Source organism: Rahnella sp. BCC 1045, assembly GCF_019049615.1.
Lineage (GTDB): Bacteria > Pseudomonadota > Gammaproteobacteria > Enterobacterales > Enterobacteriaceae > Rahnella > Rahnella contaminans.
This window is the reverse complement of record NZ_JAFMOZ010000145.1, coordinates 1-115,343: the sequence shown is the minus strand read 5'-3', so window position 1 is coordinate 115,343 and position 115,343 is coordinate 1. Positions and strand designations below refer to the sequence as shown.

Sequence of the window (115,343 nt, the reverse complement as noted above, 5' to 3'; positions counted from 1 at the left end):
TAAAAATCGACGGTGAAGTGGCTAAACCGCTCACACTCGATATGGACGACATCATGAAGCGCTTCCCGCTGGAGGAGCGAATCTACCGCATGCGCTGCGTGGAGGCCTGGTCAATGGTCGTGCCATGGATCGGGTTCCCGCTGAGCTCTCTGCTCAAACTGGCCGAGCCGACCAGCAATGCGCGCTATGTCGCGTTCACCACCCTTTATGATCCGGCGCATATGCCGGGACAGAAAGACCGGTTTATCGGCGGCGGGCTGGATTATCCCTATGTCGAAGGATTACGTGTAGATGAAGCGATGCATCCGCTGACCATGCTGACCGTCGGTGTTTACGGCAAAGCATTACCGCCGCAAAACGGTGCGCCCATTCGCCTGACGGTGCCGTGGAAATACGGCTTCAAGGGGATTAAGTCGATCGTGAGCATCAAATTCACCCACGACGAACCCCCGACGACCTGGAACCAGATTGCGAACAATGAATACGGTTTTTACGCCAACGTGAATCCACATGTTGATCATCCGCGCTGGTCGCAGGCCACGGAACGGTTTATCGGTTCAGGCGGATTGCTCGACGTTCAGCGCCAGCCGACGCTGCTCTTCAACGGTTATGCCGAACAGGTCGCCTCGTTGTATCACGGTATGGATTTGCGCAAGTTCTATTAAGGAAGGCCACTTTATTATGCGTCGTTTACGCCCTGCAAATATCACCTGGCTGAAAGTCATCATCTGGCTTGCTGCCATTCTGCCGTTTTTCTGGCTCGTGCTTTCCGTCGATCAGGGCTGGTTCAGCGCCGATCCCGCGAAAGATATTCAGCATTTTACCGGTAGGATGACTCTGAAATTTTTACTGGTGACGTTGCTGGTCACGCCCCTGGCGCGCTACGGCAAACAGCCGCTGCTTATCCGCACTCGCCGTTTACTGGGTTTGTGGTGTTTTGCGTGGGGAACGCTGCACCTTCTCAGCTATTCGTTCCTGGAACTGGGCATCAGCAATATCCGTCTGCTCGGTAGCGAACTGATTTCGCGCCCGTACCTCACGCTGGGAATTATTTGCTGGATATTGCTGCTGGCACTGGCCTGCACCTCAACACTGTGGGCGCAGCGTAAAATGGGCGCATCCTGGCAAAAGTTGCATAACTTTATTTACCTGATCGCAATTCTTGCGCCGATCCACTACCTTTGGTCGGTGAAAGTGTTGTCGCCACAACCGATCATTTACGCAACACTTGCCATCATCTTGCTGGCATTTCGCTATAAAAAATTCCGCCAGTGGCTGCGATAAGTGCCGGAATTTTTCTGTGTTCAGCCCCTCATAATTCGGGTAATCCCCTCCTCATTCTCAGGACGAGGGTTGATTATCTTCGCTGATAAGACCAGTATTTAGCTGCGAATTGCCACGATATCATTATAATGCCCGACCTCATGCCGAAGAGTCGGGTCGATTTGCCGCGAAATAGGTGACAAATCGGTGACATCAGGGTATTTTCTACAATCTTTGTCTAATTGCCGGAGATAGGCTCACAATGGCGCATAAGTTTGACATTTTGCTACTTAACGGTCCTAACCTGAATTTGTTAGGCACCCGTGAGCCCGAAACGTACGGACACACCACGCTCAACGATATTGTTAAAGGTTTGGAAGTTCAGGCTGCTGCCGCTGAGGTCGCACTGAGCCATCTGCAATCGAACGCAGAACATGTCCTGATTGAACGCATTCATCAGGCACGCGGTAATGTCGATTTTATATTGATCAATCCCGCGGCCTTTACCCATACCAGCGTGGCGCTGCGCGATGCATTACTGGGGGTGTCGATTCCGTTTATCGAGATCCATCTGTCGAATGTACATGCCCGTGAAGCGTTCCGGCATCATTCCTATCTTTCCGACATCGCAGTGGGCGTTATTTGCGGACTTGGCGCAGATGGCTACCACTTTGCATTACAGGCAGCGGTTAACCGCTTGTCAAAAACCCACTAATTTCTACGCAAAAAGAGTACGGAATCACACCCATGGATATTCGTAAAATTAAAAAACTGATCGAACTGGTTGAAGAATCAGGTATTTCTGAACTGGAAATTTCTGAAGGTGAAGAGTCAGTTCGTATCAGCCGTGCTGCACCTGTGCAGGCTTATCCTATGATGCAACAGGCTTACGCAATGCCTGCACAACCACAGCCAGGTCTGGCTGCTGCGGTTGCGCCAGCTGCTGCGCCTGTAGAAGCGGCTCCAGCTGCAATCAGTGGTCACATCGTTCGTTCTCCAATGGTGGGTACGTTCTACCGCACGCCAAGCCCTGACGCGAAAGCCTTCATCGAAGTGGGTCAGAAAGTCACCGCGGGCGATACCCTGTGTATCGTTGAAGCGATGAAAATGATGAACCAAATCGAAGCAGACAAATCCGGTGTTGTTAAAGCAATCCTGGTAGAAAGCGGCCAACCGGTTGAGTTCGACGAGCCGCTGGTCGTCATCGAATAACGAGGCGTACCATGGTAGATAAAATTGTTATCGCGAACCGCGGCGAGATTGCCCTGCGTATTTTGCGTGCCTGTAAAGAAATGGGCATCAAAACCGTTGCTGTGCACTCCACCGCTGACCGCGACCTGAAACACGTGCTGCTGGCAGATGAAACCGTCTGTATCGGCCCTGCACCTTCAGTAAAAAGCTATCTGAACATCCCTGCCATCATCGCGGCGGCGGAAATCACTGGCGCGGTGGCTATCCACCCTGGCTACGGTTTCCTGTCCGAAAATGCGGATTTCGCAGAGCAGGTTGAACGTTCTGGTTTTATCTTCATCGGCCCGAAAGCTGAAACTATCCGCCTGATGGGTGACAAAGTTTCTGCGATCCACGCGATGAAAGCAGCCGGCGTACCTTGCGTACCAGGCTCTGACGGCCCGCTGGGCGACGACATGGATTTAAACCGTGGCTTCGCAAAACGCATCGGCTATCCGGTCATCATCAAAGCCTCTGGCGGCGGCGGTGGTCGTGGTATGCGTGTTGTGCGCAGCGACAAAGACCTTGAGCAGTCCATCAACATGACCCGTGCGGAAGCCAAAGCGGCTTTCAACAACGACATGGTTTACATGGAAAAATACCTGGAAAACCCACGTCACGTGGAAATTCAGGTACTGGCAGATGGTCAGGGCAACGCCGTTTATCTGGCTGAACGTGACTGCTCCATGCAGCGCCGTCACCAGAAAGTGGTGGAAGAAGCGCCAGCACCAGGCATTACGGAAGAACTGCGTCGTTTCATCGGCGAACGTTGTTCCAAAGCTTGTGTGGATATCGGCTACCGCGGTGCGGGTACTTTCGAGTTCCTGTACGAAAACGGTGAGTTCTTCTTCATCGAAATGAACACCCGTATTCAGGTTGAGCATCCGGTTACCGAGATGATCACCGGTGTGGATTTGATTAAAGAGCAGCTGCGCATTGCGTCCGGCCAGCCACTGTCAATCAAACAAAGCGATGTGCATGTCAAAGGCCACGCGGTGGAATGCCGTATTAACGCGGAAGATCCAAACACCTTCCTGCCGAGCCCGGGCAAAATCACTCGCTTCCATGCACCAGGCGGCTTCGGTGTTCGTTGGGAATCGCACATTTACGCAGGCTACACTGTGCCTCCGTACTACGATTCCATGATTGGTAAACTGATCACTTACGGCGAAACCCGTGAAGTGGCCATTGCCCGCATGAAAAATGCGCTGGCTGAGCTGATCATCGACGGCATCAAAACCAACATTGAACTGCAAATGCGTATCATGGACGACGAGAACTTCCAGCACGGTGGAACCAATATCCACTATCTGGAAAAGAAACTCGGTTTGCAGGAAAAATAAAAGACCGTACCGTTGCGTACTCTCTTATCAAGGCCGGATATTCCGGCCTTTTTTACGTTTTGGGGGGACAGGAAAATGATCACTGATAAGCGTTTTCTGCAAGCTAACCGCGAAGCCCGCTGGGCCTTTGGGCTGACGATTGCCTATCTGCTGGCGTGGTGTTTCGCCGCCTATATTCCTGATGATAAACAGGGTATTACAGGGTTGCCGCACTGGTTCGAGATGGCCTGTCTGCTGGTGCCTCTGGTCTTCATTCTTTTAAGCTGGCTGATGGTTCGCGTGATTTACCGCGATATTCCGCTGGAGGATCAAGATGCAAACTGAAGTTTTATTGCCGTTGATCGCCTATTTGCTGCTGGTTTTCGGCCTGTCGGTATATGCCTATACCCGCCGCCAGCAGGGCAATTTTCTGACCGAATATTTCCTCGGTAACCGCTCGATGGGTGGCTTTGTGCTGGCCATGACCCTGACCGCCACCTATATCAGCGCCAGTTCTTTTATCGGCGGCCCCGGTGCAGCTTATAAATTTGGTCTCGGATGGGTATTACTGGCGATGATCCAGTTGCCAGCCGTGTGGCTGTCGCTGGGCGTTCTGGGTAAAAAATTCGCGATTCTGGCGCGCCGCTACAATGCGGTTACGCTCAATGACATGCTGTTTGCGCGCTACCAGAGCCGTTTGCTGGTCTGGCTGGCGAGCCTGAGCTTGCTGGTGGCGTTTCTGGGTGCGATGACCGTGCAGTTCATCGGCGGCGCCCGCCTGCTGGAAACCGCCGCCGGAATTCCCTACGACACCGGTCTGCTGATTTTTGGTATCAGCATCGCGTTGTACACCGCATTTGGCGGCTTCCGCGCCAGCGTGCTCAACGATGCCATGCAAGGGCTGGTGATGTTGCTGGGCACCATTTTGCTGCTGTTTGCCGTGATCCACGCCGCCGGTGGCCTGCATACTGCCATCGATAAACTGCAACAGATTGACCCGAAACTTGTTTCCGTTCACGGCGGAGATGACGTTCTTTCACTGCCGTTTATGGCATCGTTCTGGATACTGGTGTGTTTTGGCGTTATCGGCCTGCCGCATACCGCCGTCCGCTGTATTTCCTACAAAGACAGTAAAGCAGTACATCGCGGGATTGTGCTCGGTACGATTGTCGTCGCGGTCCTGATGCTCGGTATGCATCTTGCCGGTGCACTCGGGCGCGCAGTATTGCCGGATCTGAAGATTCCGGATCAGGTGATCCCGACGCTGATGATTACGGTGCTTCCGCCTTACGCTGCCGGTATTTTCCTTGCCGCACCGATGGCTGCGATTATGTCGACCATCAACGCACAGCTTTTACAGTCATCTGCGACTATCGTTAAAGACTTATACCTTGGCATCAAACCGGACCAGCTGGCGAACGAGCGCAAGCTAAAACGCTTCTCGAGCTGGGCGACATTTGTGCTGGGTTTACTGGTTCTGCTTGCCGCATGGCGTCCGCCTGAAATGATTATCTGGCTGAATTTGCTGGCTTTCGGCGGGCTGGAAGCGGTCTTCCTGTGGCCGCTGGTACTCGGTTTATATTGGGAACGCGCGAACGCGACGGGTGCGCTGAGCTCAATGATTGTTGGCGCGGTTTGTTATACCCTGCTCGCCAGTATCGACCTGCACATCGCCGGTCTGCATCCGATTGTGCCGTCGCTTTCGCTAAGTCTGCTGGCGTTTTATATCGGCAACAGATTTGGCTCCCCGGCGCGCGAAACCGCACTGAAGCCGTCCTGAGCGGGCGGTACTGATTTTTACAGATTGCTAAGAAGAGAATGGCTATGCCTTGGATCCAACTGAAAATTAATACTACCGGTGAAAACGCGGAAACGCTGAGTGACGCACTTATCGAAAGTGGCGCAGTGTCCGTCACCTTCCAGGATACGCACGATAATCCGGTATTTGAGCCGCTGCCGGGCGAAACCCTGCTGTGGGGCGATACCGACGCAATTGGCCTGTACGACGCCGAAACCGACATGGAAGAAGTGGTCGCTATGCTGGAAAACGAACCGCTGCTGGGCAAAGGTTTCGTGCATAAAATCGAACAACTCGAAGACAAAGACTGGGAACGCGAATGGATGGACAACTTCCATCCGATGCGTTTTGGCGAGCGTCTGTGGATTTGCCCGAGCTGGCGCGATGTGCCGGATCCGAACGCCGTGAACGTCATGCTCGATCCGGGTCTGGCGTTTGGTACCGGCACTCACCCGACTACCGCAATGTGTCTGCAGTGGCTCGACAGTCTGAATCTGACCGATAAAACCGTGATCGACTTCGGTTGCGGTTCCGGCATTCTGGCGATCGCCGCGCTGAAATTAGGCGCTAAACACGTCGTCGGGATCGACATCGATCCGCAGGCGATCCAGGCCAGCCGTGATAATGCAGAACGTAACGGCGTTTCGGATCGTCTGTCGCTGTATCTGCCAAAAGACCAGCCGGAGAACCTGTCTGCCGACGTCGTTGTCGCAAACATTCTGGCAGGCCCGCTGCGCGAGCTTGCCCCGCTTATCAGCGTGCTGCCGGTTGCTGGTGGTCATCTGGGATTATCAGGCATTCTGGCCAGTCAGGCGCAAAGCGTCGCAGACGCTTACCGTGATAAGTTCGAGCTGGATGCGATAGCCGAGAAAGAAGAATGGTGCCGTATTACAGGCGTTAAAAAAGCCTGATTTGTTCCGTACAACCCTTTCTGTTTTGCAGAAAGGGTTAGTTTTATCCGAAAATCCTTCCTGCCCTCCTGTCACTCTGTTCCCTTCCGGCTAAAACCCTTAACATCAGCACGGTTTTTTTACTCAATGTTATGAAAGGGATATTTCATGAAACGCGCATTACTGTCAGTTGTGCTGACCGCTTTGACATTTTCGGCTTACGCCAGTGGAACCCCGCACTGGTCTTACAATGGCGACGAAGCCCCGCAAAACTGGTCAAAACTCAGCCCGGATTTTCATCTTTGCGAACAGGGTAAAATGCAGTCCCCCGTCGATATCAAAGACGCCATGAAAGTGCATCCGCACCCGCTGGAACTCAGCTACACCTTACCGCCGGTGAACGTAGTCAATAACGGCCACAGCGTGCAGGTGAATGTCCGGGAAGGTGATTTTATTACCCTTGATGGCGAGAAGTTCGTGCTTCAGCAATTCCATTTCCATGCGCCAAGCGAAAACACCATCAATGGTAAATCCTTCCCGATGGAAGCGCATTTTGTACACATGGATGCAGACGGCGAGATTGCCGTGGTGGCCGTGATGTTTGAAACCGGTGCCGCCAATCCTGAGCTGGGAAAAATCTGGCAACAGATGCCGGAAAAAATGGGTGAAACGGTAACGCTGAAAAGCAACGTAGCGCTGTCCGGCTTACTGCCGAAAAACCTGGCGCATTACCGTTTTAGCGGATCGCTGACTACGCCACCTTGTACAGAAGGTGTTCGCTGGCTGGTCATTAAACAGCCTCTGACGCTCTCTGAGCAGCAGTTAGAGAAATTTCAGCATGTTCTTCATCATGCAAATAACCGCCCCGTACAAAGCCTTCACGGTCGCGTGATTGTCGCGGAATAAAACCTCAGAACATCAGGGCCACAGAACCGGCCTTTGTCGCCCTGAAACCTTTCTGAAAACAAGAAATCATCCGAACGTAAAATAAGTCACTTTCTGACCAAAAGACGATCTGCATCACGGAATTTTGTGGTAGTTGCTGCTTAAAACGACAAATCTACCCTTAGATTCAACTGATATAACAGGATGTTTCAGAGAGATGTTAGGAATTTGCACAAGCGCACAATTTGACCGTTGTCACATAACCCAATGTAAAACCAAGATAAAAAATCTAATTGCGCTGAATTTCACCATTGGCAAGGTATTTTCTTATCCAATTGCTCAAAGTTTGGCCTTTCATATCGCAACGAAAATGCGTAATATACGCGCCCTTGCGGACATCAGTATGGTCATTCCTAGTTCATGCGCATCGGACACATCCAGCTCACAAATTGCCTGATTGCGGCCCCAATGGCCGGTATCACTGACCGACCATTTCGTGCCTTATGTCATGCGATGGGGGCTGGAATGGCAGTATCTGAAATGCTCTCCTCCAATCCGGAGGTATGGCGGACGGATAAGTCACGTTTGCGCATGGTACATAACGATGAACCCGGGATCCGTGCCGTGCAAATTGCCGGCTGTGACCCCGAAGATATGGCGGCGGCTGCACGAATTAACGTGGAAAGCGGTGCGCAAATCATTGATATCAATATGGGCTGCCCGGCCAAGAAAGTGAACCGCAAACTGGCAGGTTCTGCATTATTGCAGTATCCGGATTTGGTTAAACAAATCCTCACTACCGTTGTGAATTCGGTAGATGTGCCAGTCACGTTGAAAATTCGTACTGGTTGGGCACCGGAACACCGTAACTGTGTACAAATTGCCCAATTGGCTGAAGACTGTGGAATTCAGGCCCTGACTATTCATGGCCGAACCCGTGCCTGTCTCTTCAATGGAGAGGCAGAGTACGACAGTATTCGGACAGTTAAGCAGAGTGTTTCCATTCCGATTATCGCGAATGGCGACATAACTGACCCGCATAAAGCCAGGGCGGTGCTCGACTACACCGGAGCTGATGCTCTGATGATAGGACGTGCCGCTCAGGGGAGACCCTGGATCTTCCGGGAAATCCAGCATTATCTGGACACAGGGGAGCTGTTACCTCCACCGCCTATGGGTGAGGTTCAGCGCTTGTTAATAGGGCACGTACGGGAATTGCACGACTTTTATGGTCAAGGCAAGGGATTCCGTATCGCCCGTAAGCACGTTTCCTGGTATCTCCAGGAGCATGCCCCGAATGACCAGTTTCGGCGCTCCTTCAACGCCATAGAGGATGCCAGCGAACAGCTGGAGGCGTTGGAAGCATATTTCGAAAATCTTGCGTAACAAAAAAGAGCTGACAGAACTATGTTCGAACAACGCGTGAATTCTGACGTACTGACCGTTTCTACCGTAAACTCACAAGACCAGGTGACTCAAAAACCTCTGCGTGACTCGGTAAAACAAGCACTTAAGGGCTATTTCGCTCAATTGAATGGTCAGGACGTGAATGACCTGTATGAGTTGGTATTGGCTGAAGTTGAACAGCCACTGTTGGACATGGTGATGCAGTACACCCGTGGCAACCAGACTCGTGCGGCCCTGATGATGGGTATCAACCGCGGTACGCTGCGTAAGAAATTGAAAAAATACGGCATGAACTGATACTAATCAGTCAACCTATTGAAAAAAGGCGCTTTTCCTTAACTGGATTAGCGCCTTTTTGTTACCTCAAAGATTCACCGGACAGCAGGAAACGCCGAACTCAACCCGGTTACGACCGCCCTCTTTGGCTTTATATAACGCCGCATCAGCACTGTTTATCACCGTGTCCGGCATACAGGTTTTTTCGCACAATGCCACACCCGCGGAGATAGTTAGGCGGAAAGTTCTATCGCCCTCAAAGTTGATGAATTCGTTACTGCGCACGGTACTGAGCAGCCTTTCCAGCGTGCTTTCCGCGGTTTTTATGTCCGGGGCATCAATGATCAGCATGAATTCTTCGCCGCCGAAACGTCCGAGGTAATCGCTGCCGCGAATGTTATCGCTAATCAGCGTTGCGATCTCCACCAAAATCTTATCGCCCGTGAGGTGTCCGTAGGTATCGTTAACGGTTTTAAAGAAATCGACATCTATTAAGGAAAGATAAAACCGCTCCCTGCCAATTTTCATATGATTAATATGATCGATAATGCCGAAACGGTTTGGCAGGCCGGTCAGTTGATCGGTTTGCGCACGTTTCTCCAGTACCTTTATATTCAGAAATATTTGAATAATTTTCGCGAAAAAAACATATAACAAAGATAAGAAAAAAATACTGAAAAGCGCCCGAATTATTGAAGAATTAAGTATCTCTCTTTCGTGCAAAAACTGCCAATTCAGAAGAATTGAAAATACGTCCGAGACCGCAATAACCAACAAAAACTTTGTATATTTCCTGCCCTTCCATATTTCTGAAATGAATGACAGCGCAATAAATGAGAGTAAAAATAACGTATAGTGCGGTGAATTATTCACAACCCTTAACAGATGGACTAACCCGCCGAAGAACAATGCATACGGACCAAAAATCAGCGACACGAGAACAATAGGGCATAGCGTCAGGCCCAGCAGGGCATCGCTGCTAAGGAGCGTGTTCTTGTAGATGTAGTTCGCAATCAACCCGCTGAAAATTCCAATAGCTATCTGACACGCTCGAGAGTCAACTTTCTTATGCGCCATCAGATACAGAGAAGGAATTGAAAGAGCAAAATAGACCACGCTGATGATATGAATTGAGCTCGTTATCATAGGCAAAACATCATTATTCATTGAATAATCCTTTACATGTTATTTATTTCATTCCGTTTTAAACACCAATTCATATAAAATAATAATCAAAAAAAACAATAATTATGGGACCCGGCATTAGACATCGATATTAATTGCAATGACAATAAATAGTTTAAATCCTGTCGATCGTTTTATTTAATAGTCCTGCCGTATTTCTGATATGCATTCCAAAAATAAATAAGTCGAAAGTCTAAAAATGCTTCTTAATAACCGGAAGTCTTAGTCCCTCCCCAGTGCGCCAGCCCCGCAAAATCCCCGCTCGTTCTGATGCCGTTTTATGCCTGCGAATTAACTGAACAAAACTTAACCCAGATCAACCCAAATGAGAATAATTCTCCACTCGTTTCGCGATTAGGAATTACTTTATAGAGACAAGAAAACGTCTCTGGGAGTGACAATGATGAAGCAACTTTATATCCGTTTTACCACAGCGCTGAACAAACCTGATCTGGCCATTTTACTGCTGAGGATCACCTACGGCCTGCTGATTTTTCATGGCTGGCATAAGCTACATGACGGGCTCGGGGGCATTCAGGGCATGCTGGCAGGCTACGGCATTCCGGCGTTCGTTGCGTATGGCGTGATCATCGGTGAAGTGATTGCCCCGATCATGATGATGTTAGGGATTTTCACCCGTCTTGCCGCGCTGTCAGCCGCAGCCACCATGGTTGTTGCGTGGCTGATGGTCGGCATCCACCATACTTTTGCGCTGTCACCGGTCGGCGCCTGGGCGATTGAAGATATCGTGTATTACTTCATGGCAGCCGTCGTTATTGCGCTGTTCGGCAGTGGCCGTTATTCCGTGATGAGTGACCCGTTATACCGCTGATTTTCTCTCTCAGCGTGTTTCGCTAACGAGGCACGCTGAGTTTCTGTAAATGTGATTCACCTTTCCAAAAACCCAGCCCCTTCTTTCCACTGGGTTTTCATTGAAACATCCAATAATGGACGTAAAAAAACGGTAAAGAGGGGGTTTATAGGACAACTCCCCTCTCTGGTTAGAGAGTCCGCCATGTTATACTCACCTCAAGAGTCGTATTCGCCCCGCTCAACGCCTACGGATAGCCCTTCAGCTTCGCGATCCCGCCTTTTAACAATGTCTGTAGACAGTAAAAATTGCGTCAACTTGTGTCTTTCTCAAAACATTTTTGATCGTCAGTTGTCCCAATATTTACCAGACAATCCGTACCGCGGCTGAGCTATCTCGTTACGCGTTACCCCCGGTTTTTTTATGCAGATGATTAGGCTTTTATGACTTCTCCTCGCTTTCGTGCATCGTTCTTACATCCGCGCTACTGGCTCACCTGGTTTGGGCTCGGTGTCCTGTTCCTGCTGGTTCAGCTTCCCTATCCGGTACTTTACCGTCTGGGCATCTGGCTTGGCCGCACGTCTATGCGCTTTCTCAAACGCCGCGTGTCGATCACCCGCCGCAACCTGCAACTGTGTTTCCCGGATTTGCCTGCCGATCAGGTTGAAGCCCGGATCATTAGTAACTTTGAATCTCTCGGCATGGGCTTGCTGGAAACCGGCATGGCCTGGTTCTGGTCTGACGCCCGCGTTAAACGCTGGTTTGACGTCAGCGGCCTGCATAACCTGAAAAAAGCGCAGGAAAACAATCAAGGCGTGCTGGTTATCGGCGTACATTTTATGTCACTGGAACTGGGTGGCCGTGCGATGGGGTTATGTCAGCCGATGATGGCGATGTACCGCCCGCACAACAATAAAGCGATGGAATTCGTGCAGACATGGGGGCGTATGCGCTCCAACAAAGCCATGCTCGATCGCAAAGATTTACGCGGTATGGTTCACGCGCTGAAAAAGGGCGAAGCCGTCTGGTTTGCACCGGATCAGGATTATGGCCCGCGCGGCAGCGTCTTCGCACCGTTGTTTGCCGTTGATCAGGCCGCAACGACCAGCGGGACTTTCATGCTGGCACGTCTGGCAAAACCTGCGCTGGTGACCGTGGTTCTGGTGCGTAAAGCCGGCGGTAAAGGTTACGAACTGGTGATTCAGCCACAGTTAGAAGATTACCCGATTGACGACGAAATGGCCGCCGCGGCTTACATGAACCGCGTCATTGAAAAAGAAATCATGCGTGCGCCCGATCAGTATCTCTGGCTGCACCGCCGCTTCAAAACGCGACCGGCGGGAACACCTTCGCTTTATCGATAGCAGCAAACGCAATAAGATATCAGGCCCGGTGCCCCCGCATCGGGCTTTTTCTTTGAGAAACCTTCAACGCGAGATACCTCTTCTTATGGCTAAAAAACCCGATGCGACACCTTCCATCTTTGATCACCTCAAAGATGACGACAGCTTCGATCTGTGGGGCCGTTCAGGCCTCAGCACAGCGCTCAATAAAGCCAAACCGAAAGCACCGGACAATGAGCAGATTGCCGCCGCGCGTAAACTGATTAAAGGCAGTAAAACGCAGGCCGAATGAAGATGTAAAACCGCGCCCGGCGAACCCACCTCGCGTGGGTTTTTTAATGCCTTTCGTACCGGCAAAATGCCTGATGAGAATTTTTCAAACGACAATGTAATGACATTTCTGTAACCTCTCTTTTTACCTGCCCTGGAGAGAAGTGATGAAAAACTCTGTACGTCTGGCGCTGGTCGGAGACTACCACTCCGCGATCACTGCCCACCAAGCCATTCCCCTTGCCATCGACCTCGCAGCACAAAATTTCAGCATTGAAATCCACGCCGACTGGATCGCAACCGACACAATCACCCCTGAAATTCTCAAGAATTACGATGCCTTCTGGTGTGTGCCCGGCAGCCCGTACCGCTCAACCGAAGGTGCGCTGAGTGCCATCCGTTTTGCCCGGGAAAATCGCAAACCGTTTCTGGGAACCTGTGGAGGATTCCAGCACGCCATCATTGAATACGCGCGAAATGTGATGGACTGGCAGGATGCCGGACACGGCGAAACCGACACCGAAGGCCGTCTGGTCATCAGCGCGCTGTCATGTGAAATGGTGGAAGTCAAAAGCGAAATTACCTTTGTGCCGGGCAGTATTCCGGCGCGCGCTTACGGCAAGCTGGAAGTGGAAGAAGGCTACCATTGCCGCTATGGCATCAATACTGAGTTTCAGGCCGCGCTGGACGCACAGCCACTGAAAATGGTCGGTCACGATGCCACCGGCGAAGTTCGCGCTATCGAATTACCCGGTCATCCATTTTTTGTCGCGACCTTGTTTCAGCCGGAGCGCGCCGCACTAAAAGGTCAGCTTCCGCCACTGGTAGCTGCACTGATAAAGTCCCTGCTCTGAGTCATTCCTTTTCTAAATGTCTCTCAGGCCATCCGGTCTGAGGGATTTACTCACCGTTTTGCCTCATTTTTTTACCAAATATGTCACCGCATTTCCCTTACCTTCAAAGACCGCGATCTGCACTCCAATATTGAAATAATCCGCACCCTTTTAAAGCAGTCACATTGACCGCGCACTCAAACAGGGCAATAAATTTTATAACGCCCGTCAATGTTACTGTGCAATTCCAGTGCGTGACTTGATTGATCGGGCGTTTTCCATGTTGGCACTCCCTTTGCAAAGACAGGTGCAGAGGGCATTGCCCCATAAACAGACAGGGTGCTCCGGCACTCACACAATAATAATTCTCAGTTTTGTCTCACAGGACGCTTTATGAAAAAAATATTGCTCTCAACGCTGATTGCCGCAGCAAGCTTCGTGACACTGGCTGGTCAGGCCCACGCAGGTACCACTCTGGATGCTGTTAAAAAGAAAGGATTTGTTCAATGCGGTATCAGCGACGGCCTGCCAGGTTTCTCCTACGCTGACTCCAAAGGCAAATTCACCGGTATCGACGTTGACGTCTGTCGCGCGGTGGCTGCTGCCGTATTTGGTGATTCTGAGAAAGTGAAATACACCCCGCTGACCGCAAAAGAGCGTTTCACCGCCCTGCAGTCTGGCGAAGTGGACATCCTGTCACGTAATACCACCTGGACCTCTTCCCGCGACGCGGGCATGGGCATGATTTTCGCCGGCGTAAACTATTACGACGGTATCGGCTTCCTGACACACCAGAAAGCCGGTCTGAAAAGCGCGAAAGAATTGGATGGCGCAACCGTCTGCCTGCAAGCCGGTACGGATACTGAACTGAACGTAGCCGATTACTTCAAAGCCAACAAAATGACCTACACTCCGGTCACCTTCGACCGTTCAGATGAAAGCGCCAAAGCGCTGGACTCCGGCCGTTGCGATACCCTGGCTTCCGACCAGTCCCAGCTGTACGCACTGCGTATCAAACTGGGCAAACCGGATGACTTCATCGTTCTGCCAGAAGTCATTTCTAAAGAACCTCTGGGGCCGGTTGTTCGTCGTGGCGACGAAGACTGGCTGGCTATCGTGCGCTGGTCTCTGTTCGCGATGCTCAACGCCGAAGAAATGGGCGTCACCTCTGCCAACGTCGATCAGCTGGCAGCCAATCCAACCACGCCTGACATGAGCAACCTGCTGGGCAAAACCGGCACTTACGGCGCTGACCTGAAAGTGCCTAATGACTGGGTAGTGAAAATCGTTAAACAGGTCGGCAACTACGGCGAAAGCTTCGAGCGTAACGTCGGTCAGGGCAGCGAGCTGAAAATCAAGCGTGGTCAGAACGCATTGTGGAATAAAGGCGGCATCCAGTACGCACCACCTGTCCGCTAAATATCCTTTCTACAAGAAGTTGAAAAGTGTTTAAGGAAGCTGATGCACCGGTCGTTCCCCGGTGCATCACTTCCCCTGTTTTACCTGCAGGTCGAGGTTAAAATGTCGCAACGCCCAACCGGAAAAGTCTCGTTCTCGCTGACCAACCCAGCGGTACGTGCCTGGATTTACCAAATTTTCGCGGTGGTGTTGCTGGTAGCCTGTCTGGGTTACCTGCTCCACAACACCATTACCAATCTGACTACACGAGGGATCACCTCGGGATTTGCCTTTCTTGAAAAAGGTGCCGGTTTCGGCATTGTTCAGCATCTTATCGACTACCAGGAAGGCGACACTTACGCCCGCGTTTTTGTTATCGGTCTGCTGAATACCCTGCTGGTTTCCGCACTGTGTATCGTTTTTGCTTCGATTCTCGGGTTCATTATCGGGTTAGGACGTCTTTCCGATAACTGGCTGATCCGTAAAGTGTCGACGGTCTACATCGAGACTTTCCGTAATATTCCCCCGCTGCTGCAAATCTTCTTCTGGTATTTCGCCGTACTGCGTAACCTGCCTGGCCCGCGTCAGAGCCTGAACGCATTTGATCTGGCGTTCGTCAGCAACCGCGGCCTGTATTTGCCGTCACCGGAACTGGCACCCGGCAGCCTGGCGGGCTTTATCGCCCTGCTGCTGGCTATTTTTGGCATCATCGCACTGCAACGTTACAACCATTTCCGCCAGATCCACACCGGACGCGTCTGGCATATCTGGCCGTGGGCAATTGTCATGCTGGTTGTCTTTCCGGCGCTGGCGCACCTGATTTTCGGGCCAGCCCTGCACTGGGATATTCCTGCGCTGCGCGGTTTTAACTTCCGTGGCGGCATGGTGCTTATTCCGGAACTGGCGGCGTTAACGCTGGCGTTATCGGTCTATACCTCGACGTTTATCGCCGAAGTAATCCGCTCCGGCATTCAGTCTGTTTCGCACGGTCAGCATGAAGCCGCCCGTTCGCTCGGCCTGCCGAATCCGGTCACGCTGCGCCAGGTGATTTTGCCGCAGGCGATGCGGGTGATCATCCCGCCGCTGACCAGCCAGTATCTGAATATCGTGAAAAACTCCTCTCTGGCGGCCGCAATTGGCTATCCGGATATGGTGTCGTTATTCGCCGGTACGGTGCTCAATCAGACCGGTCAGGCGATTGAAACCATTGCCATCACGATGTCGGTTTACCTGATCATCAGTCTGGTGATTTCGTTCCTGATGAATATTTACAACCGGCGTATTGCGCTGGTCGAGCGTTAAGGGAAACCCATGACGATGACAACTCTTCCTCCCGGAGTCAGAGCCGTGAAGCCCGGTACGCCACTGGGTATCGCCGTGCTCTGGGCGCGTAAAAACCTGTTCTCCAGCTGGTTTAACAGCCTGCTGACGCTGTTTTGTTTATGGCTGATGTGGCTGGTGATCCCTCCGCTGCTGAACTGGGTGATTTTCCAGGCCAACTGGGTCGGGACCGCAAGAGCGGACTGCACCAAAGCCGGAGCCTGCTGGGTATTTATCCACGCACGTTTCGGGCAATTCATGTACGGGCTGTATCCGTTTGATCAACGCTGGCGCATCAACGTCACGCTGATTGTCGGTCTGCTGACGCTGGCACCGATTTTCTTCAAAGCGATGCCACGCCGCGGTCGTTACATCACGGCCTGGATTGTTCTGTTCCCGATTTTCACCTGGTTCATGCTTTATGGCGGATTCTTTGGCCTGAGCCGCGTCGAAACCCGCCAGTGGGGCGGCCTGACGCTGACACTGATCATCGCTGCCGTGGGCATCGCCGGAGCTTTACCGCTGGGAATTATGCTGGCGCTGGCCCGCCGTTCCCGTCTGCCGATCGTGCGCATTCTGTCGGTGATTTTCATCGAATTCTGGCGCGGCGTGCCGCTGATTACCGTGCTCTTCATGTCCTCGGTGATGCTGCCGCTGTTTATGACCGAAGGAACCAATATCGACAAACTGGTGCGCGCACTGGTGGGTGTGGTGCTGTTCCAGTCGGCGTATGTCGCGGAAGTGGTGCGCGGCGGTTTGCAGGCGCTGCCGAAAGGCCAGACCGAAGCCGCCGAATCACTGGCGCTGGGTTACTGGAAAACGCAGGGTTTAGTCATTCTGCCGCAGGCGCTGAAAATGGTGATACCGGGTCTGGTCAACACCATCATCGCGCTGTTTAAAGATACCAGTCTGGTGATCATCATCGGCCTGTTTGACCTGTTCAGCAGCGTTCAGCAAGCCACCGTCGATCCTGAATGGCTCGGCATGTCGACCGAAGGCTACGTCTTCGCCGCCGCCGTCTACTGGATTTTCTGTTTTAGCATGTCGCGTTATAGCCAGCATCTGGAAAGACGCTTTCACACCGGACGTTCCGCACACTGAGGTAAACCATGAGCGACCATCACGTCACTGAAAAACAAAATATGATGATCACGCTGGAAAACGTGAATAAGTGGTACGGACAGTTCCACGTATTGAAAGACATTAATCTGAGCGTCAAACCGCGTGAACGTATCGTCCTGTGCGGCCCTTCCGGCTCCGGTAAATCAACGACCATTCGTTGCATTAACCATCTGGAAGAGCATCAGCAGGGACGCATTGTGGTTGACGGCACCGAACTGAATGACGATTTGCGCAATATCGAACGCGTGCGTACGGAAGTCGGAATGGTCTTCCAGCACTTCAATCTATTCCCGCATCTGACCGTGCTGCAAAACTGCACGCTGGCCCCTTGCTGGGTGCGCAAGATGCCGAAGAAAGAAGCCGAAGAACTGGCGATGCATTATCTCAAACGCGTACGTATTGCCGAACATGCCAATAAATTCCCCGGCCAGCTTTCCGGCGGTCAGCAGCAGCGCGTGGCGATCGCCCGTTCGCTTTGCATGAAACCGAAAATCATGCTGTTTGATGAGCCAACGTCTGCGCTCGATCCGGAAATGGTGAAAGAGGTGCTCGACACCATGATCACACTGGCCGAAGAAGGCATGACCATGCTGTGTGTTACGCATGAAATGGGCTTTGCCAGAACGGTAGCCGACCGTGTGATTTTTATGGATCGCGGAGAGATTGTGGAAGAAGCGCCGCCGCTGGAATTCTTTGCCAATCCTAAGTCAGCGAGAACGCGGGAGTTCTTATCGCAGGTTATTCATTAAGCTGAGGCCCCAGCTTGACCGGCATCTGAACGGAATGGTGAAGGTTTCGGTTTCTCGATAGCGCTGTTCGCTAAGCGGCTGCCGCCGCCCCCCCCAAAAGGGGAAAGTGCTTTTCCCCTTTTGGATTTCCCCTCGCTTTTTCAACACGCGCTATTGCTCGCTGGCTATGTTTCAGCCAACACAGTGACAGGCTGGAAATCTTGCCGCTGCGCGGTTCCTTCATTTCGGGATTGCAGCCTCAGGTCTGCAACCTCTCATTCAGCAAGCTTTCTGAAACGCCCGCACGTTCTTAGATTCAAAACCAATAGGTTTTTCATATCAAAATCAGTGAGGTTGTGAAGTTAACGTTGAGGCCGGTTCCAAAATATCGCCGGAGGAGAGGTGGAAAACCGCGCGTCTTTTTGCGCGGGTTGTAACCCGAACGGAGGGCACCGCGCAGCGGCGGGATTTTGCGGCTGTCGCTGCGGTACCTGAAACATGGCCAGCGAGCGAAGCGCGCAGTTAAAAAAGCGCGGAGTCCAGAGGCCCGCGCGTTACCGGGTCTCTGGTCGGTGTGGGCCGACGCCCACGACCTTGAATTTGAATTTGAATTTGAATTTGAACTTAAAGTTTCAGATCTTTTTCAAAAGATCATCACCACATCACTACCCCGATCACCGGAGCCGTCACCACCGTCACAACCCCCGCCAGCATCATCACCAGACTCGCCACCACGCCTTCTTCGGCTCCTAATTCATAAGCGCGCGCCGTCCCCGCGCCGTGGGACGCCGCACCCAACCCGGCGCCTTTCGCCAGACCGCTTTTCACCGAAAGCCGCAGGAATAACATGTCGCCGACCGCCATACCGAATACGCCGGTGATCACCACAAACAGCGCCACCAGATCCGGCTGCCCGCCCATTTGCTTCGCCGCCGCCAGCGCAAACGGCGTGGTGATGGACCGCACCGCCAGGCTGCGCTGCACTTCTTCCGGCAACGTCAGTATTTTCGCCAGCCAGACCGAACTGCTGACGGCCACCACAATGGCCGTCAGCACGCCCGCACTTAGCGATAACCAGTGACGGCGGATGACTGCCATATTTTCATAGACCGGCACAGCAAACGCGATAGTCGACGGGCCAAGCAGCCACAGCAACCAGTGCGTTTCGCCGATGTAATCCTGATACGACGTGTGCGTCACAACCAGTAACATCACCAGCACGATGGGCGTAAACACCAGCGGCATCAGCAACAACGTGCGGCGCTGGCGGTAGAGTTTTTTGTTGGCGTAATACAGCCCGAGCGTGATCACGAAACATAAAATGCTAATAAGAAGATCAGTCACGCGATGCCTTCCTCGCCGCCAGACGCTGCTCCAGCCGGTACATTTTATCGACAACTAGCGCCGTCGCGCCGAGTGTCAGAATCGTACTGACACCAATCACCAGAAAGATTTTCCAGCCTTCGATCATCAGCAACTGGGCGTAATTCACTACGGCCACCACCGCCGGAACGAAAAACAGCAGCATTTCGGCCAGTAACCAGCGGGAACCGGCTTTCACCCATTTTACCGGCAGAACGCGGAACATAATCAGCAGCAAAAGCATCAGCATACCGACGATATTGGCCGGTAAAGGCAGATGCAGGAAAGTGACAAGACGATCGGCGATAACAAATAACACCGCATACAGCACCACCTGAACGGGGATCTGACAGCGGGTCAGCAGGGACGGCGCTTTCGTGCGCAACGCCAGCAACATGGGAACGACCTCAGAGGACAAAAAAGGGACAAGATTCAGTATACGCTCGCAGGAAACCGGTAAAGAAATGAATTAAAATCATAAAAATAATTCCAATCTGGAATACTTCGTTACTTACCGATCTCAGCGGGGAAGTCAGTGAATGGACGTTCGCACATTACGCTATTTTGTCGAAGTGGTACGCCAGCAGAGCTTCACACGCGCGGCGGAAAAATTATTCGTCACGCAGCCGACCATCAGCAAGATGCTGCGCCATCTGGAAGAAGAGCTGGAATGCACGCTGATCATCCGCGAAGGACGGCGCTTGCGGCTCACCGACAGCGGACAGGCGCTCTACCAGCGCGGGCTGAATATCCTGGAAGAATTCCGCCAGCTCGAAGCCGAACTGGAAGACATTAATACGCTTAAGCTCGGCCATTTGCGGCTGGGGATCCCGCCGATGGTGGGTACTCAAATCGCGCCGCTGATCGGCAGTTTCCGCCAGCAATATCCGGGTATCGAGCTGATCATTTCCGAATTTGGCGGGCTGACCGTTCAGCAGGCGGTCATCTCCGGTGAGCTGGATCTGGCGCTGACCGCACTGCCCGCCGACGCGGTGCCTTCGATCGCTTCATTGCTACTTTTCAGCCATCCGCTGTGCGTGGTGGTTCCGCGCACGCCGCACTGGCTGAACCGGACGCGCATCGCTCTCAGCGAACTGGCAGAAGAAAGCATCCTGATTTACAACGAAGATTTCGCACTATACCGCCAGCTGATGGACGCCTTTTCCGCACACGGTTTTACGCCCAAAATTGCCGCCCGCAGCGGCCAGTGGGATTTTTTAGCCGCCATGGTACAAACCGGCATGGGCGTGGCGATTTTACCGGAACCTGTCTGTCAGCGGCTGGATAAAAACACGTTGCTGTGGCTGCCGCTTGAACCGCTGATGCCGTGGCAACTGGGGCTCATCTGGCATCAGGGAAGTTATCTTTCCCACAGCGCACAGGCGTGGATTGCGCTGTGCCGGGATTACTGGCCGCAGCCCTGAACGCGGTATTTATACTTTTTTTACGGCGGCAACTTTAATCTTTATGTTGCCGATATATCCTTTTTTCTGCGCATAAATTAATCTCAATTTATCGCCGAAAGGTATGCGTGAAAGAAAAATATGAATCCGACATTCAAGCCTTCATTATTAAAACACTCATCTGCTTTATTCAGCTCTCCGGTAATTTCAAAATCAGTGGCCAATGAAAGCCAGCTGACGCTTGAAAATACGACGTCGGGAAATAATAGTATTTTCCGTCAGGAAGCAGAACGTTATTTATCAAACAACCCGAACACGAAACATATTGATATTTATCTTAATGATATCAACGGTTCGTTCAGGGGGAAAAGGATGAATATCACCGCGCTGCTTTCACTGGAAAAAGGCGCGTATTTTCCTCAGTCAGTTTACTCAATGGATAAAGAAGGCAAAGTGCAGAGTACGCTGAATGATGATCTGGCTGTGAATGAGCCGGACAGAATATGTTTTCCTGTCGCAGGTACTCTGCGACCGTGCGGCCATCATCCGGCTGAAAATGCACAAATATTACTGACGATGAAAAACGATCAGGGAAATCCCTATTCGCTTGAGCCGCGCGTTATCCTGGAAAACGTGCTGAGTAAATTCCATGAGCATGGTTTATACCCGGTGATTGCACCCGAAATTGAGTTTTATCTCGAAGACGCCCAGAACCGTAACATTCAGAATTCCGGGTGTTTTCATTTGGCGGTTCCGTCAGAACATACTGCGTTTATTGAAGAACTTGAGACGATGGCGACGCGGCAAAACCTGCCTTTATCGGGCATTGTATGTGAGGCAGAAGCCGGTCAGTTTGAATTAAACCTGCAACACTCCGGGCAGGTCGTCGACATTTGCGAGAACGTGCTGGCGCTTCGCCGCTTAACCAGCACCGTCGCCCAAAGGTTTGGATTCAACGCCAATTTTATGGCTAAACCGTATTCGCTGATGTCGGGCAGCGGCCTGCATTTTCATATCAGCCTGAACGACGAACAGGGCAATAATGTTTTTGCCTCCGGCGACAAAAACCTGAATGAAATGATGCGTCTGTGTCTCGCCGGCATGCTTAACCTGATGCCCGCGTCTATGGCGATTCTGGCTCCCAACGTCAATTCATTCAGACGGCTGAGGAAAAACCTCAATGAGCCGCTGTTCAGTTCCTGGGGCTTTAATCAGCGCTCTGCGGCATTACGCATTCCCTGTTCAGGCGAAGCGCATCGCCGCATTGAATACCGTCTGGCGGGGTCGGATGCCAACCCTTATCTGGCGATGGCCACCCTACTGACGGGCATGCTTTACGGGCTGGAAAAAATAGAGGACGACCCGGTTGCCGATCTGACGGCCTGCTCGCCCGTTTTGCCTTTATTCCAGCAGCACGCCCTTGATGAATTCCGGCAATGTCCGTATTTAACCGCGGCGCTGGGCGAGGCATTTTCCCAACAGTGGATCCAAACCAAACTCTCTGAACTGACGTGGTTCGAAAGTATCGTCACTCCGGAGGAAAGCGTATTTTCTTATTAAACCCTTTTTTTATTAAACAATTGACTAATTAATGAAGCCCCTACCGCTCTGTTATTTATTTCGCTGAGGTGATTATGTCCCGGTTGATCATTTTATCTAATCGCTGTGAACCCTATACCGGCAGTTCGGATGACATGTTATTTCATACCCTTTCTGAAATATCCCGACAGCATGCTGCTCTGTGGTTTGGATGGAACGGGAATGTCTCTGCGCGTAAAAGAAAAGAACCTTATCGTCAGATAAAAAGTGAAGGCGTCGGAAAAGTGTCATGGGATTTATCCCCTAACGAATATGATAATTTTTATCAGGGTTATATACACAACGTGCTGTGGCCCGTCTTCCATAACAGACCTGATCTAACGGCCTATAAAAGAGAATATTTCATCACCTGGAAAAACTATAATAATGATGTTAAAAACAGGGTTTCTCCCTTTATAACGCACGATGATGTGATATGGGTTCATGATTATCACTTACTCCCTGTCGCTAAAATGCTTCAGGAAGACAGCCACCGGAATAAGATCGGTTTCTTCTTGCATCAGCCCTTTCCGCCGGGAGATGTATTACGGTCTGTGCCGGAACACGACTGGCTATTTCAGTCATTGCTGCATTATGACTGCATTGGATTTCAGTCGTCCGGCGATATTAATAACTTTATTTCTTATGCATTACGTCATTACCGTGGCGGACAAATTTCGAAAGACGCGATCAAAGTGAATGGCCGGATTATTAAAGTCTGCGTTTTGCCGTGCGGTATCGATAAGAATACCGAATTTCAAAATCAGCAGGAGATACAGAATGTTCGTCATTACCACCGGCAGATCATTATCAGCAACGACATCGTTAATGAAATAAGCGGCGTAGATTGCCGCCTGAACGCCATGAAAAAGTTTCTGGCGCTCTATCCGCAATACCTTCGCGATGTCAGTTTGCTCCAGATTTCAGATCCTTCCGGCGAATATCCGGCGTCAACGGGCGACATGAGTTCGCGTCTGGAGCGGCTATGCGGAGAAATTAACGGGCAATATGGCGATTTATCGTGGTATCCGGTCAACTACATCCACAATAACCAGTGCTCGAGGGCGATGATTTTTGCGCTCTATAACAAAGCGCGGGTGGCGATGTTTACGCCGCTTTCTGAGGGCATGAGCCTGGGGGCAAAAGAGTTTATTCTTGCGCAGAATAAGGAGGATCCGGGGGTTTTGCTGCTGTCGGAATTTACCGGCGCGGCGGAGATGCTGACGGAAGCGTTAATGATCAATCCGTACGATGCTCACGAGACCAGCGAAGCCCTCCATTCCGCACTCACCATGCCTTTGCATGAAAGAAAGCGCCGGCACAACCAGTTGCTGAACAAGGTAAATCGCTATGATTGCCACTGGTGGGCGACGGAGTTTCTGGCGTGTTTACGCGCTGAGGCAGAACGTCCGCAGCGTACGGTGTTCAGAACGTCTCACCACGGCACTTACGCCCCGCATAATCTCTATTAAAAAAGGCTTCCCGCAACGTTCGCGGGAAGCCTTTTATGGCAGATTAACGCCGGAAAACCGTTGTTTCAGACTTCTTTTTCGACCAGCAACGCTTCCAGCAAATCGAGGTCGTGCAGCAGTTTTTGCAGCGTTTCATTGCTGATTTTCTGGGTTGCGCGCAGATGATAAAGCTCACCGCGCTCGGCCCGCAGTGCGGTAAGACGGAAGCGACGCTCTAAGTTTTCGAGCTTCAGCGCGGTTTCCATATCATCGCGATTCGCCGTCCGCCGTCGCAGTGTGCCTATCACGCGGGAACTGATTTCCTTCAGCGTCTGTTCATCAATGTTTTCTTCGGTATCCGCCGCCAGACGTTCTTCCATCTTATGCAGGCTTTCGATCGCCACTTCTGCCGCGATGGATTTCGCCATGCGCTCTTCTTCACGATAGGTCGTTCCGTCGGCCACGACCACGCCTTTGAGCAGGAACGGCAAAGCAATCACACCGGCAATCAGGGAGAACAAAATGACGCCCGTCGCCAGGAACACCAGCTGATAACGCGACGGGAAGGCCGAACCGTCTGCGAGGAATAACGGAATTGACAGCACACCGGCCAGCGTAATCGCCCCGCGAACACCGGCAAACGACGCCACCCACAACTCACGCGTGCTGTAGCTGCCAAACAGCAGCGGTTTCTTTTTCAGGAAACGGTTGCTGAAATTCTTCATCACCCACAGCCAGACAAAACGCAGGATCAGCAGCGCAAAATAGATAATCCCGACGTCCGCAAACAGGTGCCAGGTGACGATTGACGGGTCATGCGTGGCCTGATCAATCGAGTTCTCCAGAATGCCCGGCAATTGCAGGCCCAGCATGATGAACACCATGCCGTTGAATACGAATTCCAGCATCGCCCAGACGCTGTTCGCGCGCAGGCGCATAGCCAGCGGCGCGTTACGGATAATGCCCGACTGGCTGATGGTCATACCGGCAGCCACGGCGGCCAGAATGCCCGACACGCCGATGTGTTCAGCAATCAGATAAGACGCGAACGGCAGCAGCAACAGGAAAACGATTTGTGTCGCCGGGTCATCGCCGCTCCAGCGGCTCATGATGCGCAGCGATTTACTGTACAGCCACGTCACCGCGACACCCGCCATCAGGCCGCCGATGGCGACTTTGAGGAACTCAACGGTCGCGCCGCCGACGGTGAAAATCATGGTGCCCATCGCCACGGCAATCGCAAATTTGAGTGACACCAGGCCGGACGCGTCATTCATCAGCGCTTCACCTTCCAGCACGCCCATGATCGACTTCGGAATGCGGCCCTTGCCCACAATTCCGCCCAATGCCACGGCATCGGTCGGAGACAGCACCGCCGCCAGCGCAAACGCCGCAACCAGTGGAATATCCGGCACCATCATATAAATCAGATAACCGATACCGACGACGGTGAGCAACACCAGCACCAGTGCCAGCCCGAGAATTTCGCGCCCGTGGTGGAGGAATTCACGGGTCGGAGTTTTCCAGCCATCGGCGAACAGCAACGGCGGGATGAAGAGGACGAGAAACAGTTCCGGATCGAAATCCACATGCAGACCAAAATTCGGCCAGGCCAGTAAAGCACCGACAGCAATCTGCATTAATGGAAGAGGAACCTGAAACGGCAACATTCTGGTGACGACACCGGAGAGCGACACCACCAGAATCAAAATCAGAATGGTAAAGAAGATTTCCATGCTTTCCTTAGACTCTTGTTTTTATGATTTCAATCAGACGGGGTCTGACACATACAGAGGGAATAGTAGATCAAAAGAGGACATGATTTAAATCGATGCGTGCGGTTACGACGCACTGACGTTTATGACAAGGTCAAAACCTTGGGCTCGCCGCCCAAACTGGCCCAAAGGGTTTTAAACGAAACCCTTTGGATTCCTGCGTTTTTTTAACTGCGCGCTATCGCTGGGTCGATGGACGTGCTCTGTTGCTTCCGCGTGTGGCGCGAAATCTCGCCATTTCACTCTCTGAAAAGCAGATCGGTTTTGAATTTAAGATTGTGCGGGCGATTCAGAAATCTTGCCGAACGAAGCGGCCTGAAGACCCAGGGCTTCAGGACCGAGAGAGGGAACCGCGCAGCGGCAAGATTTCCAGCCTGTCGCAGAGGTTGCTGAAACATAGCCAGCGAGCGACAGCGCGAAGTAAAAAAGCGAGGAGAGTGCAGAGAGGAAAAGCACTTTCCTCTCTGCTCGGTTTCAGCGCGAAAGGCCATGTGATAACCGCACATGAAAAACCGAAACTTTCACCGTCAGAAATGGCCGTCCCGAATGCCCGGCCTGGCATTCAGATCGCCCATCCACCCGCATAAAACACCACGAGCGCCACAGCGATAACCACCGTTCCGACGTTCAGCTTGCGCCATTCTCCGGAGAAGATACGGCCAATCACCAGCGCGCTGAAGCCCAGCATGATGCCGGTGACGATGTTACAGGTCAGCACGATGAATACCGCGCACAACAGGCCGGACATCGCATCAACGAAGTCGTTGAAATCCAGTTTGGTCACGTTGCTGAGCATCAGCAGGCCGACGTACATCAGCGCTGGCGCGGTCGCGTAAGCCGGAACCAGATAAGATAACGGTGACAGGAACAACATCAGCAGAAAAAGAACTCCGACGACGGTGGCGGTCAGGCCGGTTTTGCCGCCTGCCGCTGTACCCGCTGCCGATTCAATGTAGACCGCTGCCGGTGATGCGCCGACAAGAGAGGCAAAAATGCTGCTTACGGAGTCCGCCGTCAGAGCTTTGCCGCCGCTGATGATCTGGCCGTTTTCGTCGAGCAGGTTTGCCTGCCCGGCAACGGCGCGGATGGTGCCGGTAGCATCAAAGACCGCCGTCATGACCAGCGCCAGAACGCTTGGCAGCACGGCGGCTTTCAGCGCGCCCATGATATCGAGATCGAAAATGACCGATTTGCCGTCTGCGCCCGCCAGGGAAGGCATCGCGAACAGGCCCTGATATTTCACCGCAGGATCGAAAATCAAACCAATCACGGAAATCGCGATGATCACCAGCAGAATGCCGCCGGGAACGCGCAGTTTCTCAAGGCCGAAAATCACCGCCAGGCCGAGCAAGGTCATCACAACCGGGAAAGAGGTAAATGCGCCCAACGCGACCGGTAAACCGTCCAGCGGGTTTTTCACCACCAGGCCGACGCCGTTGGCAGCGATTAACAACAGGAACAGGCCGATACCGATGCCGGTGCCATGCGCAACGCCGGTCGGCAGGTTGCGCAAAATCCACGACCGGATCCCGGTGACCGAGATAATCGTGAACAGCACGCCCATCAGGAATACTGCGCCTAACGCCACGGGCACACTGATGTGCTGGCCGAGCACCAGGCTGAATGCCGTGAACGCCGTCAGTGAAATCGCACAGCCAATCGCCAGCGGCAGATTCGCCCACAAGCCCATCAGCAGCGAGCCAAAACCGGCAACCAGACAGGTCGCGACAAACACCGCGCTCGGCGAAAATCCGGCTTTACCCAGCATGGACGGCACCACAATCACCGAATAAACCATCGCCAGAAACGTCGTTAAACCGGCGATCACTTCCTGACGGACGTTGCTGCCACGCGCACTGATTTTGAAAAATGCATCAAACGGGCCTTTTGGCGCAACAGCGCTGCCCGTCTGAGGGTGTTGACTCGACATGGAAAATCCTCTGAATGTCTTTACTGATTAGCCGGCGTGGTCATTATGAAATCGTTTCTGCACGTTCGCTTCCTTACCCGTAACCTGAAACCGCCGAAAGCAGCGTCAGATCTACAAGGCAAACGTTTAACTCACATCGCGTATGGCGGGTCTGAAAAATTAAGCAAACGATTATCCGGCCTTTAAACCCCACATTTCAACTACGATCGACGACAATTTACCGTTGTTCGGTCAATAAAAACGCGGTTGTGATGTAAATTCAGCCGGCTGGCGATTTGCTGTGCGGTATCGGTTGCGCATCAATTTTTTTCCGCGATGAACGGCAAAAGCAAAACGGACAAGAACAGGATGATTTCACGGGCTGATGATATTGCGCTCATGACGACAATCACGGCACGCACGAGCGCAACAAAATACCCCGGACTTAACGCAATATCGTGAAAGGTCCGCCGTTTTCCAGCGCCTTCTGATAAGCCGGACGCGCGGTCACATTCGATAACCATGCATTTAAATGTGGGTATTGTCCGAGTCCGGCGCGGGCATTTATAGCTTCTATCGGGAAACTCATCTGAATATCCGCGGCGCTGAACTGATACCCGGCGAAATAAGGATGGGTGGCGAGATGTTTCTCCAGATAATCCATATGGGTATAAATTTGTTTATCCAGATAATTTTTCTGCACACCCTGTCCGATTGCGCCCGCCAGCGGACGGATAAGCCACGGCATCGGCGGTTTGCCTAAGCGGCTGAAAATCAGTTTCATCACCAGCAACGGCATCAGGGAACCTTCCGCATAATGCATCCAGTAGCGGTATTGCTGACGTTCAGCGAAGGCCGACGGTTTAAGCGTGCTGCCTTCATCATAAACTTCCTGCAAGTATTCAATGATGGCGCCGGACTCCGCAAGGATCAGCCCGTTGTCTTCCAGCACCGGCGACTTGCCCAGAGGATGCACTTTTTTCAGCGCAGCAGGCGCCAGCATCGACTTTTTATCCCGTTGATAATGCTGAATTTCATACGGGACACTCAATTCCTCAAGCATCCATAAGATTCGCTGCGAACGTGAATTATCCAAATGATGCACTGTGATCATAAATACCTTCCGCTCTGTTTCATTTAATTATTTGTTAACTATAGACAAGGCCTGAATAGCCGGAACATATTCATTTAAAAACCATGATGTTTATCGGGTTTATTAGCCGCAGATTAAGCCGGAAATTATTTTTATTTGATTAAAATCACTTACGGATTAATCTTAATTACACGAAAAAAATTATCGTAACTTCATTCGCCTTTAATAAATCTTAATGCCATTATCGCCGAATCTAAAATAGACCCCCTGCCTGTGTGGAGCCTTACATGTTTTCCAGTAATTACAACAATGTGCTTGTAATGTTTTCGTTCATTGTTGCAATGCTTGCCTCTTATACCGCGCTTGATATGGCGGGCCGGGTTGCCACGACAGAGGGAAAGGCTTCCCGTCTCTGGTTGAGCGGGGGCGCCATTGCGATGGGCATCGGTATCTGGTCCATGCATTTTATCGGCATGCTGGCCTTTAATTCGGCCATGCCAATGGGTTACGACCCGGTTATTACGCTGCTTTCCATGGTCATCGCCATTATCTCTTCCGTCTTTGCGCTGTGGCTGGTTTGCCTGCCGAATTTACCGACCGGGCGTTTACTGGCCGGGGCATTGCTGATGGGCGGCGGAATTTCCGCCATGCATTACACCGGGATGGCCGCGATGCTGATGATGCCACCCATTGTTTACGATTACTGGTGGGTTGCGCTGTCCGTGGTTGTGGCGATTGTCGCCTCGGGCGCGGCGCTGTGGATGGCGTTTCATCTTCGTCAGCAATCCCCGAATGTCCGGCTGTTGCGCATCAGCGCGGCGGTGATCATGGGCACGGCGATTGTCGGCATGCATTACATCGGCATGGCGGCGGCGCAATTTCCGATGGACAGCCACAGTATGGCAGCGTTCAGTGGCGTAGATAACAACTGGCTGGCGCTGCTGGTGATCGTGGTAACGCTGGCGATTCTGGCGATCACGCTTATTATTTCGATTCTCGACGGCCGTATGCAGGCGCGCACCTCCATTCTGGCGTCGTCGCTGGCACAGGCAAACCGCGAACTGACGCAGCTGGCGCTGCACGACAATCTCACGCGGCTGCCAAACCGTTTGCTGCTGGAAGACCGTCTCAGCCAGGCATTTCAGAAAGCATCACGCGGTGAATCTCAGTTTGCCGTGCTTTTTCTCGATCTCGACGGTTTTAAAGCGGTCAATGACGCGTTCGGCCACCATATCGGCGACCAGTTGCTGATCTCGGTGACGGAACGCCTGCAATCCCAGCTGCGCGCGACGGATACGCTGGCGCGTCTGGGTGGCGATGAATTTATCCTGCTGGTGGAAATCACCGAACCGGGTGACGCTTCTCAGCTGGCCGACCGGCTGGTGCATCTGATTGCGCGTCCGTTTTACGTTTCCCGCTATGAATTGCTGGTGTCGGCCAGTGTCGGTATTGCGGTGTATCCGGGCGACGGCGAAAACGAGCGCGAGCTGATGCTCAATGCCGATGCGGCGATGTACCACACCAAGAATTCAGGCCGTAACGGGCATAGTTTCTTCCAGCCGTCGATGAACGCTAATGCGCAAAATCAGTTACAGATGCTCAATGATTTGCGTCTGGCGATTGAACACCACGAACTGCGCTTACATTATCAGCCGAAATTTATTGCGCCTTACGGGCCGGTTTGCGGGTTTGAAGCACTGCTGCGCTGGGAACGCAACGGCACCACGCTGAGCCCGGATGTTTTCCTGCCACTGGCGGAAAAAACCGGTCTGATCATTCCGATTGGCGAATGGGTGCTTAACGAAGCGTGCCGCCAGTTGCGTGAATGGCATCTTGCCGGACACACCCACTGGACCGTTGCCGTAAACCTCTCCACTTTGCAGTTTGAGCAGGCCAATCTGGTGGAAATGGTGATTGATACCGTTGAGCGTCATCAGATCCCGCCGGAAATGCTGACGCTGGAAGTCACCGAAACGACCGCGATGCGCAACCCGGATGTCAGCGTAGAAATCCTCGAACGCCTGACGAAGTACGGCGTCAAAGCGTCGATTGATGATTTCGGTACCGGCTATTCCAGCTTGCTGTATCTCAAACGACTTCCCGCCAGCGAGCTGAAAATCGACGGCGCGTTTATTAACGATCTGATTGCCGGAAGTGAAGATGCCAGCATTGTTTCGGCGATTATTGCGCTGGGCCAGACGCTGAATCTTAAGGTCGTGGCCGAAGGCGTGGAAACCACCCAGCAGCAGGATTTCCTGACGCAACTGGGTTGTGACACGTTGCAGGGCTATCTGCTGGGGCGTCCGATGACACCACAACAGATTGCCCAGCATCCCGATTCTGACTGGGAACCCCGGCTGAACATCATCGATAAAGTCTGATGGTGTTCTGCCCTGACGTTCAGCCCTGAAGCGCCGCCGTGCGGAAATAACGCACGGCATTGCGCAACTCGATGCTCTGTTCCGTCAGGGATTGCGCGGCGGCAGCGGCCTGTTCAACCAGCGCCGCATTCTGCTGCGTGACCTGATCCATTTGGTCGACCGCAATTCCCACTTCATGAATGCCGGTGTGCTGCTCCGAACTCGCGGTCGAAATTTCACTGACGATACCGGCAACTTTATTCACCGAGCTGACAATTTCCTGCATCGCTTTACTCGCGCGATCTGCCTGCTGCGACCCCTCGGCGATTTTGCTGACCGTCCCCTGGATCAGGTCTTTTATTTCTTTCGCCGCCTGCCCGCTTTTTTGCGCCAGCACGCGCACTTCGCTGGCGACCACGGCAAACCCTTTCCCCTGCGTTCCGGCACGGGCGGCTTCAACGGCAGCATTCAGCGCCAGCAAGTTGGTCTGAAACGCGATGCCCTCAATCACGCTGATAATGTTGATAATCTCGCGGGAACTGCCGGAAACATCGCGCATATGCGCCTGCATGCCGGTCACAATCGCGCCGCCCTGAGAAGCCGTTTTCGAGGTTTCATGCGCCAGCGCGCTGGCTTCGCGGGCATTTTCGGCGTTCTGGCTGACGGTCGTCGTCAGGTTTTGCATGTTTGAACTGGTCTGCACCAGCGACGCCGCCTGTTCTTCCGTGCGCTGCGACAAATCAGTATTGCCCTGCTCGATTTCACTCGCCGCGTGACTGATGGATTCGCTGCCTTCCATAATCTGATTAATGGTTTTATTGAGCTGCTGATTCATGCCTTCCAGCGAGGCCAGCAGGCTGCCGGTATCACCCGGTCTCAACTCAATTTTCGCCGCCAGATTTCCGGCGGCGATTTCACGCATGATCGACGCCGCATACGCCGGTTCGCCGCCCAGTTGTTTCACCAGATTACGCGCCAGCAGTAACGCCATCGCCAGCGAAACCAGGAAAGCAAATCCCACCAGCGCCAGGAACATCATGCTGGCATTGTGATAACTGTTGCGGGCCTGCGCGGCGGCCTTTTCGCTGTTCGCCAGCTCGTCGCTGACCAGCATCGCCAGATCAGCCATCAGCTGCGTGCGGTATTTACGTGAGTTATCGCCGCTGATTTGCGTCGCCTGCGCAATATCGTTGCGCTCAACGGCAGCAATGACGGCGTCGTTTGCCAGCGAGAACTGCGCAAAGTTATTCATGATTTGCGTAAACAGCGCAGATTTACTGCCGCCGCTGTCCAGCTTCTGATAGGCGTTTTCGGCTTCTTTAAACGTCGCCACGGCCTGCATGATTTCACTCCGGTGGCCGTCGCGCGGCGCACCTTGCGGTGAGGCAATGTATTGCACCTGTTGCAGGCGCAGTTCGGCCAGCGTGCCGCGCATTACCAGCGGATACTGAACGCCGGGAAGCCGGTAGGCGCGGTAACTTTCAATTTGCTGATTGCTGCTGTTGAGCAGCCAGGCGGACATCGCCGCGAGGATCAGCATCAGACCCAGTACGAGCGCGAACGCCCCCAGTAAACGCGTCAGGACAGAGAGATTGGTTATTTTTTTCATTCGGACACTTCGTTAATTCAGTGACTTGAAACTCTGATAACGGCAAGCGAAGGGATAACTTTAGGATAAATGAAACTATATTTCAGTTTGTTAAACACTGACTTTCAAAATGTAATTCGCGGGTTACCGGACGAATTTTTCGTGTTACCCGCAGGGGCTGAAAACTTGATGTGGCAGGCATTTTTGGCGTTACGCTCATTTATGCGGAGAATAACGCCAGAAGGTTATTTCGGGGAGAAATCCGGCCATAACGGCTGAACCACGGACAGCAGGTTTGCCGTTCCGGCGGCCACGGACATGTGGCGGTAATTATCGGTGCCGTCCGGCAACTGAGTGAAATTCACCCTAGTTTCCAGCCCGGCTTCCTGACATATCACCGCGCCGCCGGCGATGTCCCACAGCGTGGTGCGGCGTTGCAGATGCCCGTCGATAATTCCTTTGGCGGCAAACACCATGCCGACGGTGGTGCAGCGGTAACAATGCACCGACCATTCTGCCGCACGCAGCCCCTGATAAAACGATGACGCCTCATCCAGTTTGTCATCCGAACTGTCGCCCAGCGACACGATCTGGACATCGCCAAAACGGTCGTCACGGCGGAAAGGTTTGCCGTTATGGAAAATGCCCTGTCCGGATCCTGCGGCAAAAAGTTCGTTCAGCACCGGCAACGCAACCACGCCGATCACCGGTTTTTTCCGTTCGACCAGCCCGAGCGAAACGCCCCACAGCGGCGAACCGCGCAGGAAATTCGACGTACCGTCGATTGGATCAATCACCCAGCATGACGCATCAGTCAGCACGCCGCCCAGCTCTTCGCCGATAATCGCGTCCTGCGGAAAATGCTGCGCCAGCTGCGCGCGGATAAACTGCTCTACCGCCACGTCGGCTTCTGAAACAAAATCCTGCGTTCGTTTACTGCTGACTTCGATACTGTCCCGGCGGTTGAAAAAACCCAGCGCCAGTTCTGCCGCCTGAGCCGTAATCTGGCTGGCTAACGCCAGTTTTGCGGACATCGTAGTGTGAGTCATCATAAATCCTGATTTTTCAGTCTGAAGAAAAAATACACGGTCATAGAATGCACCGGAATTGATGAATAAAAAATGACAACCTGCCGCTTGCCAAAACAGCGTAAAACCTTCTATATCTGTGTGCTTAACTTTTCAGCGTGATGCCGGAGAAAACCATGCCAGACGCCGCCCATTGGATCCCCTTCTTACTGATTTGTGTTGGCCTGGTGTTAACGCCCGGCCCAAACATGATTTACCTGATTTCGCGCTCGCTGTGCCAGGGCCCGAAAGCCGGGCTGATTTCCCTTGGCGGCGTGGTGCTGGGTTTTCTGTTTTATATGCTGTTTGCGGCACTCGGCATTACCGCGCTGCTCATGGCGGTGCCGTTTGCCTATGACGCCCTGCGGATCGGCGGTGCGGCGTATTTGCTGTATATGGCGTGGCAGGCAGTGAAACCCGGCGGGCGCTCGCCGTTTCAGGTCAAAGATTTGCCGCGCGACAGCAACAGAAAGCTGTTTACCATGGGGCTGGTGACCAATTTACTGAATCCGAAAGCCGCGGTGTTGTACCTGACCTTATTGCCGCAATTTATCGTTCCAGAGCAAGGCCACGTCCTCACACAATCTCTGGTGCTGGGCACCACGCAAATCATCGTCAGCTTTACCTTCAATGCCCTGATCGCACTCTCAGCGGGATATATTGCCCTGTTTCTGGCCGGTCGCCCGTTGTGGATGGTGCTTCAGCGCTGGTTTATGGGCGCGGTGCTGGGCGGACTGGCGGTGCGTATGCTGCTCGAAGGACGTAAATAGCGCCATAAAACAGATAAAGCCGTTTCTGAAAGCGGCTTTGTCTGTGGTCATATTCAGTCCTTTATTAACGCTATATAATCCTCTGCACAACGAAAACAGAGGAATTCCTTCGTGCGCGCATTTTCATCCAAATTACTGCCATCCGCTTTGCTGCTCGGCCTTGTCCTGAGCTTCTCGCCACAATCCGCTCTGGCCTCACGCCAGATCACCGATCAGCTCGGGCGTCAGGTAACCCTTCCCGATCAGGTTGACCGCGTGGTTGTACTGCAACACCAGACGCTCAATCTTCTGGTTCAGCTTGATGCGACCAAAGATATCGTCGGCGTGCTCAACAACTGGCAACAGCAACTGGGCAGTGGTTATCTGCGTCTCGCGCCATCTCTGGAAAAAACGCCGGTGGTGGGCGATTTAACCAGCGTGAATCTGGAAAGCGTGGTTGCCCTGCATCCGCAGGTGGTATTCGTCACCAACTATGCGCCGCAGGAAATGATCGACCAGATCAGCCAGACCGGCATCGCAGTCGTCGCCGTTTCTTTACGTGATGATCCGAAAGGTGAGGAACATAAGATGAATCCGGTGCTACCGGATGAAGATCAGGCGTATACCGAAGGTTTGAAGAAAGGGATCCAGCTGATCGGGGAAGTGGTCAATCGCCAGAAACAGGCGCAGTCATTGATCGACTATACTTTTGCTCAGCGCCAGTTAACCAGCACGCGCCTGAAAAACGTTCCGGCTGACCAGCGCATTCGCACTTATATGGCCAATCCTGACCTGACCACCTACGGTTCCGGTAAATATACCGGGCTGATGATGTCCCATGCCGGCGCGCTCAACGTGGCCGCCGCGACCGTGAAAGGCTACAAACAGGTTTCACTTGAGCAGGTGATCGCCTGGAATCCGCAGGTGATCTTCGTGCAGGACAGGTATCCGGAAGTCGTCGGTCAGATCAACCATGATCCGAAATGGCAGAGCATTGATGCGGTCAAAAATCACCGTGTTTATCTGATGCCGGAATACGCCAAAGCCTGGGGCTACCCGATGCCTGAAGCGCTGGCGATTGGTGAATTGTGGATGGCGAAAAAACTGTATACGCAAAAATTCGCCGACATCGATATGCAAAAACAGGCTGACGCCTATTATCAGCGCTTCTACCGGACAGATTTCAAACCTGCCGCAGAAGCGACGCACGCGGGGAAATAACCTCATCCCGGTGCCGTACTTTTTTGGGGTAATGTGACAAGGAGCTCTGATGACAAACTCGATCAAAGTGCTGGCCGCAGGTAGCCTGCGCCGCGCATGGGCACCGCTGTGTGAGGCTTTTCAGGATAAAACCGGCGGCAAAGTGGTGACCGAATTCGGCCCCGCCGGGCTGCTGCGCGAAAGAATTGAACAGGGCGAAAAAGTCGATTTATTCGCCTCGGCCAACACCGCGCATCCGCTGGCGTTGCAGCAACATGGCAAGGCGCTGGAAGTGGACGTTTTCTGCGGAAACAGCCTGTGCGTGACGGCGCGCAAAGGGCCGGAGCTGGAAAAACTGAACTGGCTGAATGTGTTGCTCGACTCGCGTTTTCGTCTGGCGACCTCCACGCCGCAAAGCGATCCTTCCGGCGATTACACCTGGCAGATGTTTGAGCTGATTGAGCGGCGTCATCCGGGCGCGGGCGAGGCTTTGCGTAATAAAGCGCTGCGGCTGGTCGGTGGCGCGAAATCGGCCAAAGTTCCGGAAGGCAAACTGGCGGCAGAATGGCTGATTTGCAGCGGACAAGCCGATGTGTTTATCGGCTATACCAGTTATGCCACGCTGTTGCGGGAAAATGATGCGCTGGAAGTGTTCAACGTACCGGCCGATTACAACGTGCGGGCGCGCTATGCACTCGCGACGTGTACAGAAAAGGGCAAACCGCTGGCAGAATTTATTCTTTCAGAAACCGGCCAGCACATTTTGCAGAATGCCGGTTTTTGCGGAAAACATTCGGTGATGCAGGAATAATCAAAAATACCCAAATAATTCGAGTTGCAGGAAGGCGGCCAACGATGTAATCCCGATGAGCTTACACAAGTAAGTGATTCGGGTTACGGAGTGCAGCCAACGCATCTGCAGCTCGAAGTATGAAGGGCATTATAAATCCCGTTCTTTCATTGCGCGCTGACGATCATAGTACTCATCTTCAGCGGCGATGATTTCATCGAGCAGGGAATCCACATCCGCTTTATGCGTATCTTCGGCGAACTGACCGGTCAGAGGCGTTTCCGGCGTCAGTTTGCCGTCTTCATATAACGCCCAGATTTCTTTCGCATAACGCGTTTCCAGCAGCTGCGGCGCGAACTGACCATAATATTCGGTCATGTTATTCACATCGCGCTCAAACATCGATTCGGCATGATTGTTCGCGGCGGCGTCCACGGCCTGCGGCAGGTCGATAATCACCGGCCCGTCGGCATCCATCAGCACGTTAAATTCTGACAAATCCCCGTGAACGATACCCGCGCACAGCATGCGCACGATATTGCGGATCATGGTTTCGAAATCCGCCACGGCTTCTTCTTCGGTCAGGATAACGTCACTCAGACGCGGCGCAACCACGCCGTCAGCGTCAGTGATCAGCTCCATTAGCAACACGCCATCAAGACAAATGTAAGGCTGCGGCACGCGTACCCCGGCGTTTGCCAGACGGAACAGCGCATCCACTTCTGCCGTTTGCCAGGATTCTTCCTGCTGCTTGCGCCCGAATTTTGACCCTTTTTGCATCGCACGCGCGTTGCGGGTGTTCCGGACTTTTCGGCCTTCCTGATACTGCACGGCCTGCTTGAAACTACGCTGGGTGGCTTCTTTATAAACTTTGGCACAACGAATCTCTTCACCGCATAAAACGGTGTACACGTCGGCTTCTTTGCCACTTTTCAAACGACGGACCACATCGTCGATCAGGCCGTCATCCACCAGAGGTTGGATTCTATTTGGGATTTTCATGCAGCCTTGTACCTTATTTCAGCGCATGAGGGAATGACCTGCGCAATATTCCCTGCATTACACACCAGACACGCCGTTCGCGTCATCCTTTCTTAATCCTTCTTTCTCACTATACTCAAGGCTACAGTTTAACGTAGTGACGCAGGAGTGGATACTTTCTGCGCACAGGTTCTTCTCATTCTGCGATGAAAATGCCCTCCGGCGCCCGCCGATAGCGCATAAACACCCCGCGTTAATTTGACTTAATTATTTTGTTCACACCTGATAATTATTTCCCATTGTAAGTAATGATGCCCGATTATTTAATTTTCATGACAATGGAACTTTTTTAATATTTTAAGCTTTTCGTGCTGTTGAGGTTGCGTTTACTTGCGGCAAAAACTGGTATACGTTCCGTTTAGAATAGGGGTGATACTGTGCCGTTAATTTCCCGTTGCAGGTCATCGTTATGAACACCATTTTAATTACCGGCGCTACAGGTTTCGTGGGCGGAGCGGTTGTTGAATATATTCTTCGTCAACAATTAAGTTCTAAAAACCAATTATTACTTTTAGTCAGGGCTGACGATAGTGCGACGGGACTCGCCAGAATTATCGACAATTTGAGAAAGTTTGAATTATCAGATGAACAGCTTGCCGCGATTAATGAGCAATCAATATTAACCGGCGACCTTTCTGAACCGGAGAACTTTATTCAGGATCCGCGTTTAGATCATGTCACACATGTTATTAACTGCGCCGCGATTGCGTCATTTGGTAATAATCCGGCGATGTGGCGTGTCAACGTTGAAGGTTCACTGATTTTCGCCAAACGCATGGCGCAGGTCAAAGGCCTGCAACGGTTTGTCCACGTCGGCACCGCGATGGCATCCATGCCGGACAAAGACAGCGTCTTCTATGAAGGCATGCCGGACAACGAACACAACGAAGATCTGGTGCAGTACACCGCTTCCAAGCGCGCCATCGAAAACCTGGTTCGCACCGAATGTCCGAACCTGCCGTTTGTGGTCGCCCGTCCGTCAATCATTGTGGGTCACACACAGTATGGCTGCCAGCCGTCGAGCAGCATTTTCTGGGTCTTCATGATGGCGATTAAACTGAAGAAATTTACCTGTACGCTCGACGATCAGGTAGATGTTATTCCGGTTGATTATTGCGCCATGGTGCTGGTGAAATTGTGCCTTGCGGCTGAACTGAACCACAGTTTCTATCATATTTCTTCCGGTGAAGAAATGTGTACGCCATTCCATGAAATAGATACGTCTGTGGCAAAAGCCAATAATACATCGCGTATTATCAGTGAATATCAGCAGATCAGTTATCAGGAATTTACCGGTATCCGTAAACAGTTTAAAGACGTGCTCGGGCCGTGTAATGACAAGATAATTCTGCGTGCGATTAAACTTTACGGCGGCTTTGCGCAATTAAATGTGAAGTTTGATAATTCGCGCTTGCTGAATATGGGTATTCCTAAACCCGCCGCCTTCAAAAGTTATATTGATAAATGTGTTTCTTCCACCCGTGGTCAGACAATATCTGAACTGATGAGGGTTGATTTTAAATAAACCGATGCGTCTGTTTGAGTCATCAAACGGCCCTTTATCTTTTATCTCTGCCCGAAAGATAAAGGGAACGGTTTAGAATACAACGACGCCGCGAAGGACATTGCGGCGTCGTATTTTTCGTGGTGTGAGCGGCTCAGACCAGGCCGTTTCTTCCATAAAGCCGGAAACCTTCACGCTGGTTTAACCGGTCATAATAGGCGGCCACCGCAGGCAAAGCCGGGCGCGACATCGGCGTCATCGACCAGCGGTTTACCGCCAGCCCGAGCGGAATATCTGCCAGCGTAAAATTATCTCCCAGCACGTAATCACCGCTGCGCTGCAATTGTTCTTCGAGCATTTGCATGTGGCGGTTCCATTCGCTGACACCGGCATCAATCAGTGCCGGATCCTGATGCTGCGGGCTGTTGCGCGCCAGCGCCGGAAACGCATAACGCCACGAATTATTCAGCTCACCCGCCTGCCAGTCCATCCACTGTTCCGTGAGAGCACGGCGTTTCGGGTCGGAAGACAGCAAATCCTCGCGCCCTTCCCGCGCGGCCAGATAACGGCAAATCACGTTGGATTCCCACAACACAAACTCACCGTCGAGCACCACCGGCACCATCGCATTCGGGTTCAGCGCCTTAAATTCCGGTGTCTGCGTGGGCTGAAACCCCGAACCAAACTGCTCCTGTTCGAACTCCAGTCCCAGCTCAAAGCAGGTCCACAAGACTTTACGCACGTTGATTGACGGCGATTTACCCAGAATTTTCAGCATGAATTCCCCTCAATGTGGAAACGATTAGCGGCGGATAAAAATCCGCGTTTTTGTACCGTGATACGTCGTGTCTGTTTGCGCGACAAAACCGCACTTCTCCGCCAGGCGGATTGACGCGTGATGTTCCGGCTCGATAATGCAGCACAGCTGGCGATCAAGGCTGGCTTCTGCCCAGTTCAGCACCGCCTGTGCGGCCTCAGAAGCATAGCCTTTGCCGTGAAATTTTGGCGAAACCACCCAGCCCATTTCCGCCATGCCGTTCAGCGAAGGCGAGATATCGCGCTGATAATCTGCCAGACCAATTTCCCCGACAAACGCCCCTTCCGCATCGTTGTGCTTTTCAAACACAATCCAGTAGCCAAAACCGAGCATCTGCCAGTGGCCGGGATAACGCAGCAAACGGCTCCAGCTGGCCTCGCGGGTGGACGGCGTGCCGCCGATATATTTCACAACGGCAGGATCGGCCCACTGTGCGGCGATAGCGTTGAAATCTTCCACGCGATGCCCGCGCAAAATCAAACGTTCGGTTTCAAGAACAGGCGCCTGAGTCAGCATAATTTTCCTTTAAGTTTTTCTGATTTATTCCGATGACCATTAACTTAGCATTGGAATTGTTCGGTCGGAAAGAGGGGTTTTTAGCCGGAAAAGGAAATCAGACAATAATGCCGCTGCGCAGCGCCGAAGGCGTCAAGCCGCGCACCGATTTAAAGCGGTTACTGAAATGGCTGGCGGAGCTGAATCCGCATTCCAGCGCAATGGAAGTGATGTCCAGTGTACTGTTCTTTAACAGATTTTCCGCCTGAATTAGCCGCGCATTCATCACATACTGGTGCGGTGCCATGCCCATGCTGAGTTTAAACATGCGGGCAAAATGAAACTCGCTGAGTTCCGCCAGCAGCGCCAGTTCCGGCAGCAATAACGGCTCCGCCAGGTGCGCGTGGATATAGTCTTTTACACGGTTGAGAATGTACGGCGCGAGCCCGCCGCGCACTACCGGCAGCGCCCATTGCAGATGGGTGTAATTTTTGACCAGATGCGCCATCAGCAGATTTGCCGCACTGCTCAGCATCAGCTGATTGCTGTTTTCCTGCCACTGGCTGCTGAGCAAAAAGTGGCGATACAGCAGCGTAATCTGCGGATCCTCCTCAAACGTGCGCTCTTCCACCTGAATCGACGCCGGGCTGCGATCCCACGTTTGCTCCACCAGATGCCGCAGATGATCGTCAGAACAATACAGATGCACAAACGACAAATCGTCGCGTACATCCCAGCTCGACATGCTGTGTTTTGGCATCAGGCAAAAACGATCTGGCCCGCCGCCGTTACGCCAGCCGCCGCGGGTTTTGTGATAACACTCATAACCGTCGGCGACGTAAAGACTCAGCGTGTGATGGTCCGGGCTTTCCTGCGTCACGATGTCGTTTTTGTTCGACCAGGCCGCCAGCTGAATGCCGGAGCCCAGCGCCACACTGTCGTGCAGAACCGCTTTATGCTTACGCAGCGTTTCGAAAGCCTGATAAACCTTCGCCATGATGAGCACCGAGTGGAGAAAAGAGGAGATTCAGTTTACGTTTTCAGACACAGGTTGAGCCAGATTTTGCTGCCACTGAACCGCAAAAAATGCGCAAGAATATGCAACTCACCGCAAGCCGCTGAAATCCCGTCGCGCCATATTCCGGCAGAATCTCGTTCAATCAATACTTTGCGTGAGAGAAGTCCATGAATGTGTTTTTGTATATCTCTGTGATTATTATCTGGGGCACTACCTGGTTTGCCATTTATCTGCAACAGGGCGCTGTACCGGTGACAGTTTCGATTTTTTACCGCTTCCTGCTTTCTGCCGTGATTATGCTGGTGGCGCTGCTGGCCGCCCGCCGTTTGCGCCGTCTGGCGCTGAAAGATCATCTGTTTTGCATGGTGCAGGGGTGCTGTGTTTTTTGCTTCAACTTTTACTGCTTCTACCACGCCGCCGCGTACATCACCAGCGGGCTGGAATCGGTGATTTTCTCGATGGCGGTATTATTTAACGCCTTCAACGGCATGCTGTTTTTTCGCCAGAAGCTGGCACCGGCAGTCATTCCCGCCTCCCTCCTCGGGCTGGCGGGCATTGTGACCCTGTTCTGGCACGACCTGAGCGCGACTCATATCGCACCGGAATTACTCAAAGGCATCGGCCTCAGCCTGCTCGGTACGTACGGATTCTCACTGGGTAATATGATCAGCTCGCGCCATCAGCGCCACGGCCTGGATGTCCTTTCCACTAATACTTACGCGATGTTTTACGGCACCGCGGTGATGGGCGCACTGAGTCTGGTTCAGGGCGCGTCCTTCGCCATCGACCTGAGGCCGCAATACCTCGGTTCGCTGGTTTATCTTTCGGTATTTGGCTCGGTGCTGGCTTTTGGCATGTATTTCACGCTGGTCGGACGCATCGGCGCGAGTCAGGCGGCTTACAGCACGCTGCTGTTCCCGCTGGTGGCGCTGACCGTTTCCACCTTCTACGAAGGCTATCAGTGGCATATCAATGCCATTGTCGGACTGGCGCTTATTCTGCTGGGGAATCTGGTGATGTTCTGCCGTCCGGCCTGGCTGGAGATGTTCAGGCGCAAAGCGGCTACGGTGTAAAACAGGTTACCGGTGCGTACAAAAAATCGCTCGACAGACCGGCTCCTCGTGTTGCATACCTGAAAGGCCGCATCCTGAGAGATGCGAGCCCTACAGAAAATAATGAGGAGAATAAAATGCCTTTTGTACGTATTGATATGGTTGAAGGAAAACCCGAAACCTACCGCAAAACCGTTGGCGATGTGGTGTACGACGCCATGCGCAACACACTCAGTGTGCCGGAAAACGACAAGTTTATTGTTATCTCCGAACACTCTCCGGCAGAAATGATGATTTCACCGGACTATCTGGATATACAGCGCAGCCCGAACTGCATCGTTATCCAGATAACCCTGAACGCAGGCCGCACGACAGAGATGAAAAAGGCGTTCTATCACGCCGTAGCGTACGGTCTGCACGAAAAAGCCGGACTACGCCTCGAAGACGTATTCATCAGTCTGGTCGAAGTGCCGAAAGAAAACTGGTCCTTCGGCAACGGCGAAGCGCAGTACGCGTGAACTCATCAGATTAAATAATCCCGCCATTGGCCTTCAGCGTCTGGCCGTTGACCCAGGCGCCATCGGGACCGGCGAGGAATGCAACGACGGAGGCGATATCTTCCGGCTGACCGAGGCGCTCAAGCGGTGACGTTTTAGCGATGGTTTCCACCAGTTGATCCGATTTTCCGCTGAGGAATAAATCCGTTGCCGTCGGGCCAGGTGCCACGGTGTTGACGGTTATCTGGCGTCCACGCATTTCTTTGGTCAGCACACGGCTCAGCGCCTCGACAGCCGCTTTGGTCGCGGCATACACGCCGTAGGTTGGCTGATACAGCCCGACGACAGTCGATGAGAAGTTGATGATCCGCCCCCCGTCGTGCAAATGTTTCGCCGCTTCACGCAGGGTGTTAAACGTGCCTTTCAGGTTGATGTCGATCAGGCGGTCGAACGTCGCATCGTCGGTATCAGCAATCGCCGAAAGCGTCATAATTCCGGCGTTATTCACCAGCACATCCACACCACCAAAGGCTTGCTGTGCGCTGGCAAACATACGGCTGACCGCGGTGCCATCACTGACATCGGCCTGCGCGGTGATGGCCTTTCCACCTGCCTGTTCAATTTTACTCACCACCGCGTCGGCTTCTGCCGCGCCGCGGGAATAGTTCACAATCACGGTAAACCCGTCGCGTGCCAGGCGTTCTGCGATGGCTGCGCCAATACCGCGTGATGCGCCGGTGACCAGCGCGACTTTCTGTCTGGATGTCGTCATGAGGTATTTCCTTGTTCAGTGAATAGGATCTGCTGTCGATGAAGAAAGAGTAGCCGATTGACGGTGCCGGATAATTACCTGATATTCGTTATCACTATCCGGAAAAGGCGAACAATCATCATGGATAAACTCGACAGTATGCGGTTGTTTACCCGCGTGGTAGAGCTGCGCAGTTTTACGCAGGCCGCGCAGGATCTGAACCTGAAACGCTCGACGGTGACCGACGCCATTAAGCAGCTCGAAGTGCGGCTGAAGGCTCGGTTGTTGCAACGCACTACGCGCCATGTCAGCCCGACGCTGGACGGCGAGGCGTATTATCAGCGCTGTCTGCGCATTCTGGCCGACGTGGAAGATGCCGAGATGGATTTCGCCGGTGCGCAGCCCAAAGGGTTGTTGCGGGTGGACGTCCACGGTTCACTGGCGCGGCATTTTCTTCTGCCCGGTTTGCCGGATTTTCTGGCGCAATATCCTGAGATCGAATTTTATCTGAGCGAAGGCGACCGCTTCGTCGATCTGGTTCGTGAAGGTATCGACTGCGTGATCCGCGCGGGCGAACTGAAAGACAGCGATATGGTGACGCGTCCGCTGGGAACGCTGTCGGAAATCACCTGCGCCAGCCCGGCGTATCTTGCGCGTTTTGGTATACCGGAAACGCCGGACGATCTCGCTAATCACCGGATGATTGGTTACCGCTCAAGCGCGACCGGCGGCCTGTTGCCGCTGATTTTTCATCAGAACGGGAAAGCGCGGGAAGTGATGTTGCCAACCAGTTTGTCGGTCAACGGTGCGGAAAGCATGAAAGAAGCGGCGCGGCGCGGAATGGGCATTATGCAGGTGCCGCATTACGGGTTAACCGACGATCTGGCGCAGGGCACGCTGGTGCAAATTCTGGCGGATTTCCCGGTCGGCGCGTTGCCTGTAGCGCTGCTTTATCCGCGTAACCGTCAGCTTTCGCCCCGCGTGCGGGTGTTTATTGACTGGATGGTGAAGGAGTTTGCGCGGCGCAGCCCGCCGCACACTACAGCGTTACACCCTGCTGTCTGAGCTGGCCGATATCCTGCAACGGCGGCGCGCCAAACGAGCGGCGGTATTCCCGGTTAAACTGCGACGGGCTTTCGTAGCCCACACGAAATGCCGCGGTCGCCGCGTCGATATTGCCGCTCAGCAGCAGACGGCGCGCTTCCAGTAAACGGATCTGTTTCTGGTATTGCAGCGGGCTCATGACCGTCAGCGCCTTGAAACGGTGATGCAGATTCGAAACGCTCATGCCGACAATTTTTGCCAGTTCATCCATCCGCAGCGGGTGCGCGAAATTGGCTTTGATCCACACAATCGCCTCGCTCACGCCTTTCCCCTGATAATACGACAGCAAATGCTGATAAAAATGGCCGCCTTCCGGTGCGGTGATCAGCCTGTAGAAAATCTCTTTTTTCACCAGTTGCCCGAGCGCCTGTAAATCCTGCGGAATATCCAGCATAACAACCAGCCGCAAAAAGGCATCTGCCAGACAGTCATCGGATTTTGCCACGTACGTGACGCCGCCGGATCGCGCAGCCGGGAGCGGATCGAGCTGCATGTCGATCATCAGATCGGCCATTTCTTTCAGATCCAAATCGATACGGATCCCCAGATACGGCGTCTCTTCCGTCGCCTGCGTCACCTGCCCGGAAACCGGCATATCAATCGCCGAAAGCAGATAACTGCCCGCGCCGTATTCCACCACTTCCGCGCCAATCAGCACCTTTTTTTGGCCCTGTAAAATCAGGCACATCGACGGAGAAAGCATGCCTTTATTGAGCGCCGTCGGATGCGTGAAACGGATAAACGACAGCCACGGCAGCGCCGTCGGACAGGAATTTTCATCCGGCGGCAGGGCTGAAAAGGCGCGCAAAACGCGCGCGCTCAGGGACATCAGGGGGTTCATAGTCTCTTCACTCATCGTCGATCAGGGTCTTCGGCTCAAGATACGCTTCCAGCCCGTAAGTGCCAAATTCGCGCCCTAAACCGGATTGTTTGAAACCGCCAAACGGCGCATCAGGCGCGTCATACATGCCGTTGACGAATACCCGTCCAGCCACAATCTGCGCCGCGACTTCCCGCGCCTGCTGACGATTTTCCCCGCTGACATACGCCTGCAAGCCGTACACCGTATCGTTCGCCATCTGCACCGCCTCTTCGACAGTGCGGTAGGTCAGCACTGAAATCACCGGCCCGAAAATCTCTTCGCGGGCGATAGTCATATCGGGCGTGACGTTCACAAATACCGTCGGTTTGACGAAATAACCGCTGTTTAAACCTTCCGGACGCCCTTCGCCGCCGCACAGCAGTTCCGCGCCTTCTTCAATGCCCAGACGGATATAATTCTGCACGCGGTCATACTGTTTTGCCGTCACCAGCGGGCCGATTTGCGTATCCGTCTGCTGCGGGTTGCCCACTTTGACGTTCGCCACCGCGCGCACCAGATGCGCTTTCACTTCTTCCAGCCGTTCCTCCGGCACCAGCAAACGGGTGCCGGCGATGCATGCCTGGCCGTTATTCATCGTGCCAACCGCCAGCGCCAGCGGAATAGCTTTTTCGAGATTAACATCTGGCAGAAGAATGTTAGGCGACTTGCCGCCGAGCTCCAGCGTCACGCGTTTCAGGGTATCTACCGCGCCGCGGGCAATCGCTTTGCCCACCGCCGTCGACCCGGTAAAGGAGATTTTCGCGATATCAGGGTGACGGGTAATTTCTGCCCCGACCACGTCGCCGCGTCCGGTGACAATATTAAACACGCCCGCCGGTAAACCTGCGGCGTGCAGGCACTCTGTCAGCAACTGCGTCTGGCCCGCGCTCAGCTCGCTGGGCTTGATCACCACCGTGCTGCCCGCTGCCAGCGCGGTCGCCATTTTGTTGCAGATGAAACCGTAGCTGGCGTTCCACGGCGTGATCAGCCCGACGACGCCCAGCGGTTCCATCACCACTTTCGCCCTGCCAATCTGGCGGACAAATTCATACTCGCTGAGCAGCTTTATCGCCTGCAAAAATGCGCCGGACGCCCGCGCTACGGTGCCGCGCACCATCGCCAGCGAGCCGCCATATTCGGCGCTCATCACTGCTTCCAGCGCGTCTGCCCGCGCCAGTACTGCGTCATGCAGTTGTTGTAAATACTGAATGCGCTGCGCTTTGCTGGTCCGTGAGAAAGAAACGTAAGCAGCTTTTGCTGAAGCGATCGCCTGGCGGGTATCGGTTTCATCGGCAAGACGAACCTGCGCCGCGACCTGTTCAGTCACCGGATTGATCAGGTTCATCACTTCGGTGCCGTGCGGAGTGACGAACTCGCCGTTAATATAGATTTGATTTATCTGTTTCATGAATGCCTCCGGTTTGTGAGGCTTCATGCTAAGACCGGCGGGCGAAAGGAAGATAGACCAATACTGCCTGAGGATTGCCTGATCCTGCTGGCCGGGAGTATGTTAGAAATCTATCGATTGGGAGAAACCGATGACCACACCCGCTGTATTACTGCATATCGGCCACGAAGAGACGCAAATTGTCGTCAGAAATTCCGCGGCTGAAGACAAGATTTTGCCGCTGACGCTGGGCTCACAGCTGACGTCTGTGGGCTATTTCCGCCACACGCCGCCCACGCCGGACGAAATGGAAACCGCCATTATGGTGGTGGAAGATGAAATTATTCGTATCCGGCACGACATTCCCGCAAGCGCGGCGCTGTTCAGCACCGACAACGATATCCGCGCGCTGGCACGCATTGCCGGTGTGGCAGAAAACGAGGTGATGACGCTGTCGCTCGACGCCGTCGAACGGACGTTTGACCGGCTGGCACTGGTGATTAACGGGCGTCCTGCGCACTTTGAAGGGCTGCCGGACGGCAATGATTTCGCGGCCACATTGCTGATTTTGCGCGAGTTCATGCACCATCTGCAATTTGCAGAAATCACCGTGCAGGGAACGAAATTTGAGATGTAAGCAGAAAGAGTAACAGCCTCCTGCGAGGCTGTTACTTTGAGGGACTCAGATTCAGGCCGACGTGTTTTTCAGCTGCACCGGGTCTGATTCCAACAACACCAGACCGCTGAGATCCGGCAGCGACTGATGCGCCAGATAATCCCGGAACGACATGCGCGGCGCATCGTTTTGCCACGCGGATTGCAGCTTGCCGAGCAAATCAGTGGTTTTTGACGTTTCCACCGGCGTCGTCGTGTCTGATTCCAGCCAGCCTTTCACATACTTCTGAATATGCGTTGAGGTGCTGGCCGACTGATCCACAGACGCACTCACCAGCGCCCCTTTGTGGTACTGCACTGACGTCGTGCTTTCGGCTTTATCATCAATCTGATAGTAGAGATAATTCTGCGAATCCCGGTCACTGGTCAGATTCAGCTGAAGCCCCGGTGTTAATGACTGGTGGAAGCTCGCGACCAGATGCGACTGCTGCTTTTGCGTAATATTGCGGTTCTGCGTGCTGTCGCCGGTGATCGTGCTGGCCTGCGAAACCTGATAAGAGAAAGTATCCACTTCGTCAGGGCGCATCGGATTGGTTTTATCCGTTGGCGTCTGCGTCACTGATGCCGTGAAATCGGCCAGCCCGGACATCATGTTTTTGTCGGTTTTAGTCAGCGAGAAGTGAACCGGTTCTGGTCCGCTGCTTTTGTACGTTGTCGCCGACGCGCCGTAATTGCTGTTAAGCGCAGTAAATGCGTCTTTGAACATGTCCATCAGCGAAGAGTCGGCATTGCCCCGCGTTCCCGCACTGCTTAACTGTTTCAGATACTGATTCAGCGCCTGTTTCTGCTGTGAGTCGGTACCGAGAAGTGCGCGTTTGCTCATGTCGACGCTGATATCCACCGTGCCCAGCTCGCCGGTAGATTTCACCGAACGCGTGCTGGCGTCGGCGTGGAAATCCAGCGTCTGAACGTTGTTTTTGGTGCCCAGCGTGGCATGCAAATCAACGGAAGACAGCACTGAGGTATCGAATTTTGTTAATCCGCTCAGATCAAGCTTTGGCGGTTGCGCGGTCAGCCCGTCGATGGCTTTCTGAAAACCGTCGGCCAGACCGGCCAGCGCCGTGCGATCGGCGTCGCTGAGCGTGCCTTTGGTGACGTTCACCTGCACGCCCAGACCGTCGGCATCGCTGCCCAGCGTGATATCCACCCGCGCACCGCTGGCCGTTTTCACGCTCAGGGTGATCTGGTTATCCGCTTTGGTATGAAGTTGCGATTGCGCGATGTTGACGGAGGAAGCCTGACCCGCCGTCTGCTTTAAGACAGATTGCGAATAACTGCCTGCCTCCGTGGTAAAGCGCTCCAGCAGCGCCGCACCCAGCCCGGCAAAACGCGCCGCATTGCCCGCAGAACTGAAATTTCCCGCCAGCTTCGACGAGATAAGATCGGCAGATGCATTTTCCCACACCAGCGCCGGTTTGGTGATGGCGTAAACCGGCGTGCTGCTGGTCGCCTGCCCGATCGTCACGGAAGTCGATTGCGTCGCCGCCGCTTGCTGGCTGGCGACAGCGGTCACCGTTGCCGTGGTTTTGGTGGCGGCCAGCAGCGTAGTGGCTGACTGATTGCCTGTCGCAGAAATGATTGTCATCCTGATAGTTCCCTTGTTTTGCGCCATAGCGCCAGTGGATACCCTGATCCTTCTGATGCTATTTTCGGCAAAACCACAGGAAACTTTAAGGAGTTGTAAAAAGTTATTTCCTGGCTGTCACTGCGCTATTCCAGCGGGCCACCCAGAATGGTTTCGCACATTCCGGAAAGAATGCGTTCGCCAGTTTCGGTTTTTAAATCTTCGTACCATTGTTCGGTCACGGCCATTTCTTTTCCGTGCGTAACATCGCAGCGTTTACGCGCTTTCAGCACCAGATCCTTCACGCGATACGCGCGTTTTTCCTGATAACGCAGCAGCGCATCTTCAATCCCTAACGAATTGGTTTGCAACACATTGGCCAGCACCACGGCGTCTTCCATTGCCGCGCAGCCGCCCTGCCCGATATCCGGCGTCGTGCTGTGGCCGGAGTCACCCAGCAGCGCAATCCGCCCTTTCACCAGTTGCATAAATGGTTCGATATCGTGGATTTCAATCCGGTTGGTGGTGTCAGGATTAATCAGGCTAATCAGTTTCTGCACCGGTTCTGCCCAGCCGGCAAAGTAGCGCTGTAAATCGTCGCGCACCGTGGCGCGATCTTCCTGCAGGCCTTTGGGCAGCGGAACGTCAAAGAAAAAGTAGAAACGGTTGTCGCTTACCGGCATCAGCGAAACACGCTTACCTTCACCGACGAATGTCGTCCACTGATCGGCAGGCGCGATACTTTCATCGATTTCCACCAGCCCGTTCCAGTTAACGTAACCGGCATAACGGCGCTCGGTGGCGTAGCCCAGAACATGCTGACGGATCACAGAATGCGTGCCATCGGCGGCAATCAGCACATCGCCTGTTGCTGATGACCCATCGTCAAACCAGGCGGTGACGCTGTCTGCGGATTCCTCGACGTGCGTAACGCGTTTGCCAAACTGCACCTCGTCGCGGCCATAGGTGTCGAGCAGCATCGACTGAAGTTCCGCGCGCGCCACCGGATACGGCTGCTCACCGACGCTCTGAATCAGCGGATCCATCGAGAAGCGCGTCATCGTCTGGCCCTGCTGATAATCTTTGTAGGCCATAAACCGCATCTGCCCACCCAGCTTGCGCAACGGTTCTTTCATCCCGAGATAATTCAGACATTTCACGCCGTTCGGCCAGATAGAAATCGCCGCGCCCACCGGTTTGATCTCTTTCACCGCCTCGTATACCGCCGTTTCGATGCCAAAACGCTTGAGCGCAATCGCCGCACATGCCCCGCCAATACCGCCACCAATCACGATCGCTTTCATATTTTTCTCCTTGAGGTCTCACAAGGAAAAAGCAATTTCTGTACCAGAAAGCGGATTTGCGCAATAAGCCTTGTATACAATCTTAAGGCAAATAAATACCCGCCGACGCCAGGCTGGAATGCGCTAAAACAAGGCACTCTTTTAGCGCAAACGGAGCGCAACAAGCCAGTCTGGTGCGTGAGCGCGAAGGTTGATACTCTTCTGGCTATTCGGATTTCAAATACCACAACCAGAAGTAGTGATGAAATGAATCGCTATCCCATGTTCAGCCCGCAACAGCTGCTCAGTTTTGTGGCCGTCTGCGAAACCGGCAGCTTTACCCGCGCCGCCGACCGCGTTTATCTTTCGCAATCGACGGTCAGCCAGCAGGTCAGGCGTCTCGAAGAAGCGCTGGGGAAACCCTTGCTCGAGCGCACGTCGCATCAGGTTCAGCTCACCGAAGAAGGCGAGCGGCTGCTCGGCTATGCGCGGCGAATTATCGCGCTCAACGGCGAGGCGCACGACGCGCTGAGCGATCAGTGGCCGGACGGCATTGTGCGTCTCGGCGTGCCGGAAGATTTTGCTGCCGCCACCACGTCTTTGCTGGCGCAGTTTTGCCGTGAACATCCGCATATCCGGCTGGATGTGACCAGCGGCCTGAGCCATGAACTGCGCCGCGCGTGGCAGCAGGAAATGCTGGATATTATTCTGGTGAAACAGCTGACCGGAGAGAAAGCCAATGCGTCGCGTCCCGAGCCGATGCTGTGGCTCGACAGCGCCGGGTTTCCGGCTTTTGAGCGCGACCCGGTGCCGCTGGTGCTGTTCCCGCTCAACGGTTTGTATCGTGAAGAATTGTGCCAGGCGCTGGACGCCATCGGGCGCAGCTGGCGGATCAGTTACAGCAGTGCCAGCCTCGCCGCGCTGGTCGCCGCAAGCGCCGCCGGACTGGGCATCACGCTTCTGCCCGCCAGCTGTGTCACGCCGGAACACCGTATTCTCGGCGCAGATAGCGGCTTACCCACCGTGGATAACGTCGAGCTGGCGTTGTTTTACCGCCCGGACGCCACGGCGGCGCAAATCGCGCTGGCGGGAAAATTGCGCGTGTTTTGCCAGCTCAGCTGAGCATTGCGTTTCCCACTGACAGGCAGTGGGAAAAATCGCAGCCGGAACCGGAGAGATCTTTTAGGGTGAAGAGAAAAGCAGCATCCTCTGAGTATCATGAATAAGGAATTCGACGTGCAAAACCCTCAGCAACAAAGCCGCAGAAACTTTCTCTCAAACAGTGCAAAAGTCACGGCCACCGGTGCCCTGCTGGCCTCCGGCATGACCTCGGCTTCTACCGTCCGCGCCGGTCAGAACATTGAAACCTGTGACGATCCCCGTCAGGCGACAACGATTTCGGCCACGCACTACCAGCTGCGGAATGTCCGGTTGGAAGAAGGTTTCGAGCGCGAAGGCGACATGGTGACTGGTACGCAAACCGGCCTGTACAATCTCGATATCAATAACGGCAAAATTGTGGCGATCCAGCCTGCAAAAGACGCCCCGACCAGCACGTTACCGGCCTTTGACGCTAAAGGGCTGTTGCTTCTGCCCGCCACGCGCGACATGCACATCCACCTCGACAAAACCTTTTACGGCGGCAAATGGGAAGCGCCGCGCCCGCGTAAAGGCAAAACCATCATGGATATGATTGCCCGCGAGCAGGTGCTGATCCCGAAACTGCTGCCGACGTCGGTCGAACACGCCGAAGCGATCATCGGGTTGCTGCATTCCAAAGGCACCACCGTGGCGCGCAGCCACTGCAATATCGACCCGGTCAGCGGCCTGAAAAGTCTCGAGCACCTGAAAATCGCGCTGGAAAAACATCAGCAGGATTTCAGCTGTGAGATTGTGGCATTTCCTCAACACGGTTTGCTGCATTCGAAAGTGGACGGCCTGATGCGTGAAGCGATGCAAATGGGCGTGCAGTACGTCGGCGGGCTGGATCCAACCAACGTTGACGGCGCAATGGAAAAGTCGCTGGACGCGATGTTCCAGATCGCGCTCGACACGAATAAAGGCGTGGATATTCATCTGCATGAAACGACGCCTGCCGGGATCGCCGCAGTGAAATACATGATTCAGACCGTGGAGAAAAACCCGCAACTGAAAGGTAAAGTGACACTCAGCCACGGTTTTGCGCTGGCAATGATGCAGGGCGCGGAGCTGGATGAAGTCATCAACGGGCTGTCCGAACAGCAGTTCACCGTGGCCTCCACCATTCCGCTCGGCAAACTGAACATGCCGCTGCCGCAGCTGAGCCAGAAAGGCGTATTCGTCATGACCGGCACCGACAGCGTGATCGACCACTGGTCCCCGTTCGGCACCGGCAGCATGCTGGAAAAAGCCAGCCTGTACGCCCAGCTCTACGGCAATTCCGACGAATTCGGCCTGACGCGCTCCCTCGCTATCGCCACCGGCAACGTCCTGCCGCTCAACGACAGCGGGAAACGCCAGTGGCCCGCACTCAACGACAACGCTGAGATGATTCTGGTCGACGCCAGCTGTTCAGCCGAAGCAGTCGCGCGGGTGTCCGACGTGAAAGCGACATTCCATCAGGGAAGGCTGGTGTTTGGAGCGGTAGAGAAAGTGTAAGAGTCAGAGAATGTCTGGCGCAGAAAAGCAAAAAGCCCCGCGAGGGGCTTTTTAGTTTCAGATTTTGACGCCCGAAGGCACAAAATCAGAACGGGATATCGTCATCGAAATCCATTGGGGGTTCGTTATTCTGTGCTGGCGCGTTGTTTTGCGCAGCCGGACGAGCCTGCTGGCCGCCGCTGAACTGGTTGCCGCCTTGTGGCTGCTGAGGCTGACCCCAACCGCCTTGCTGGCCGCCACCTGCTGATGCCTGACCGCCACCTGCTGGTGCGCCGCCGCCGGTACGGCCGCCGAGCATCTGCATGGTGCCGCCCACGTTAACAACGACTTCGGTGGTGTATTTTTCTACGCCAGCCTGATCGGTCCATTTACGGGTTTGCAGTGCACCTTCGATATAAACCTGTGAACCCTTTTTCAGGTATTCACCGGCAACTTCGGCTAATTTGCCGAACAGCACAACGCGGTGCCATTCTGTTTTCTCTTTCTGCTCGCCGGTGGCTTTGTCACGCCAGCTTTCGGAGGTTGCCAGCGTCATGTTGGCAACGGCGCCGCCGTTTGGCATGTAGCGAATTTCTGGATCTTGTCCGAGATTACCGACGAGAATAACTTTGTTTACGCCTCTGCTGGCCATGTGGATTCTCCTGATGATGTATGTCGTGGCTGAAACCACAGTTTGAGATGTGAGAGACTCACTTCGTATCATTATAACCACAAAACGCCGCCGTCATAACCACAAAACACAGCCGGACTCGAACGGATGTTCTTCGCCGGGACATTCATTCCATAAAGCTCAGTAAATGATCGCCTGTTACATCGACTACTGGATATACATTCAGGTTTTGGGGTGGCATGGGCTGTGATTTGTGTCATAATTGCGCGTTACGTTCTTCTCTGTGCCTGATTCGCTGACCGGCGCGATGCCACACTTTCCGACGGTCACCGGCACGGTGAGCTATCAAGTTAATCCGGGAATGATGAATGGATAAGATCGAAGTTCGGGGCGCACGCACCCATAATCTCAAGAATATCAACCTGATTATCCCGCGCGACAAACTGATTGTTGTCACCGGCTTATCCGGTTCAGGCAAGTCCTCTCTGGCGTTCGATACGCTGTACGCCGAAGGCCAGCGCCGCTACGTCGAGTCGCTGTCTGCCTATGCACGCCAATTTTTATCCTTAATGGAAAAACCGGACGTCGACCATATTGAAGGTCTGTCTCCGGCGATTTCGATTGAGCAAAAATCTACATCGCATAACCCGCGTTCCACCGTCGGGACGATCACCGAAATCCACGACTATTTGCGTCTGCTGTTTGCCCGTGTGGGCGAGCCGCGCTGCCCGGACCACAATATTCCGCTGTCCGCGCAGACCGTCAGCCAGATGGTAGATAACGTGCTCGCACAGCCGGAAGGCCAGCGCCTGATGCTGCTCGCGACAATCGTGAAAGACCGTAAAGGCGAGCACACCAAAACGCTGGAAAATCTGGCATCACAAGGCTATATCCGTGCGCGTATCGACGGCGAAGTGTGTGATTTGTCGGATCCGCCGAAGCTGGAATTGCAGAAAAAACACACCATCGAAGTGGTCGTTGACCGCTTTAAAGTGCGTGATGATCTGGCGCAGCGCCTCGCAGAATCCTTCGAAACCGCGCTGGAATTGTCCGGCGGTACGGCGGTGGTCGCCGATATGGATGACCCGAAAGCCGACGAAATGCTGTTCTCTGCCAACTTCGCCTGTCCGGTGTGTGGCTACAGCATGCGCGAACTCGAACCACGGATGTTCTCGTTCAACAACCCGGCCGGTGCCTGCCCGACCTGCGATGGTTTGGGCGTGCAGCAGTTCTTCGATCCGGAACGCGTGGTGCAAAACCCTGAACTTTCCCTGGCCGGTGGCGCAATCCGCGGCTGGGATCGGCGTAACTTCTATTATTTCCAGATGCTGCGCTCACTGGGCGAGCATTACGATTTCGATGTGGAAGCGCCGTTTAACGAACTGAGCAGCGACGTGCGCCATGCAATCCTGCACGGTTCCGGCAAAACCACGATTGAATTCAAATACATTAACGATCGCGGTGACACATCAATCCGTCGCCATCCGTTCGAAGGTGTGCTGCACAACATGGAACGCCGTTATAAAGAAACGGAATCCAGCGCCGTGCGCGAAGAGTTGTCGAAATACATCAGCAACCGCCCTTGTACGTCCTGCAAAGGCACGCGTCTGCGCGAAGAAGCGCGTAACGTGTTTGTCGAAGAAACCACGCTGCCGGAAATCTCTGATTTCAGCATCGGCCATGCGATGGATTTCTTCCGCAATATGAAACTCAGCGGCCAGCGCGCAAAAATCGCTGAGAAAGTGCTGAAAGAAATCGGCGATCGCCTGAAATTCCTGGTGAACGTTGGCCTGAACTACCTCTCGCTGTCCCGTTCTGCGGAAACGCTGTCCGGTGGTGAAGCCCAGCGTATCCGTCTGGCGAGCCAGATTGGTGCCGGTCTGGTGGGCGTGATGTACGTGCTGGACGAACCGTCCATCGGCCTGCATCAGCGTGACAACGAACGTCTGCTGGAAACCCTGATCCACCTGCGTGATCTTGGCAATACGGTCATCGTGGTAGAACACGACGAAGACGCCATTCGCGCCGCCGACCATATTATCGATATCGGCCCGGGCGCTGGCGTGCATGGCGGCGAAGTGGTGGCTGAAGGCACCGCAGAAGACATCATGGCAAACGAAGAGTCGCTGACCGGCCAGTTCCTGAGCGGTAAACGTGAAATCTCAGTACCGGCGCAACGTGTGCCTGCGGATGCCACCAAAGTGCTGAAGCTTTCCGGCGCGAAAGGCAACAATCTGAAAGACGTGACGCTGACGCTGCCGGTAGGCCTGTTTACCTGCATCACCGGCGTGTCCGGCTCGGGCAAATCGACGCTCATCAACGACACGCTGTTCCCGCTGGCACAGCGCGAACTGAACGGCGCGACGATTGCCGAAGCCGCGCCATACCGAGAAATCGAAGGTCTGGGGCATTTCGATAAAGTGATCGACATCGACCAGAGCCCGATTGGCCGTACGCCGCGCTCTAACCCGGCGACGTACACCGGCATTTTCACGCCGGTTCGCGAACTGTTTGCCGGTGTGCCGGAATCACGTTCACGCGGCTATACGCCGGGGCGTTTCAGTTTCAACGTCAAAGGCGGGCGCTGTGAAGCCTGTCAGGGCGACGGCGTAATCAAAGTCGAAATGCACTTCCTGCCGGATATTTATGTGCCGTGCGATCAGTGCAAAGGCAAACGCTATAACCGCGAAACGCTGGAAATTAAATACAAAGGCAAGAGCATTCACGAAGTGCTGGAAATGACGATTGAAGAAGCCCGTGATTTCTTCGACGCTGTCCCTGCCCTTGCGCGTAAATTGCAGACGTTAATCGACGTCGGCCTGACGTATATCAGCCTAGGCCAGTCAGCGACCACGCTGTCCGGCGGTGAAGCACAGCGCGTTAAACTGGCGCGTGAGCTGTCCAAACGCGGCACCGGTCAGACGTTGTATATTCTCGACGAACCGACCACCGGCTTGCACTTTGCTGATATTCAGCAACTGCTGGAAGTGCTGCACCAGCTGCGCGATCAGGGCAACACCATCGTGGTGATTGAACACAATCTGGACGTGATTAAAACTGCGGACTGGATTGTCGATCTCGGGCCGGAAGGCGGCGCAGGCGGCGGTCAGATTCTGGTTGCCGGTACACCGGAAACCGTCGCGGAATGCAAAGAATCGCATACCGCACGTTTCCTGAAACCGTTGCTGGAACGTCACAGCCAGCAGGCGAAGAAAACGGCTTAATGTTTTTGGCTTCCTCCCCTGCCAGGGGGAGGAGCTAAAACCAATTCACATTCCAGCTATAACTTATTTAAATATCTTCTGCACAAACTCCGCGTACGCCGGGCGCCAGACGTCCATTTCATGACCGAGATTCGGATATTCGTGGTAATCGAACTTAATCTTGCGTTGCTCAAGCTCAGATTTCAGTCCCGCAATATCTTTGCCCGTCACCACGTCTTTTTCCCCGACAACGACCGTGAAGTTTTTCAGCTGCGCGTTGATTTTATCGGGTTCGGCGAAACGCTTTTCGACATCTGCATTGGGTACGGTCGTCGTGCTGACCCCGCTGAATGTTGCCAGCCAGCCGAACTGATCAAGATGTGTCATGCCGCTGACCAGCGTCTGATAACCGCCCTGCGAAAGCCCGGCTAACGCCCGCCCTGCCGCGTCATCGCGCACGCGGAAGTTTTTTGAAATCAGCGGAATAATATCCCCGGTGAGTTCTTTATCTGCCGCCGCAGCGTTGCGCGGATAGAATTCTTTGCGGCGATCTTTGGTGACGTAATCTTCCGGCACGACGCCTTTGGCGTCGGTTTCCGTATCAGGAATGACAACCAGCATCGGTACGATTTTTTTCTCTGCCAGCAGGTTATCCATGATTTGCGGAATGCGCCCCTGATCCAGCGCCGAGCGGCCGGTATCGCCAAAACCGTGATAGAAATACAGCACCGGCAGCGGCTGTGACGCATCGGTATACCCCGGCGGCGTCCAGACCGCGACCTGACGCTCAGAATTTAGCGCCGCAGAATGATAGGTCAATGTGCGCACTTCGCCATGCGCCACGTTTTTCACATCCAGAATGCTGCCCGGCACCAGTATCAGGCTGGTGTTCACCTGACGCTGCGGTTTCGGTATGGCGCTGCCCGGATCGGCAATCCGCAGGCCGTCAACGTTAAAGAAATATTCGTAGAGATTGGGTTTCTGCGCGTCCGACGTCCAGCTCCAGACGCCTTTTTCGTCTTTGGTCATCTGATGCGGAATGTAAGTCACCGGCGTTGCACCGGTCACCACGTCCACATGCTCCGCACCAGGCGCATAAAGCCGGTAGGTAATCGTGAGATCCGGATTCACCGCCGTGATGTAGTTCCTCGCCGGAACAGACGCGTCGGCGTCCTGAGGCAGGCTTTGCGCGAAAACGGTCAGGGGGAACGGCGCGCTAAGCGCCAGTATCAAAAGCGTGGCAAGATTCAGCCTGTTGCGGGTCATCATCCTTTCCTTCTGGGTTGGCGTGAGCAGACGGACGACCTGTCCTGAAGTAACTCACTGTTTTTGCACAACTCTCAGAGTAGGTTATTTTTACAACAAAGGATCGTGACCCGCGTCACCCTTTAAAGGATGCAGTTGCGGCAGCACGCTCAGGCGCTGGAAGGCGAAATCCCAGAATGTCCGGACTTTGCGTGGCATTTGCTGTACCTGTTGCGCGACCAGCTGAACCGGCAGTGGCAGCGGTTCGAAATCCGTCAGCAGCCGGACCATGCTTCCGGCCTGCAAATCTTCGCTCACCTGATACGACAACAACCGCGCAATTCCGCGTCCGCTGCGCACCGCCAGCAGCTGAGATTCGACATCATTGAGCAGCAAACGCGGCGAAAGCCGGACGCGCAGATCGTCTTCGTGCGGCCCGAACCGCCATTCACGGATTTGCGTGCGCAGCGTGCCCATGATGGTCTGATGCGTCGCAAGATCTGACGGATGCTGCGGCAGAGCGTGTTGCGCCAGATACGCCGGGCTGGCGACCAGCACGCGGGTAACTTCCGCCACTTTACGCGCCACTTTGCCCGAATCTTCCTGATGCCCGATGCGTACCGCCAGATCCAACCCTTCATCGATGAGATCCAGATTCCGGTCGCTGAGCATCATCTCAATCTGCATGTCCGGGTTCTGTTCGAGAAATTCCATCACCAGCGGCGCAACGTGTTTACGCCCGAACTGAACCGGCGCAGTCAGCCGCAACAGGCCGCTCAGCTGGGTTTCAGCAGTGTCTTCCACGGCGTCCTGATAGTGGCTGAGCAACAACCGTGCTTTTTCGGCCAGACGTGCGCCCGCTTCTGTCGGCGCCAGGCTCCGGGTGGTGCGCTCGACCAGCCGCGCACCGAATCGGTGTTCCAGCGAGGCAATCGCGCGCGTGATCGCCGGTGGCGAACGGTGAAGTTTACGGGCAGCTTCCGCCAGGCTGCCATACTGAAGTACGGCGACAAAAATCGCCATTTCATCCAAACGGTCCATAGATTCTTCCACAAAGTGAAACACTCAATTTCAATCTTCGTGGATCACAATCATTTCGCGCAAGAGTAATGTTTATACGACACAGACAAAGGAGACATTCCATGCCCGCCATCCAGCTTTTCGGCACGCCGCTTTCCGGCCACTGCCACCGCGTCACCTTATTGCTTAAGATGCTCAATCTGCCTTTTGAGTTTAAAGAAGCCGGTGCCGCCGAACGCAAAACCGAAGAATTTGCTCACCTGAATCCTTTGCAACAGGTGCCTGTTTTAGTCGATGGCGAACACATCATCACCGACAGCAACGCCATTCTGGTGTATCTGGTGAAACGCTATGCGCCTGACAGTCACTGGCTGCCGGAAAATCCGCTGAAAGCGGCGGAAGTGCAGAAATGGTTGTCCCGCGCCGCCGGTGAAGTGCGTTTTGGCCCGGCTTCAACGCGGATGGTGAAACAATTTTCTGCACCGGAACCTTATGATTACGCGCTGGCGCTGACGGCGAAATTCCTGCCGCAGCTGGAAAAGCATGTTGAAGCGCATGAGTTTCTGGCGACCGACCGCGTCACAATTGGCGATCTGGCCTGCTACAGCTATATCGCCGCGGCACCGGAAGGCGGTGTTTCACTGGAAGATTATCCGGCGATCCGCCGCTGGCTGAAACGGATTGAAAATCTGCCGGGCTTCACGCGGCTTCCTGCGTCGCCGTTGCCCGAAAGAGCGTTGTAAAGCGCCATGAACAGCGTATTCCATGCCGATGAAATCCTTGCGCAGGATCTGGCGGGGTTTGATGTTTCCTCTCATGGAATACGCGAGGCGATGCCGGAACAGCACCGGTTGTTTTTTGCCGCACTGCCTTATCTGTTTGTCGCCACGCTGGATCAAAATGGCTGGCCGGTGGCGACGATCCTGACCGGTCCCGCCGGTTTTATCCGCGCCCCGGATGACAAACATCTGCGGGTGAATGCGCCACGTCGCCCCGACGATCCGGCGCAGGCCGCGCTGGAACCAAGGAAACAGGTCGGCGCGCTGGGGATCGATTTCTCCAACCGCAGACGAAACCGGGCAAACGGCAGGATCGGCCGCATGGACAAAAACCGGATCGAGATCCTCATCGATCAAAGTTTTGGCAACTGTCCGAAGTATATTCAGATCCGCAAACTGACGGACGTCCCGGTACACAAACCACTGCCCGTGCGGGAAGATATGACTGAACCGGACGAAGACGCCCGCGCGCTGATTGCGCGTGCCGATACTTTTTTCATCGCCAGCCACGCGCATGGTGGAACCGATGTGTCGCATCGCGGTGGTCAGCCGGGGTTTGCGCATCTGGTGGGAAACCGGCTGTGGGTGCCTGACTACCGGGGCAATCAGTATATGAATACGCTGGGAAATCTGCTGGCCGAGCCCCGCGCCGCGCTGCTGTTTATCGATTTCGCCAGCGGCGATATTCTGCATTTACAGGGGCACACCAGAATTCACTGGCAGCCGGAAGAAATCCCCGGTCCGTCAGGTGCGGAACGTTACTGGAGCCTGGATATCACCCGCGTATGGCGTTTTCGCGCAGCGTTGCCGTGGCGCGGAGAAGCGCCTGATTATTCACCTGCGACGCTGGGCACCGGCCAGTGGCCCGGCGATCAGACGCCAAATTCCTGACGGGTGTTCTCCGGCAAAGCGGAAACGACCATTTTGTAGGAACTGTCGATCAGGGAATAAAGCTGAGAGTTCGGCAAACTGCCGTCAAGCACGACCGTATTCCAGTGCGCTTTATTGAGGTTCTCGCCGGGCAGAATGCAGGTGTGTTCTGCCCGAAGCTTTCCGGCCATTTCGAGGCTGGTTTTCAGCGAAACGGCTTCAAATCCCTGACAATCGCAGAACATCGCGAACATCACACCGCCCACTTTTATCTGATTTGCACCGTATGGGTTCTGCGTACTTTGCTCTGCTCCGGGTTTTCCCATGCAGTAGTCGAGCAATTCCAGACTGGTCATTTTTGCCTTTCTCCGTCTCTGAGGTGAACAATTCCATTACCGAAATCGTCTATTTAGTGTGCAGCAACATGGCGAAAAAGAAAGGGATGAGATCGCAAATACAAAAAAGGGCCGACATCGCTGTCAGCCCTAAACAACGCTTACTCCCCTAAATAATTCGGGCTGAAGCAAGGCGGTAAGCTCAGGAAGCCCCGGAAACAGGGACGTACCCTGTGACCCGTGGTGAGTGAGCGCAACCAACGACGCAGCAGCCCGAATTATGAAGGGGATTTACTGCACGGCGGCGAAGGCTTCAGCCACCTGTTTCACGTTATGGTGATTCAGGCCTGCCATGCACACGCGACCGCTGAGGATCAGGTAAACGCCGAATTCTTCACGCAGACGGACAACCTGTTCTTCGCTGAAACCGGTGTAGCTGAACATGCCGCGCTGTTGCAGAAGGTAATTGAAATCACGACCCGGCAAGGCGACTTTCAGGCTGTCGACCAGCGTGTGGCGCATTTCGAGAATACGGGTGCGCATTTTCTCTACTTCGGCTTTCCACTGCGCGTTCAGCGCGCTGTCGCTCAGGACTTTCGCCACCACTTTCGCACCAAAATTCGGCGGGCTGGAGTAGTTGCGGCGCACGGTCGCTTTCAGCTGACCCAGTACGCGGCCAGCGGCTTCGCTGTCTTCACACACCACGGACAATCCGCCGACGCGTTCACCGTACAGGGAGAAAATCTTCGAGAAGGAGTTGCTGACGAAGCAGTTCACACCGGCAGACGCCATCGCGCGGATCGCGTAAGCATCTTCATCAATACCTGCGCCAAAGCCCTGATAAGCGATGTCGAGGAACGGGATCAGCTCGCGCTGTTTGGTGACTTCAATCACCTGATCCCACTGCGCGGGCGTCAGGTCAGAACCCGTCGGGTTATGGCAGCACGGGTGCAGCAGCACGATGCTTTGCGCCGGTAAGGTTTTCAGGCGTTCGACCATCGCGGTGAAATTCACACCCAGCGTTTCTGCGTCAAAGTACGGATACGTATGCACTTTGAAGCCTGCGCCACCAAAGATAGCCACGTGGTTTTCCCAGGTCGGGTCACTTACGTAAACTTCCGAATTCGGGAAGTAGAACTTCAGGAAATCCGCACCGACTTTCAGCGCGCCGGAGCCGCCGACGGTCTGAATGGTGGCGATACGCTGTTGTTTCAGCGCCGCATGTTCCGCGCCAAACAGCAGTTCCTGAATGCCTGCGCGGTATGCCGGCAGACCTTCCATCGGCAGATACACTGACGCAGATTGCGGGCCGGCGTTCAGCTGGTTTTCTGCATTTTCCACCGCAGCCAGTTGCGGGATAATACCCTGCTCGTCGTAATAGAGACCGATGCTCAGGTTCACTTTGTCTTGTCTTGGATCGGTCTTAAAGCTTTCCATCAGCGACAAAATCGGGTCACCGGCATAGGCATCAACATGTTGGAACACGGTATACATCTCCTTGGTTTGGTTGAGTGGCGCGGCAATCCACGCCAGTCATACCGGCGCATCGCTGCTCTTTCACAGACTATCAAAGTTCGTTAAAAAAGATGACAACATTGTTGTCAATTTTCGGGCGTTTTTTGCCCGCTGCTGCGGGCATCAATGCGCCGTGCAATATGGTGCTCACGAAATTTCTCAATAATAAAATCAACAAATACCCGGGTCTTTGCAGGCAGCAATTTATGTGTCGGAAAGTAAAGGAAAATCCCGCCCGCATCCGCATACCAGTCTGGAAGTACACGCACCAGTGAGCCGCTTTCCAGCGCCGGAAGAAGATCCGGTATATTTGCCATTACAATTCCCAGGCCCATTTCTGCTGCCCGGCAGCAGGCCTCCGGCTCGTTAAACGTCATGCACACGGGAAGCCCGACGGCAGATTGCTGACCACCGGCATTGCGCAGCATAAAGTTGCGGATCTTACCGGTTTGCGGTGAGCGAATGCGGATTCCGTCACCGCGCGCCAGGTCATCAGGCTCAAGAAAAGGCGGATGCTGGCTCAGATAGGCCGGTGCCGCCGCCAGCACGGCATGAACCGGCGCAAGTTCACGGGCCACAATACCCTGCGGCAGATCGAAACCGCCGCCAATCGCCGCGTCATAGCGTTCGCCAATCAGATCAATCTTGCGGTTATCAAACTCCCAGTCCGGCTGAATATCCGGGTAACGCTGAAGAAATTCCGGCAGAAGCGGGAGAATAAAATGCATCCCAAAATAGGTTCCCATGCTGACTTTCAGGACGCCGGAAGGACGTTCGGTCGATGTGGAAAGCCCTTTCATCGCCATTTTTACCGTGGTCAGCCCGACGCGAACTTCATGCAAAAAACGCTCTCCGGCCTCCGTCAGTCTCAGCTTGCGTGTACTACGCTGAAACAGGCGCACGCCGAGTTGAGTTTCAAGCGTGGTGACATTTTTCCCGACGGCGGCTGAGGTCAGCCCTAACTGTCGGGCGGCGGCAGAAAAACTTCCGGTATCTGCACTGATCACAAAACAATCAAGGTGAACAAGCATCCGTTGACTCCGATTTCAAACTTTTAGTTTGAAATGATTATAGCGTTTACCGGCTAGTTCACCGCACGGATCAGGTGAATACTCGGTTCACTAGCCCGATTAACTCATCTGTTTTGGAGCACACAAAAATGACCACTCAACCATCACTGCAAGGCAAAGCCGCTTTTGTTCAGGGCGGATCACGCGGCATCGGCGCCGCTATCGTTAAGCGTCTGGCCCATGACGGTGCCAGCGTCGCCTTCACCTACGTTTCTTCCGACGAAAAAGCGCAGGCGCTGGTGAAATCCATCGAAGCCAGCGGCGGTAAAGCCCTTGCGATTAAAGCCAACAGCGCCGATGAAAGCAGCGTGCGTTCAGCTATCGACAACGCCGCTCAGGCTTTCGGTAAAATCGATATTCTGGTCAACAACGCCGGTATTCTGGCGTTTGGGGAGCTGGACGCGCTGACCATTGACGATTTCGACCGCACCATTGCGGTTAACGTACGCAGCGTTTTCGTTGCCAGCCAGCAGGCCGCGCGCCATATGCCTGACGGTGGTCGCATCATCACCATCGGCAGTACCAACGCAGATCGCGTCCCGTTCCAGGGCGGCGCGGTGTATGCCATGAGCAAATCAGCGATCGTCGGCCTGACAAAAGGCCTGGCGCGTGATTTAGGCCCGCGCGGCATTACCGTCAATAACCTGCAACCCGGCCCGGTTGATACTGATATGAACCCGGCTGACGGCGAAATGGCGGAAGGCATGCTGAGCTTTATGGCGCTGGATCGTTACGGTAAAGACAGTGAAATCGCCGGTTTCGTCGCGTATCTGGCTGGCCCGGAAGCGGGATATATCACCGGTTCCAGCCTGACTATTGACGGCGGTTTCGCTGCATAACAGGGCGACGACGGGCATAAAAACAAAGCAAAAACGGTGCAGAAATCTGCGCCGTTTTTTTTGCGTCAGACGCTGTAACGCCCCGGCCGGTGGTTCATGGCGATAATCAGATTGACGATCACCGCGCCCAGAATGGAGGCGATCAGCATTTCATAGCTGACCACAAACAGCGAGGCCAGCACGATGCAGCAGTCGACGCCCATCTGGAATTTACCGGCGCGGATGCCGTATTTATCCTGAAGAAACAGCGCCAGAATATTCACGCCGCCGAGGCTGGCTTTGTGGCGGAACAGGACGATAAAGCCAATCCCCATGATGACGTTGGCAAACAGCGTGGCGTAGAAAGGCTGGAGATGATCGAAGTGAACGAACAGCGGGTGCAAATCAGAGAACACCGAGACCAGCGCCACCGCCGCAAATGTTTTCAGCGTGAACTGCCAGCCCATGCGGCGGATGGATAAATAATAGAACGGTAAGTTGATAATAAAGAAAGCCGTACCGAATGAGACGTGCGAAATATAATGCGCCAGAAACGCCATCCCCGCCGTACCGCCGGTCAGCGCGCCGACCTGACGCAGCATCACCACGCCAAACGAGACCATCAGCGTGCCGATGATAATCGCCAGCGCATCTTCAACCAGCGTGTGCCCGCTGTGCGGTTGTTCAGCGACGGGCTTAAGATTGTCTAAACTTGCCATAATTCCCCTTTCCCCGAAAAAAAATACTCAAAAGTCTTTTCGTGATAATTAAGGAGACGGGGAATTAAGGCAATATTTACGCACGTAATTTGCATTAAAAAACGAAAATAAGATTTTGTGACGCGTTAATTAATCTTTACATGCGCAGATTGCGCATTTTAATTCATTTTCATGGACCAGAAACGGGAATCCGCACCAAAATAAGTCACCATAATAGTGCGTAATAAACAGAGGGTTTTATTTATTACGCTGGCGTTATTTTTATCAGGCTAAGGTTAAAAGACCGTTTTCTTTTAAACGGTTAAGCACAACCGAGGTTTTCACGTGCGCCACACTTTTGTGTACAGACAGGATTTGGCTGATCAATGTGCTCAAACCGGCCAAATCTTTGACGGCAACTTTCAGCAGATAATCCGCATCACCGGTGGTTTTATAGGCGTCGATTATGGCATCGACTTCACCGAGCATGCTGTGGAAAGCGTCAACCTGCGCAGGTAAATGGTTGATAAGCCTGACTTCAATCAAACCTATCATACCCAGACCGAGCGCTTCCGGAGCCAGACGTGCATGATAACCGAGGATTAACTGCGCCTGTTCCAGACCAATGCGACGACGTGAGCATTGTGATGCGGACAATCCTACCAGTTCGCTTAATTCCTGATTAGTCAGTCTTCCGTTAGCTTGTAATAAGGTCAGAATTTTCAGGTCGTAATCATCAACGCTGTACATAGCACCTTTCCTGTCGTTTTAATTTTTGTATAAAGTGATTTAACTTTGCAAAGACTATACCCAAATTAATTCAAGTTGTTTGAAGGCGGCAAGGCCGTGAATCCCCAGGAGCTGACTCAAGTAAGTGACTGGGGTGAGCAGGTGCAGCCAACGCATAAACAGCTTGAAGTATGACGGGTATATATCGGTTAATTACTTATCGGCTGTTTTTTCTTATACTTGCACGTGATTTAAACTCAAGGAAAGAATAATGAAAAAAATCCTCTACCCTCTCGCATTTCTTGCCGTAATACCCGCACTCGCCCACGCAGACGCCACGTCATCCCGTCTTGAACGTGTATTACAGAAAGGCTCGCTGAATGTCTGTACCACCGGCGATTACAAACCGTACACCTTTTTGAAAGAAGACGGCCAGTACGAAGGCATTGATATCGCCATGGCAGAATCACTGGCGGCCAGTCTGGGCGTAAAACCGACCTGGGTGCCGGTCACCTGGAAATCGCTGCCGGATGAAATGAACGCCGGGCATTGTGATATCGCGATGGGCGGTATTTCAGTCACGCTGAAACGCCAGCAAAAAGCATGGTTCGCCAATGTGCTGGATCAGGACGGGAAAATTCCGCTGGTGCGTTGCGAAGACGTGCGGAAATACCAGACCGTTGAGCAGCTGAATAAATCTTCCGTTCGCCTGATTGAACCGGCGGGTGGCACCAATGAAGCGTTTGTTCACAGCCATCTGCCAAAAGGCACGCTGACGCTGAGCGATAACGTGACGATTTTCCAGAAGCTGGTGGATAAGAAAGCAGACGTGATGATTACCGATGCGTCCGAAGCGTTGTATCAGCAGAAACGCTATCCGAAACTGTGTGCGGTGAACCCGAAAAAGCCGCTGCAATATGGCGAGAAAGCCTACATGCTGCCGCGTGATGATATTAGCTGGAAGATGTATGTCGACCAGTGGCTTCACCTGAGTAAAGCCACCGGCGAATATCAGCAAATTGTCAGCCAGTGGCTGGCGGTGAAGAAGTAAATGTCAGTCGCCAATATACTGGCGGCAAACCCTTTCGCTGAGCTGCGTGACCAGTTCATACGCACTGATGCCGGTTGCCTGCGCAACGCGTTCGACCGGCAGAACTGGCCCCCAGAAGATGACTTCATCGCCGACTTTATCCGTCGCGTCCGGTCCTAAATCCACCGTGATCATGTCCATCGAAACGCGTCCGACCAGCGGCACGATGCGGCCATTGACCTGCACCGGCGTTCCGCTCGGCGCACTGCGCGGATAACCGTCGCCATACCCCATCGCCACCACGCCCAGACGGGTGTCGCGATCGCTGGTCCAGGTGCTGCCGTAACCGACCGGTTCACCGGCGAAATGCTCGCGCACCGCAATCAGGCTGGAGGTCAGCGTCATCGCCGGTTGCAGGCCAAAATCGCTGGCGTCTCCGGTTTCCAGCGGCGATACGCCGTAAAGGATAATCCCCGGACGCACCAGACTCATATGCGACTGCGGCCAGAGCAGGATCCCGCCGGAAGCGGCAATCGATTTTTGCCCCGGCTTACCGGCGGCAAACGCATTAAAACAGGCCAGTTGCTTCGGCGTGGCATCGCTTTCCGGCTCATCGGCACGGCAGAAATGGCTCATCATATTGACCGGCTGAACAACATTTTTGCAGGCGCTGAGGCGCTGATAAAACGTCTCTGCCTGCGCCGGGCTCACGCCCAGACGGTGCATTCCGGTATCGAGTTTCAGCCAGACATTCAGCGGGCGCGCCAGTTGCGCGTTTTCCAGAGCGTCGAGCTGTTCGATGCTGTGAACAGCGGTATCGAGCTGATGTTCCACCAGCAGCGGCAATTCATCCGGTGAGAAGAAACCTTCGAGCAGGAGAATGGGTTTAACAATGCCGGATTTGCGCAGCGATAACGCCTCGCTGAGCCGGGACACGCCGTAATAATCGGCATCCTGCAAGCTGTGCACCGTTTCCAGTAGACCGTGCCCATAAGCGTTTGCTTTCACGACCGCAACGAGACGACTTTGTGGCGCCAGATGACGCACCCGTTGCAGATTGTGTCGCAGAGCGCGGCGATCAATGACAGCCGTAGCCGCTTTCATTTTGAGTCCTTTAATGTGAATTTTTTGGGGTTTTAACAGGCTAAAGGGGCGAAGTTTGCATTCGGCCAGCGCGGAAAAACCAGAGTGTACACGCAAGTACATGAGCTGGTTTTGCCACAACAAGTGAGCACTGCCCGAAGGCAAAATGGCAAGCAAGATAGCCCCGCACAATTAGTCTTCGTCGTATTGCGGGCCGCCATAGTTATCAAACCGCGACCATTGCCCGTTAAACGTCAGGCGAACGGTGCCGATCGGGCCGTTACGTTGCTTACCGAGGATGATCTGCGCGATGCCTTTTTCTTCACTGTTATCGTGATAAACCTCGTCACGATAGATGAACATGATTAAGTCGGCGTCCTGCTCGATGGAGCCGGATTCACGCAAGTCAGAGTTGACCGGACGTTTGTCGGCGCGTTGTTCCAGACTTCGGTTCAGCTGCGACAGCGCCACCACCGGCACCTGCAATTCTTTCGCCAGTGCTTTGAGCGAGCGGGAGATTTCGGCGATTTCCAGCGTACGGTTATCGGACAGCGCCGGAACACGCATCAGCTGTAAGTAGTCGATCATGATCAGGCTCAGACCGCCGTGTTCGCGGAAAATACGGCGTGCGCGGGAACGGACTTCAGTTGGCGTCAGACCGGAGGAATCATCGATATACATGTTACGTTTTTCGAGCAAAATCCCCATGGTGCTGGAAATACGCGCCCAGTCTTCATCGTCGAGCTGGCCGGTACGGATTTTGGTCTGGTCGACGCGGGAAAGTGACGCCAGCATACGCATCATGATCTGGTCGCCGGGCATCTCCAGACTGAAGATTAAGACCGGTTTATCCTGCATCATCGCTGCGTTTTCGGCGAGGTTCATCGCGAACGTGGTTTTACCCATCGACGGACGCGCCGCCACAATAATCAGGTCAGATTTTTGCAGACCGGCGGTTTTCTTATCGAGATCCGCATAACCGGTCGATACGCCCGTCACGCCATCGTGCGGGCGCTGGAACAGTTCTTCGATACGCGAAACGGTACTTTCCAGAATGCGGTCGATGCTTTTCGGGCCTTCGTCTTTACTGGCGCGGCTTTCGGCAATCTGGAATACGCGGGACTCGGCTAAATCGAGCAGGTCTTCGCTGCTGCGACCTTGCGGATCATAACCGGCGTCGGCGATTTCGTTGGCGACTGAAATCATTTCACGCACAACGGCACGTTCGCGCACGATATCGGCATAAGCGCCGATGTTTGCCGCACTTGGTGTGTTTTTAGAGAGTTCTGCCAGATAAGCGAAACCACCGACCGAGTCTAAATCGCCTTTTTGTTCGAGCGATTCGGACAGCGTAATCAGGTCGATCGGTTTGCTCATTTCCAGCAAACGCTGCATTTCGGTGAAAATCAGGCGATGCGGACGGCTGAAGAAGTCATTGCTGACCACGCGCTCCGCGACGTTATCCCAGCGTTCGTTGTCCAGCATCAGCCCGCCCAGAACGGATTGCTCAGCCTCCAGCGAATGCGGCGGAAGCTTCAGGCCTTCCATCTGACGATCGCGGGTTTCGTTCTGTTGATTGGTCGGTTTTTTTGCTGCCATCTGTGGATTTGTTCCTGCTGTAAGCGCCTGTTTTATGAGCGTCGGACTTCCGAAAATCAGAAGCGCAACGTGCGCGTTAGTATAGGTTGTCATGTCTCATTTCAAAAGGGTATTAACCGGCTGTGCCTAAAATCTGGATTGTCCCGGCCATTTAGCCTAGGGTTGAAATCAGACTCCATCACGAGGGAAAAACATGGCAAAGCGCATCCAGTTTTCTGAAACAGGTACACCTGACGTTCTGCAATACGTTGATTATCAGCCACAAGAACCTAAGGCCGGTGAAGTTCAGGTTGAGAGCAAAGCCATTGGTATTAACTACATCGATACCTATGTGCGCAGCGGTTTGTATCCACCAGCCAGTTTCCCGGCCGGTTTGGGTACCGAAGCGGCAGGCGTTGTCACCAAAATCGGCAACGACGTGACCGGCATTAAACCGGGCGACCGCGTGGTCTACGCACAATCCGCGCTCGGCGCTTACAGCGAAATCCATAACGTACCGCAGGAGAAAATCGCCCTGCTGCCGGATGCCATCAGCTTTGAACAGGCGGCGGCGTCGTTCCTGAAAGGGCTGACGGTTTACTATTTACTGCGCCAGACGTATGAAGTGCAGGCGGGCGAAACCATTTTGTTCCACGCTGCCGCAGGCGGTGTCGGGCTGATTGCCAGCCAGTGGGCAAAAGCGCTGGGCGTAAAACTGATCGGGACTGTCGGTTCTGATGAAAAAGCCGCTCGCGCCAAAGAAGCCGGTGCCTGGGCGACGATTAACTATCAGAAAGAAGATATCGCCACCCGCGTGGCCGAACTGACCAACGGCGAGAAAGTCGGCGTGGTTTATGATTCTGTCGGCAAAGACACCTTCGAAAAATCCCTGAACAGCCTGAAGCGCCGCGGTTTGCTGGTGAGCTTTGGGAATGCGTCCGGGCCGGTGAAAGGCGTGGATCTGGCGATCCTGAATCAGAAAGGTTCGCTGTTCGTCACGCGCCCTTCGCTTAATGGCTATGTAACCAATCGCGAAGAACTGGCCCAGGCCAGCGGCGAGCTGTTTTCGCTGATTGCCAGCGGCGCGATAAAAGTGGACGTCAGCGACGCGCAGAAATTCCCGCTCTCCGAAGCTAAACGCGCCCACGAAACGCTGGAAAGCCGCATCACGCAAGGCTCAAGCCTGCTGATCCCGGGCAAGTAACAGACGCAAAAAAGGCTTCCGGATGGAAGCCTTTTTTACTGCCTGATACAGACGACCTCTGAGTTCAGACGGGTACTGCTGTAGGGTACTGCCGGGTAAATCCGGAGGGCGGTGTCACTTGTGTGACTATTGTGTGCCTCACCGGACTTGATGAATTCAGTTTGCGGCCTGCTGACCACGTATGAATTCCATCCTAACAGTCACCCATGTTAAAAAATATGATTTATGCATTTCGACCGCACATTCTGATCCAGCTTGTGATCGCTAGCACATAAGTAAAAGTTATAGATGTAACGTTTACATTTTTTTGTGCTCAAAACGCCGCCATCAACCTTTTCTATTTCATGAAGTTATGAAAACGACTTATCTTCCGAATTTTTTATGGCAGGCGGCGACGGCGATATTTTGGTTCGTCAGGCCGGATAAATGTCCGGTAAACCCAGACGGCAGCGACCGCTAAAATCAGCCACGGCAACATTTTAATAACAATCACAAAGAAGCCGCCCAACATCATCAGACCAAATGCCACGATCAGCGCTGCCACCATGCCCAGCAGGGAAATGCCGGTCAGCATCAGCATAAAGAAAAAACCAAGCACGAAGAGAATTTCCAGCATCGGGTGCTCCTTAATAAGCCATGTGCAATAAGACGTGATGTCAGAACACGGGTAAGCTATTACAAGAAACGTGCCAGTGTGAGGGGATAAATAATTGATTGAATATAAAGAATAAAATAATCCGCAGGCACAAACGGCCTGCGAAAAGATAGTGAGTTTGACTAACAGATAGTGAATTTTATCACGCTGTTTTTATGCCTGCTCCGCTGCCATTGCCTGCTGCTGAGCAACCATCTGCAATGCCTGTTCAACCACGTCGATGCCGGCGCCCGCTTTATGCGCGTTTTCGCTGAGATGACGGCGGAACTGACGCGCACCCGGCACGCCCTGGAACAGACCCAGAATATGGCGGGTGATGTGGCCCAGATAAGTGCCTTTGCTGAGCTCCGCTTCGATATACGGATACAGTGCGCGGATAATATCCGGCCCGGTTTTCAGCGGCGCGTCGGAACCAAAAAGCTCGCGATCCACATTCAGCAACATGCCGGGATTCTGATAAGCTTCGCGGCCCACCATCACGCCGTCCATATGTTGCAGATGCGTTTTGGCTTCTTCCAGCGTTTTGATGCCGCCGTTAATCGCCATCGTCAGATGAGAGAAATCACGCTTGAGCTGATAAACACGCGGGTAATCCAGTGGGGGGATTTCACGGTTTTCTTTCGGGCTCAGGCCGGAAAGCCAGGCTTTACGGGCATGAATGATAAAGGTATCGCAGCCGCCGTTTTCAGACACCTGACGGATGAAATCGCAGAGGAATTCGTAGCTGTCCTGATCGTCAATCCCGATGCGGGTTTTGACGGTGACCGGAATCGACACCACATCGCGCATCGCTTTAATGCAGTCCGCCACCAGCGACGCCTGACCCATCAGGCAGGCACCGAACATACCGTTCTGCACACGATCCGACGGACAACCGACGTTCAGGTTGATCTCGTCATAGCCGCGTTCTTCTGCCAGCTTCGCGCAGTGCGCCAGATCGGCCGGATTGCTGCCGCCCAGCTGCAAAGACACCGGATGTTCTTCATTGCCAAAGCCCAGATAATCACCTTTGCCATGAATAATCGCGCCGGTAGTGACCATTTCGGTGTACAGCAATGTCTGGCCAGTCATCAGTCGGTGGAAATGGCGACAGTGTCGGTCGGTCCAGTCGAGCATAGGCGCAACGGAAAAACGCTGAGCGGAATATGGCTGGGTTGTGGACATGGCGTTTTGGGGCATTGCGTGTTGAGTTTCTGACATCGGCCTGACATTCGCTGAGGGTTCATGGCGCTCCCTCCGGCACGGCGGCCAGAGGGAAGTTAATCGCTGATTATACCACAGAACAAACATTCGGCATCTTGCCCGGTTTAGCGGCTTTGCGACACGGCCGCATCGTCGGTTTTTCGCTCTGCGGCGGTACGGCTCAGACGCTGCTCCAGCACTTCCAGCGTGACACCGCGCGTTTCCGGCACTTTGCATTGAATGAAAATCCAGCCCGCCATACAAATCACCGCGTAGATAAAGAAGCTGCCCGCCGCGCCCAGCGCCGCGTTCATCAGCGGGAAGGTATACGTCAGGAAGAAACAGGCAATCCAGAGCGCCAGCGTACCGACCGCCATAGCGTTGCCGCGCACACGGTTCGGGAAGATTTCAGACAACAATACCCAGGTTACCGGCGCGAGCGTCATGGCGTAAATCGCGATGGCCACCAGCACAAGCAGCAACACCGGTAATCCCATCACGCCAAAGGTGTAGGCCAGCCCGATCAGAATATAAATCACGGTCAGGCCCGCAGAACCCAACTGCATCAGACGGCGACGCCCGATTTTGTCCACCAGCGGCAACGCCAGCAGCGTGAAAATCAGGTTGATGAGGCCGGTGGCGACAATCGATTTCAGCGTGTCGTTGATATCAAATCCGGCAGACGCAAAAATCTCCTGCGCATAGTTGAATATCACATTGATGCCGCACCACTGCTGGAAAACCGCCAGCACAATACCCATCAGCACAATCGGTCGGACGCGCGGTTCCCACAGCGCCGAGAACGGCACTTTCTGGCTTTCAGAACCGAGAGAACGGCGGATATCCGCCAGCGTTGAACGCGCATATCCGGCAGAACCGATGCGGCCCAAAACCTTTTCGGCCTGCGCATAACGGTTCGCTTTCGCCAGCCAGCGCGGGGATTCAGGCACCACAAACATCAGCACTAAAAAGACTGCCGCCGGAATGGCTTCCGCACCAAACATGTAGCGCCAGCCGGTTTGTCCGTTCCAGCTTTGCAAAATATCGGCCTGCGCGGCGGCAGACGCCACGGGTTCAGCAATCATCAGGTTAATCAGTTGTGCGGCCAGAACGCCGAGCACAATGGTCAGCTGATTGACGGCGACAAAGCGGCCGCGTTTTTCTGCCGGGCTGATTTCGGCGATGTAAACCGGTGCCAGCACGGAGGCCAGACCGATACCGACACCGCCCGCAATACGCCAGAAAACAAAGGAGTCGAAACTGAATGCCAGTGCCGTGCCGATACCGGAAGCGGTAAATAAGACCGCAGCGATAATCAGCGGCAGGCGACGGCCAAACCGGTCAGAAAGCGAACCGGAAACCGCGGCGCCCAGCACGCAGCCCAGCAAGGCGGAGCTCATCGCCCAGCCGGACATCGCGGCGTCGGTGATGCCAAAATACGCCTCGTAAAAAGGCTTGGCTCCCCCGATCACCACCCAGTCATAACCAAACAGCAAGCCGCCGCAGGCAGCCACCAGGCAAATCATCCATACGTAGGGCATATTCAAAGCTTGTGAGTCAGACATAATCATTCCTCATTCAGGCATGTTCGTCGCCGCACAGTGCAATACAGTGCAGCGACATTTGCTGTGTCAGGTGAGCGCCCGGAGATAAAACCGTCAGCGAGCCACCGCCCGGCAAATGATGGTCATTTGCCGCATGGGTCATGGGTTCAATGCAGAAAAAATCGTGCTGATAGCCGGGGTCGAAACGGGTATCTGGCATAAACAGGAAATACACCGGGCAGGCCGGTTGAGTGGTCAGCCGTAATTGCTGTCCGGCATCCGGCCAGACGATATCAGCCGAACCATTCCAGCCGGAAAATCCATTATTCACCCAGCGGCGCGGCAAGGGCTGGGATGTACAAAAATCCAGATCAGCGGGCAAATTTTGATGATGTTTCCCCGCCACGCATTGCGCCTCTTCCTGCCAGTAACCCGAAGCGACAGCCTGCAAACGGGTGGACGCCGTCAGCGGGAAAAACGGATGCCAGCCCAGCCCGAAAGGCAGTGCATAATCGGCCAGATTGGTGACGGTCATCGTCACCTCCAGCCGGTCGCCGGCGAGCAAAAAACGCTGTTCGGCGTGATAACAATAGCTGTCGCTGTGATGCTCAAAAGCCAGCGTCAGTGACTCCGCGCCCTGAAAAATACAGTCCCACTCCGCCAGCCAGCCATCGCCGTGCAGGTAATGCGCATCGGCGGTATTGGGCGACAAACGGTACGTTTTCCCTTCAAAGCTGAACGCATTCCCTTTCAGCCGGTTGCCGAACGGCACCAGCGGAAAACACGCAGACTGCGCCGCGGGTGTTTCGTCACTGAGCATGGCCGGGCGCAGCAGCGGAAAATCCCCGCCGGAGCGTCTTGCGCTAAGCTGTAAAATCGTGCCGCCCGAAGACGATACAGTCAGCGCAAGATGGTGGTTTTCCAGAGAACAGAGCGGCATGATTTTCTCCGGTTAACAGTCAGGCAGTTGCGAGAAGAGATGCGCTTTCGTACAGGACGGATCCAGCGCAAAAATCTGTTGCAGCACATCATCGGAACCGTCGTCGTTCAGCCCGCGCAGCGCCAGCGCTTTCACCAGCAAACAGTGGATGCGATGGTCTTTCTGACGGTCGCCGGTCAGCACCACCAAATCCGGCAATGACACAGCAAAGAAGTCGTCGGTGACCGGCTGTATTTCCGCACTGGCGGCCCATTCCAGCATCTGCGTGAAGACCTGACGACTCTGCGCCGGATCGTTAAGTTTGCGCAGCGCCATTCCCTGATAGAACAGATAATCGACCGGCTGATCGTTGTAATAGCGCCGCTCGCCCATGCCTTTATCACCGGCCGCCGCGCGCTCAAACCACGCCTGCGCCTGCTTATGCTGCTGTAGTTTTTGCGCGCAGACGCCCAGCCAGAAACAGATGTCATTGTCGGTCTGCCCGACCAGCCGCCCTTCGCTGAGGTTATGCGGATATTCCAGCGCCGACAGCAGCAAAGCCTGCGCTGCAACTGCGTTTCCGGCATTCAGCGCTTCAAAGGCCAGCAGCTGTTTATTTATCAGATATTGCCCGGTGATCCGCCCTTCGCCACCTTCCCACGGATGGAACTGCCGGTCGGCCAGAAGCGCTTTCGCGGGCTGTAACTGACCGCTGAGGTTATACAGGCCGAGCAATTCGGCGGTCAGATCGTCACGTTGTGTCGCCACCGGCAGTAACTTCTCCAGCCGCGCGAGACGGATTTGCGGCGGGATACCGGCCAGCCGGTTCAGCAAATCAGATTCAAATAACAAACGCGCATCCTGCGGCTGTAACCGACAGGCTTCTTCAAGACAGCGGCGCGCTTCGGCGGCATCGTGCTGGTGGTTCCACGCATAAATTCCCAGCCCGCGCCATGCATCGGCGAAGTCTGGTTCAAGCGTCTGACAGCGCTGCCAGCAGGTCACGGCGGCAGAGGTATTGCCTTTGCTGTAATGGAAAGAGGCCAGAAGATGCAGGGCAAAGGCGTCATCGGGGAATGCATCCAGCAGGCGAACTTCCGCCAGCCATTGCGGGAAACGAACCCTGTCCGGGAAAACGCGCCGCGCTGCCTGACACAAGGCTTCGCGCCCTTCGTCCTCAAGGCTCGCACGCAAATACAGCGGCAGTGTTTCCTGACTGTCGAGCACGCGCAGGGCTTCCCGCGCCAGCAAATCCTGCCCGCACTCCTTGAGTTGCATGGCGATATTCATGGCATTTTCACCACGACGCCCGGTAACACGGTGCAGCTCAGTCGCAGCGCCGGTGTCCGGCGCAAGGTGATAGCGTAAAAAATGCAAAAGGTAGTGAAGCGGATATTGCTGCAAATGTGTGTCGATAAACGGACGCGCATCCTGCCCGCTGAGGCACAGCAACAGAGCTTTCAGGCCAATCAGCCCGTAATGATTAGCCTGCGTCGCCAGCCCCTGCTCACAGAAATTCAGCGCCTGCGTGAACTGCTGGCGGCGGGTCGCAATCTGCGCCAGCCCGAAGTACCCGCCCGGTTTGGCGTTACCGCTCCATATGGCACGGTAATAACCGTCAAACGCGGCATCAAAATCGTCGGTTTGCGCCAGCGCACTGGCGCGGATCAGGCTCGCCAGGCCGCATTGCGGATTCTTATTTAGCCGGTGCGCACGGCTCAGTGCGGCATCCGCCAGAGTGACAGCCTGAGAAAAATTCGCCCGGTTGTATTCCAGCGTCGCCAGCGCCAGATTGCAGCGATAATTCAGCGGATCGAGCGCCACGCCGCGCCGGTAGTAGTTCTCTGCGCCCTGACTGGCGTGGTTATACTGCTCAAGATGCTGGCCGATAAACCAGGCTTCATCGGCAGAAGTAACCTCCGCCGCAGGCAACGGCGCGGTTGCCGGCGAGGGCAGCGGCATTTCTTCGGCCTGATGCTCCTGATAGGTCAGCAATTCAGCACCCTGTTTATCCAGCAAACGTAACCGCAGGCGCGCCGGGAATTCGCCGCGCAGCTCGCTCTGAATCACTTCGCCCGGTTGCAGGTTTATCGCGTCTTCGAGCAGAAGTTCGCTGTCCTTCTCACCGGCGATTTCCAGTCGTGCGGCCTGCAACGGACTGACGGCGTACACGCCCCACTTGAGTGTATCTCCGTGACGTTCAAGCTTAACTACTGCCTGCTCAGAAGCATTCTGCACTGTACCTAACCCGCTGTAAGGCAGGAAGTTTTGCACAAAACATTTCTCTTCATATGCATCCAGCCAGGTGAAGTCCGGCTGATTATCGGTGAAGACGCCGGTCATCAGTTCGATGTACGGCCCGTTGTTATCAGTGAGATTTCTGTCCCACGCACGGCCAAAATCGCAGTTCCCCCACGTCCACTGTTTTTTGCCCGGCGAAACATGATGGTCGGCGATGTGCAGTAATCCGCCCTGCTGATCGTGGTCATACGCGCCGACAAAGTCGTAGTCAGATTTATCCGCCATGTATGAAGTCGGCACCGGGATGTTTTTGTAGCGCGAGATATCGGTGCCTGCCGAGTAATCCACTTTGTAGTAAGTGCCGGTGGCTATCGGGAATGACGAGACGTCGCGTTTGCCGTGATCGAAAACCGCGGTGACGTCCGGCGGGAATACACTCTGATGACCGTCGCCGCCGGTGACCGCGGGGTTCGCCCACCACAGGAAATGGCGCGGCGTTGGATTGCCGTTGTAAATTTTCGCGCTGATTTCCAGCAACGCTTTGTCCGGATACACCGTGAAACCGGTCATCACCTGCAAACCGCGCATCGGCTCAACTTCACCCATCCAGACCGTTTTCGCGCCGTTTTCCTGCTCGGCAATCGTGAAGTCTACCGGCATAAAAGTGGTCGGGCGGTGATGTTGCGGCCAGTTAAATTCAATGCCGCCGGAAATCCACGGCCCGAGCAAGCCGACCAGTGCCGGTTTCACGACTTCGTTGTAATAGACAAAATCACGCTGTTTTACTTTGTCCCAGGCGCGATGTACACGCCCGCCAAGCTCGGGTAACAGCATGATTTTGATATAATCATTTTCCAGATACAGCGCCTGATAGGTTTTCATGACTTTCTCACCGGTCAGCGTATCGGTCACGCCGTACGGATAGACCGCGCCGGACGAGCCCTGATACACCCGGTGCGCCAGAAACATCGGGTGCGTGTCCTGTTTCCCTGTTAACCAGGTCGGTAAATCCACCGCTTCCTGCCAGACTTTTACTGTTCCGCTCATGATTTGTCCTCAATACGTCATACCTAAATATCAATTTCGAGAGTCTACGCAACGTACAAAAGACGCGGATCCGCTACGGTCACGCAATTCAGTAAACGGGGTTTAGTAAATGCCGATGGAAGGATTGAACAATCTGCGGGTACGTCAGTTTAATAAGCAGGTGCTGATGACGTTGCTTTACCGGGAGAAAAATACCAGTAAATCAACGCTGTCGCGGCTTTCACATCTGTCGATTCCGGCTATCAGCAAGATCCTTGATGATCTGCAAAACGACGGACTGATCACCCATAATCCGGTGAATTTGCATTCCCGCGGGCTTGGCGGCGGAAGTTATCAGGTCGCCACGGATGACAGCACGATCTTGTGCATGAACATCACGCCTTATCGCATCGAGAGCATTCTGGTGAACCGGCTGATTTTGCCGCTGAGCGGCTACCAGCTGACGGATATTGCGGTCAAAACGCCGGAAGCGATGCTGGCGCAGATCGAAGCCTGTTTTCATCAGTATCGGAAGAAATTCCCCGGCCTCAAAATCCGGCTGGCGCTGGCGATCCACGGGCAGGTGAATCCGACTACCGGCGTGTCTCAGCGCATGCCGCAGGCACCGTGGACCGGCGAAATCGAGATTAAATATTTGCTCGAAGAGAAGCTGCAAACCGAAATCCTGATGGATAACGACTGCATCATGCTGGCGCTGGCCGAGAAGTGGCAGCACGCGAACGACCAGCATGATTTTTGCGTGATCAACGTCGATTACGGCATCGGATCTTCTTTCGTGATCAATCAGCAGATTTATCGCGGCAGCCTTTTTGGCAGCGGGCAACTCGGGCACACGATTGTCGATCCGCAGGGCAGCCGCTGCGCCTGTGGTCGCTATGGTTGCCTGGAAACGCTGGCTTCGCTGTCGGCGCTGAAGAAAAAAGCCCGGCAGCTTATCGTGACAGAGAATCCTTTGCAGCCACCACGCACACCGGGCACGCAGGAGCTGATTGACCGGTTTCATCAGGGCGACGCGGCACTTTGCGCGCAGGTGATGGAGGGTGCGCGGGCGCTGGGACTGAGCCTGTATAATTTCCTCAATATTTTGAACATTAACCGTATTTATCTGTACGGTCGCAGTTGCGGATTCGGCGACGTCTGGCTGAACGCCGTCCGCGCACAGAGCGGGCTGAACCCGTTTGACAGAACCGATCATGTCAAAACGCAGGCGACACACATTGCGCCCGGCACGCTAAGCCGCGAGCAGCAAATTATGGGCATTGGTTACCTGTATGTGGAAAAAGCGCTGGAAGGTATGGCGGGCTGAGCGGCGCATAATTCGTCGATCTGGCTGAAGCATGATAAAATTAAGAATGGCTGCATGATGTGGCCTATTTATCCCAATCTGCGCTCAGAGAATGTTGCTATGACCCTGAATAATCCGGAAAAATTACTTTCACAAGCTGAAGAACTTTGCCAGCAGCGCAATGTTCGTCTTACACCGCAGCGGCTGGAAGTTTTGCGACTGATGGCGCAACAACCCGGTGCGATCAGCGCCTATGACTTGCTGGATCTGCTGCGCGTCAGCGAACCACAGGCCAAACCGCCAACGGTTTACCGGGCGCTGGATTTTCTGCTGGAACAAGGGTTTATTCATCGGGTTGAATCGGCTAACAGCTATGTGCTTTGCCATCATTTCGAAGAGCCGAGCCACACTTCCGCGCTATTTATCTGTGACCGCTGCGGGCTGGTCACGGAAAAAACCACAGACGGCATTGAAGAACGTCTGGCGAAACTGGCACTTGAATCTGGTTTTGAGTTGCGTCATTCGGTCGTTGAAGCGCATGGCTTATGTGCCGAATGCAAAGTTGTTGAAACCTGCGACAGCCACGATCATTGCGAACACGACCACAGCATTGTGGTAAAAAAACGCTGAGAAATCAGGTGTTTTTGATGGAATTTCAAAAGGCGTAAAGCGGAAGGGTTTTAACGCAGCTGAACGGATAATTTAAGGTGTAGAAGGAAGATGTAGAAGGAAGATGTTGAAGGTTGGGTACATCCTTGTACCCGTATCCTGAAAGTGTTCCGGGTAGGAGCAGCAATAACTCAGGATACGTCACTGATACGCGAGGGGGAGTCGCGTGTTACCAGTGATATTTGTTTTTCGATTCCCAATCCTTGAGCTCTTTCTCGGCCTGATCCTTCTGATAGCCATATCGCTCCTGAATCTTACCTACCAGCTGATCACGTTTACCTTCAACGACTGTCAGGTCGTCATCAGTCAGCTTACCCCACTGTTCTTTCACTTTCCCTTTGAACTGCTTCCAGTTACCGTCGGCTTGGTCCTTATTCATGATAAATATCTCCTGTTACCTTGGGTTGTGGAGCTGCACGTTTGCTGGCAGCCCGTCCTTAACACTTCAAAGCTTAGTAGAGAATGCGGATTCGTCTTCCCAAAACAGGGATAAAAACCACTATTAGGATTAATCCAAAGCAGGATATAACGTGGAATTGGAATCTGTCTGACTGAAAAAGGCCTGTAATTCAGAGCACAGAGAGTGCAAATCCGGCATTTGATCTAAACAGGCAACGCAGCGGATAACACATGAGAAAAAGGATTTTATCGGGAAAGTTTATAAGCAGCTTCAAACAATATCGCCCCAAAACGGGGCGATGAGATACTGATATTTACAGGCGCGTCAGAGGCGGCCAATGCACCTGCAACGTAGAACTTAAGCGCAGATTAGATCCAGTCGCCGTTGCGGATAACGCCAACCGCCAGACCTTCAATGCTGAAATTCTGTTCACGCAAATCAACCACAATCGGCTGGAATTCGCTGTTTTCAGGCAACAGCTGAACAACACTGCCCTGTTTCTTCAGGCGTTTGACCGTGACTTCATCATCAATACGCGCAACGACAACCTGCCCGTTACGGACGTCCTGCGTTTTGTGTACTGCCAGTAGGTCACCATCCAGAATACCGATATCACGCATCGACATCCCGCTGACGCGCAGCAGGAAATCCGCACTCGGTTTAAACATGGCCGGATCGACCTGGTAATGTCCTTCGATGTGCTGCTGAGCCAGCAGCGGTTCACCGGCGGCAACGCGGCCAATCAGCGGTAAACCTTCTTCTTCTTCCATCAGCAGACGAATACCGCGCGAAGCACCGGAAACGATCTCGATAACGCCTTTACGCGCCAGCGCTTTCAGGTGTTCTTCCGCCGCGTTCGGGGAACGGAACCCCAGACGGGATGCAATCTCTGCGCGGGTCGGTGGCATACCGGTGGTGGAGATATGATCGCGAATAAGGTCGTAGACCTCTTGTTGTCTGGTCGTTAAAGCTTTCATTCCGCCCCCTGGTTGTTTATACAGTCTTGCTGTGAGTATATACAGCTAAACGGGCAATGAAAACCTAAGATTGAATAAAAACAGGGCATAACGACAATTCCTGGAATACAGGTTCCAGATCAGAACCATCGCGGCCAAAAGATGCTGACCCAGACAAAAATCGCCAATATGATGGTCAGAAGTACGGCGGCGGAGCCAATATCTTTCGCACGTCCAGACAGGACGTGAAACTCAGGCCCGATGCGGTCAATCGCGGATTCAATGGCGCTGTTAAGCAGTTCAGTCACACACACCAGCACGACGGAGCCAATCAGCAGGATACGTTCTATACTGCTGACATCCAGCCAGAAAGATAACAAAATTAGCGGGATAGCGACGCTGGCTTCCTGGCGAAAAGCCGCTTCATTTTGCCATGCGGCTTTCAATCCTTTCCAGGAATATCCGGCTGCTTTATAAATTCGGGTAAATCCGGTGACTTGGTTCGCCATTTCGGGTACTGATCCTTTGAGTGTTTGCAGCATTTTAGCTGTTATATGGTATCGCATCACCACAGATCTCATCTGAGCTTTCTGGTATCCTTGCGGCGAAATTGCTAACAAGAGGCTTCACGTTTTTATGTCAGGTTGGCGTAGACTTTATTACACATTATTGAATTTACCACTCTCATTGCTGGTAAAGAGCAAGGTCATACCTTCAGATCCGGTTACCGAGTTGCATTTAGACCCGACGCGCCCGATTTTGTACGTATTGCCTTATAACTCCAAAGCAGACTTGCTGACGTTGCGTGCGCAATGTCTGGCCGAGAATCTGCCCGACCCTCTTATTCCGCTGGAAATCGACGGAACCCTGCTGCCAAGCCATGTTTTCATTGCTGAAGGCCCGCGCGTATTCTCTTATTACACGCCGAAGCAGGAATCCGTAAAGCTGTTCCACGACTATCTGGATTTGCATCGCAACAATCCGGATTTAGACATTCAGATGCTGCCAGTTTCCGTGATGTTTGGTCGTGCGCCGGGCCGGGAAGGTCAGGATGATACGCCGCATCTGCGCGTGCTGAATGGCATCCAGAAATTCTTCGCCGTGCTGTGGCTCGGACGTGACAGTTTTGTTCGTTTCTCTAATACCGTTTCCCTGCGCTATATGGCGACGGAACACGGTACAGACAAAACTATCGCTCAGAAACTGGCACGCGTGGCGCGCATGCATTTCTCCCGCCAGCGTCTGGCGGCAGTCGGCCCGCGCCTTCCAGCTCGTCAGGATTTATTCAATAAGCTGCTGGCTTCCAAGGCCATCGAAAAAGCGATTGAAGACGAAGCCCGCAGCAAGAAAATTTCCCATGAAAAAGCCCAGCAGAATGCTATCGCGCTGATGGAAGAAATCGCGGCGAATTTCTCTTATGAGGCCGTGCGTCTGTCGGACCGTGTGCTGAGCTGGACGTGGAACCGCTTATATAAAGGCATCAACGTCAACAATGCTGAGCGTGTCCGTCAGCTGGCGCTGGATGGTCAGGAAATTGTGTATGTGCCCTGCCACCGCAGTCATATGGACTACCTGCTGTTGTCTTACGTGCTCTATCACCAGGGGCTGGTGCCGCCGCATATCGCTGCCGGTATCAACCTGAATTTCTGGCCAGCCGGTCCGATTTTCCGCCGTCTTGGCGCGTTCTTCATTCGTCGTACCTTTAAAGGCAACAAACTCTATTCCACCGTTTTCCGTGAATATCTGGGCGAGTTGTTCAGCCGTGGTTATTCGGTCGAATACTTTGTCGAAGGGGGTCGTTCACGCACCGGACGCCTGCTTGAACCCAAAACCGGTACGCTGGCGATGACCATTCAGGCCATGCTGCGCGGCGGTTCACGTCCGATTACGTTAGTGCCGATTTACATCGGTTATGAGCACGTGATGGAAGTGGGGACCTACGCGAAAGAATTGCGCGGTGCGACCAAAGAAAAAGAAAGCCTGACCCAGATGCTCAATGGTCTACGCAAACTGCGCAACCTTGGCCAGGGTTATGTCAATTTCGGTGAGCCGCTGCATCTGACCACGTACCTGAACCAGAATGTGCCGACCTGGCGTGAAGCAATCGATCCTATCGAAGCGCAACGTCCAAGCTGGCTGACGCCAACGGTGCAGGATCTGGCAGAGCAGATCATGGTGCGTATCAACAACTCAGCGGCAGCCAATGCCATGAACCTGTGTTGTACCGCGCTGCTGGCATCACGACAGCGCTCACTGACCCGCGAACAGCTGATCGAACAAATCGACTGCTATCTGCAATTGCTGCGTAACGTACCTTATAACGCGGATTCGACCGTGCCTGATCTGAGCGCCGATCAGCTGCTCGATCACGCGCTGAACATGAACAAGTTCCAGGTCGAGAAAGACAATATCGGCGACATCATCGTTCTGCCGCGCGAACAAGCGGTGCTGATGACGTATTACCGCAACAACATCCACCATATGCTGGTTCTGCCGTCGCTGATTTCAAGTATCGTGATGCACCACCGCCATGTGAGTCGTGCTGAATTGCTGCGTCAGGTAGAGCTGATTTACCCGATGCTCAAAGCTGAACTGTTTATGTATTTCGATAAGTCGGAGCTGCCGCAGGTGCTGGATGTCCTGACGCTGGAACTGGCTCGTCAGCAAATCATTCATCTGGAAGACGACGAACTGACGCTTAACCCGGCGCGTATCCGCACGTTGCAACTGCTGGCCGCAGGTGTGCGTGAAACGCTGCAACGCTACGCGATCACCTTCTCCCTGCTCACCAATAATCCAAGTATCAACCGTGGTGCGCTGGAAAAAGAGAGCCGGATTATGGCGCAGCGTTTGTCCGTACTTCACGGTATCAATGCGCCAGAATTCTTCGACAAAGCGGTGTTCTCGACGCTCGTCGGCACGTTACGCGCTGAGGGCTATATCAGTGACAGCGGTGATGCGATTCAGGAGCAAACGCGAGAGATTTACATCATGCTCAGCGATTTGATGACGCCGGATATCAAGCTCACCATTGAAAGCGCAGGTATGCCTTCGGAACTGCCGCAACCGACAGAACCTCCGGCTGAGCCTAAAATGGACGTGCGCGATACCGATCACTGATTGACGTTAAAATCATTGCGGTAACGCCATAAAGCAAAACGCCCGGGCTTATAAAAAGACCGGGCGTTTTTTATTGCCTGAAAGGCTCAGAAGCTGAAAGCAGATAAACTCATCAGAATGCCAAGGAACAGCACCAGTCCGACATAGTTGTTCTGGCGAAAAGCCAGGAAACAGGCGTCACGCTCGCGTTTAGCAATCAGCTTTTGCTGATGCACAAACAGCGCAGCGGCCAGCAGCAGCGACCAGTAGAACGGCGCGCCAAGCTGGGAAAGATGGCCGACAATGCCCATCAGTATTAACGTCGCCAGTTGCAGCAGGCCGATAATCAGCGTGTCAAAACGACCGAACAGAATCGCTGTCGATTTCACACCGATTTTCAAATCATCATCGCGGTCAACCATGGCGTATTGCGTGTCGTACGCCACCGTCCAGCAGATATTAGCGGCAAACATCAGCCAGCAGCTGAGCGGTACGCTTTCGCTCACCGCCGCATACGCCATCGGAATGGCCCAGCCAAATGCCGCGCCCAAAACCACCTGAGGCAAATGGCTGACCCGCTTCATAAACGGATAAATCCATGCCAGCGCCAGCCCGGCAAGAGACAGCAAAATCGTCATGCGGTTAAGCAGCAGAACCAGCAGGAACGAAACCAGCACCAGCCCGGCAAAAAGCATTTTCGCCTGCTTACCGGAAATCGCACCGCTTGGCAGCGGACGGTTCGCGGTACGTTTGACATGACCGTCAAATTTACGGTCGGCGTAGTCATTCACCACGCACCCGGCAGCGCGCATAAAAAACACGCCCAGCACGAAAACCAGCAAAATTTTTGCCGAAGGCATTCCGCCACCGGCCACCCAGAGCGCCCATAATGTGGGCCACAGCAGCAACAGCGAGCCGATCGGTTTATCAATACGCATCAGGCGGCAGTAATCACGCCATGTGCCCTGAGTCATACTTCCTGACACTCTCTGCTCTCCTTGTTGATTAGTCTGGCTCATGCCTTACTCACTTTGCCCTCGGGGCGATGTACCGGCGAGTCTGGCAGGAAAATTTCAGTCAGAAGCAGGGGTTTATCTGACAAACGCAGGCGGGAACGACGTGCCCATAAGTCACCATTTTCACTCTGCAATTGCCCTAAATGAATGTAATCGCGGGTCAGGTTATTGCCGCTGAAAAGATAGCGTCCAAGCGGGACGGTGCCTAAATCAACCAGCGCCAGATCCGGTCCGGTCAGCGTTTCTTCAGGGATGACCGTGCGGCCCAGCAGCCAGGGTTCGGCATCGCCAAACAACACAATTTCGCGGATCCAGTAACGGGCACTTTCAGGTAACTGCTGCGCTTCACTTTCACCCAGTTCCCCCCGGCTGACAAAACATTCGTTTTGTGGCTTTACGGTGACGGTAACACCCTGCTTTTCAAACCGGCGGGTCATGGATCCCATTTCCATCAGCCAGTCGGCAACATCCGCAGGGACCTGCGAAGGGTCGTCAAACCAGTGGATTGGGGATTGTTCAGAGGAATGGGAATCAGACATCAACGGCTCCGTAATGAAGGTATTCATACCTCCAATGAATTATCTGCCCCGCATTCTAGCGCATGAATGCGGGGCAGTAATGGCCTGTTTTATTCGCGACGCAGACGTTCGCCGTTTGCCAGGAACAGCGTTACGACCAGCACGAGGATCGCACAGGCGTAAACCAGCGTGTCATAAGGACTTTTATGGTCGACGATAATCAGGCGGATAATTGCGGTGATACCGATATAAATAAAATAGCGCAGCGGAAAGTGATAACCCGAGGAAAAGTATTTGATAATCAGCGCAATAAACTCGAAATAGAGGAAGTAAATCACAATCCCCTCTATCAGGAGATACGACGAAGACTGGTCATTATTAACGAACAATACCATCGCCAGATGATAGGTTTCGCGCCCGATAAAAATCATCAGGATCGCGGCCAGTCCCAATAAGAAAACGTTCAAGATTCGCTGCATAATGACGGATATCATCATTGCGCGTTTTGATCCTGCCATGTGATCTACATCCCACTTTTGTTATGAATACCCGCAGAATACCACAGAGTCTGTGCCGGAAAAGCGGCATTAAAAAGGGCCAGCCCGTTGAGGCTAACCCTTTTATTTAGAAATATTTCGACCTGTCCCTCTAAATCATTGGGGCTGGATCAAGGCGGCAAGGGAACGAAGCCCCGGGAGCTTACATAAGTAAGTGACCGGGGTGAGTTCACGCAGCCAACGCTGAAACAACCTGAAGGATGACGGGGGATTAGCGCCAGTTCTTGAAGCGGTTAATCAGGCCATTGGTCGAGCTGTCGTGGCCGGTCACATCTTCGCTGCCTTCCAGTTCAGGAAGAATACGGTTCGCCAGTTGTTTACCCAGTTCCACACCCCATTGGTCGAAGGTGTAGATGTTCAGGATTGCACCCTGAGTAAAGATTTTGTGCTCATACATCGCAATCAACGCACCCAGGCTGTAAGGCGTGATTTCACGCAGCAGGATAGAGTTGGTCGGACGGTTGCCTTCGAACACTTTGAACGGCGCAACGTGTTTAACGTCTTCCGGTTTTTTACCCTGATCGGCGAATTCTTTCTCGACGACGTCCAGAGATTTACCGAATGCCAGCGCTTCCGTCTGTGCAAAGAAGTTAGACAACAATTTCGCGTGGTGATCGCTTAGCGGATTATGGCTGATAGCTGGCGCGATGAAGTCACAAGGGATGATTTTGGTGCCCTGGTGAATCAGCTGATAGAACGCGTGCTGGCCGTTGGTACCCGGCTCGCCCCAGATGATCGGGCCAGTCTGGTAATCCACTGGATTGCCGTTACGGTCAACGAACTTACCGTTTGATTCCATGTTGCCTTGCTGGAAGTAAGCAGCAAAGCGGTGCATGTACTGGTCGTATGGCAGGATAGCTTCAGTTTCGGTGCCGAAGAAATCGTTGTACCAGATGCCGATCAGCGCCAGCAGAACCGGCAGGTTTTTCTCTGCCGGAGTATTGGCGAAGTGTTTATCCATCGCGTGAGCGCCGCTCAGCAGTTGTTCGAAGTTATCAAAACCAACGGACAGGGCGATAGACAGACCGATTGCGGACCACAGTGAATAACGGCCGCCGACCCAGTCCCAGAACTCGAACATGTTGTCGGTGTCGATACCAAATTCACTCACCGCTTTACCGTTGGTCGATAGTGCCGCGAAGTGTTTCGCTACATGCTTATCGTCGCCCGCGGTTTTCAGGAACCAGTCACGCGCGCTGTGGGCGTTGGTCATAGTTTCCTGAGTGGTGAAGGTTTTTGATGCCACCAGGAACAGCGTGGTTTCCGGTGACAAATCTTTCAGCGTTTCGGCGATGTGCGTGCCATCCACGTTGGAGACGAAATGCATATTCAGGTGGTTTTTGTACGGACGCAGTGCCTCAGTCACCATGAACGGGCCAAGGTCTGAACCGCCGATACCAATGTTTACTACATCAGTGATGGCTTTGCCGGTATAACCCTTCCACTCGCCGCCGATAACGCGTTCGGTGAAACCTTTGATTTTCGCCAGAACCGCGTTGACTTCCGGCATCACATCTTTGCCGTCCACGACGATTGGCGTGTTGCTGCGGTTACGCAGGGCAACGTGCAGCACCGCGCGGTCTTCAGTACGGTTGATCTTCTCGCCAGAGAACATCGATTTGATGGCGCCCTGAAGGTCAGTTTCTTTGGCCAGCGCCTGCAGTTTGTCCAGCGTCTCTGTCGTGATACGGTTTTTAGAGAAGTCGACCAGCATCTGGTCTTCAAACGTGGCAGAGAATTTGGAGAAACGATCACCATCTTCAGCAAACAGATGGCTAATCTGCACATCTTTCATCTTGTCGAAATGCTGCTGCAGGGCTTGCCAGGCAGCGGTCTGAGTTGGATTGATATTTTTCATAGCAATGCTCTTAGGCTGAGAATAAATATGAGGTAACTGTCCCGATTGTATCCTGAAGTTCCCGAGATGAGATGCCTTTTCTTGCGATAGGTCAGATCTGCTAAATCACAATGACAGAGAACAATATTAGATGACAATCGTTCAAAATGTGGCGTTAGCGGCCTGTTGCCGTTGACAGAAAGGCGAGAACCCGTTATTCCTAAGCACCTAACTCGCGCGCGTGTCGCGTGAGCCAGAAGAGGCGCGTCGCCCAGGAAGTGTATCGGAGGAACCGAAATCCTGCGAGGGTACATCAGGGGGAGCGACGCCGAGGTCTGAAGCCTTCGGCAGGCATAAGATCGGCTACAGGGGCTGAATCCCCTGGGTTGTCACCGGGCATCCGTGAGGATGTCGACAAGGTGGAGCGCTTCTGGGTGTATCGTAGCATTTCTACGTCTGCCCCCTTCCCGCTCTCCCCTTGTGCCAATTCTTAGAGTTTATGGAATAGATGGCCGTCTGGTATGACGACCCTGACACGAGGTTTTACATGAATTACGCAGCAACCCGCAACGCCAACCCGCAGCCTCTGGGCAACGTTATCGTCGCCAAATTCGGCGGTACCAGCGTAGCGGATTTCGACGCCATGAATCGCAGCGCAGATATCGTTCTGTCGCGCCCTGAAGTGCGTCTGGTTGTTCTCTCCGCCTCTGCGGGCGTCACCAATTTATTAGTCGAACTGGCCGAAGGCAAAGAAGCTGAGCGCCGGGCGTTCCTGCTTGATGAAATTCGCCGTATCCAGAATGCCATTATCGACCGTCTGGACAATCCGACGGTGATCCGCGAAGAGCTGGGCCGCATGCTGGAAAACATCGCTATGCTGTCCGAAGCCGCCAGCCTCGCGACATCAACGGCGCTGACCGACGAACTGGTCAGCCACGGCGAGCTGATGTCTACCCTTCTGTTTGTTGAAATCATCCGCCAGCGCAACGTGCCGGTGGAATGGTTCGACGTGCGTAAAATCATGCGCACCAACGATCGTTTTGGTCGTGCAGAACCGGACACAAAGACACTGAGCGAGTTAACCGTTTCACAGCTGCAACCGCGCCTGCAGGACGCGCTGGTGATCACGCAGGGCTTTATCGGCTCTGAAGGCAAAGGCCGCACGACCACGCTGGGCCGTGGCGGCAGCGATTACACGGCGGCGTTGCTGGGTGAAGCGCTCAGCGCTGTTCGTGTGGATATCTGGACCGATGTACCGGGGATTTACACCACCGATCCGCGGCTGGTTCCGGCAGCAAAACGCATTGATCGTATCGCTTTCGAAGAAGCCGCTGAAATGGCGACCTTTGGCGCGAAAGTTCTGCACCCGGCCACATTACTGCCTGCGGTACGCCGCGGTATTCCGGTGTTTGTCGGCTCGAGCAAAGACCCGTCGGGCGGCGGCACGTTAGTGTGCGATACCACAGACAGTCCGCCGCTGTTCCGCGCAATTGCCCTGCGCCGCCGGCAAACGCTGGTCACGCTGCACAGCCTGAGCATGTTGCATTCACGCGGTTTCCTCGCCGAAGTGTTTGGCATTCTGGCACGTCACAGCATTTCCGTGGATCTTATCACCACGTCAGAAGTCAGCGTGGCGCTGACGCTGGATACCACCGGCTCCACCTCTTCCGATGCCAGCCTGCTGACCACTTCGCTGCTGACAGAATTATCCTCACTGTGCCGCGTGGAAGTGGAAGAAAATCTGGCGCTGGTCGCTATTATCGGCAACAAGCTGTCGCAGGCCTGTGGCGTTGGCAAAGAAGTGTTTGGCGTGCTGGATCCGTTCAACATCCGCATGATTTGCTACGGCGCAAGCAGCTACAACCTGTGCTTCCTGGTGCCGGGCAATGATGCCGATCAGGTCGTAAAAACACTACACCGCAACCTATTCGAATAACGACGGGCGCGGTATCTGAAAAGACCGGGCCATGTGCCCGGTCTTTTTTTGTCTGTACCTTTTGCAAAACAACAAAGACAAGGATCATCCTCAATGTTAGCCAAAATAACCCGCCTGTTCCCGCTGTGGGCTGTGCTGTTATCCGTCGCGGCCTATTATTCGCCCGGCACGTTCACCCCGATTGGCCCGCATGTTTCCACCCTGCTGATGCTGATTATGTTCGCGATGGGCGTTACCCTCGAATTCGGTGATTTCAAACGCGTGTTGTCGCGTCCGGGCCCGGTCGCCGCCGCTACTTTTTTGCACTATCTGGTGATGCCGCTGGCCGCCTGGGTGCTGGCGAAACTGTTCCATATGCCACCTGATTTGTCCGCCGGGATGATTTTAGTCGGCAGCGTCGCCAGCGGCACTGCCTCTAACGTGATGATTTACCTCGCCAAAGGTGACGTTGCGCTGTCCGTGACGATTTCTGCCGTCTCTACACTGGTCGGTGTTTTCGCCACACCGTTGCTGACACGTCTGTACGTTGATACGCATATCAAAGTGGATGTGGAAGGTATGCTGCTGAGCATTTTGCAGATCGTGGTTATCCCGATTTTAGCGGGTCTGATTATTCATCATCTGTTCACCAAAACCGTGAAACGCATCGAGCCGCTGCTGCCGCTGTTTTCCATGGTATGTATCGTGGCGATAATTAGCGCCGTAGTGGCGGGCAGTCAGGGCTTTATCGGTTCCGTCGGCCTGATCGTGATTGTGGCGGTGATTCTGCACAACGGCATTGGCCTGCTGAGCGGTTACTGGGGCGGGAAGCTGTTCGGGTTTGACGAAACCACCTGCCGCACGCTGGCGATGGAAGTCGGGATGCAAAACTCAGGCTTAGCGGCGACGCTGGGGAAAATCTATTTCACCCCGCTGGCTGCACTGCCGGGCGCACTGTTCTCAGTCTGGCACAATCTTTCCGGCTCGTTGCTGGCCGGTTACTGGTCGGGTAAACCGGTTAAAAAAGACTGATAAGCCAAAAAAACCGGGCGCATCGTTCGCGTCCGGTTCATTGTTTACACCCGATCCCAAAACTCATACCCGCTTCATATCATCGTTATTTTCACGCTGTTCATCTTCCTGCTCATCCTGATCCAGCACGTTATACGCCACCGCACAGAACAACGAGTTAAGACGTTTCATATCGCCCAGCAACCCAAGGTGCAGCGAACTGGTTTCGATACTTTGCACGTTATGCTGATGCAGGCGATCGACGTGGGCGTGCGCATAGCGCCGGTCAAGAATACGGAAACGGTGTTTGGAGCGGCGCAGACGACGTGCGCTGGTCAGGTCGTTCGACAGGAAAACCCCCAGACTCAGACGCAGGTTGTCGAGCAATTTCTCATGCAATGCTTCCAGCTCCACCAGCCCTTCCGGTGAAAATGCGCGGCGTGTGGCGTGAGATTTGGCGGTGATATCGCCGGTCATGCGCTCGATAATGTCACCGGCCTGTTCCAGATTCAGCGCCATTTCGATGATTTCCGCCCAGCGGCGTGAATCGTCTTCGCCCAGCCCTTCTTTGTTGATTTGCGCCAGATACAGTTTGATGGCGGTATACAGCACATCGACATCGTCATCGAGACGCCGTACCTCGCGATCCTGCGCCAGTTTTCCGTGCATTACTTCCCGGTTGAGGATCAGCATATGTTCCACTACATCGCCCATACGCAGGGTTTCGCGGGCGGCATTGGCCAGCGCCAGCGTCGGGGTATCAATCGCGCTGACGTCCAGATGGCGCGGACGCAAACGTGGATCGTCTTCCGGCACATCAGCAATCATCAGCTGACAAATCTTCGCCATCGGCGCGGTCAGCGGCACCATCGCCAGACAACGGATCAGGTTGTAGAACATGTGAAAATAAATGACCAGTTCTTCATCCGGTATGCCCAGACGCGCCAGTTGCACGGAAAGCGGCCCGACAAACGGCAGCACAATCACTAAACCAATGAGTTTGAACAGCGTGCTGCCCAGCGCCACACGGCGACCGGCTGCATTCATTTTACTGGCGTTGATCATCGCCAGCAGCCCGCTGCCAAGGTTTGCGCCAATCACCAGACACAACGACACTTTCAGCGAGATAACGCCGGTCGCCGCAAGCGTTGCCGTCAGTAACACCGCCGCCAGGCTGGAATAACTGATGATGGCAAACACTGCGCCGGTCAGCGCATCCAGCAGCACATCGCCGGTCAGAGAAGAGAATAAAACCTTCACGCCCGACGCCTGCATGATTGGCGTTGCCGCGCCAACAATCAGTTCCAGCGCCAGTAAAATCAGGCCAAGCCCGATACAGACGCGCCCCATCTGCCCGGCGCGGGTTTGTTTACGGCTGAGGAAAAAGGCCACGCCGACGAAAATCAGCAGCGGAGAAAGCCAGGAGAGATCGAAAGTCAGAATACGCGCCATCACGGCGGTCCCGACATCCGCGCCGAGAATAATCACCAGCGCCGGTGCCAGGGCAACCAGCCCCTGCGACACAAACGACGTTACCAGCAGTGCCGTCGCATTACTGCTTTGCACCAGTGCGGTCACGCCAATACCGGCGACAAACGCCAGCGGCTTTTTCTCCACGCTGTTACTCAGAACACGGCGCAGATTGGCGCCAAAAACGCGCATGATGCCGGTACGCACGATGTGCGTCCCCCATACGAGCAAAGAAATAGCAGACAAAAGATGCAAAAGGGTTAACACGAACGAGAAACTCCTGTTATTTCCGGTACCCACCGGTTTGTGTTGGATTCCGATGAATCAGAATATTTGAGCTTTCCTGCTTAACCTGACTCATCATCTGCCACATCTAACTGTAGACTACGCACATTATTGAGGTAAACAAGTCCGTCATACCAAAGCAGATGTTTAGCGTTTTCCCTGTTTTATTATTTAAATCATCAAACTATAGAGACATGAATAACAATTTTCAAAATCCTGTTTGATTAGAAAATTTATTCCCTCTAGACTGCCTGCAAGAAAACACCACTCCTCTTTTTTTCATAAAATAAAAAAACTAAACAATTAACACGAACACCTAATTCATTAGCATCAAATTCACCTTAAATTCATTTAATGGGCTATTTACAACGTCAACTAATTAACTAACCCTATCAAAGAAAAATAAACATACTTAAAACGGATGGATTTATTTTCAAGGAAGTAAATATATGAAAGTTAAATTATTGAGCGGAGTGATATCACTTTGCATATTCAATGCCAGTGCCGGTGTAATGAACGAGAACATTGATGTACAGGACTATCGCGACTTCGCGGAAAACCTGGGAAAATATCAGCCTGGCGCCAATAACGTGCAGGTATTTAACCTTGATGGAACCCCTGCGGGGATCCTTCCCTTCTCTCTGCCGGACTTTGCCAGCGCAAGTACTGCGGGCTATGCGACTGTTATCGGGGCTAACTATGTCACCAGCGTGACTCACCTTGGCTGGTTCGAAAATGCCACTTTCGGGACTAACGCTAAATACAGTACACAATATGAGGTCATAAATTATAATAATGACCCGAATGCAGATTTTAATGTCGACCGCTTAAATAAAGTCATTACTGAAGTCGCTCCTGTTGAAATAGTCAAACCCTCTGATGTTTACGAGAATAAAAATAATGGCAGGTATGTATACTTCACGCGAGTAGGGGCCGGGTATCAATATCAGATTGATGCGGCAGGCCAGACATTGAATCAGTTAACAAAATATTCTTATATGTGGAAGAGTGCCGGAACATTAAATCCGCAAACGATATCTCAGAATCAAATTTACTGGATTAATAATAATACGGCCTCGCCTCTGGATATTGCCGCCAACCAGGGAGACAGCGGAAGCCCGATACTGGTCTACGACAATGTTGATAAAAAGTGGAAGATGTATGGTGTAACAACATCGGGTACCGGCGTTGAAAACCGTGCGCCGCACACACTTGGTACTTACGGGCTGGGTTTACCCACCGATTTTATAAGCAGCATTGTCAACAATTATACCGATCCAGATGTCATTGATATCGCAGCACAAGGGGATATTCACTGGACCGGCACGGGGGCTTCTGGCGACATTATTCAGGGCAACTCTGGCTGGCAATGGCATGGTATCGACACCCGTCTTCCCGGCCAGTTTATTCTCACCCCGGAAGATATCATGGCAGGAAATATAGGCACGGATGTGCGGAACCCTCAGCTTGATGCTTCTAAGGATCTGCGTTTCAACGGTGATGGCGGATTAATTGTCCTGGATGCGACAATTAATCAGGGCGCAGGTAAATTACAGTTTTCCAACAACTATCGGGTTATCTCCGCCGACGGTCAAAATAATACCTGGATGGGTGGCGGTATTGAGATTGATGCCAGTAAGAGAGTTGACTGGGAAGTTAACGGAGTGGCGGGAGACAGCCTGCATAAAATTGGTGCCGGTACACTTTACGTCAACGCCTTTGGCGATAATCCGGGGGAATTAAATATCGGGGATGGCACGGCTGTTTTGGCTCAGCAGGACGACGGGGCGGGCCACCATCGCGCTTTTTCCTCAGTGACCCTTGTCAGTGGCAGACCCACCGTGCAATTGCAGGGAGATGACCAGATTGACCCCGCCCATATTTATTTCGGTTACCGCGGGGGGAAACTGGATCTCAATGGCTATGACATGCGCTTCACGACGATTAATCACAGTGATTCTGGCGCGACCATCATCAATGCTAATCCCGATGACAGTTCCACGCTGACATTGGCAAACACGAAATCTGAAACCTTTATCGGACGCCTGGGCACACCTGATACCGCGCAGGGGCTCAACGTTATATTAGCGTCCGCCAAAAGCACCGATAACTATTCCCTGACCGGCGGCGGCTGGCTTAATAATATGACCGTCAGCAACGGTACGCTTTCACTGGGCGGAAGGATGACACCACATGCGGGTGGCGCGACTTTCAGCAACGACTGGATTGATGAAACTTTCCAGATAAGCACGTTAAACCTTAATGAAGGCGGTCTGCTTCAGCTCACTGAACATGGAACACTTGATAGTGACATCACTCTCGGAGACCGTTCGACTCTGCAAATGCACAGCCGCAGCAAACTGGAAGGTCATGTGCTCCTGGGCGACGAGGCCATACTTTCGGTGAAAGCCGGCGATGCCAGTGATAAAAGTACATCGGGCACGGCGGATGTCACTATTGCGGCTACGCTGGAAGGCGCCGGCAGTCTGAGCAAAGACGGCCGGGCAAATCTTTACATGTACGGTGACAATACCTTTACCGGCGGCACCACGGTTAAAAACGGCGCGCTTGTTCTCGAGGGTTCGCTGGCTTCCACGCTGACCATGGAAAACGGAACCACATTTGCCGGTAACGCCAATATCGCCGATCTGGTTGTGAAAGATGACGTTATCATCGCCCCTTATTATGCTGACAGCGGCCCTTCGGGCTATTCCGCCGCTCCGGTTAGTGCATCCACAATACACATCAATGGTAATCTGACCACCGGCTCCAGCGACGTTGTCGAGCTACGGGCGCAACTGACTTCGGGCGCATTGCAATATGACCGCTTGCTGATCAATGGCGATGTGATTTCAGATGACAAACCCATTCTGGTTTCAGTGACGCCATCCGGAGAGGGTATTTTTACCGACAGTAACAACAACGGCAGTGCAGATAACCAGGAAGGTATTTCGCTGATCCAGGTCGGCGGCAATGCGGGCAAAAGTTCTTTTGCACTGGCGGGAGAATACGTCGCGCGCGGTGCGTATGCCTATACGCTGTATGCTTTTGCTCCGGGTCGCAGCGCCGCTGATGAGCGTGCAGTGACCGGTTCGGGAGGGCAATACTGGGACTACCGCTTGCAAAACCGAATGCTCAGTGAAAATGAGAACACCTCACCCACGACGGATCCTATTCCGGAACCTGATGACGGCGGCGATGTAACTCCCGTGCCGGAACCTGATGACGGCGGCGATGTGACTCCCGTACCGGAACCTGATGACGGCGGCGATGTGACTCCCGTACCGGAACCTGATGACGGCGGCGATGTGACTCCCGTACCGGAACCTGATGACGGCGGCAATATAACGCCGGAACCGGAACCGGAACATCACAGCGATTCTCAATACAGCCGGGCAGCGGTAACTCCGCAGGTGCCCTCTTATCTTTCCCTGCCTTCCGCATTATTCAGCTACAGCAGCCGCCTGAACAGCAGTTTTCAAAATCAGGTTTCGCTTCTCGACGATAAGAAAATGAATATTTTCTTCCAGTACCTCAATGGAGAAGATACTTACCATTCGTCGCTCAGCTTTAAAGATTACGGCTACGACTATAAACAGAAACAAGAAGGCTGGCTGTTTGGCGGTAAGGTCTTGCAACTGCAGTCTGACAGTCAGTCTTTTGATGTAAGCCTTGGGCTTTCCCGGGCGGATCTGGATATCACTCCTGATGCGGCAGACGGAGACAGCAAAACGCACTACACCACATGGGGGCTTTCTGGCTTGTCGGTTTACAAACAGAAAAACGGGCTTCTGGCGGAATTCGGGCTGAATGCGGCGAAATACAACGGCGAGGTTTCCACCGATTTACGCGGGGGTGATGTCGCAGATATCAATGCCAAATCGTTTGGCGCCACGCTGGATGTGGGCTATCAGTTCACATTGGGTCAGCATCAGTTGACGCCGGTTATCGGTGCCGGAGTGCAATATCTGAAGGTTGATAACTTTACCGATATCGATGACGCAAAGGTTAAATACGATAACATGACGAGGCCGCTGGGCAGTATCGGATTGCGTTATCGATACGACTGGGACAGCCTGTATACCGGGAAATGGGCGGTGGTCGCCAGCACGCGATTGATTAAAGATTTCAGCCACCATTCTGACGTTCATATCGGCGACCTCCACAGTAACGATGTCAGTCGTTTTTCAACCGATGTGACAGGCAGCGCGGCGCAGTTGAATATTGGCGTGGTCAATACGCTCATCCCGAATGTGTCACTGAGTGTGGGCGGGGAATACCAGAAAAGGCTGGAAGAGGAAGGGATTGATTACTGGCAAATCGTCACGGGCGTCAGAATAAGTTTCTGAAAAAATCCCTATAAAAACGCCCCTGATTTAACATTTTTTATCTGCAGTCTATTTCCACGAAAACACGGGCCATCCTGCCTGCCGGGCGTGCCGGAGCAGGATGGCGTCGGGATTCACGGCAACCGGCTGACCCACGCGGGTCAGCAAGGGCAGATCATTGTGGGAATCCGAATAAAAACTGGCTTGTTGCAGCAGGGAATCGTCCTGATTGATGAGTTCAAGTAAACGCGACACTTTGCCTTCGCGGTACGTCATCGTCCCCTGCGTGGCGCCGGTAAAGCGCCCGTCTTTCATTTCCACACCAATCGCCAGCGTTTCCTCTACCCCGAGATAACCCGCAATTGGCCGCACCAGATGTTCGCCGGAGGCGGAAATAATCACCGTCCGGTCGCCCTGTGCGCGGTGAGCAGCCAGGCACTCGCGCGCCTGCGCATAAATACGCGGTGCTATTACGTCCTGAATATAGCTTGCGACCATGCCTGCGACGTCACTTTCGCTGCGGCCGGTAAGCGGTGCGAGAGTACAGCGCATGTACTCCTGCATATCCATTTTACCCACGGCATATTGTTGCATCAGCGCGGCATCCTGTTGCAGGAAAGCCTGTTCATCCGCCACCCAGCCATTCGCTACCATGTAGGCAGACCACAAGCTGGAACAGTCGCCGCTAATCAGAGTTTCATCGAGATCAAACAGCGCCAGTTTCATGCAACTTCCCGTAACGTAACAAGATCTAACTGCAAACCAACATCGCTGCCATCGGCGCGAAGTGAGGCCACAGAACGGTTTAAAACATCCACAGAAAGCTCAACACCGTGCGCTAAAACACGATAACGCACCACGTTGCCCAGCAGGCTGTGGCTTAGAATTTTAGCCGGAATGCCCTCAGTCAGCTCGCATATCGTCACCGACTCTGGCCGGATGGCAACGCGGCCCGTGTAAGTCATGCCTGTCAGCGCCATCGCCTGTTCAGAACTCAGCAGGTTGTAGCTGCCGATAAAGCCCGCTGCGAACGCATCCACCGGTTCAGTATATAAGGTTTCGGCATCGGCATTTTGGACGATTTGTCCTTTGTTCATCAGCACAATCCGGTCTGACATGGTCAGCGCCTCTTCCTGATCGTGCGTGACGAAAATGGCCGTCAGGTTCATTTCACGCTGAATACGGCGAATTTGTTCGCGCAGATGTTTACGGATACGGGCATCAAGCGCGGAAAGCGGTTCATCGAGCAACAACAGGCGCGGCTGCGTCACCAGCGAACGCGCCAGCGCCACACGCTGACACTGACCGCCGGAAAGCTGATGCGGATAACGTTTGGCGTAATCGTTCATTTCCACCAGTTCCAGCACTTCGCCCACGCGACGGTATAGTTCCAAAGCCGGTATCTTTTGCATTTTCAAACCAAACGCAACGTTGGCTTCGACCGTCATATTCGGGAACAGCGCGTAGCTCTGGAAGACCATCCCGATCCCGCGCTGCTGTGGTGGTAAGGGCACAATGTCCTGCCCCTGAATCACAATTTTTCCGCTATCGACCGACGTCAGTCCGGCCAGGCAGCGCAGCAGGGTGGATTTTCCGCAGCCGCTTGGCCCCAGCAACGTGACGAATTCACCCTCTTGTGCCGAGAAATCAATGTTATTGAAAATCTGCGTCGGACCGTAAGACTTGTTGAGTTGAGTGACCTGCAAATACGACATAATCAGCTCTTTCCTTTGTTCAGCATGTTCGCCACCCAGGTGAAAATCAGGACGACCATGAAATACGAGATGACTAATGCGCTTGTGAAATGACCGCTGCCATTGCGCATGTTATAGAGATAAACCTGTACCGTTTCATAACGGCTGCCCGCCAGTAAGTTGGCGAAGACGAATTCCCCGATGAGGAAGGAGAAGGACAGCAACACGGCAATCATTCCGCCTTTACGTAAGTTGGGTAACACCACCAGCAACGCGGCTTTCCAGGTACTGGCACCGAGCAGGTGCGCCGCATCCATCAGGTCGCGCAGGTTGATCGCCTGCATGTTGTTGGAAATAGCACGATAGATAAACGGCAAGGCGATGGTGAAGTAACATCCAATCAGGATCCACGGCGTACCGGTCAGCGCCAGCGGCTCAGCAGAATACAGCTGCATCAGCCCCACCGATGACACCACCGGCGGCACAGCAAATGGCAGCAGGATTAGGATATTCATGAGCGCATCGAGCTTAGGGAAATAGTAAGCAATCACAAACATCAGTGGCAGGATCAGCACCAGCGACAGGAAAAGTGTGCCAAAACACACCAGCAGCGAGTGCCAGAGCGCAATCAGAAAACGCGGATCGCTCCACAATTCCACCAGCCATTTCAGCGTAAAGCCGCTCGGCAAAATGGTCGCGCCCCACTCCAGCACCAGCGCGTACACCAGCGTCGCCAGCAACGGCAACATCAGGACAATCAGTAAAATCCAGATCACCACACGGTGGTAAATCGCTTCAGAGCGCGACATCTTACGTTCCTTTTTCCGGCAATCAGCTGCGCTGACTGAGATAACTTTTACGCAATAACCACTGATGGACAAGCGTGATAAACGCCATCAGCACCACCAGTAACATCGCCAGCGCACTGCCCATATTCGGATCGAGGGAAATATCCCCCGACACCAGCGCCGCGATGCGTACCGGCACGACGTTGAAATTGCCTGTGGTCAGCGCGTAAACCGTGGCATACGCGCCCAGAGCGTTGGCGAGCAAAATCACGAAAGTCCCCAGTAGCGCCGGGAATAAAACGGGTATGCCGATATGACGCCAGTAACTCCAGCGCCCCGCACCGAGCAGAGCCGCCGATTCGCGCCAGTCTTCGCGCAGGGCATCGAACGCGGGATACATCAGTAATACGCCCAGCGGGATCTGGAAATAGGTGTAAAGCACAATCAGCCCGTCTTTCGAATACAGGTCGAAATGCTCCATCAGGCCATATTTTCTGAGCAGCAGCGTCAGGCAACCGTTCAGGCCGAGCAAAATCACAAAGGCAAACGCCAGAGGCACGCCCGCGAAGTTGCTGGTCATATTGGTAAACGACATCACGAAATCAAGCAGCTTTGTCGGACCTAGCTGGCGAAGTGAGTAACTGCCCACTAACGCGATTAGCAAACCGTATAAACTCGACCAGATAGAAATATCCAGCGAGAAGCGCATGGCCTGCAGATAAAACGGAGAAGTCAGAATATCGCTGTAATTGCCCAGTCCCCAGGCTTCATAGGTTTCGCTGTAAAAGCTGCTCACTGCAATCCAGGCCAGCGGCGCCAGCTGGAACGCGACGAAAAAAACCAGAAACGGCAGCATAAACAGCGCTGCAATCCACTTAGCTTTCATCGGTTATCCTCTAAAAGTGACGGGATTCAGGCCAGTAATGGCGCGCAATGTGGCTTGTCGTGGGCAATATTGAGGATCTGACAAACGGTGCCACACAACTCGGTTTGCAGCGGTGCGGCATCTTTAAAGCTGAAAGCACTGCCAAAGACAAACAACGGCACCTGACGCTCTTCCGGTAAAATACCGCCATGGCTGCGGTCATCGTTCATGCCGTGGTCGGCGGTTACGATGACCTGATAACCCGCGTCCAGCCAGTCACCCAGATAGCGCGACAGTATGCCGTCGGCCGTGCGCGCTTTGTTGCGGTATTGCGGCGTAGACAGGCCAAATTTGTGGCCAGCGTCATCAATATTCATCGGGTGGATCAGCAGGAAATCGGGGTCATGCCGGCGGCGCAGGCTTTCAGCATCGTCAAACAGATGCGAATCAGGGTAGCCGTCGTCGTAGTAAAAATGACCATGCTGAATGGCCAGAGACTCATCGCTGGTATGACGGTCACGCGGCGGGTCAAACGGCGTGCGGTTATACAATTCACTGACCCAGTGATAAGCCGCAGCCGCGGTCGTCAGACCTGCCTCACGAGCATAATGGAAAATACTGCGTTGCGTGGATAACCGGTCAACGTGGTTATGCACAATGCCACTCGCCACCGGCGCGATGCCGGTGAGAATGCATTCGTAAAGCGGCCGGGACAGCGAAGGCAGTTCGCATTCCAGTTGATACAAGCGGCCGCGTCCTGCGGCACACTGAGCCTGTAAATAACCCATTGCGTCTTTGCCGACCTGATAATTCAGGCCGTCGAGTACTACCAGAATGCTCTTCATTACACTTATGCCTTTCTTGCAGGTGTTGTAATTAATCAATGCTTTCGCTGCCCGGTTTTTTCTATTTTTTAATTCAGGAGATTACTGCTGCATGTTGATCATGACGTTTTCCTGCCACAGGCGAGGCAAGGTTTTGGCGCTCTTATCCCAGGCAGCCGGATCGGCAATCGGGTGAGCATTTTTGTATTCGCTGGATGGCAGCAGTTTGGCTTTCACGTCGTCTGGCAATGTGATGTGATCAGCACGGATTGGGCGGGCATAACCACGCGCCAGGTTGATCTGACCGGCATCGGAGAAGATGTATTCACGCGCCAGTTTAGCGGCGTTCGGGTGTTTGGCGAATTTGTTGATAATGGTGGTGTAACCCGAGGTGATAGAACCATCAGAAGGGATCACCACGTCGAAGCGGGTTTTGTCGATTTTGTCGCGATAGCTCAGACCGTTGAAGTCCCAGACCACACCCACCTGCACTTCACCTTTTTCCAGAGAAGCGATGACCGGGTTAGTCAGGCTCAGACGTCCTGCTTTCGCCAGTTTGCCGAAATATTCCAGACCCGGTTTCAGATCCTTTTCATTGCCGCCCATCGCGTACGTTGCCGCCAGAACGCCGTTCGCGGCCTGCGCTGCGGTGCTGACATCACCGATAGTGACTTTGTATTTGCTGTTGAGCAAATCAGCCCAGCTGTGCGGCTCATCTTTCACCTGAGATTTATCAATGATGAATGCAATAGTGCCGGTGTAAGCGAGTGCCCACATACCATCTTTATCTTTCGCCCAGTCTGGCACCTGATCCCAGGTGGTCGGTTTATAAGGCTGAGTAACGCCCTTCTGAACCGCTACCGGACCGAATGCAGCACCCACATCACCAATATCCGCACTGGCATTGTCTTTTTCGGCAAGGAATTTCGCGATTTCCTGAGCAGAACTCATATCGGTATCACTGTGTTTCAGGCCGTATTTGGTGCTCAAATCATTCCAGGTCTCTTTCCAGTTCGCCCAGTCATCAGGCATACCGACGCTGTTCACCGTGCCTTCGGCTTGTGCCGCTTTCAGGAGTTCAGCAGGAGGTTCAGCGGCAAATGCCGGTGAAGCGGAGAGGACAAGCGCGCTGGTTAACACAGAAGCGAACAACTGTTTCATAACGGATGCTCCGGATGGTAGTGTGTGAAGTGCTGGTCTAGTCCAGCAAGAACCAAGCCAATCTAACGCTCAATTGTGATAATTATATGTCAGCGTGAAAAAGCAGCAGTTTTAAGCTTATCGCTGTTAACAAGCGCACATAAGTTACGCAATTACGGGTCAGATTGGTGCAAAAACGCACTGAAATGAGGCTTGCTGACCGATGAATGAATCGCAGACCACCCTTGCCGTTATCTGCAAGGCTTTGAGCGAAAGTATTGCGGCCGGAGCATTTTCTGCCGAAGGAAGGTTGCCTTCTGAGCGCGCGTTGAGTGAACAGTTTTCCACGACCCGTATTACGCTGCGTGAAGCGTTAAGCCATCTGGAAGCGCAGGGGCTGATTTATCGTGAAGTACGCCGGGGCTGGTTTGTTTCTCCTCCGCGCATTGTCTACAACCCGTTGCAAAGAAGTCATTTTCACGCAATGGCGAAAGATCAGGGGCGCAGCGCAGAAACTCAGGTTATTGATGCCAGGCACTGCGTTGCCAGCGATACGGTATGCCAGAAGTTATTGCTGCCCTCCGGCAGTGATGTGATCTGCATCCGCCGGTTACGCTATATCGACAAGCGCCCGGTACTTTATGTGGAGCATTACCTCAATCCGTTGTATTTCAGTGGCATTCTTGATGCAGATTTAACGTCTTCCCTGACTGACCTGTATGCATCACGCTACGATATCCATTACGGGCGCGTACGGTTTGATATGGTGCCGACACTGCTGACAAGAGAAGCGTCGCAGGCGCTGAAAGTTGCCTCCGGCAGCCCCGCGTTATTTATCACGCGCACCAACCGGGACCAAAATGACCGGGTCATCGACTGCGATCTGGAATACTGGCGTTATGACGCACTGCACATTGATGTGGAAGTGAATTGATATGAATCCCGGCCACCTGATGAAGTCAGTGACCGGGTTTCATGAGAACCACCAGCGCAGAGTCAGCTGGAAGCATGACAGGGAAATTAATCGGCGTCGTAACCTAAGTTTGGCGCGAGCCAGCGTTCGACTTCGGCGACCGGCATGTTTTTGCGCGCGGCGTAATCTTCAACCTGATCGCGCTGAATCTGCGCCACGGCGAAGTATTTGCTGTCAGGATGGCTGAAATACCAGCCGGATACCGCAGCGCCCGGCCACATCGCAAAGGATTCAGTCAGTTGCATACCCGTGTTGGCTTCCACATCCAGCAGCTTCCAGATTTGGCCTTTCTCGGTATGTTCAGGACAGGCCGGATAACCCGGAGCCGGGCGGATCCCCTGATAATTTTCGCGGATAAGTTCTTCATTGCTCAGGTTTTCTGTCGGCGCAAAACCCCAGTAGACCTTACGCACTTTCTCATGCAGGTATTCCGCGAACGCTTCGGCCAGACGGTCTGCCAGCGCTTTGATCATAATTTTATTGTAATCATCATGCTGCTTGTCATACGCCTCGGCCAGAGCATCTTCTTCCAGCCCGCCGGTGACGGCAAACGCGCCCATGTAATCTTTTTTGCCGCTGGATTTCGGTGCGACAAAATCGGCCAGGCAATAGTTCGCGAAATCGGTTTTTTCGGTTTGCTGACGCAAATGGTGGCTGACCACCAGCACGTCCGTGCGGCGCTCATCTGCGTAAATCTCGATGTCATCGCCTTTACGGTTTGCCGGGAACAGGCCAACCACACCGCGCGGGTTCAGTAACTTCTCACGGGAGAGTTTGTCCAGCAGATCGTTGGCATCTTTGAAAAGGCGCTTCGCTTCTTCACCGACCACTTCGTCTTCCAGAATGCGCGGATATTTGCCTGCCAGCGACCAGGTCATGAAGAATGGCGTCCAGTCGATGTAATTGCGCAGCGTTTCAATGCTGGCTTCCACTTTCTGAATGCCGAGGCGATGAGCAACCGGCGGCGTGTAATCGTCCCAGTCGATAGTGGTGGCGTTATCGCGCGCAACCTCAAGGCTGACCGGCGGTGTACGCGGCTTTTTACGTCCATGCTGGATACGCACGGTGTCGTACTCTTTGCGCGTGCGTTCTATAAACGCATCACGCTGATCGTTTGACAGCAAAGCAGACACCACGCCGACTGAACGCGAGGCGTTTTGCACGTAGCAGGTCGCGCCGCTGTAGTTTTGTTCGATTTTAACTGCGGTGTGCGCCTTGGATGTCGTCGCACCGCCAATCAGTAATGGTATGGTGAAACCGCGGCGTTCCATCTCTTTCGCCACATTAACCATTTCGTCGAGCGAGGGCGTGATCAGCCCTGACAGCCCGATAATATCGACGTTCTCTTCAATGGCGGTTTTCAGAATTTTGTCGGTCGGCACCATCACGCCGAGATCGATAATCTCGTAGTTATTACACTGCAGCACTACGCCGACAATATTTTTGCCGATGTCATGCACGTCACCTTTTACCGTCGCGAGCAGGATTTTACCGTTAGTCTGGCCCTTCTCCTTGCTGGCTTCGATGTACGGCTCAAGATATGCCACAGCCTGTTTCATAACACGGGCGGATTTCACCACCTGCGGCAGGAACATCTTACCGGCACCAAACAGGTCACCGACGACGTTCATGCCGTCCATCAGCGGACCTTCAATCACTTCGATAGGCCGCGCAGCCAGCTGGCGGCACTCTTCGGTATCCAGTTCGATAAATTCGGTGATGCCTTTCACCAGCGAGTATTCGAGGCGTTTTTTAACTTCCCAGCTGCGCCATTCCGCCTGCTGTTTATTCGCTTCGCCATCGTCTTTGCTGCCACGGTATTTTTCGGCCAACTCGAGCAGACGTTCGGTACCATCATCGCGGCGGTTGAGGATCACGTCTTCAACGGCGTCGCGCAGTTCAGCCGGTAAGTCATCATAAATCGCCAGCTGGCCAGCGTTGACGATCCCCATATCCATGCCGTTGCGGATGGCGTGATACAGGAACACGGCATGAATAGCTTCGCGCACCGGTTCATTACCACGGAACGAGAAGGAAACGTTGGAGACACCGCCGGAAATCAGCGCATGAGGTAACTGGGCTTTGATGTCGGCGCAGGCTTCGATGAAATCAACGGCGTAGTTGTTGTGCTCTTCAATCCCGGTGGCGACTGCAAAGATATTCGGGTCGAAAATAATATCTTCCGGCGGGAAGCCGACTTTTTCAGTCAGCAATTTGTAGGCGCGACGGCAAATTTCAATTTTACGGGCGCGGGTATCCGCCTGTCCGGTTTCATCAAAGGCCATGACGACTACGGCTGCCCCGTAGCGGCGCACCATACGGGCGTGATGCAGGAAAGCTTCCTCACCCTCTTTCATCGAAATGGAGTTAACAATGCCTTTGCCCTGAATGCATTTCAGGCCTTTTTCAATGACATCCCATTTGGAGGAGTCAATCATGATTGGCACACGGGCGATATCCGGCTCACCGGCAATCAGGTTGAGAAAACGCGTCATCGCCGCTTCGGCGTCGAGCATCCCCTCATCCATGTTGATGTCGATAATCTGCGCGCCACTTTCTACCTGCTGGCGGGCAACTGCCAGCGCTTCAGAATACTTCTCTTCTTTAATCAACCGTTTAAATCGCGCAGAACCGGTGACGTTGGTACGTTCGCCAACGTTCACAAACAGCGTCTGCGGATCAATAGTCAGAGGTTCCAGCCCCGCCAGACGGCAGGCAACGGGAATAGACGGCAGCGCACGCGGCGGCACGCCTTCGACGGCTTTTACCATCGCCGCAATATGTGCAGGCGTGGTACCGCAGCAACCGCCGACAATATTCAGAAAGCCCGAGCGCGCCCATTCGGCAATGTGTTCCGCCATTTCTTTGGCTTCCAGATCGTACTCACCGAAAGCGTTAGGCAAACCGGCGTTCGGGTGCGCCGTGACATAACATTCAGCAATACGCGACAATTCAGCGACATACTGGCGTAATTCATCTGGCCCCAGTGCGCAGTTCAGGCCGAAGGTGAGCGGTTTTACGTGGCGCAGCGAGTTATAAAACGCTTCGGTTGTCTGGCCTGACAACGTACGGCCAGAGGCGTCGGTAATCGTACCAGACACCATTACCGGCAGTACGATGCCCAGCGCTTCAAATTCGGTTTCCACCGCAAACGTCGCGGCTTTGGCGTTGAGTGTGTCAAAAACGGTTTCGATCATGATCAGATCGGCACCGCCCTTAATCAGCGCCCGGGTAGATTCACGGTAGGCTTCAACCAGTTGATCGAAAGAGACATTACGAAATGCCGGATCGTTAACGTCTGGAGAGATCGAAGCTGTGCGGTTAGTCGGGCCTAAAACACCGGCCACATAGCGCGGTTTATCCGGCGTACGGGCGGTCCATTCATCGGCGCAGATCCGCGCCAGACGCGCTGCTTCATAGTTAATTTCAGCGGAAAGCGACTCCATATGGTAGTCGGCCATCGCAATAGTGGTGGAGTTGAAGGTGTTGGTTTCGAGAATATCTGCGCCAGCGGCAAGATAACCGTTGTGGATCTCGATGATCACTTCGGGTTTGCTCAGGACCAGAAGATCGTTATTGCCTTTAAGATCGCTTCCCCAGTCGGCAAAGCGCTGGCCGCGATAATCTTCTTCTTCAAGACGGTAGCTCTGGATCATGGTTCCCATGCCGCCGTCCAGCACCAAAATGCGCTGTGCCAGTTGCTTATGTAGCGCTTCAACCCGATTAGTCACTTTCACCTCATCACCCACCACGCACACCCGGCAAATTGTTCATTCATACGCCGGAAATTATGGTCAACATCCTAGCATACCTTCAGAAGCCAAAAGGCCGTGGTGACATGAGACTTTTTCAATTCAGGAAGGCATCCCGCAAATGCTGTGCAACACATCGGATGAGCGCAAAGGCAGGTTGCGATCCATACTGTAAAAACGAAAACCAATTCCAAAAATAATTTTTCTTCGCCAGTTTTTGGCGCATCTTACAAGGAACAGGCTTATGGCAATGTCCACATTGACTCCGGCCAAGCGTGCTAAGAAAACAAAAGCCGCTGCAACAGCAGGTAGCGCCGCCACCGGACAGGTTCAGTCCCTCACGCGTGGCCTTAAGTTGCTGGAATATATCGCTGAAGCTCAGGGCAGCGTTGCACTGACGGATCTGGCTCAGCAGGCAGGTTTACCGAATTCCACCACTCACCGTTTGCTGACCACGATGCAGCAGCAGGGGTTTGTGCGACAGGTCGGCGATTTGGGTCTGTGGACCATCGGCTCGCATGCGTTCGTGGTCGGCAGCAGTTTTCTGCAAAGCCGTAATTTGCTGGCGATGGTGCACCCGATGCTGCGCCGTCTGATGGAGGAGTCCGGCGAAACGGTGAATCTGGCAGTGCTGGATCACAGTGATTATCAGGCGATCATTATCGATCAGGTGCAATGTAATGCACTGATGCGAATGTCAGCGCCGATTGGCGGAAAACTGCCGATGCATGCTTCCGGTGCGGGTAAGGCATTTCTTTCCACCCTGCCGGAAGAGCGCCTGGCGAAGCTTCTGCACAAAATTGGTTTACACAGCTACACACCGCTGACCAAAACGTCTCCGGCAAACCTGAAACAGGAGCTGGCCGATACGCGCAAACGCGGTTATGCCTTTGATGATGAAGAACATGCACTCGGCCTGCGCTGTGTGGCGACCTGCATTTACGATGAGCATAACGACGCTTACGCCGCGATTTCCATTTCCGGCCCGGTTTCACGGATAACAGACGATCGCGTGACAGAACTGGGCGCGCTGGTGATCCACGCAGCAAAAGAAATTACGCAGGCTTATGGCGGCGGGAAACATTAATTGAGGAATTGCTCCCGCACTGATGGCGGGAGCATAAGACTTAACGGCGGCTGAAACGCTGACTGCGGCGATATGCGAAGACGTCCTCAACGTGCCCTTCGCGGATCCGCTTTTGCAGACCGCGCCAGTAATCGGCACAAAACAGGTCATTGTGTGCCACTTCGAAGAACTGCCGGACGCGCTTGTCGCTGCACAAGAATTGGCGAAATTCTTCAGGAAAAACATCCCCCGGCGCAATGCTGTACCAGGGCTCGCTGGCCAGTTCATCTTCGGGGTAACGCGGTTCAGGAATATCGCGGAAATTCACTTCCGTCATGTAACAGATTTCGTCGTAATCATAAAATACGACGCGGCCGTGACGGGTCACGCCAAAATTCTTAAACAACATATCTCCAGGAAAAATGTTCGCTGCCGCAAGTTGTTTAATCGCGTTACCGTATTCTTCAATAACGTCATGCATCTGCTGATCATCCGCCTGTTCCAGATATAAATTCAGTGGCGTCATACGCCGTTCGATATACAAATGCTTCAGGGCAATACTGTCGCCCAGATCTTCAATCTTCGCCGGGACTTCACGCTGTAGCTCTGCCATTAATTCCGGGCTGATATTTTTCTTAGCCAGAACAAAATGTTCAAATTCCTGGGTATCGGCCATCCGCCCTACGCGGTCGTGCTCTTTGACCAACTGGTAGCAGGCCATAACCTGCGCTTCAGTCACCTCCTTTTGCGGGGCGAAACGGTCTTTAATGACTTTGAAAACGCGGTCACTTCCGGGCAAGGTAAAGACCAGCATGACCATACCTTTGACGCCCGGCGCAATAATAAAAGACTCGTCGGTTTGCGCCATAAAGCGTAAATGCTCCCGATAACATTCGGTTTTCGCATGCTTCTGGCAGCCAATCGCGCTGTAAAGTTCAGCCGTCGTTTTTGCCGGTAATATCTCCCGCAGCCATTCCACCAGCGCGCCCGGTTGCGGGGCGTACACCATAAAATAGGAACGCGCGAAGCCGAAAACGATGCTGGCATCATTTCCCTCTGTCAGACACGCATCCACAAACAATTCGCGCTGATGACTTTGATGCACCGGCAATAACAGCGGGAAAACCTGCTGACCCAGCCCGATTTTTCCAATAATCCACGCCGCTTTATTGCGGTAGAAAACTTCAGTGGCGATCTCAATTACCGCCTCTGATATCGCATCACCGGGAAATCTTTGCTGCAATGCTGTACTGATGTAATCAATATCACGCGGCGCATTCTCCCACGTTAAACGCATCGGAAGATCGTGAAGAATCCGGCCCAGCGTGGTGACCAGATTTCCTTTCACAGGATATTGCCGGGCGAGTGGCCGGGCGCAATACTGTGGCCGGTGAATGGGCTGTTCGCTAAAAATAAAAAGCTTATCCGCCGTGAGTTCACGGTGTTTAAAAATCCGGCAATAGACTGAATTAAAGAAACTTTCGGCGATTTCTGCCCGGGGATAGTCAGGCAACAATCCGGCGTAACAGTTTTTTATGCGGACCAAGAATGCAGCATCGTAAAAGTGCTGACCCGTAATGCATTTGAGCTGAGAGACAACCAATCCGACATGGTGGTCGTAGAGATGAATTCGCTGTTTCATAGCCGCCTGCACCGCCGGCCAGTCGGCATTTTCAAAGCGTTGTTGCGCGCCCGAGGTCACCTCCAGAAACCGGCCATACTGTGCATCGAACCCTTGCAAAATAGTCTGAGCAATCAACAGCTCGATGCGCATAATATCGGCTCCGGCAGGGGAAAAACCCGGCTTGCGCCGGGTCAAATCAGTGGGATGTCGGGGAGAATTGCTGTTCTTCGGTCGAACCGGTTAACGCGGTTACCGATGAGCGTCCACCCTGAATGATGTTCGTCACTTTGTCGAAATATCCGGTGCCCACTTCCTGCTGATGTGAAGCAAAAGTGTATCCGCGGCCGATCGCCGCAAATTCAGGTTCCTGCACTTTTTCGACGTAATGTTTCATCCCTTCGCCCTGCGCATACGCATGAGCAAGATCGAACATGTTGAACCACATACTGTGGATGCCCGCCAGCGTGATGAACTGGTACTGATAGCCCATCGCCGCCAACTGCTCCTGGAAGGTGGCAATCGTTTTATCATCCAGATTCTTCTTCCAGTTAAACGATGGCGAACAGTTGTAGGCCAGCAGTTTGCCCGGGAATTTGGCATGAATGGCCTCGGCAAAACGCCGGGCCAGAGTGAGATCAGGCGTTGATGTTTCGCACCACACAACATCAGCGTACGGCGCATACGCCAGCCCGCGGCTGATGGCCTGCTCGATACCCGCATGCGTTCTGTAGAAGCCTTCATGCGTTCTTTCGCCGGTAATAAACTCGCTGTCATAAGGGTCACAATCGGACGTCAGTAAATCAGCGGCATCGGCATCGGTACGCGCCACCAGCAACGTCGGTACACCGAGAACATCGGCGGCAAGACGCGCGGAGACCAGTTTCTGCACGGCTTCCTGTGTTGGCACCAGAACTTTTCCGCCCATATGCCCGCACTTTTTAACAGCGGCAAGCTGGTCTTCAAAATGAACCGCTGCTGCACCGGCCTCAATCATGGATTTCATCAGTTCAAAAGCATTGAGTACACCGCCAAAACCGGCTTCAGCGTCAGCGACAATCGGCAGGAAATAGTCGGTATAACCGGGCTGACCGGGCTCAATATTATTCGCCCACTGGATTTGATCCGCACGGCGGAAAGTGTTGTTAATCCTCGTTACCACTTCAGGCACGGAATTCACCGGATATAACGACTGATCCGGATACATGCTGGACGCCGTATTGGCATCGGCCGCGACCTGCCAGCCAGACAAATAAATCGCCTCAATCCCGGCTTTTGCCTGCTGCAATGCTTGCCCGCCGGTGAGCGCGCCCAGGCAATTCACATACCCCTTACGGGACGCGCCGTGCAGTAAATTCCACAGACGGGCAGCGCCGTGCTGAGCCAGAGTACATTCCGGATTCACCGAGCCGCGCAGGCTGATGACTTCGGCGGCCGTATAAGGGCGGGCAATCCCCTTCCAGCGTGGCTGATTCCAGGTTTCTTCAAGCTGCTGAATTTGCTGAGTACGTGTTGTTTTCATGGCAAATGCTCCGGTCTTTTTATGTGTAGGGTATGAAGAATCAGGCCAGCAGCTGATAGCCCGGCAGGGTCAGGAAGTCGATTAACTCATCCTGCGTGGTAATTTTTTCCATTAATGTGGCGGCCTGCGTGAAGCGCCCGGCGCTGAAACGTTGTTCACCTAACTCCTGTTGGATCACCAGCATTTCTTCATTCAGCATGCGGCGGAACAAAGGCTTGGTGACCAGCTGACCGTCGCTGAGCGTTTTGCCGTGGTGGATCCATTGCCAGATTGAGGTTCGGGAAATCTCGGCGGTAGCAGCATCTTCCATCAGCCCGTAAATGGGTACGCAGCCATTTCCGGAGATCCACGCTTCGATGTACTGCACGGCAACACGGATGTTGGCACGCATACCCTCTTCAGTACGTTCGCCGGAACAAGGCTCCAGCAATTGTGCCGCAGTAATATCTGCATCGTCTTCGCGTAATACGTCCAGCTGGTTGGAGCGGGAACCGAGCGCTTTATCGAAGACTTCCAGCACGGTATCAGCCAGCCCCGGATGTGCTATCCAGGTACCGTCATGCCCGTTGGTCGCTTCCAGTTCTTTGTCCGTTCTTACCTTGTTCAGCACCCATTCATTGCGTTTAACATCTTTGCTCGGGATAAATGCCGCCATTCCCCCCATCGCAAATGCGCCACGGCGGTGACAGGTTTTGATAAGCAGGCGCGAGTAAGCACTGAGGAAAGGTTGAGTCATCGTTACGGACTGACGATCGGGCAAAACGCGGTCAGAATAATTCTTCAACGTTTTGATATAGCTGAAAATATAGTCCCAACGCCCGCAGTTAAGACCGACGATATGGTCGCGCAGGTGGTAAAGAATTTCATCCATCTGGAATACGGCAGGTAGAGTTTCAATGAGAACGGTGGCTTTGATGGTGCCACGTGATAATCCGGCGTAGTCCTCGGCAAAGCTGAAGACCTGACTCCACCAGTCAGCTTCATGATATGACTGCATTTTTGGCAGATAAAAATAAGGGCCACTGCCTTTCGCCAGCAATGCGCGATAGTTGTGGAAAAAGTACAACGCAAAATCGAACAGAGAACCGGGAATGGCCTCACCTTGCCAGGTGACGTGTTTCTCAGGTAAGTGCAGTCCGCGCACACGGCAAATCAGAATGGCCGGGTCGGGTTTGAGCTGATAAATTTTTCCGGATTCATTGGTGTAGCTGATCGTCCCGTTAACCGCATCACGTAAGTTGATCTGCCCTTCGATGACTTTTTGCCAGTCAGGAGCAAGGGAATCTTCAAAATCCGCCATAAAGACTTTCACATTGGCATTTAGCGCATTAATCACCATTTTGCGTTCTACGGGGCCGGTGATTTCTACGCGGCGATCTTTTAAATCCTCCGGAATGCCCCGAATCGTCCACTGTGATTTTTTTATGGAATCAGTTTCCGAAATAAAATTCGGTAAAATACCGCCATCAATTTTTCTCTGCACCGCGACACGTTCTGTCATCAAGCGGTTACGCTGCGGGGTAAAGCGCATGACCAGCTCAGACAAAAAATCCACGGCTTCTGCAGTCAGAATATGTGTTTCATTTTCACCAAAACGGCGTGTAAAACTAAGCTGACTGCGCGTAATTTGCTCTGACATCGCTAACTCTCCTGATTTTTCGACTTAAATCTGCCAGACCGCCTCACTAAGCAGATGCTGATACGGTAGAAAATAAAACAGCGACACAGGGAAAGATCCTCAGGGGATTTATCGATGGTCATTTATTGCCCGATAGATTTAAGCGTAATCAGGTTTTTCATAAAATCAAAAACGATTTCCATTTTATTTTTATTGCATGATTTAACAGCTATTAATCAGTGAGTTAAACACGTAAAAAAATATCGAAAAATATGAATCTATTTCGATTTTTTAGAGACTGAGGATCGGATAGTCATTTACGAGGAAGGCGTTGGAGGCAAACAGAAGCAGACGATCACGTAGGATCGTCTGTAAATCATGAAGGGAATTATTCCAGGGTTGGATTCATCTGGCGCAGATCGAATGGCGTGATCTGATAAACATAGTAGTTTAGCCAGTTGGTAAACAGCAGATGGCCGTGACTACGCCAGGTCGCTTTAGGCGCTAGCTCTGCATTGTCTTGCGGGAAGTAATTGTAAGGCATTTCAGGTGATAAACCGGCTGCGACATCACGTAAATATTCTCCGGCGAGCGTACCGGCATCATATTCCGGATGACCCGTAACGAAGGCCATACGCTTATCTTTCGTTGCGAACAAATAAGCACCGGCCTCGTCAGATTCAGCGAAAATATCAAGATCCGTATGCTGACGCAGGATGTCCGCAGGAAAATCAGCATAGCGCGAATGAGGTGCCAGGAATGTTTCATCAAATCCACGGGTCAGCAAAGCCAGCGGTTGTGATGTCTGGTGAGGATAAACGCCTGAAAGCTTGGTTTCGCGCGTCATCTTCGGCAAATCATAAAGCACATTTAACGCAGCCTGCACCGCCCAACACACGAACAATGTCGACGTGACGTGTTCTTTCGCCCAGTGGATAACGCGCTCAATCTCTGGCCAGTAGGCAACATCACAGAAATCCACTAAGCCCAAAGGAGCGCCGGTGACAATCAGGCCATCATAGTTATCATGCTGGATGTCTTCGAAATCACAGTAAAAGTTATTCAGGTGTTCAGCCGGAGTATTTTTAGATTCACGACTATCAATGCGCAGCAGCTGCACATCAATCTGTAAAGGGGAGTTGGAAAGCAGCCGTAAAAACTGATTTTCGGTCTCAATTTTCTTTGGCATCAGATTGAGTACCAGCACTTTCAAAGGACGAATTTCCTGAGTTTTTGCGCGTGATGAGGTCATCACAAAAACGTTCTCATTGCGCAGGAAATTTACGGCTGGTAATTCATCTGGGACCCGGATCGGCATAGCAACTTCCTCACTACATCCATTTATACGTTTAGACTTCTAGATAGCCGAAGATAACGGTTTTTATCTAAAATGTCGAGTCTGCAAACGGTAAGTGAAAATGTTTCAACTTCGGTTATTAATCTAGACGATCTGGTTATATACCAGAGAAAACGAAAAGCAATGAGTGATAAAAAGGGAACTACATGAGGAAAAAATAGAGGGATATGGCTGAAAATTTATCCAAATTTCCCATAGCAAAAAGCCCTGTACGTCAGTACAGGGCTTTCCACTTATTTGATGCCTGGCAGTTCCCTACTCTCGCATGGGGAGACCCCACACTACCATCGGCGCTACGGCGTTTCACTT

General features: G+C 53.5%; 99 protein-coding genes and 1 riboswitch (1 of these 100 running past the window's edge). Of the genes, 48 read left to right on the top strand and 51 right to left on the bottom strand.

What is annotated here, in order from left to right:
* The 11 genes from msrP to fis form a co-directional block, all read left to right on the top strand.
* Positions 1–665 carry the 3' portion of a protein-methionine-sulfoxide reductase catalytic subunit MsrP gene (gene msrP, locus J1782_RS25780; RefSeq protein WP_217154237.1) on the top strand. 337 nt of this gene lie to the left of the window's left edge, so 665 of the gene's 1,002 nt are visible here — the last part of the coding sequence; its start codon lies beyond the left edge, outside the window; the stop codon is at positions 663–665.
* Positions 666–681: 16 nt separating this feature from the next.
* Entirely contained in the window at positions 682–1,284 is a 603-nt protein-coding gene (msrQ, locus tag J1782_RS25775; protein ID WP_152327366.1) for a protein-methionine-sulfoxide reductase heme-binding subunit MsrQ, read from the top strand.
* A gap of 241 nt (positions 1,285–1,525) precedes the next feature.
* Positions 1,526–1,978, top strand: a complete 453-nt coding sequence (gene aroQ, locus J1782_RS25770) for a type II 3-dehydroquinate dehydratase (RefSeq protein WP_152327367.1) — start codon at positions 1,526–1,528, stop codon at positions 1,976–1,978.
* Positions 1,979–2,010: 32 nt separating this feature from the next.
* Positions 2,011–2,475, top strand: coding sequence for an acetyl-CoA carboxylase biotin carboxyl carrier protein (gene accB / locus J1782_RS25765; protein ID WP_104924226.1), 465 nt, complete (start codon positions 2,011–2,013; stop codon positions 2,473–2,475).
* Between the two features lie 11 nt (positions 2,476–2,486).
* Positions 2,487–3,836 (top strand): acetyl-CoA carboxylase biotin carboxylase subunit, encoded by a 1,350-nt coding sequence (gene accC / locus J1782_RS25760; RefSeq protein WP_101074928.1) that lies wholly within the window; start codon positions 2,487–2,489, stop codon positions 3,834–3,836.
* 75 nt (positions 3,837–3,911) lie between these two features.
* Positions 3,912–4,160, top strand: a complete 249-nt coding sequence (locus tag J1782_RS25755) for a YhdT family protein (RefSeq protein WP_104924224.1) — start codon at positions 3,912–3,914, stop codon at positions 4,158–4,160.
* Positions 4,150–5,595 (top strand): sodium/pantothenate symporter, encoded by a 1,446-nt coding sequence (gene panF, locus J1782_RS25750; protein WP_152327368.1) that lies wholly within the window; start codon positions 4,150–4,152, stop codon positions 5,593–5,595. The genes J1782_RS25755 and panF overlap by 11 nt, the downstream gene beginning before the upstream one ends.
* Positions 5,596–5,639: 44 nt before the next feature.
* Positions 5,640–6,524, top strand: coding sequence for a 50S ribosomal protein L11 methyltransferase (gene prmA, locus J1782_RS25745; protein ID WP_217154236.1), 885 nt, complete (start codon positions 5,640–5,642; stop codon positions 6,522–6,524).
* Between the two features lie 147 nt (positions 6,525–6,671).
* The gene (locus J1782_RS25740; RefSeq protein WP_217154235.1) at positions 6,672–7,409 is read left to right on the top strand and encodes a carbonic anhydrase; all 738 of its coding nucleotides are present in this window, start codon (positions 6,672–6,674) and stop codon (positions 7,407–7,409) included.
* A 399-nt stretch (positions 7,410–7,808) separates the two neighbouring features.
* Positions 7,809–8,774, top strand: coding sequence for a tRNA dihydrouridine synthase DusB (gene dusB, locus J1782_RS25735; protein ID WP_152327373.1), 966 nt, complete (start codon positions 7,809–7,811; stop codon positions 8,772–8,774).
* A 21-nt stretch (positions 8,775–8,795) separates the two neighbouring features.
* On the top strand, positions 8,796–9,092 hold the full coding sequence (fis, locus tag J1782_RS25730; protein WP_004097144.1) for a DNA-binding transcriptional regulator Fis: 297 nt from the start codon (positions 8,796–8,798) through the stop codon (positions 9,090–9,092).
* Between the two features lie 66 nt (positions 9,093–9,158).
* Here the strand turns inward: fis and J1782_RS25725 are convergent, their stop codons facing one another.
* Positions 9,159–10,238, bottom strand: a complete 1,080-nt coding sequence (locus tag J1782_RS25725; RefSeq protein WP_217154234.1) for a GGDEF domain-containing protein — start codon at positions 10,236–10,238, stop codon at positions 9,159–9,161.
* A 418-nt stretch (positions 10,239–10,656) separates the two neighbouring features.
* On the opposite strand from J1782_RS25725, the gene J1782_RS25720 reads away from it, so the two are divergent.
* The 8 genes from J1782_RS25720 to J1782_RS25685 all read left to right on the top strand — a co-directional run bounded on the left by J1782_RS25720 (position 10,657) and on the right by J1782_RS25685 (position 18,102).
* The gene (locus tag J1782_RS25720; protein WP_371819839.1) at positions 10,657–11,088 is read left to right on the top strand and encodes a DoxX family protein; all 432 of its coding nucleotides are present in this window, start codon (positions 10,657–10,659) and stop codon (positions 11,086–11,088) included.
* Positions 11,089–11,510: 422 nt separating this feature from the next.
* Positions 11,511–12,431, top strand: a complete 921-nt coding sequence (gene lpxP / locus J1782_RS25715) for a kdo(2)-lipid IV(A) palmitoleoyltransferase (RefSeq protein WP_152327375.1) — start codon at positions 11,511–11,513, stop codon at positions 12,429–12,431.
* 85 nt (positions 12,432–12,516) lie between these two features.
* Entirely contained in the window at positions 12,517–12,702 is a 186-nt protein-coding gene (locus J1782_RS25710; protein ID WP_195816284.1) for a hypothetical protein, read from the top strand.
* A 145-nt stretch (positions 12,703–12,847) separates the two neighbouring features.
* A complete protein-coding gene (locus J1782_RS25705) occupies positions 12,848–13,534 on the top strand; it encodes a CTP synthase (protein ID WP_217154233.1) in 687 nt (228 codons plus the stop codon).
* A gap of 372 nt (positions 13,535–13,906) precedes the next feature.
* Positions 13,907–14,932 (top strand): amino acid ABC transporter substrate-binding protein, encoded by a 1,026-nt coding sequence (locus J1782_RS25700; RefSeq protein WP_152327378.1) that lies wholly within the window; start codon positions 13,907–13,909, stop codon positions 14,930–14,932.
* A 102-nt stretch (positions 14,933–15,034) separates the two neighbouring features.
* Positions 15,035–16,213 carry an amino acid ABC transporter permease gene (locus J1782_RS25695; RefSeq protein WP_217154232.1) on the top strand — a complete coding sequence of 393 codons (1,179 nt, stop codon included), beginning with the start codon at positions 15,035–15,037 and terminating at the stop codon, positions 16,211–16,213.
* Positions 16,214–16,222: 9 nt separating this feature from the next.
* Complete coding sequence (locus J1782_RS25690; RefSeq protein WP_371819838.1) at positions 16,223–17,332, top strand: amino acid ABC transporter permease; 1,110 nt, start codon at positions 16,223–16,225, stop codon at positions 17,330–17,332.
* Between the two features lie 8 nt (positions 17,333–17,340).
* Positions 17,341–18,102 (top strand): amino acid ABC transporter ATP-binding protein, encoded by a 762-nt coding sequence (locus J1782_RS25685; protein ID WP_152327380.1) that lies wholly within the window; start codon positions 17,341–17,343, stop codon positions 18,100–18,102.
* A gap of 633 nt (positions 18,103–18,735) precedes the next feature.
* On the opposite strand, the gene J1782_RS25680 is transcribed toward J1782_RS25685, so the two are convergent.
* Both J1782_RS25680 and J1782_RS25675 read right to left on the bottom strand, forming a co-directional pair.
* Positions 18,736–19,425: an LrgB family protein gene (locus J1782_RS25680; protein WP_165061308.1), complete on the bottom strand. Its 690-nt coding sequence runs from the start codon at positions 19,423–19,425 to the stop codon at positions 18,736–18,738.
* Entirely contained in the window at positions 19,418–19,840 is a 423-nt protein-coding gene (locus tag J1782_RS25675) for a CidA/LrgA family protein (RefSeq protein ID WP_152327382.1), read from the bottom strand. Before J1782_RS25675 ends, J1782_RS25680 begins: the two co-directional genes overlap by 8 nt.
* A 142-nt stretch (positions 19,841–19,982) precedes the next feature.
* Here J1782_RS25675 and J1782_RS25670 point away from each other — a divergent pair, with 142 nt between their 5' ends.
* From J1782_RS25670 to J1782_RS25660, 3 genes are all read left to right on the top strand, one after another.
* Positions 19,983–20,867: a LysR family transcriptional regulator gene (locus tag J1782_RS25670; RefSeq protein ID WP_152327383.1), complete on the top strand. Its 885-nt coding sequence runs from the start codon at positions 19,983–19,985 to the stop codon at positions 20,865–20,867.
* A gap of 351 nt (positions 20,868–21,218) precedes the next feature.
* Complete coding sequence (locus J1782_RS25665) at positions 21,219–22,406, top strand: glutamine synthetase family protein (protein ID WP_371819837.1); 1,188 nt, start codon at positions 21,219–21,221, stop codon at positions 22,404–22,406.
* Positions 22,407–22,480: 74 nt separating this feature from the next.
* Entirely contained in the window at positions 22,481–23,896 is a 1,416-nt protein-coding gene (locus J1782_RS25660) for a trehalose-6-phosphate synthase (RefSeq protein ID WP_217154230.1), read from the top strand.
* A gap of 65 nt (positions 23,897–23,961) precedes the next feature.
* On the opposite strand, the gene J1782_RS25655 is transcribed toward J1782_RS25660, so the two are convergent.
* Positions 23,962–25,611 (bottom strand): Na+/H+ antiporter, encoded by a 1,650-nt coding sequence (locus J1782_RS25655; RefSeq protein ID WP_152327388.1) that lies wholly within the window; start codon positions 25,609–25,611, stop codon positions 23,962–23,964.
* 188 nt (positions 25,612–25,799) lie between these two features.
* Between J1782_RS25655 and J1782_RS25650 the strand changes: the two genes are divergently transcribed.
* A complete protein-coding gene (locus J1782_RS25650; protein WP_217154229.1) occupies positions 25,800–26,237 on the top strand; it encodes a hypothetical protein in 438 nt (145 codons plus the stop codon).
* On the opposite strand, the gene J1782_RS25645 is transcribed toward J1782_RS25650, so the two are convergent.
* Entirely contained in the window at positions 26,213–27,580 is a 1,368-nt protein-coding gene (locus J1782_RS25645) for an NCS2 family permease (protein ID WP_165061302.1), read from the bottom strand. The two genes, J1782_RS25650 and J1782_RS25645, sit on opposite strands and share 25 nt — an antisense overlap.
* 424 nt (positions 27,581–28,004) lie before the next feature.
* A complete protein-coding gene (locus J1782_RS25640; RefSeq protein WP_152327391.1) occupies positions 28,005–28,673 on the bottom strand; it encodes a glutathione S-transferase family protein in 669 nt (222 codons plus the stop codon).
* Between the two features lie 266 nt (positions 28,674–28,939).
* On the opposite strand from J1782_RS25640, the gene J1782_RS25635 reads away from it, so the two are divergent.
* Positions 28,940–31,033 carry a bifunctional diguanylate cyclase/phosphodiesterase gene (locus tag J1782_RS25635; protein WP_217154228.1) on the top strand — a complete coding sequence of 698 codons (2,094 nt, stop codon included), beginning with the start codon at positions 28,940–28,942 and terminating at the stop codon, positions 31,031–31,033.
* Positions 31,034–31,052: 19 nt separating this feature from the next.
* Here J1782_RS25635 and J1782_RS25630 read toward each other — a convergent pair whose 3' ends face one another.
* Both J1782_RS25630 and J1782_RS25625 read right to left on the bottom strand, forming a co-directional pair.
* Positions 31,053–32,621, bottom strand: a complete 1,569-nt coding sequence (locus tag J1782_RS25630; protein WP_217154227.1) for a methyl-accepting chemotaxis protein — start codon at positions 32,619–32,621, stop codon at positions 31,053–31,055.
* Positions 32,622–32,845: 224 nt separating this feature from the next.
* Positions 32,846–33,652, bottom strand: a complete 807-nt coding sequence (locus tag J1782_RS25625; protein WP_254303175.1) for an inositol monophosphatase family protein — start codon at positions 33,650–33,652, stop codon at positions 32,846–32,848.
* Positions 33,653–33,804: 152 nt separating this feature from the next.
* Here J1782_RS25625 and J1782_RS25620 point away from each other — a divergent pair, with 152 nt between their 5' ends.
* From J1782_RS25620 to modA, 3 genes are all read left to right on the top strand, one after another.
* Positions 33,805–34,437, top strand: a complete 633-nt coding sequence (locus J1782_RS25620) for a LysE family translocator (protein WP_217154226.1) — start codon at positions 33,805–33,807, stop codon at positions 34,435–34,437.
* A gap of 111 nt (positions 34,438–34,548) precedes the next feature.
* Entirely contained in the window at positions 34,549–35,637 is a 1,089-nt protein-coding gene (locus tag J1782_RS25615; RefSeq protein ID WP_217154225.1) for an ABC transporter substrate-binding protein, read from the top strand.
* A gap of 49 nt (positions 35,638–35,686) precedes the next feature.
* Complete coding sequence (gene modA / locus J1782_RS25610; RefSeq protein ID WP_152327396.1) at positions 35,687–36,427, top strand: molybdate ABC transporter substrate-binding protein; 741 nt, start codon at positions 35,687–35,689, stop codon at positions 36,425–36,427.
* Between the two features lie 129 nt (positions 36,428–36,556).
* On the opposite strand, the gene J1782_RS25605 is transcribed toward modA, so the two are convergent.
* Positions 36,557–37,408: a PA4780 family RIO1-like protein kinase gene (locus tag J1782_RS25605; protein WP_152327397.1), complete on the bottom strand. Its 852-nt coding sequence runs from the start codon at positions 37,406–37,408 to the stop codon at positions 36,557–36,559.
* 448 nt (positions 37,409–37,856) lie between these two features.
* On the opposite strand from J1782_RS25605, the gene J1782_RS25600 reads away from it, so the two are divergent.
* A complete protein-coding gene (locus J1782_RS25600) occupies positions 37,857–38,972 on the top strand; it encodes an SDR family oxidoreductase (protein ID WP_165061290.1) in 1,116 nt (371 codons plus the stop codon).
* A 133-nt stretch (positions 38,973–39,105) separates the two neighbouring features.
* On the opposite strand, the gene J1782_RS25595 is transcribed toward J1782_RS25600, so the two are convergent.
* The 3 genes from J1782_RS25595 to J1782_RS25585 form a co-directional block, all read right to left on the bottom strand.
* A complete protein-coding gene (locus J1782_RS25595) occupies positions 39,106–39,729 on the bottom strand; it encodes a glutathione S-transferase family protein (protein ID WP_217154224.1) in 624 nt (207 codons plus the stop codon).
* A 24-nt stretch (positions 39,730–39,753) separates the two neighbouring features.
* Complete coding sequence (locus tag J1782_RS25590) at positions 39,754–40,284, bottom strand: GNAT family N-acetyltransferase (RefSeq protein WP_217154223.1); 531 nt, start codon at positions 40,282–40,284, stop codon at positions 39,754–39,756.
* Between the two features lie 97 nt (positions 40,285–40,381).
* On the bottom strand, positions 40,382–41,260 hold the full coding sequence (locus J1782_RS25585; protein WP_152327470.1) for an AraC family transcriptional regulator: 879 nt from the start codon (positions 41,258–41,260) through the stop codon (positions 40,382–40,384).
* Positions 41,261–41,448: 188 nt separating this feature from the next.
* On the opposite strand from J1782_RS25585, the gene J1782_RS25580 reads away from it, so the two are divergent.
* Together J1782_RS25580 and J1782_RS25575 are read left to right on the top strand one after the other, a co-directional pair.
* Positions 41,449–42,354, top strand: coding sequence for a DMT family transporter (locus J1782_RS25580; RefSeq protein WP_217154222.1), 906 nt, complete (start codon positions 41,449–41,451; stop codon positions 42,352–42,354).
* A 116-nt stretch (positions 42,355–42,470) separates the two neighbouring features.
* Positions 42,471–42,851 carry a tautomerase family protein gene (locus J1782_RS25575; RefSeq protein WP_152327402.1) on the top strand — a complete coding sequence of 127 codons (381 nt, stop codon included), beginning with the start codon at positions 42,471–42,473 and terminating at the stop codon, positions 42,849–42,851.
* Between the two features lie 10 nt (positions 42,852–42,861).
* Here J1782_RS25575 and J1782_RS25570 read toward each other — a convergent pair whose 3' ends face one another.
* Positions 42,862–43,602: an SDR family oxidoreductase gene (locus tag J1782_RS25570; protein WP_217154221.1), complete on the bottom strand. Its 741-nt coding sequence runs from the start codon at positions 43,600–43,602 to the stop codon at positions 42,862–42,864.
* A 120-nt stretch (positions 43,603–43,722) separates the two neighbouring features.
* On the opposite strand from J1782_RS25570, the gene J1782_RS25565 reads away from it, so the two are divergent.
* Complete coding sequence (locus J1782_RS25565; RefSeq protein ID WP_165061278.1) at positions 43,723–44,646, top strand: LysR family transcriptional regulator; 924 nt, start codon at positions 43,723–43,725, stop codon at positions 44,644–44,646.
* Here J1782_RS25565 and J1782_RS25560 read toward each other — a convergent pair.
* Together J1782_RS25560 and J1782_RS25555 are read right to left on the bottom strand one after the other, a co-directional pair.
* A complete protein-coding gene (locus tag J1782_RS25560; RefSeq protein WP_208950197.1) occupies positions 44,621–45,541 on the bottom strand; it encodes an AraC family transcriptional regulator in 921 nt (306 codons plus the stop codon). The genes J1782_RS25565 and J1782_RS25560 overlap by 26 nt on opposite strands.
* Positions 45,534–46,955: an aldehyde dehydrogenase family protein gene (locus J1782_RS25555; protein ID WP_217154220.1), complete on the bottom strand. Its 1,422-nt coding sequence runs from the start codon at positions 46,953–46,955 to the stop codon at positions 45,534–45,536. The genes J1782_RS25560 and J1782_RS25555 overlap by 8 nt, the downstream gene beginning before the upstream one ends.
* Positions 46,956–47,085: 130 nt before the next feature.
* Here J1782_RS25555 and J1782_RS25550 point away from each other — a divergent pair, with 130 nt between their 5' ends.
* A complete protein-coding gene (locus tag J1782_RS25550; protein WP_217154219.1) occupies positions 47,086–47,571 on the top strand; it encodes a hypothetical protein in 486 nt (161 codons plus the stop codon).
* Between the two features lie 51 nt (positions 47,572–47,622).
* Here J1782_RS25550 and J1782_RS25545 read toward each other — a convergent pair whose 3' ends face one another.
* Together J1782_RS25545 and hpxO are read right to left on the bottom strand one after the other, a co-directional pair.
* A complete protein-coding gene (locus tag J1782_RS25545; RefSeq protein ID WP_152327408.1) occupies positions 47,623–49,194 on the bottom strand; it encodes a hypothetical protein in 1,572 nt (523 codons plus the stop codon).
* A gap of 125 nt (positions 49,195–49,319) precedes the next feature.
* Positions 49,320–50,477 (bottom strand): FAD-dependent urate hydroxylase HpxO, encoded by a 1,158-nt coding sequence (gene hpxO / locus J1782_RS25540; RefSeq protein WP_152327409.1) that lies wholly within the window; start codon positions 50,475–50,477, stop codon positions 49,320–49,322.
* 246 nt (positions 50,478–50,723) lie between these two features.
* Between hpxO and J1782_RS25535 the strand changes: the two genes are divergently transcribed.
* Both J1782_RS25535 and J1782_RS25530 read left to right on the top strand, forming a co-directional pair.
* Positions 50,724–51,578 carry a LysR family transcriptional regulator gene (locus J1782_RS25535; RefSeq protein ID WP_217154218.1) on the top strand — a complete coding sequence of 285 codons (855 nt, stop codon included), beginning with the start codon at positions 50,724–50,726 and terminating at the stop codon, positions 51,576–51,578.
* A 96-nt stretch (positions 51,579–51,674) separates the two neighbouring features.
* Positions 51,675–53,093 carry an amidohydrolase family protein gene (locus J1782_RS25530; protein ID WP_254303174.1) on the top strand — a complete coding sequence of 473 codons (1,419 nt, stop codon included), beginning with the start codon at positions 51,675–51,677 and terminating at the stop codon, positions 53,091–53,093.
* A gap of 85 nt (positions 53,094–53,178) precedes the next feature.
* Here the strand turns inward: J1782_RS25530 and J1782_RS25525 are convergent, their stop codons facing one another.
* Positions 53,179–53,724, bottom strand: a complete 546-nt coding sequence (locus tag J1782_RS25525; RefSeq protein ID WP_152327412.1) for a single-stranded DNA-binding protein — start codon at positions 53,722–53,724, stop codon at positions 53,179–53,181.
* Positions 53,725–54,071: 347 nt separating this feature from the next.
* On the opposite strand from J1782_RS25525, the gene uvrA reads away from it, so the two are divergent.
* Positions 54,072–56,927, top strand: coding sequence for an excinuclease ABC subunit UvrA (uvrA, locus tag J1782_RS25520; RefSeq protein ID WP_152327413.1), 2,856 nt, complete (start codon positions 54,072–54,074; stop codon positions 56,925–56,927).
* Between the two features lie 63 nt (positions 56,928–56,990).
* On the opposite strand, the gene J1782_RS25515 is transcribed toward uvrA, so the two are convergent.
* Both J1782_RS25515 and J1782_RS25510 read right to left on the bottom strand, forming a co-directional pair.
* Positions 56,991–58,172: an alpha/beta hydrolase-fold protein gene (locus J1782_RS25515; RefSeq protein WP_152327471.1), complete on the bottom strand. Its 1,182-nt coding sequence runs from the start codon at positions 58,170–58,172 to the stop codon at positions 56,991–56,993.
* A gap of 90 nt (positions 58,173–58,262) precedes the next feature.
* A complete protein-coding gene (locus J1782_RS25510) occupies positions 58,263–59,192 on the bottom strand; it encodes a LysR family transcriptional regulator (protein ID WP_165061255.1) in 930 nt (309 codons plus the stop codon).
* A 101-nt stretch (positions 59,193–59,293) separates the two neighbouring features.
* Between J1782_RS25510 and J1782_RS25505 the strand changes: the two genes are divergently transcribed.
* The gene (locus tag J1782_RS25505) at positions 59,294–59,914 is read left to right on the top strand and encodes a glutathione S-transferase family protein (RefSeq protein WP_165061252.1); all 621 of its coding nucleotides are present in this window, start codon (positions 59,294–59,296) and stop codon (positions 59,912–59,914) included.
* Between the two features lie 6 nt (positions 59,915–59,920).
* On the top strand, positions 59,921–60,841 hold the full coding sequence (locus J1782_RS25500; protein WP_217154216.1) for a pyridoxamine 5'-phosphate oxidase family protein: 921 nt from the start codon (positions 59,921–59,923) through the stop codon (positions 60,839–60,841).
* Here the strand turns inward: J1782_RS25500 and J1782_RS25495 are convergent.
* The 3 genes from J1782_RS25495 to J1782_RS25485 form a co-directional block, all read right to left on the bottom strand.
* Positions 60,823–61,176: an MmcQ/YjbR family DNA-binding protein gene (locus J1782_RS25495; protein ID WP_152327417.1), complete on the bottom strand. Its 354-nt coding sequence runs from the start codon at positions 61,174–61,176 to the stop codon at positions 60,823–60,825. The two genes, J1782_RS25500 and J1782_RS25495, sit on opposite strands and share 19 nt — an antisense overlap.
* A 270-nt stretch (positions 61,177–61,446) precedes the next feature.
* A complete protein-coding gene (locus tag J1782_RS25490) occupies positions 61,447–62,640 on the bottom strand; it encodes an amino acid aminotransferase (protein ID WP_152327418.1) in 1,194 nt (397 codons plus the stop codon).
* A 116-nt stretch (positions 62,641–62,756) separates the two neighbouring features.
* Complete coding sequence (locus tag J1782_RS25485) at positions 62,757–63,701, bottom strand: LysR family transcriptional regulator (protein ID WP_217154215.1); 945 nt, start codon at positions 63,699–63,701, stop codon at positions 62,757–62,759.
* Between the two features lie 128 nt (positions 63,702–63,829).
* On the opposite strand from J1782_RS25485, the gene J1782_RS25480 reads away from it, so the two are divergent.
* On the top strand, positions 63,830–64,579 hold the full coding sequence (locus J1782_RS25480; protein ID WP_217154214.1) for a 3-oxoacyl-ACP reductase family protein: 750 nt from the start codon (positions 63,830–63,832) through the stop codon (positions 64,577–64,579).
* Between the two features lie 65 nt (positions 64,580–64,644).
* Here the strand turns inward: J1782_RS25480 and J1782_RS25475 are convergent, their stop codons facing one another.
* Both J1782_RS25475 and J1782_RS25470 read right to left on the bottom strand, forming a co-directional pair.
* Positions 64,645–65,277: a YitT family protein gene (locus tag J1782_RS25475; protein WP_165061245.1), complete on the bottom strand. Its 633-nt coding sequence runs from the start codon at positions 65,275–65,277 to the stop codon at positions 64,645–64,647.
* 264 nt (positions 65,278–65,541) lie between these two features.
* Entirely contained in the window at positions 65,542–66,006 is a 465-nt protein-coding gene (locus J1782_RS25470; RefSeq protein WP_165061242.1) for an Lrp/AsnC family transcriptional regulator, read from the bottom strand.
* Between the two features lie 250 nt (positions 66,007–66,256).
* On the opposite strand from J1782_RS25470, the gene J1782_RS25465 reads away from it, so the two are divergent.
* Positions 66,257–67,036 carry a transporter substrate-binding domain-containing protein gene (locus tag J1782_RS25465; RefSeq protein WP_165061239.1) on the top strand — a complete coding sequence of 260 codons (780 nt, stop codon included), beginning with the start codon at positions 66,257–66,259 and terminating at the stop codon, positions 67,034–67,036.
* Between the two features lie 3 nt (positions 67,037–67,039).
* Here the strand turns inward: J1782_RS25465 and alr are convergent, their stop codons facing one another.
* Both alr and dnaB read right to left on the bottom strand, forming a co-directional pair.
* The gene (alr, locus tag J1782_RS25460; protein ID WP_208950205.1) at positions 67,040–68,119 is read right to left on the bottom strand and encodes an alanine racemase; all 1,080 of its coding nucleotides are present in this window, start codon (positions 68,117–68,119) and stop codon (positions 67,040–67,042) included.
* A gap of 171 nt (positions 68,120–68,290) precedes the next feature.
* Positions 68,291–69,697: a replicative DNA helicase gene (gene dnaB / locus J1782_RS25455; RefSeq protein ID WP_101074864.1), complete on the bottom strand. Its 1,407-nt coding sequence runs from the start codon at positions 69,695–69,697 to the stop codon at positions 68,291–68,293.
* 193 nt (positions 69,698–69,890) lie between these two features.
* On the opposite strand from dnaB, the gene J1782_RS25450 reads away from it, so the two are divergent.
* Positions 69,891–70,880 carry a quinone oxidoreductase gene (locus J1782_RS25450; RefSeq protein ID WP_217154213.1) on the top strand — a complete coding sequence of 330 codons (990 nt, stop codon included), beginning with the start codon at positions 69,891–69,893 and terminating at the stop codon, positions 70,878–70,880.
* 379 nt (positions 70,881–71,259) lie between these two features.
* On the opposite strand, the gene pspG is transcribed toward J1782_RS25450, so the two are convergent.
* From pspG to J1782_RS25425, 5 genes are all read right to left on the bottom strand, one after another.
* Positions 71,260–71,496, bottom strand: coding sequence for an envelope stress response protein PspG (gene pspG / locus J1782_RS25445; RefSeq protein WP_217154212.1), 237 nt, complete (start codon positions 71,494–71,496; stop codon positions 71,260–71,262).
* A 192-nt stretch (positions 71,497–71,688) separates the two neighbouring features.
* Positions 71,689–72,735: a tRNA dihydrouridine(20/20a) synthase DusA gene (dusA, locus tag J1782_RS25440; protein ID WP_371819834.1), complete on the bottom strand. Its 1,047-nt coding sequence runs from the start codon at positions 72,733–72,735 to the stop codon at positions 71,689–71,691.
* A 107-nt stretch (positions 72,736–72,842) separates the two neighbouring features.
* Positions 72,843–74,282 carry a sugar porter family MFS transporter gene (locus tag J1782_RS25435; RefSeq protein ID WP_217154211.1) on the bottom strand — a complete coding sequence of 480 codons (1,440 nt, stop codon included), beginning with the start codon at positions 74,280–74,282 and terminating at the stop codon, positions 72,843–72,845.
* A gap of 13 nt (positions 74,283–74,295) precedes the next feature.
* Entirely contained in the window at positions 74,296–75,201 is a 906-nt protein-coding gene (locus J1782_RS25430; protein WP_217154210.1) for an aldose 1-epimerase, read from the bottom strand.
* Positions 75,202–75,213: 12 nt separating this feature from the next.
* Complete coding sequence (locus J1782_RS25425; protein WP_217154209.1) at positions 75,214–78,468, bottom strand: DUF5107 domain-containing protein; 3,255 nt, start codon at positions 78,466–78,468, stop codon at positions 75,214–75,216.
* Positions 78,469–78,577: 109 nt separating this feature from the next.
* On the opposite strand from J1782_RS25425, the gene J1782_RS25420 reads away from it, so the two are divergent.
* Entirely contained in the window at positions 78,578–79,774 is a 1,197-nt protein-coding gene (locus J1782_RS25420) for an ROK family transcriptional regulator (RefSeq protein ID WP_208950209.1), read from the top strand.
* A 99-nt stretch (positions 79,775–79,873) separates the two neighbouring features.
* Positions 79,874–80,383, top strand: coding sequence for a zinc uptake transcriptional repressor Zur (gene zur / locus J1782_RS25415; protein WP_152327434.1), 510 nt, complete (start codon positions 79,874–79,876; stop codon positions 80,381–80,383).
* A 208-nt stretch (positions 80,384–80,591) separates the two neighbouring features.
* On the opposite strand, the gene J1782_RS25410 is transcribed toward zur, so the two are convergent.
* From J1782_RS25410 to J1782_RS25400, 3 genes are all read right to left on the bottom strand, one after another.
* The gene (locus J1782_RS25410; protein WP_101074856.1) at positions 80,592–80,801 is read right to left on the bottom strand and encodes a CsbD family protein; all 210 of its coding nucleotides are present in this window, start codon (positions 80,799–80,801) and stop codon (positions 80,592–80,594) included.
* Between the two features lie 389 nt (positions 80,802–81,190).
* A complete protein-coding gene (gene lexA, locus J1782_RS25405; RefSeq protein WP_047605531.1) occupies positions 81,191–81,799 on the bottom strand; it encodes a transcriptional repressor LexA in 609 nt (202 codons plus the stop codon).
* Positions 81,800–81,918: 119 nt separating this feature from the next.
* Entirely contained in the window at positions 81,919–82,287 is a 369-nt protein-coding gene (locus tag J1782_RS25400; RefSeq protein WP_152327435.1) for a diacylglycerol kinase, read from the bottom strand.
* A gap of 127 nt (positions 82,288–82,414) precedes the next feature.
* On the opposite strand from J1782_RS25400, the gene plsB reads away from it, so the two are divergent.
* Complete coding sequence (gene plsB, locus J1782_RS25395) at positions 82,415–84,898, top strand: glycerol-3-phosphate 1-O-acyltransferase PlsB (RefSeq protein WP_152327436.1); 2,484 nt, start codon at positions 82,415–82,417, stop codon at positions 84,896–84,898.
* Between the two features lie 86 nt (positions 84,899–84,984).
* Here plsB and ubiA read toward each other — a convergent pair whose 3' ends face one another.
* From ubiA to pgi, 4 genes are all read right to left on the bottom strand, one after another.
* Positions 84,985–85,851, bottom strand: coding sequence for a 4-hydroxybenzoate octaprenyltransferase (gene ubiA / locus J1782_RS25390; protein ID WP_193333198.1), 867 nt, complete (start codon positions 85,849–85,851; stop codon positions 84,985–84,987).
* Between the two features lie 41 nt (positions 85,852–85,892).
* On the bottom strand, positions 85,893–86,432 hold the full coding sequence (gene ubiC, locus J1782_RS25385; protein WP_165061223.1) for a chorismate lyase: 540 nt from the start codon (positions 86,430–86,432) through the stop codon (positions 85,893–85,895).
* Positions 86,433–86,521: 89 nt separating this feature from the next.
* Positions 86,522–86,929 carry a phosphate-starvation-inducible protein PsiE gene (gene psiE / locus J1782_RS25380; RefSeq protein ID WP_095924316.1) on the bottom strand — a complete coding sequence of 136 codons (408 nt, stop codon included), beginning with the start codon at positions 86,927–86,929 and terminating at the stop codon, positions 86,522–86,524.
* 250 nt (positions 86,930–87,179) lie between these two features.
* A complete protein-coding gene (gene pgi, locus J1782_RS25375; protein ID WP_208950210.1) occupies positions 87,180–88,826 on the bottom strand; it encodes a glucose-6-phosphate isomerase in 1,647 nt (548 codons plus the stop codon).
* A 228-nt stretch (positions 88,827–89,054) separates the two neighbouring features.
* A riboswitch (Lysine riboswitch) is annotated at positions 89,055–89,243 on the top strand.
* A 109-nt stretch (positions 89,244–89,352) separates the two neighbouring features.
* On the opposite strand from pgi, the gene lysC reads away from it, so the two are divergent.
* Positions 89,353–90,741, top strand: a complete 1,389-nt coding sequence (gene lysC / locus J1782_RS25370) for a lysine-sensitive aspartokinase 3 (RefSeq protein ID WP_217154208.1) — start codon at positions 89,353–89,355, stop codon at positions 90,739–90,741.
* A 93-nt stretch (positions 90,742–90,834) separates the two neighbouring features.
* Entirely contained in the window at positions 90,835–91,752 is a 918-nt protein-coding gene (gene panS / locus J1782_RS25365) for a ketopantoate/pantoate/pantothenate transporter PanS (RefSeq protein WP_152327441.1), read from the top strand.
* A gap of 63 nt (positions 91,753–91,815) precedes the next feature.
* On the opposite strand, the gene J1782_RS25360 is transcribed toward panS, so the two are convergent.
* Positions 91,816–93,468: a Na/Pi cotransporter family protein gene (locus J1782_RS25360; RefSeq protein ID WP_152327442.1), complete on the bottom strand. Its 1,653-nt coding sequence runs from the start codon at positions 93,466–93,468 to the stop codon at positions 91,816–91,818.
* A gap of 467 nt (positions 93,469–93,935) precedes the next feature.
* On the opposite strand from J1782_RS25360, the gene J1782_RS25355 reads away from it, so the two are divergent.
* Positions 93,936–97,835, top strand: coding sequence for a S6 family peptidase (locus J1782_RS25355; RefSeq protein WP_217154207.1), 3,900 nt, complete (start codon positions 93,936–93,938; stop codon positions 97,833–97,835).
* A 48-nt stretch (positions 97,836–97,883) separates the two neighbouring features.
* Here J1782_RS25355 and J1782_RS25350 read toward each other — a convergent pair whose 3' ends face one another.
* The 6 genes from J1782_RS25350 to J1782_RS25325 all read right to left on the bottom strand — a co-directional run bounded on the left by J1782_RS25350 (position 97,884) and on the right by J1782_RS25325 (position 103,146).
* Positions 97,884–98,540: an HAD family phosphatase gene (locus J1782_RS25350; protein ID WP_217154206.1), complete on the bottom strand. Its 657-nt coding sequence runs from the start codon at positions 98,538–98,540 to the stop codon at positions 97,884–97,886.
* A complete protein-coding gene (locus J1782_RS25345) occupies positions 98,537–99,529 on the bottom strand; it encodes an ABC transporter ATP-binding protein (RefSeq protein WP_217154205.1) in 993 nt (330 codons plus the stop codon). The genes J1782_RS25350 and J1782_RS25345 overlap by 4 nt, the downstream gene beginning before the upstream one ends.
* Before the next feature lie 2 nt (positions 99,530–99,531).
* Positions 99,532–100,317, bottom strand: coding sequence for an ABC transporter permease (locus tag J1782_RS25340; RefSeq protein WP_013577382.1), 786 nt, complete (start codon positions 100,315–100,317; stop codon positions 99,532–99,534).
* A gap of 22 nt (positions 100,318–100,339) precedes the next feature.
* Positions 100,340–101,182, bottom strand: a complete 843-nt coding sequence (locus tag J1782_RS25335; protein WP_217154204.1) for an ABC transporter permease subunit — start codon at positions 101,180–101,182, stop codon at positions 100,340–100,342.
* 26 nt (positions 101,183–101,208) lie between these two features.
* Entirely contained in the window at positions 101,209–102,006 is a 798-nt protein-coding gene (locus tag J1782_RS25330; RefSeq protein ID WP_217154203.1) for an alkaline phosphatase family protein, read from the bottom strand.
* 81 nt (positions 102,007–102,087) lie between these two features.
* Entirely contained in the window at positions 102,088–103,146 is a 1,059-nt protein-coding gene (locus tag J1782_RS25325; RefSeq protein WP_152327448.1) for an ABC transporter substrate-binding protein, read from the bottom strand.
* Between the two features lie 202 nt (positions 103,147–103,348).
* Between J1782_RS25325 and J1782_RS25320 the strand changes: the two genes are divergently transcribed.
* Complete coding sequence (locus J1782_RS25320) at positions 103,349–104,059, top strand: UTRA domain-containing protein (RefSeq protein ID WP_217154202.1); 711 nt, start codon at positions 103,349–103,351, stop codon at positions 104,057–104,059.
* 86 nt (positions 104,060–104,145) lie between these two features.
* Here J1782_RS25320 and metH read toward each other — a convergent pair whose 3' ends face one another.
* Positions 104,146–107,829, bottom strand: a complete 3,684-nt coding sequence (gene metH, locus J1782_RS25315) for a methionine synthase (RefSeq protein WP_371819833.1) — start codon at positions 107,827–107,829, stop codon at positions 104,146–104,148.
* Between the two features lie 265 nt (positions 107,830–108,094).
* Between metH and iclR the strand changes: the two genes are divergently transcribed.
* Entirely contained in the window at positions 108,095–108,937 is an 843-nt protein-coding gene (gene iclR, locus J1782_RS25310; RefSeq protein ID WP_371819832.1) for a glyoxylate bypass operon transcriptional repressor IclR, read from the top strand.
* Between the two features lie 40 nt (positions 108,938–108,977).
* Here iclR and aceK read toward each other — a convergent pair whose 3' ends face one another.
* The 4 genes from aceK to metA form a co-directional block, all read right to left on the bottom strand.
* Positions 108,978–110,690 (bottom strand): bifunctional isocitrate dehydrogenase kinase/phosphatase, encoded by a 1,713-nt coding sequence (gene aceK / locus J1782_RS25305; protein WP_165061199.1) that lies wholly within the window; start codon positions 110,688–110,690, stop codon positions 108,978–108,980.
* Positions 110,691–110,736: 46 nt separating this feature from the next.
* A complete protein-coding gene (gene aceA / locus J1782_RS25300; protein ID WP_217154200.1) occupies positions 110,737–112,059 on the bottom strand; it encodes an isocitrate lyase in 1,323 nt (440 codons plus the stop codon).
* 40 nt (positions 112,060–112,099) lie between these two features.
* Positions 112,100–113,698 carry a malate synthase A gene (gene aceB / locus J1782_RS25295; protein ID WP_217154199.1) on the bottom strand — a complete coding sequence of 533 codons (1,599 nt, stop codon included), beginning with the start codon at positions 113,696–113,698 and terminating at the stop codon, positions 112,100–112,102.
* 367 nt (positions 113,699–114,065) lie between these two features.
* Complete coding sequence (gene metA / locus J1782_RS25290) at positions 114,066–114,995, bottom strand: homoserine O-succinyltransferase (RefSeq protein WP_152327455.1); 930 nt, start codon at positions 114,993–114,995, stop codon at positions 114,066–114,068.
* Positions 114,996–115,343: the final 348 nt, after the last annotated feature.

Coding starts and splice junctions, on each gene's coding strand:
- J1782_RS25525 (WP_152327412.1), bottom strand. CDS start 53,724: ATGGCCAGCAGAGGCGTAAACAAAGTTATTCTCGTCGGTAATCTCGGA.
- J1782_RS25550 (WP_217154219.1), top strand. CDS start 47,086: ATGACCACACCCGCTGTATTACTGCATATCGGCCACGAAGAGACGCAA.
- J1782_RS25340 (WP_013577382.1), bottom strand. CDS start 100,317: ATGTCGCGCTCTGAAGCGATTTACCACCGTGTGGTGATCTGGATTTTA.
- J1782_RS25430 (WP_217154210.1), bottom strand. CDS start 75,201: ATGCCGCTCTGTTCTCTGGAAAACCACCATCTTGCGCTGACTGTATCG.
- J1782_RS25630 (WP_217154227.1), bottom strand. CDS start 32,621: ATGAAAAAAATAACCAATCTCTCTGTCCTGACGCGTTTACTGGGGGCG.
- J1782_RS25325 (WP_152327448.1), bottom strand. CDS start 103,146: ATGAAACAGTTGTTCGCTTCTGTGTTAACCAGCGCGCTTGTCCTCTCC.
- J1782_RS25575 (WP_152327402.1), top strand. CDS start 42,471: ATGCCTTTTGTACGTATTGATATGGTTGAAGGAAAACCCGAAACCTAC.
- J1782_RS25580 (WP_217154222.1), top strand. CDS start 41,449: ATGAATGTGTTTTTGTATATCTCTGTGATTATTATCTGGGGCACTACC.
- dnaB (WP_101074864.1), bottom strand. CDS start 69,697: ATGGCAGCAAAAAAACCGACCAATCAACAGAACGAAACCCGCGATCGT.
- accB (WP_104924226.1), top strand. CDS start 2,011: ATGGATATTCGTAAAATTAAAAAACTGATCGAACTGGTTGAAGAATCA.
- J1782_RS25640 (WP_152327391.1), bottom strand. CDS start 28,673: ATGATCACAGTGCATCATTTGGATAATTCACGTTCGCAGCGAATCTTA.
- J1782_RS25660 (WP_217154230.1), top strand. CDS start 22,481: ATGTCCCGGTTGATCATTTTATCTAATCGCTGTGAACCCTATACCGGC.
- J1782_RS25675 (WP_152327382.1), bottom strand. CDS start 19,840: ATGTTGCTGGCGTTGCGCACGAAAGCGCCGTCCCTGCTGACCCGCTGT.
- prmA (WP_217154236.1), top strand. CDS start 5,640: ATGCCTTGGATCCAACTGAAAATTAATACTACCGGTGAAAACGCGGAA.
- J1782_RS25555 (WP_217154220.1), bottom strand. CDS start 46,955: ATGAAACAGATAAATCAAATCTATATTAACGGCGAGTTCGTCACTCCG.
- J1782_RS25355 (WP_217154207.1), top strand. CDS start 93,936: ATGAAAGTTAAATTATTGAGCGGAGTGATATCACTTTGCATATTCAAT.
- J1782_RS25320 (WP_217154202.1), top strand. CDS start 103,349: ATGAATGAATCGCAGACCACCCTTGCCGTTATCTGCAAGGCTTTGAGC.
- ubiA (WP_193333198.1), bottom strand. CDS start 85,851: ATGACTCAGGGCACATGGCGTGATTACTGCCGCCTGATGCGTATTGAT.
- J1782_RS25400 (WP_152327435.1), bottom strand. CDS start 82,287: ATGGCGAACCAAGTCACCGGATTTACCCGAATTTATAAAGCAGCCGGA.
- J1782_RS25720 (WP_371819839.1), top strand. CDS start 10,657: ATGATGAAGCAACTTTATATCCGTTTTACCACAGCGCTGAACAAACCT.
- J1782_RS25670 (WP_152327383.1), top strand. CDS start 19,983: ATGGACGTTCGCACATTACGCTATTTTGTCGAAGTGGTACGCCAGCAG.
- J1782_RS25695 (WP_217154232.1), top strand. CDS start 15,035: ATGTCGCAACGCCCAACCGGAAAAGTCTCGTTCTCGCTGACCAACCCA.
- J1782_RS25690 (WP_371819838.1), top strand. CDS start 16,223: ATGACGATGACAACTCTTCCTCCCGGAGTCAGAGCCGTGAAGCCCGGT.
- J1782_RS25465 (WP_165061239.1), top strand. CDS start 66,257: ATGAAAAAAATCCTCTACCCTCTCGCATTTCTTGCCGTAATACCCGCA.
- J1782_RS25740 (WP_217154235.1), top strand. CDS start 6,672: ATGAAACGCGCATTACTGTCAGTTGTGCTGACCGCTTTGACATTTTCG.
- J1782_RS25685 (WP_152327380.1), top strand. CDS start 17,341: ATGAGCGACCATCACGTCACTGAAAAACAAAATATGATGATCACGCTG.
- accC (WP_101074928.1), top strand. CDS start 2,487: ATGGTAGATAAAATTGTTATCGCGAACCGCGGCGAGATTGCCCTGCGT.
- J1782_RS25645 (WP_165061302.1), bottom strand. CDS start 27,580: ATGTCGAGTCAACACCCTCAGACGGGCAGCGCTGTTGCGCCAAAAGGC.
- J1782_RS25590 (WP_217154223.1), bottom strand. CDS start 40,284: ATGCTGACTCAGGCGCCTGTTCTTGAAACCGAACGTTTGATTTTGCGC.
- J1782_RS25565 (WP_165061278.1), top strand. CDS start 43,723: ATGGATAAACTCGACAGTATGCGGTTGTTTACCCGCGTGGTAGAGCTG.
- aceB (WP_217154199.1), bottom strand. CDS start 113,698: ATGTCAGAGCAAATTACGCGCAGTCAGCTTAGTTTTACACGCCGTTTT.
- J1782_RS25725 (WP_217154234.1), bottom strand. CDS start 10,238: ATGAATAATGATGTTTTGCCTATGATAACGAGCTCAATTCATATCATC.
- alr (WP_208950205.1), bottom strand. CDS start 68,119: ATGAAAGCGGCTACGGCTGTCATTGATCGCCGCGCTCTGCGACACAAT.
- J1782_RS25705 (WP_217154233.1), top strand. CDS start 12,848: ATGAAAAACTCTGTACGTCTGGCGCTGGTCGGAGACTACCACTCCGCG.
- J1782_RS25335 (WP_217154204.1), bottom strand. CDS start 101,182: ATGAAAGCTAAGTGGATTGCAGCGCTGTTTATGCTGCCGTTTCTGGTT.
- panS (WP_152327441.1), top strand. CDS start 90,835: ATGTTAGCCAAAATAACCCGCCTGTTCCCGCTGTGGGCTGTGCTGTTA.
- modA (WP_152327396.1), top strand. CDS start 35,687: ATGACAAACTCGATCAAAGTGCTGGCCGCAGGTAGCCTGCGCCGCGCA.
- J1782_RS25635 (WP_217154228.1), top strand. CDS start 28,940: ATGTTTTCCAGTAATTACAACAATGTGCTTGTAATGTTTTCGTTCATT.
- J1782_RS25600 (WP_165061290.1), top strand. CDS start 37,857: ATGAACACCATTTTAATTACCGGCGCTACAGGTTTCGTGGGCGGAGCG.
- J1782_RS25515 (WP_152327471.1), bottom strand. CDS start 58,172: ATGACCCGCAACAGGCTGAATCTTGCCACGCTTTTGATACTGGCGCTT.
- J1782_RS25500 (WP_217154216.1), top strand. CDS start 59,921: ATGAACAGCGTATTCCATGCCGATGAAATCCTTGCGCAGGATCTGGCG.
- dusB (WP_152327373.1), top strand. CDS start 7,809: ATGCGCATCGGACACATCCAGCTCACAAATTGCCTGATTGCGGCCCCA.
- aroQ (WP_152327367.1), top strand. CDS start 1,526: ATGGCGCATAAGTTTGACATTTTGCTACTTAACGGTCCTAACCTGAAT.
- aceA (WP_217154200.1), bottom strand. CDS start 112,059: ATGAAAACAACACGTACTCAGCAAATTCAGCAGCTTGAAGAAACCTGG.
- metA (WP_152327455.1), bottom strand. CDS start 114,995: ATGCCGATCCGGGTCCCAGATGAATTACCAGCCGTAAATTTCCTGCGC.
- iclR (WP_371819832.1), top strand. CDS start 108,095: ATGGCAATGTCCACATTGACTCCGGCCAAGCGTGCTAAGAAAACAAAA.
- zur (WP_152327434.1), top strand. CDS start 79,874: ATGACCCTGAATAATCCGGAAAAATTACTTTCACAAGCTGAAGAACTT.
- lpxP (WP_152327375.1), top strand. CDS start 11,511: ATGACTTCTCCTCGCTTTCGTGCATCGTTCTTACATCCGCGCTACTGG.
- plsB (WP_152327436.1), top strand. CDS start 82,415: ATGTCAGGTTGGCGTAGACTTTATTACACATTATTGAATTTACCACTC.
- dusA (WP_371819834.1), bottom strand. CDS start 72,735: ATGTCAGAAACTCAACACGCAATGCCCCAAAACGCCATGTCCACAACC.
- J1782_RS25410 (WP_101074856.1), bottom strand. CDS start 80,801: ATGAATAAGGACCAAGCCGACGGTAACTGGAAGCAGTTCAAAGGGAAA.
- hpxO (WP_152327409.1), bottom strand. CDS start 50,477: ATGAAAGCGATCGTGATTGGTGGCGGTATTGGCGGGGCATGTGCGGCG.
- J1782_RS25435 (WP_217154211.1), bottom strand. CDS start 74,282: ATGTCTGACTCACAAGCTTTGAATATGCCCTACGTATGGATGATTTGC.
- J1782_RS25700 (WP_152327378.1), top strand. CDS start 13,907: ATGAAAAAAATATTGCTCTCAACGCTGATTGCCGCAGCAAGCTTCGTG.
- J1782_RS25470 (WP_165061242.1), bottom strand. CDS start 66,006: ATGTACAGCGTTGATGATTACGACCTGAAAATTCTGACCTTATTACAA.
- J1782_RS25345 (WP_217154205.1), bottom strand. CDS start 99,529: ATGTCGTATTTGCAGGTCACTCAACTCAACAAGTCTTACGGTCCGACG.
- pspG (WP_217154212.1), bottom strand. CDS start 71,496: ATGCTGGAAATTCTCTTCGTGCTTGGTTTTTTCTTTATGCTGATGCTG.
- J1782_RS25495 (WP_152327417.1), bottom strand. CDS start 61,176: ATGACCAGTCTGGAATTGCTCGACTACTGCATGGGAAAACCCGGAGCA.
- pgi (WP_208950210.1), bottom strand. CDS start 88,826: ATGAAAAATATCAATCCAACTCAGACCGCTGCCTGGCAAGCCCTGCAG.
- J1782_RS25560 (WP_208950197.1), bottom strand. CDS start 45,541: ATGAGTGAAGAGACTATGAACCCCCTGATGTCCCTGAGCGCGCGCGTT.
- J1782_RS25330 (WP_217154203.1), bottom strand. CDS start 102,006: ATGAAGAGCATTCTGGTAGTACTCGACGGCCTGAATTATCAGGTCGGC.
- J1782_RS25420 (WP_208950209.1), top strand. CDS start 78,578: ATGCCGATGGAAGGATTGAACAATCTGCGGGTACGTCAGTTTAATAAG.
- J1782_RS25425 (WP_217154209.1), bottom strand. CDS start 78,468: ATGAGCGGAACAGTAAAAGTCTGGCAGGAAGCGGTGGATTTACCGACC.
- J1782_RS25655 (WP_152327388.1), bottom strand. CDS start 25,611: ATGGAAATCTTCTTTACCATTCTGATTTTGATTCTGGTGGTGTCGCTC.
- J1782_RS25485 (WP_217154215.1), bottom strand. CDS start 63,701: ATGCTTGTTCACCTTGATTGTTTTGTGATCAGTGCAGATACCGGAAGT.
- J1782_RS25595 (WP_217154224.1), bottom strand. CDS start 39,729: ATGCTGAAAATTCTGGGTAAATCGCCGTCAATCAACGTGCGTAAAGTC.
- J1782_RS25505 (WP_165061252.1), top strand. CDS start 59,294: ATGCCCGCCATCCAGCTTTTCGGCACGCCGCTTTCCGGCCACTGCCAC.
- lysC (WP_217154208.1), top strand. CDS start 89,353: ATGAATTACGCAGCAACCCGCAACGCCAACCCGCAGCCTCTGGGCAAC.
- J1782_RS25710 (WP_195816284.1), top strand. CDS start 12,517: ATGGCTAAAAAACCCGATGCGACACCTTCCATCTTTGATCACCTCAAA.
- psiE (WP_095924316.1), bottom strand. CDS start 86,929: ATGGCAGGATCAAAACGCGCAATGATGATATCCGTCATTATGCAGCGA.
- panF (WP_152327368.1), top strand. CDS start 4,150: ATGCAAACTGAAGTTTTATTGCCGTTGATCGCCTATTTGCTGCTGGTT.
- msrQ (WP_152327366.1), top strand. CDS start 682: ATGCGTCGTTTACGCCCTGCAAATATCACCTGGCTGAAAGTCATCATC.
- uvrA (WP_152327413.1), top strand. CDS start 54,072: ATGGATAAGATCGAAGTTCGGGGCGCACGCACCCATAATCTCAAGAAT.
- fis (WP_004097144.1), top strand. CDS start 8,796: ATGTTCGAACAACGCGTGAATTCTGACGTACTGACCGTTTCTACCGTA.
- J1782_RS25605 (WP_152327397.1), bottom strand. CDS start 37,408: ATGAAAATCCCAAATAGAATCCAACCTCTGGTGGATGACGGCCTGATC.
- J1782_RS25545 (WP_152327408.1), bottom strand. CDS start 49,194: ATGACAATCATTTCTGCGACAGGCAATCAGTCAGCCACTACGCTGCTG.
- J1782_RS25510 (WP_165061255.1), bottom strand. CDS start 59,192: ATGGACCGTTTGGATGAAATGGCGATTTTTGTCGCCGTACTTCAGTAT.
- J1782_RS25665 (WP_371819837.1), top strand. CDS start 21,219: ATGAATATCACCGCGCTGCTTTCACTGGAAAAAGGCGCGTATTTTCCT.
- ubiC (WP_165061223.1), bottom strand. CDS start 86,432: ATGTCTGATTCCCATTCCTCTGAACAATCCCCAATCCACTGGTTTGAC.
- J1782_RS25450 (WP_217154213.1), top strand. CDS start 69,891: ATGGCAAAGCGCATCCAGTTTTCTGAAACAGGTACACCTGACGTTCTG.
- aceK (WP_165061199.1), bottom strand. CDS start 110,690: ATGCGCATCGAGCTGTTGATTGCTCAGACTATTTTGCAAGGGTTCGAT.
- J1782_RS25755 (WP_104924224.1), top strand. CDS start 3,912: ATGATCACTGATAAGCGTTTTCTGCAAGCTAACCGCGAAGCCCGCTGG.
- J1782_RS25475 (WP_165061245.1), bottom strand. CDS start 65,277: ATGGCAAGTTTAGACAATCTTAAGCCCGTCGCTGAACAACCGCACAGC.
- J1782_RS25535 (WP_217154218.1), top strand. CDS start 50,724: ATGAATCGCTATCCCATGTTCAGCCCGCAACAGCTGCTCAGTTTTGTG.
- lexA (WP_047605531.1), bottom strand. CDS start 81,799: ATGAAAGCTTTAACGACCAGACAACAAGAGGTCTACGACCTTATTCGC.
- J1782_RS25480 (WP_217154214.1), top strand. CDS start 63,830: ATGACCACTCAACCATCACTGCAAGGCAAAGCCGCTTTTGTTCAGGGC.
- J1782_RS25585 (WP_152327470.1), bottom strand. CDS start 41,260: ATGGCGAAGGTTTATCAGGCTTTCGAAACGCTGCGTAAGCATAAAGCG.
- J1782_RS25350 (WP_217154206.1), bottom strand. CDS start 98,540: ATGAAACTGGCGCTGTTTGATCTCGATGAAACTCTGATTAGCGGCGAC.
- J1782_RS25625 (WP_254303175.1), bottom strand. CDS start 33,652: ATGATGACTCACACTACGATGTCCGCAAAACTGGCGTTAGCCAGCCAG.
- J1782_RS25530 (WP_254303174.1), top strand. CDS start 51,675: ATGAATAAGGAATTCGACGTGCAAAACCCTCAGCAACAAAGCCGCAGA.
- J1782_RS25570 (WP_217154221.1), bottom strand. CDS start 43,602: ATGACGACATCCAGACAGAAAGTCGCGCTGGTCACCGGCGCATCACGC.
- J1782_RS25620 (WP_217154226.1), top strand. CDS start 33,805: ATGCCAGACGCCGCCCATTGGATCCCCTTCTTACTGATTTGTGTTGGC.